This is a genomic window from Paenibacillus sp. FSL E2-0177, from assembly GCF_037992975.1.
Taxonomy (GTDB): Bacteria; Bacillota; Bacilli; order Paenibacillales; family Paenibacillaceae; genus Paenibacillus_AQ; species Paenibacillus_AQ odorifer.
The window spans coordinates 1,095,760-1,211,102 of the sequence record NZ_CP150307.1 but is presented as its reverse complement, the minus strand read 5'-3'; the positions used below and the strand labels follow the sequence as shown (position 1 = coordinate 1,211,102).

The 115,343-nt window shown below is 45.0% G+C and carries 95 protein-coding genes and 2 riboswitches (2 of these 97 only partly in view); of the genes, 23 read left to right on the top strand and 72 right to left on the bottom strand.

All coding sequences use genetic code 11. The features are described 5' to 3' along the window. The 3 genes from gltB to MHI25_RS05300 all read right to left on the bottom strand — a co-directional run. Window positions 1-1,829, bottom strand: the 5' portion of a protein-coding gene (gene gltB, locus MHI25_RS05310; RefSeq protein WP_076302844.1) for a glutamate synthase large subunit. Its footprint begins 2,767 nt before the window's first position; the window shows 1,829 of its 4,596 coding nt (coding positions 1-1,829); it begins with the start codon at window positions 1,827-1,829; its stop codon lies off the left edge, out of view. A 376-nt stretch (window positions 1,830-2,205) separates the two neighbouring features. Continuing rightward, on the bottom strand, window positions 2,206-4,560 hold the full coding sequence (locus MHI25_RS05305) for a YhgE/Pip domain-containing protein (protein WP_339171710.1): 2,355 nt from the start codon (window positions 4,558-4,560) through the stop codon (window positions 2,206-2,208). A gap of 212 nt (window positions 4,561-4,772) precedes the next feature. Continuing rightward, window positions 4,773-5,348, bottom strand: a complete 576-nt coding sequence (locus MHI25_RS05300) for a TetR/AcrR family transcriptional regulator (protein WP_076129243.1) — start codon at window positions 5,346-5,348, stop codon at window positions 4,773-4,775. Between the two features lie 265 nt (window positions 5,349-5,613). Here MHI25_RS05300 and MHI25_RS05295 point away from each other — a divergent pair, with 265 nt between their 5' ends. Continuing rightward, complete coding sequence (locus tag MHI25_RS05295; RefSeq protein WP_076304997.1) at window positions 5,614-6,801, top strand: glycosyltransferase; 1,188 nt, start codon at window positions 5,614-5,616, stop codon at window positions 6,799-6,801. A gap of 66 nt (window positions 6,802-6,867) precedes the next feature. Here the strand turns inward: MHI25_RS05295 and MHI25_RS05290 are convergent, their stop codons facing one another. From MHI25_RS05290 to thpR, 3 genes are all read right to left on the bottom strand, one after another. After that, window positions 6,868-7,551 (bottom strand): metal-dependent hydrolase, encoded by a 684-nt coding sequence (locus MHI25_RS05290; protein ID WP_076304996.1) that lies wholly within the window; start codon window positions 7,549-7,551, stop codon window positions 6,868-6,870. A 74-nt stretch (window positions 7,552-7,625) separates the two neighbouring features. Further along, window positions 7,626-8,552: a cell wall hydrolase gene (locus MHI25_RS05285; protein WP_076185046.1), complete on the bottom strand. Its 927-nt coding sequence runs from the start codon at window positions 8,550-8,552 to the stop codon at window positions 7,626-7,628. Window positions 8,553-8,629: 77 nt separating this feature from the next. Further along, the gene (thpR, locus tag MHI25_RS05280; RefSeq protein WP_340395086.1) at window positions 8,630-9,232 is read right to left on the bottom strand and encodes an RNA 2',3'-cyclic phosphodiesterase; all 603 of its coding nucleotides are present in this window, start codon (window positions 9,230-9,232) and stop codon (window positions 8,630-8,632) included. A gap of 89 nt (window positions 9,233-9,321) precedes the next feature. Here thpR and MHI25_RS05275 point away from each other — a divergent pair, with 89 nt between their 5' ends. Continuing rightward, complete coding sequence (locus MHI25_RS05275; protein ID WP_076304995.1) at window positions 9,322-10,278, top strand: D-2-hydroxyacid dehydrogenase; 957 nt, start codon at window positions 9,322-9,324, stop codon at window positions 10,276-10,278. A 78-nt stretch (window positions 10,279-10,356) separates the two neighbouring features. Further along, a complete protein-coding gene (locus MHI25_RS05270; protein WP_076279904.1) occupies window positions 10,357-10,872 on the top strand; it encodes a GrpB family protein in 516 nt (171 codons plus the stop codon). A 75-nt stretch (window positions 10,873-10,947) separates the two neighbouring features. Here the strand turns inward: MHI25_RS05270 and dgt are convergent, their stop codons facing one another. Further along, window positions 10,948-12,357, bottom strand: coding sequence for a dGTP triphosphohydrolase (gene dgt / locus MHI25_RS05265; RefSeq protein ID WP_038568916.1), 1,410 nt, complete (start codon window positions 12,355-12,357; stop codon window positions 10,948-10,950). Window positions 12,358-12,636: 279 nt separating this feature from the next. Here dgt and MHI25_RS05260 point away from each other — a divergent pair, with 279 nt between their 5' ends. Both MHI25_RS05260 and MHI25_RS05255 read left to right on the top strand, forming a co-directional pair. Then, a complete protein-coding gene (locus MHI25_RS05260) occupies window positions 12,637-13,386 on the top strand; it encodes a polysaccharide deacetylase family protein (protein ID WP_076129284.1) in 750 nt (249 codons plus the stop codon). A 66-nt stretch (window positions 13,387-13,452) separates the two neighbouring features. Then, entirely contained in the window at window positions 13,453-14,451 is a 999-nt protein-coding gene (locus MHI25_RS05255) for a helix-turn-helix transcriptional regulator (RefSeq protein WP_076304994.1), read from the top strand. Window positions 14,452-14,829: 378 nt separating this feature from the next. Here the strand turns inward: MHI25_RS05255 and modB are convergent, their stop codons facing one another. From modB to MHI25_RS05230, 5 genes are all read right to left on the bottom strand, one after another. Then, window positions 14,830-15,486, bottom strand: coding sequence for a molybdate ABC transporter permease subunit (gene modB / locus MHI25_RS05250; protein WP_172628881.1), 657 nt, complete (start codon window positions 15,484-15,486; stop codon window positions 14,830-14,832). Window positions 15,487-15,526: 40 nt separating this feature from the next. Next, window positions 15,527-16,315, bottom strand: coding sequence for a molybdate ABC transporter substrate-binding protein (gene modA / locus MHI25_RS05245; protein ID WP_076304992.1), 789 nt, complete (start codon window positions 16,313-16,315; stop codon window positions 15,527-15,529). Between the two features lie 514 nt (window positions 16,316-16,829). After that, window positions 16,830-17,795: a WYL domain-containing protein gene (locus tag MHI25_RS05240; RefSeq protein WP_076185040.1), complete on the bottom strand. Its 966-nt coding sequence runs from the start codon at window positions 17,793-17,795 to the stop codon at window positions 16,830-16,832. 199 nt (window positions 17,796-17,994) lie between these two features. After that, the gene (locus tag MHI25_RS05235; RefSeq protein ID WP_076185039.1) at window positions 17,995-18,681 is read right to left on the bottom strand and encodes a hypothetical protein; all 687 of its coding nucleotides are present in this window, start codon (window positions 18,679-18,681) and stop codon (window positions 17,995-17,997) included. 190 nt (window positions 18,682-18,871) lie between these two features. Then, window positions 18,872-19,558 (bottom strand): M50 family metallopeptidase, encoded by a 687-nt coding sequence (locus tag MHI25_RS05230; protein ID WP_340395085.1) that lies wholly within the window; start codon window positions 19,556-19,558, stop codon window positions 18,872-18,874. A 225-nt stretch (window positions 19,559-19,783) separates the two neighbouring features. Here MHI25_RS05230 and MHI25_RS05225 point away from each other — a divergent pair, with 225 nt between their 5' ends. Together MHI25_RS05225 and MHI25_RS05220 are read left to right on the top strand one after the other, a co-directional pair. After that, complete coding sequence (locus MHI25_RS05225) at window positions 19,784-20,251, top strand: hypothetical protein (RefSeq protein WP_076129257.1); 468 nt, start codon at window positions 19,784-19,786, stop codon at window positions 20,249-20,251. A 49-nt stretch (window positions 20,252-20,300) separates the two neighbouring features. Then, complete coding sequence (locus MHI25_RS05220; protein WP_076129258.1) at window positions 20,301-21,005, top strand: AIM24 family protein; 705 nt, start codon at window positions 20,301-20,303, stop codon at window positions 21,003-21,005. Between the two features lie 94 nt (window positions 21,006-21,099). Here MHI25_RS05220 and MHI25_RS05215 read toward each other — a convergent pair whose 3' ends face one another. Both MHI25_RS05215 and MHI25_RS05210 read right to left on the bottom strand, forming a co-directional pair. Further along, complete coding sequence (locus tag MHI25_RS05215; protein ID WP_076129259.1) at window positions 21,100-21,555, bottom strand: Dps family protein; 456 nt, start codon at window positions 21,553-21,555, stop codon at window positions 21,100-21,102. 187 nt (window positions 21,556-21,742) lie between these two features. Next, the gene (locus MHI25_RS05210) at window positions 21,743-23,221 is read right to left on the bottom strand and encodes a potassium/proton antiporter (protein WP_076137164.1); all 1,479 of its coding nucleotides are present in this window, start codon (window positions 23,219-23,221) and stop codon (window positions 21,743-21,745) included. 194 nt (window positions 23,222-23,415) lie between these two features. On the opposite strand from MHI25_RS05210, the gene MHI25_RS05205 reads away from it, so the two are divergent. Next, the gene (locus MHI25_RS05205) at window positions 23,416-24,480 is read left to right on the top strand and encodes a GNAT family N-acetyltransferase (RefSeq protein WP_340395084.1); all 1,065 of its coding nucleotides are present in this window, start codon (window positions 23,416-23,418) and stop codon (window positions 24,478-24,480) included. Window positions 24,481-24,567: 87 nt separating this feature from the next. Here the strand turns inward: MHI25_RS05205 and MHI25_RS05200 are convergent, their stop codons facing one another. The 21 genes from MHI25_RS05200 to MHI25_RS05100 all read right to left on the bottom strand — a co-directional run bounded on the left by MHI25_RS05200 (window position 24,568) and on the right by MHI25_RS05100 (window position 51,376). Then, complete coding sequence (locus tag MHI25_RS05200; protein WP_340011987.1) at window positions 24,568-27,273, bottom strand: discoidin domain-containing protein; 2,706 nt, start codon at window positions 27,271-27,273, stop codon at window positions 24,568-24,570. A gap of 51 nt (window positions 27,274-27,324) precedes the next feature. Then, window positions 27,325-28,845 carry a glycosyl hydrolase gene (locus MHI25_RS05195; protein ID WP_340395083.1) on the bottom strand — a complete coding sequence of 507 codons (1,521 nt, stop codon included), beginning with the start codon at window positions 28,843-28,845 and terminating at the stop codon, window positions 27,325-27,327. Window positions 28,846-28,996: 151 nt separating this feature from the next. Beyond that, window positions 28,997-30,547 carry a glycosyl hydrolase gene (locus MHI25_RS05190; protein ID WP_081383414.1) on the bottom strand — a complete coding sequence of 517 codons (1,551 nt, stop codon included), beginning with the start codon at window positions 30,545-30,547 and terminating at the stop codon, window positions 28,997-28,999. Window positions 30,548-30,559: 12 nt separating this feature from the next. Further along, a riboswitch (cyclic di-GMP riboswitch) is annotated at window positions 30,560-30,639 on the bottom strand. Between the two features lie 136 nt (window positions 30,640-30,775). After that, window positions 30,776-32,149, bottom strand: coding sequence for a sugar phosphate nucleotidyltransferase (locus tag MHI25_RS05185; protein WP_076129262.1), 1,374 nt, complete (start codon window positions 32,147-32,149; stop codon window positions 30,776-30,778). Between the two features lie 741 nt (window positions 32,150-32,890). Then, window positions 32,891-34,231 carry a UDP-glucose/GDP-mannose dehydrogenase family protein gene (locus tag MHI25_RS05180; protein WP_076129263.1) on the bottom strand — a complete coding sequence of 447 codons (1,341 nt, stop codon included), beginning with the start codon at window positions 34,229-34,231 and terminating at the stop codon, window positions 32,891-32,893. Between the two features lie 4 nt (window positions 34,232-34,235). After that, a complete protein-coding gene (locus MHI25_RS05175) occupies window positions 34,236-35,336 on the bottom strand; it encodes a glycosyltransferase (RefSeq protein WP_036676592.1) in 1,101 nt (366 codons plus the stop codon). A 61-nt stretch (window positions 35,337-35,397) separates the two neighbouring features. Next, window positions 35,398-36,537, bottom strand: coding sequence for a glycosyltransferase family 4 protein (locus tag MHI25_RS05170; protein ID WP_036676593.1), 1,140 nt, complete (start codon window positions 36,535-36,537; stop codon window positions 35,398-35,400). After that, window positions 36,537-37,724, bottom strand: coding sequence for a glycosyltransferase family 4 protein (locus MHI25_RS05165; protein ID WP_036676596.1), 1,188 nt, complete (start codon window positions 37,722-37,724; stop codon window positions 36,537-36,539). Before MHI25_RS05165 ends, MHI25_RS05170 begins: the two co-directional genes overlap by 1 nt. After that, entirely contained in the window at window positions 37,711-38,568 is an 858-nt protein-coding gene (locus MHI25_RS05160; RefSeq protein WP_340395082.1) for a glycosyltransferase family 2 protein, read from the bottom strand. The genes MHI25_RS05165 and MHI25_RS05160 overlap by 14 nt, the downstream gene beginning before the upstream one ends. 26 nt (window positions 38,569-38,594) lie before the next feature. Continuing rightward, window positions 38,595-39,980, bottom strand: a complete 1,386-nt coding sequence (locus tag MHI25_RS05155) for an oligosaccharide flippase family protein (protein WP_076129264.1) — start codon at window positions 39,978-39,980, stop codon at window positions 38,595-38,597. Beyond that, the gene (locus MHI25_RS05150) at window positions 39,946-41,424 is read right to left on the bottom strand and encodes an O-antigen ligase family protein (protein ID WP_076129265.1); all 1,479 of its coding nucleotides are present in this window, start codon (window positions 41,422-41,424) and stop codon (window positions 39,946-39,948) included. Before MHI25_RS05150 ends, MHI25_RS05155 begins: the two co-directional genes overlap by 35 nt. Next, the gene (locus MHI25_RS05145) at window positions 41,421-42,194 is read right to left on the bottom strand and encodes a WecB/TagA/CpsF family glycosyltransferase (RefSeq protein WP_036676606.1); all 774 of its coding nucleotides are present in this window, start codon (window positions 42,192-42,194) and stop codon (window positions 41,421-41,423) included. Before MHI25_RS05145 ends, MHI25_RS05150 begins: the two co-directional genes overlap by 4 nt. Beyond that, on the bottom strand, window positions 42,191-43,537 hold the full coding sequence (locus MHI25_RS05140; RefSeq protein ID WP_036676609.1) for an O-antigen ligase family protein: 1,347 nt from the start codon (window positions 43,535-43,537) through the stop codon (window positions 42,191-42,193). Before MHI25_RS05140 ends, MHI25_RS05145 begins: the two co-directional genes overlap by 4 nt. 9 nt (window positions 43,538-43,546) lie before the next feature. Next, window positions 43,547-44,482, bottom strand: coding sequence for a glycosyltransferase (locus MHI25_RS05135; protein WP_036676610.1), 936 nt, complete (start codon window positions 44,480-44,482; stop codon window positions 43,547-43,549). A 25-nt stretch (window positions 44,483-44,507) separates the two neighbouring features. Further along, window positions 44,508-45,200, bottom strand: a complete 693-nt coding sequence (locus MHI25_RS05130; RefSeq protein WP_076129267.1) for a sugar transferase — start codon at window positions 45,198-45,200, stop codon at window positions 44,508-44,510. A gap of 30 nt (window positions 45,201-45,230) precedes the next feature. Next, window positions 45,231-46,121, bottom strand: a complete 891-nt coding sequence (galU, locus tag MHI25_RS05125; protein WP_042185171.1) for a UTP--glucose-1-phosphate uridylyltransferase GalU — start codon at window positions 46,119-46,121, stop codon at window positions 45,231-45,233. A gap of 149 nt (window positions 46,122-46,270) precedes the next feature. Beyond that, window positions 46,271-46,912, bottom strand: coding sequence for a CpsD/CapB family tyrosine-protein kinase (locus tag MHI25_RS05120; protein ID WP_076129268.1), 642 nt, complete (start codon window positions 46,910-46,912; stop codon window positions 46,271-46,273). Continuing rightward, window positions 46,896-47,633 (bottom strand): Wzz/FepE/Etk N-terminal domain-containing protein, encoded by a 738-nt coding sequence (locus MHI25_RS05115; protein ID WP_076129269.1) that lies wholly within the window; start codon window positions 47,631-47,633, stop codon window positions 46,896-46,898. The genes MHI25_RS05120 and MHI25_RS05115 overlap by 17 nt, the downstream gene beginning before the upstream one ends. A 265-nt stretch (window positions 47,634-47,898) precedes the next feature. Continuing rightward, window positions 47,899-48,534, bottom strand: a complete 636-nt coding sequence (locus MHI25_RS05110; RefSeq protein ID WP_036676623.1) for a response regulator transcription factor — start codon at window positions 48,532-48,534, stop codon at window positions 47,899-47,901. Window positions 48,535-48,557: 23 nt separating this feature from the next. After that, window positions 48,558-50,204, bottom strand: coding sequence for an ATP-binding protein (locus MHI25_RS05105; RefSeq protein WP_076137153.1), 1,647 nt, complete (start codon window positions 50,202-50,204; stop codon window positions 48,558-48,560). A gap of 317 nt (window positions 50,205-50,521) precedes the next feature. Next, window positions 50,522-51,376 carry a helix-turn-helix domain-containing protein gene (locus MHI25_RS05100; protein ID WP_038568894.1) on the bottom strand — a complete coding sequence of 285 codons (855 nt, stop codon included), beginning with the start codon at window positions 51,374-51,376 and terminating at the stop codon, window positions 50,522-50,524. Between the two features lie 84 nt (window positions 51,377-51,460). On the opposite strand from MHI25_RS05100, the gene MHI25_RS05095 reads away from it, so the two are divergent. Next, on the top strand, window positions 51,461-53,392 hold the full coding sequence (locus MHI25_RS05095; RefSeq protein WP_340395081.1) for a glycoside hydrolase family 20 zincin-like fold domain-containing protein: 1,932 nt from the start codon (window positions 51,461-51,463) through the stop codon (window positions 53,390-53,392). 53 nt (window positions 53,393-53,445) lie between these two features. Here MHI25_RS05095 and MHI25_RS05090 read toward each other — a convergent pair whose 3' ends face one another. Further along, window positions 53,446-53,739 (bottom strand): hypothetical protein, encoded by a 294-nt coding sequence (locus MHI25_RS05090; protein WP_076137149.1) that lies wholly within the window; start codon window positions 53,737-53,739, stop codon window positions 53,446-53,448. A 101-nt stretch (window positions 53,740-53,840) separates the two neighbouring features. Here MHI25_RS05090 and MHI25_RS05085 point away from each other — a divergent pair, with 101 nt between their 5' ends. Both MHI25_RS05085 and MHI25_RS05080 read left to right on the top strand, forming a co-directional pair. Next, the gene (locus MHI25_RS05085; protein ID WP_340395080.1) at window positions 53,841-54,776 is read left to right on the top strand and encodes a hypothetical protein; all 936 of its coding nucleotides are present in this window, start codon (window positions 53,841-53,843) and stop codon (window positions 54,774-54,776) included. A gap of 94 nt (window positions 54,777-54,870) precedes the next feature. Further along, window positions 54,871-55,110 (top strand): NHLP leader peptide family RiPP precursor, encoded by a 240-nt coding sequence (locus tag MHI25_RS05080; protein ID WP_170914256.1) that lies wholly within the window; start codon window positions 54,871-54,873, stop codon window positions 55,108-55,110. A gap of 10 nt (window positions 55,111-55,120) precedes the next feature. Here MHI25_RS05080 and MHI25_RS05075 read toward each other — a convergent pair whose 3' ends face one another. Next, entirely contained in the window at window positions 55,121-57,037 is a 1,917-nt protein-coding gene (locus tag MHI25_RS05075) for an ATP-binding protein (RefSeq protein ID WP_340395079.1), read from the bottom strand. Between the two features lie 113 nt (window positions 57,038-57,150). Then, window positions 57,151-59,049: an ATP-binding protein gene (locus tag MHI25_RS05070; RefSeq protein WP_340395078.1), complete on the bottom strand. Its 1,899-nt coding sequence runs from the start codon at window positions 59,047-59,049 to the stop codon at window positions 57,151-57,153. Window positions 59,050-59,306: 257 nt separating this feature from the next. Here MHI25_RS05070 and MHI25_RS05065 point away from each other — a divergent pair, with 257 nt between their 5' ends. Then, on the top strand, window positions 59,307-59,711 hold the full coding sequence (locus MHI25_RS05065; protein WP_051490926.1) for a hypothetical protein: 405 nt from the start codon (window positions 59,307-59,309) through the stop codon (window positions 59,709-59,711). A gap of 86 nt (window positions 59,712-59,797) precedes the next feature. On the opposite strand, the gene MHI25_RS05060 is transcribed toward MHI25_RS05065, so the two are convergent. Further along, the gene (locus MHI25_RS05060) at window positions 59,798-61,024 is read right to left on the bottom strand and encodes an MFS transporter (RefSeq protein WP_076137142.1); all 1,227 of its coding nucleotides are present in this window, start codon (window positions 61,022-61,024) and stop codon (window positions 59,798-59,800) included. A gap of 210 nt (window positions 61,025-61,234) precedes the next feature. On the opposite strand from MHI25_RS05060, the gene MHI25_RS05055 reads away from it, so the two are divergent. Beyond that, on the top strand, window positions 61,235-61,894 hold the full coding sequence (locus MHI25_RS05055; RefSeq protein WP_051491160.1) for a peptidylprolyl isomerase: 660 nt from the start codon (window positions 61,235-61,237) through the stop codon (window positions 61,892-61,894). A gap of 133 nt (window positions 61,895-62,027) precedes the next feature. On the opposite strand, the gene MHI25_RS05050 is transcribed toward MHI25_RS05055, so the two are convergent. From MHI25_RS05050 to MHI25_RS05040, 3 genes are all read right to left on the bottom strand, one after another. After that, on the bottom strand, window positions 62,028-63,134 hold the full coding sequence (locus tag MHI25_RS05050) for a Glu/Leu/Phe/Val dehydrogenase (protein WP_076129277.1): 1,107 nt from the start codon (window positions 63,132-63,134) through the stop codon (window positions 62,028-62,030). Between the two features lie 231 nt (window positions 63,135-63,365). After that, window positions 63,366-64,298: a manganese-dependent inorganic pyrophosphatase gene (locus MHI25_RS05045; protein ID WP_340395077.1), complete on the bottom strand. Its 933-nt coding sequence runs from the start codon at window positions 64,296-64,298 to the stop codon at window positions 63,366-63,368. Between the two features lie 99 nt (window positions 64,299-64,397). Then, window positions 64,398-65,204, bottom strand: a complete 807-nt coding sequence (locus tag MHI25_RS05040; RefSeq protein ID WP_340395076.1) for an AAC(3) family N-acetyltransferase — start codon at window positions 65,202-65,204, stop codon at window positions 64,398-64,400. A gap of 179 nt (window positions 65,205-65,383) precedes the next feature. Here MHI25_RS05040 and MHI25_RS05035 point away from each other — a divergent pair, with 179 nt between their 5' ends. Then, entirely contained in the window at window positions 65,384-66,361 is a 978-nt protein-coding gene (locus MHI25_RS05035) for a ring-cleaving dioxygenase (protein WP_339189691.1), read from the top strand. A 60-nt stretch (window positions 66,362-66,421) separates the two neighbouring features. Here the strand turns inward: MHI25_RS05035 and MHI25_RS05030 are convergent, their stop codons facing one another. After that, window positions 66,422-67,123 (bottom strand): YjjG family noncanonical pyrimidine nucleotidase, encoded by a 702-nt coding sequence (locus tag MHI25_RS05030; protein ID WP_340395075.1) that lies wholly within the window; start codon window positions 67,121-67,123, stop codon window positions 66,422-66,424. Window positions 67,124-67,291: 168 nt separating this feature from the next. Here MHI25_RS05030 and MHI25_RS05025 point away from each other — a divergent pair, with 168 nt between their 5' ends. Further along, window positions 67,292-68,227 (top strand): MraY family glycosyltransferase, encoded by a 936-nt coding sequence (locus MHI25_RS05025; protein ID WP_076129282.1) that lies wholly within the window; start codon window positions 67,292-67,294, stop codon window positions 68,225-68,227. A 50-nt stretch (window positions 68,228-68,277) separates the two neighbouring features. Here MHI25_RS05025 and MHI25_RS05020 read toward each other — a convergent pair whose 3' ends face one another. The 10 genes from MHI25_RS05020 to qoxA all read right to left on the bottom strand — a co-directional run bounded on the left by MHI25_RS05020 (window position 68,278) and on the right by qoxA (window position 79,376). Further along, window positions 68,278-68,538 carry a hypothetical protein gene (locus MHI25_RS05020; RefSeq protein WP_340395074.1) on the bottom strand — a complete coding sequence of 87 codons (261 nt, stop codon included), beginning with the start codon at window positions 68,536-68,538 and terminating at the stop codon, window positions 68,278-68,280. Window positions 68,539-69,349: 811 nt separating this feature from the next. Then, window positions 69,350-69,871, bottom strand: coding sequence for a mismatch-specific DNA-glycosylase (locus MHI25_RS05015; RefSeq protein ID WP_076129577.1), 522 nt, complete (start codon window positions 69,869-69,871; stop codon window positions 69,350-69,352). A 143-nt stretch (window positions 69,872-70,014) separates the two neighbouring features. Further along, window positions 70,015-70,464 (bottom strand): RNA 2'-phosphotransferase, encoded by a 450-nt coding sequence (locus MHI25_RS05010; RefSeq protein WP_305953966.1) that lies wholly within the window; start codon window positions 70,462-70,464, stop codon window positions 70,015-70,017. 352 nt (window positions 70,465-70,816) lie between these two features. After that, window positions 70,817-72,838, bottom strand: coding sequence for a hypothetical protein (locus tag MHI25_RS05005; RefSeq protein WP_340395073.1), 2,022 nt, complete (start codon window positions 72,836-72,838; stop codon window positions 70,817-70,819). Next, window positions 72,813-73,715 (bottom strand): ABC transporter ATP-binding protein, encoded by a 903-nt coding sequence (locus MHI25_RS05000; protein ID WP_036680830.1) that lies wholly within the window; start codon window positions 73,713-73,715, stop codon window positions 72,813-72,815. The genes MHI25_RS05005 and MHI25_RS05000 overlap by 26 nt, the downstream gene beginning before the upstream one ends. Then, the gene (locus tag MHI25_RS04995; RefSeq protein ID WP_036680827.1) at window positions 73,708-74,097 is read right to left on the bottom strand and encodes a GntR family transcriptional regulator; all 390 of its coding nucleotides are present in this window, start codon (window positions 74,095-74,097) and stop codon (window positions 73,708-73,710) included. Before MHI25_RS04995 ends, MHI25_RS05000 begins: the two co-directional genes overlap by 8 nt. Window positions 74,098-75,486: 1,389 nt before the next feature. Continuing rightward, entirely contained in the window at window positions 75,487-75,777 is a 291-nt protein-coding gene (qoxD, locus tag MHI25_RS04990; protein WP_036680878.1) for a cytochrome aa3 quinol oxidase subunit IV, read from the bottom strand. Between the two features lie 4 nt (window positions 75,778-75,781). Then, a complete protein-coding gene (qoxC, locus tag MHI25_RS04985; RefSeq protein WP_042124373.1) occupies window positions 75,782-76,378 on the bottom strand; it encodes a cytochrome aa3 quinol oxidase subunit III in 597 nt (198 codons plus the stop codon). Then, window positions 76,375-78,318 (bottom strand): cytochrome aa3 quinol oxidase subunit I, encoded by a 1,944-nt coding sequence (qoxB, locus tag MHI25_RS04980; protein WP_076129582.1) that lies wholly within the window; start codon window positions 78,316-78,318, stop codon window positions 76,375-76,377. The genes qoxC and qoxB overlap by 4 nt, the downstream gene beginning before the upstream one ends. A gap of 38 nt (window positions 78,319-78,356) precedes the next feature. Continuing rightward, a complete protein-coding gene (gene qoxA / locus MHI25_RS04975) occupies window positions 78,357-79,376 on the bottom strand; it encodes a cytochrome aa3 quinol oxidase subunit II (protein ID WP_036680822.1) in 1,020 nt (339 codons plus the stop codon). Between the two features lie 487 nt (window positions 79,377-79,863). Here qoxA and MHI25_RS04970 point away from each other — a divergent pair, with 487 nt between their 5' ends. Beyond that, a complete protein-coding gene (locus tag MHI25_RS04970) occupies window positions 79,864-81,000 on the top strand; it encodes a polysaccharide deacetylase (RefSeq protein WP_076185022.1) in 1,137 nt (378 codons plus the stop codon). Window positions 81,001-81,862: 862 nt separating this feature from the next. Then, window positions 81,863-82,066, top strand: a complete 204-nt coding sequence (locus MHI25_RS04965; protein ID WP_340395072.1) for a hypothetical protein — start codon at window positions 81,863-81,865, stop codon at window positions 82,064-82,066. 591 nt (window positions 82,067-82,657) lie between these two features. Here MHI25_RS04965 and MHI25_RS04960 read toward each other — a convergent pair. From MHI25_RS04960 to MHI25_RS04915, 10 genes are all read right to left on the bottom strand, one after another. Further along, the gene (locus MHI25_RS04960) at window positions 82,658-82,975 is read right to left on the bottom strand and encodes a hypothetical protein (RefSeq protein ID WP_340395071.1); all 318 of its coding nucleotides are present in this window, start codon (window positions 82,973-82,975) and stop codon (window positions 82,658-82,660) included. 11 nt (window positions 82,976-82,986) lie between these two features. Then, window positions 82,987-84,693, bottom strand: a complete 1,707-nt coding sequence (locus MHI25_RS04955) for a methyl-accepting chemotaxis protein (protein ID WP_076276826.1) — start codon at window positions 84,691-84,693, stop codon at window positions 82,987-82,989. Between the two features lie 202 nt (window positions 84,694-84,895). Beyond that, a complete protein-coding gene (locus MHI25_RS04950) occupies window positions 84,896-87,460 on the bottom strand; it encodes a DUF4430 domain-containing protein (protein WP_340395070.1) in 2,565 nt (854 codons plus the stop codon). A 169-nt stretch (window positions 87,461-87,629) separates the two neighbouring features. Further along, window positions 87,630-87,833: riboswitch (cobalamin riboswitch) on the bottom strand. A 128-nt stretch (window positions 87,834-87,961) separates the two neighbouring features. Further along, the gene (locus tag MHI25_RS04945) at window positions 87,962-90,958 is read right to left on the bottom strand and encodes a glycosyltransferase (protein WP_340395069.1); all 2,997 of its coding nucleotides are present in this window, start codon (window positions 90,956-90,958) and stop codon (window positions 87,962-87,964) included. Further along, complete coding sequence (locus MHI25_RS04940) at window positions 90,955-92,217, bottom strand: hypothetical protein (RefSeq protein ID WP_340395068.1); 1,263 nt, start codon at window positions 92,215-92,217, stop codon at window positions 90,955-90,957. Before MHI25_RS04940 ends, MHI25_RS04945 begins: the two co-directional genes overlap by 4 nt. Before the next feature lie 82 nt (window positions 92,218-92,299). Next, the gene (locus MHI25_RS04935) at window positions 92,300-92,941 is read right to left on the bottom strand and encodes a beta-mannanase (protein ID WP_076099551.1); all 642 of its coding nucleotides are present in this window, start codon (window positions 92,939-92,941) and stop codon (window positions 92,300-92,302) included. Window positions 92,942-92,965: 24 nt separating this feature from the next. Next, complete coding sequence (locus tag MHI25_RS04930; RefSeq protein WP_339246573.1) at window positions 92,966-94,240, bottom strand: VWA domain-containing protein; 1,275 nt, start codon at window positions 94,238-94,240, stop codon at window positions 92,966-92,968. 293 nt (window positions 94,241-94,533) lie between these two features. Beyond that, entirely contained in the window at window positions 94,534-96,936 is a 2,403-nt protein-coding gene (locus tag MHI25_RS04925) for a transcription initiation factor TFIID (RefSeq protein ID WP_339246570.1), read from the bottom strand. A gap of 4 nt (window positions 96,937-96,940) precedes the next feature. Then, on the bottom strand, window positions 96,941-100,330 hold the full coding sequence (locus MHI25_RS04920) for a tubulin-like doman-containing protein (RefSeq protein WP_076129589.1): 3,390 nt from the start codon (window positions 100,328-100,330) through the stop codon (window positions 96,941-96,943). Between the two features lie 88 nt (window positions 100,331-100,418). Further along, window positions 100,419-102,236 carry a vWA domain-containing protein gene (locus MHI25_RS04915; RefSeq protein WP_076185016.1) on the bottom strand — a complete coding sequence of 606 codons (1,818 nt, stop codon included), beginning with the start codon at window positions 102,234-102,236 and terminating at the stop codon, window positions 100,419-100,421. A gap of 205 nt (window positions 102,237-102,441) precedes the next feature. Here MHI25_RS04915 and MHI25_RS04910 point away from each other — a divergent pair, with 205 nt between their 5' ends. The 3 genes from MHI25_RS04910 to MHI25_RS04900 all read left to right on the top strand — a co-directional run bounded on the left by MHI25_RS04910 (window position 102,442) and on the right by MHI25_RS04900 (window position 105,433). Then, the gene (locus MHI25_RS04910; RefSeq protein ID WP_155986556.1) at window positions 102,442-102,594 is read left to right on the top strand and encodes a hypothetical protein; all 153 of its coding nucleotides are present in this window, start codon (window positions 102,442-102,444) and stop codon (window positions 102,592-102,594) included. Beyond that, entirely contained in the window at window positions 102,587-103,513 is a 927-nt protein-coding gene (locus MHI25_RS04905) for a hypothetical protein (protein WP_076282103.1), read from the top strand. Before MHI25_RS04910 ends, MHI25_RS04905 begins: the two co-directional genes overlap by 8 nt. A gap of 147 nt (window positions 103,514-103,660) precedes the next feature. Further along, on the top strand, window positions 103,661-105,433 hold the full coding sequence (locus tag MHI25_RS04900; RefSeq protein WP_340395067.1) for a hypothetical protein: 1,773 nt from the start codon (window positions 103,661-103,663) through the stop codon (window positions 105,431-105,433). Between the two features lie 615 nt (window positions 105,434-106,048). Here the strand turns inward: MHI25_RS04900 and MHI25_RS04895 are convergent. The 4 genes from MHI25_RS04895 to MHI25_RS04880 all read right to left on the bottom strand — a co-directional run bounded on the left by MHI25_RS04895 (window position 106,049) and on the right by MHI25_RS04880 (window position 110,330). Beyond that, the gene (locus MHI25_RS04895; protein ID WP_340395066.1) at window positions 106,049-107,449 is read right to left on the bottom strand and encodes an ADP-ribosylglycohydrolase family protein; all 1,401 of its coding nucleotides are present in this window, start codon (window positions 107,447-107,449) and stop codon (window positions 106,049-106,051) included. Window positions 107,450-107,957: 508 nt separating this feature from the next. Then, window positions 107,958-108,512: a pyridoxamine 5'-phosphate oxidase family protein gene (locus MHI25_RS04890; RefSeq protein WP_076221249.1), complete on the bottom strand. Its 555-nt coding sequence runs from the start codon at window positions 108,510-108,512 to the stop codon at window positions 107,958-107,960. Between the two features lie 684 nt (window positions 108,513-109,196). Next, window positions 109,197-109,352, bottom strand: a complete 156-nt coding sequence (locus MHI25_RS04885) for a hypothetical protein (protein WP_340395065.1) — start codon at window positions 109,350-109,352, stop codon at window positions 109,197-109,199. Between the two features lie 390 nt (window positions 109,353-109,742). Then, a complete protein-coding gene (locus MHI25_RS04880) occupies window positions 109,743-110,330 on the bottom strand; it encodes an effector binding domain-containing protein (protein ID WP_340395064.1) in 588 nt (195 codons plus the stop codon). Between the two features lie 156 nt (window positions 110,331-110,486). On the opposite strand from MHI25_RS04880, the gene wrbA reads away from it, so the two are divergent. Beyond that, window positions 110,487-111,122: an NAD(P)H:quinone oxidoreductase type IV gene (gene wrbA, locus MHI25_RS04875; RefSeq protein ID WP_339281723.1), complete on the top strand. Its 636-nt coding sequence runs from the start codon at window positions 110,487-110,489 to the stop codon at window positions 111,120-111,122. Between the two features lie 80 nt (window positions 111,123-111,202). Here the strand turns inward: wrbA and MHI25_RS04870 are convergent, their stop codons facing one another. The 5 genes from MHI25_RS04870 to MHI25_RS04850 all read right to left on the bottom strand — a co-directional run bounded on the left by MHI25_RS04870 (window position 111,203) and on the right by MHI25_RS04850 (window position 114,277). Then, entirely contained in the window at window positions 111,203-112,195 is a 993-nt protein-coding gene (locus tag MHI25_RS04870; RefSeq protein ID WP_036680866.1) for a Gfo/Idh/MocA family oxidoreductase, read from the bottom strand. 50 nt (window positions 112,196-112,245) lie between these two features. Next, a complete protein-coding gene (locus MHI25_RS04865; protein ID WP_139331134.1) occupies window positions 112,246-112,596 on the bottom strand; it encodes a DUF1648 domain-containing protein in 351 nt (116 codons plus the stop codon). A gap of 37 nt (window positions 112,597-112,633) precedes the next feature. Beyond that, window positions 112,634-112,960: a nucleoside triphosphate pyrophosphohydrolase gene (locus tag MHI25_RS04860; RefSeq protein ID WP_076194412.1), complete on the bottom strand. Its 327-nt coding sequence runs from the start codon at window positions 112,958-112,960 to the stop codon at window positions 112,634-112,636. A gap of 40 nt (window positions 112,961-113,000) precedes the next feature. Continuing rightward, window positions 113,001-113,396 carry an 8-oxo-dGTP diphosphatase MutT gene (gene mutT / locus MHI25_RS04855; RefSeq protein ID WP_076185009.1) on the bottom strand — a complete coding sequence of 132 codons (396 nt, stop codon included), beginning with the start codon at window positions 113,394-113,396 and terminating at the stop codon, window positions 113,001-113,003. A 167-nt stretch (window positions 113,397-113,563) separates the two neighbouring features. Continuing rightward, the gene (locus tag MHI25_RS04850) at window positions 113,564-114,277 is read right to left on the bottom strand and encodes a YceI family protein (protein ID WP_076129600.1); all 714 of its coding nucleotides are present in this window, start codon (window positions 114,275-114,277) and stop codon (window positions 113,564-113,566) included. A 147-nt stretch (window positions 114,278-114,424) separates the two neighbouring features. On the opposite strand from MHI25_RS04850, the gene MHI25_RS04845 reads away from it, so the two are divergent. Continuing rightward, window positions 114,425-115,108 (top strand): response regulator transcription factor, encoded by a 684-nt coding sequence (locus MHI25_RS04845; RefSeq protein ID WP_232061150.1) that lies wholly within the window; start codon window positions 114,425-114,427, stop codon window positions 115,106-115,108. Then, window positions 115,096-115,343, top strand: the start of a protein-coding gene (locus MHI25_RS04840; protein ID WP_340395063.1) for a HAMP domain-containing sensor histidine kinase. Its footprint extends 1,168 nt past the window's final position; 248 of the gene's 1,416 nt are visible here — the first part of the coding sequence; it begins with the start codon at window positions 115,096-115,098; the stop codon falls past the right edge of the window. Before MHI25_RS04845 ends, MHI25_RS04840 begins: the two co-directional genes overlap by 13 nt.

The window sequence follows — 115,343 nt, the reverse complement described above, 5'->3', positions numbered from 1 at the left end:
AGCGCGATGCGTAATCCTTCTGCCCCAAGCTCAGCCGGGAAAAGAATTGGAATAGACATCGATTTGAAGCCTGCACGGCGAACATGGCGAATCTTAGCAAAATCTTCGTTCGAAAGAATTGGCGTTTGCAGCGAGATCTGGCGGCAGCTTTCCGGTTCCGGTTTAAGCAAATTACGCTCTGGTCCAATCGTAGTCGTTGTGGATGTAACCAGCTCTTCACGAATGGCATCGATGGGTGGATTCGTTACCTGAGCAAACATTTGTTTGAAATAGTTATAGAGACGTTGCGGGCGGTCCGAAAATACGGCGAGTGGAGCATCATAACCCATGGAACCGACAGCTTCAGCACCAGTAGATGCCATTGGCTCAAGCACCTTGCGCAAGTCTTCAAAAGTATAGCCGAAAGCCTGCTGTAGCTGTTGTACATTGTCATGCTTAGGATTTGGCAATTCAGGTGCATCCGGAAGCTCATCAAGACTGATCAAATGCTCATCCAGCCACTGGCGATAAGGCTTCTCAGAGGCGATAGCCGATTTAACTTCCTCATCAGAGATAATGCGGCCTTCCTTCGTATCCACGAGCAGCATGCGGCCAGGTTTCAGGCGGTCTTTATATAAGATGTCCTCTGCTGGAATGTCCAGTACACCGGCTTCTGAGGATAAAATAATCATATCGTCTTTCGTTACATAATAACGAGCAGGACGCAGGCCGTTACGGTCCAGAATAGCGCCGATTTGTATCCCATCGGTAAAGCCCATTGCAGCAGGCCCGTCCCATGGCTCCATTAGAGTACTGTGGTATTCATAAAATGCTTTTTTATCAGCATCCATACTATCATGATTGCTCCATGGTTCAGGAACCATCATCATGGCTACCTGTGGCAGGGAGCGTCCGCTCAAATAGAGAAACTCAAAGGTGTTATCGAACATTGCAGTGTCCGATCCATCCGGGTTAATAACAGGCTTGATCTTGTTCAGATCTTCACCAAACACTTCGCTCTTAAACAATGACTGGCGCGCATGCATCCAGTTCACATTACCACGCAAGGTGTTGATCTCACCGTTGTGGATCATAAAGCGGTAGGGATGCGCACGTTCCCAGCTTGGGAAGGTGTTCGTGCTGAAACGGGAGTGAACTAACGCGATCGCTGATTCCAGCTCTTCGTTCTGCAAATCCAGGTAGAATTGTCCGACTTGTTCTGTAGTCAGCATGCCTTTGTATACAATCTTACGGCACGACAAGCTTGGAATATAGAAGGATTCATCCTCTTCTGCACCACCGTAACGAATGGCAAGCTCTGCACGTTTGCGGATTACATAAAGCTTACGTTCAAAAGACAACTCATTCGTGACCGAAGCCGAGCGGCCGATAAATACTTGACGCACAAAAGGCTTAGCAGCTTTCGCTGTCTTGCCAAGCATTTCATCATAGGTAGGCACATCACGATAGCCGAGTACTATTTGACCTTCTTCAGCAATAATATTGCTTAAGAGAGCTTCATGCTGCGCCCGAACTTCTTCGTTATGAGATAAAAAGATCATGCCCACGCCATAATGGCCTTGTTCCGGCAAAGCAAAGCCTAGCTTCTGAGCTTCGCTTGCAAAGAAACGGTGCGGAATTTGAAGCATGATACCTGCTCCGTCACCAGAGTTGGGTTCGCTACCTTGGCCTCCCCGATGCTCCATATTAAAGAGCATTGTCAAAGCATTACTTACGATATTGTGAGACGGTGTGCCTTTAATATGAGCTACAAATCCCATGCCGCAAGCATCTTTTTCGAACTGGGGATCATACAGGCCCTGTTTTACGGGCAGTTCAGTGTGTTTCATCGAACGCAACCTTTCTATTATAAAGTATGCAATGTGTTAGGAAAATTTTTCACATGAAAATCTTAATAATTATTCAATCCAGATTAGTGCTATTATTTTATCACCGAGGTATCATCAGCGCAATTTAAACTTTTTTATGATGCTGATTAACAATTGTTTTTGCATCACAGCTTTAGCGAGTAAAAGTTTAAAAAAACTTCATGTTGCATAATTATACATAAATAACGCATAAGTGCATATGCAATGAAAGCGTTACAAGATTTTTCACTCCTTCTAATATGTTTGCAAGAAAAAGGGTTTTTATGATTTTAAATCAAAAAAAGCGTCTCCCAGAGGAGACGCTTTTTTATACTTTTTTTTCAAAAAATTTATCAGTTTATACAGTCAAAACTTGTTCACTATTCACTCCAACTTCATTCTCACGGCTACGTGTCATGAAGTAAGCGAAGGTAAGAGCAAGGAATCCAAGACCAAAGATTGCCAGGATACCTACATCTCCCCACATTGCACTGAAATCACCTGTAGAAATTACTGCTTTGAGACCACTAACTGTGTAAGTCATTGGAAGCAGTGGATTAAAGAATTTCATCCAGTCAGGGATCAATTCAAGTGGGAATGTTCCGGCACTAGTTGTTAATTGGAAAATCAGAATAACGATAACAACGAAACGTCCCGGTTGATCCATCCAAGTAACAATCGCTTGAACTACCCATGTGTAAACTAAGCTTGTTAAGAATGTAAATACGAAGAATAGCGGTTTACTTTGTACTTCCAGTCCAAGTCCGTACAATACAACCACAGCAGCCAGCATAGACTGGATGAAGCTCATGATTGTGAAGGTAAGCGTACGGCTGATGAAACGGTTCATACGGCTAGCACCAAGGACAGCCGAATCACGCATTGGAATAACAATTGTTGAAATCAAAGCACCTACAAACAATCCAAGGGATAGGAAGTAAGGAGCAAAACCTGTACCATAGTTCGGAACATGATTCACAACTTTATCCTCAACCACAACTGGTTGTGCGAACATTTCCATCATTGCATCTGTTTTGTTCACACTGCCTGTTTTTTCAGCAGCATCGCCAAGCTTAGTTGCCAGTTCTGTTGATCCAGATTTCAGATCATCCATACCATCTTTCAGCTCGCCTGCGCCATCAGCCAGTTTTTTCGAACCATCTGCTACCGCACTGATACCGGAACCTAGTTCGCCTACACCGCTAAGCAGTTTTGAGGTACCATCACCAAGTGCTTTACCGCCTTCAGCCAGCTTGCTGCCTCCAGCTGCAGCTTCTTTAAGCTTCGCACCAAATTGTTGCATTCCTGCATTCAGCTTATCGCCACCAGTTACAAGTGCAGATGCGCCTTGTGCCAGTTTTTGTTGTCCTGTCAACAGCTGTGTGCTACCAGCATTTAATTGCTTTGCTCCATCATGCAACTGAGTTACACCAGCAGCTACCTGCTGTGAACCCGAGTGCAGTTGAGTTGCACCTTGTGCCAGTTGCTCTTGCCCACTATGGAGTGCAGTAGCACCCTGTGCCAGCTGCTCTTGGCTTTGTTGCAGTTGCTCACTGCCTTGTGCCACGGCTGCACTAGCTGCCAGCAGCTTCTGTACCGCTGGATTTTGTGCCAGCTCAGGACTAGCCTGTGCCAATTGCTCCAATCCTTGAGCTACCGCTTTAGCACCCTCAGTTACCTTCGTGCTGCCTGCGGCGGAAGCTTGCAAACCCGCTTCCAGTTTCGCGCTGCCATCTACGGAAGAAGTTAAGCCCGCTTCCAGCTTCGCGCTGCCATCAACTAAAGATTGTGTTCCTGCTTGTAGTTTAGAAGTACCATCCACAGCAGACTGTGTTCCCGCCTGAAGCTGTGTAGCACCTGTTACAGCTTGTTTCAAGCCGTCACTAAGCTGTTTACTGCCGGCAGAACTTTGTGCAACACCGTCTTGAAGTTGCGTATGTGCAGTAGACAATTGTTGCAATCCGCTTGCCAACGTGGTTGATCCTGTTTTAAGCGCCGTAGCACCTGCATTCAAATCAGTCACACCTTGTGTAAGGGGTTCTACACCATTTTGAAGTTTACCTGTACCATCTGTCAGTACAAGTAGATTATCTTTCAGCTTCAAGGCTCCGTCATCTAGCTTACCAGCGCCATCAGCGATCTTGGAAGCACCATCTCCGGCTTCGCCCAATCCATCAGATACTTCTGTAATCTGATTGAATACAGACTCAACATAAGCTTCTGTTACTTTAGCAGATACTTTATTTTTAATTTCTGCTACAGCCGTACCACCGATCTGACCAGCCAAGAAGTTATAACCTTCATTTGGCTCATAAATAATTTTTGCCGGCTGTGGTTCATCATCCATAAGAGTAGTAGCTTTAGCAGAAAAGTCTTCCGGAACAATGATCGACATATAATAAGTATTGTCCTTCATTCCTGCTTCCGCTTCTTCAAGGGAAACGAAGTTCCACTGGAAGCCGTCGGTTACCTTCAACTCTTCTATAAGATCATTACCGGCTTGTAGTTGCTTGCCTTCATAATTAGCGCCGACATCCTGGTTGACCACAGCAACCGGAAGTTCATTCATCTTGCCATACGGATCCCAGAATGCCTTCAGGAAGAATCCGCTGTACATCACCGGAATAAATAGGATAGCAATCATCGGAATCAGCACCTTCGGATTTCTAAGGGCTGCTCCAAGATCCTTGGTAAATACGGATAATGATTTCATTCTGGTTCTCTCCTTATGAGCTTATGCTCTCTTTAAAATGCTTTGTTTGCGAAATATTACGTAACACTAAGTGACTGTTTTCCCCATTCGGTCAATTCAGGGTATAAAAAAATGCCTTGCGGCTCTTCTTCAATGCCTAATCATCTTGAGAATTGTTAAGGGAAAGCGAATCGAGTGATGCTGAGAACGCCATCCCTATCCTGAATCAACCCTTACTGTGCCAATCCTTCGGCGAGAAACAAATGAAAATACATCTTGATCTGTTCCTTGTCCAAGGGAGTATGTGTTTTATTCAGTTCAGCAGTCAATACAATATATAATCTGAACATGACTACCGAGACGATTTTGGGATCGCAAGGTTTGATTTCTCCCTGTTGGAGCGCTTGTTGCACCTCCCGTTCTAAATATTCTAAAACTACGTTCTCGATCTTCTCGAGTCCTTCTCCAGCCTGCGGCGTACCGAATTCGCGATTCTCCTGGGAAAGTTTTATGAATAGCTCCTGCTCACTTCGAAACTCAAGCAGAGCATCCAGCACACGATGCAAGTTATCAAAGAAAGGTCTGTCTCGCCTGATCTCCCGTTCAGCTATCGTCTTCATTTCCATCATCATATCGCGCAGGATCTCGTCAAACAATTGCTCTTTGTTTGTAAAAAAGGTGTAGATGGTTCCCTTACCGACATTTGCAATCTTAGCAACCTGATCCATTGTAGTTGCCTTATAGCCAAATAATGAAAAAGATTTCGCTGCGGCCTGAAGCACCTGCTGTCTTCGATCCACCACTGCCACCTGTGCACACTTCCTTTCTCCAGAAAATATCGTTCCCGCTGACTTCTGACCATTTTACTAATCCGGTCAATTGGTCATTCACTACTTTATCATGTTGTTTTCTAGTTTGCAATACTTTGGGCGAACCTTTTATTTTTTTATTTATTGCAGGGTTTTAACTTTCTATTTACGTCTTACTTGTATAATGTGAGTATAGTATAGATTTCCTAGTATAATTAGAAGAAGGAAAGCATCTCTATAGAAAAGGAAAGTAGCAGGTGAACTTATGCGAAAGAAAAGAGTACTGCTGTTTTCGGAAGGCTTCGGTACGGGCCACACAGGAGCAGCCTATGCTCTGGCCGAAGGAATAAAGCTGCTGAATCCGGATGTCCAGTGCCGAGTCATCGAGCTGGGGAAATTTCTTAACCCGACGGTCGCCCCTTGGATTCTTTCCGCTTACCGCAAAACAGTTAGCAGCCAGCCTAAGCTGGTCGGCATGATGTATAAGACACAATATCATAAATCATTGAACCCGTTGACTAAAATGGCGCTTCACCGGATTTTTTATACACATGCTTCACAGGTGATCGAACAGCTAAAGCCTGATTTGATTATCTGCACTCATCCCATTCCGGCTGCGGTCATTTCCAGACTAAAGCGTCGTGGATTAAATGTGCCTCTGTATACATTAATTACAGATTATGATGCACATGGGAGCTGGGTAAATTCCGAGGTCAATCGTTATCTCGTATCTACCCCACGTGTCAAATCCATTCTGACAGGCCGTGGGATCGCTCCAGAGCTAGTAACCGTGACTGGCATCCCAGTGCATCCAAAGTTCTGGGAACGCTCCAACAAGACGCCGCTGCGCAAGGAACTGGGATTGGCTGATATCCCAACCGTACTCATTATGGGTGGAGGTTGGGGGTTAATGTTCGGCAAAGAGATTATGCATTCCCTCACCGCCAGAATGGATGATATTCAGCTCGTCTTCTGTATGGGCAGTAATGAGAAGCTAATCGCCAAAATGAAGTCCAATCCACTGCTCAATCATCCCAATGTTAAAATTCTGGGATATAGCAGTGAAATCAATAAATTGATGGATGCCTCAGACCTGCTGATCACGAAGCCTGGAGGGATGACCTGCACAGAAGGTCAGGCCAAAGGAATTCCGATGCTTTTCTATAAAGCTATTCCAGGTCAGGAAGAGAAAAACTGCCAATATTTCGTAGAGCTTGGGCTGGCAGAGGTGCTCGACTCGGAAGTAGTGAACAAATGGTTCACTATGATGCTTCGTGAATATTCAGTTCTGGAAGAGCAACGCAGACGACGTCTCGCTCCAGATAAACATCAACCGCAAAGCTGTGCGACTACTGTTCTGAAGATGTTAGGTAACCCCGTAAGCGAAGCAACTGAACTCAGAGGCTCTAGAGCGCAAGCACGTAATGAAGAACCTGTATGTATTACACCTTAAAGAATAAGCAGGTAGTCAGGGAATTTCCCCCGGCTACCTGCTTTTTTTAATATAAATCGGATTGGTTTAAATTTCTACACTCTCACCAGCTTTAAGTGGGAAACCTTCCACTCCCTCTTGGTGCAGGCGATCGCAGAAATCAGCACCATCCTGAGCAATATCCGGAAATGTATTGTAATGTAGCGGGATCACCTTATCCGCCCGCAGCCAGCGTGCGGCCAGCAAGGCGTCATCCGGTCCCATGGTAAGCATATCGCCTATAGGCAGAGCTGCCAGGGCAATCGCATTCCTTTCTCCAATGAGGCGCAGATCACTGAATAGCGCGGTATCCCCCGCATGGAAAATCGTCTTGCCCTCAATCGTCAATAAAATCCCCGCGGGTTGTCCAGCATAAATCCAAGAGTCGCCCTCCTGAATGGATGAGGAATGAAATGCCTGCGTAAATTTCACAGTCATCCCGGCATAGGTATGACTACCACCTATATTCATGTGCTTTACCTGTGCACCCTTCATCCGGCAATATTCGGCAAGCTCAAACACCGCAAAGATCGGACAATCATTCTGTTTGGCAATTTCGACAGCATCTCCAAAATGGTCAGAGTGGCCGTGAGTAAGCAGAACGGCATCAACGGAAATATCGGCAGGTGAAATACCGGAGTTCGGATTGCCTGACAAAAAAGGGTCAATAATAACCTTCACGTTCCCCGTCTCTACCAGCAGAGCTGAATGTCCATAATAAGTGATTTTCATGGTTATCTTCCACCTCCAGATTCATATAGTTTAGTTTACCCTATATAGCGCTGAGGTTCACAGATCCACCAAATTTATTTATAAAAAGTATGATTGCCAATGGTTTTAACATAAGTCTGTGTATGATGTACGGTCAGATCCTGTGCAAGTTTTAGCGACAAGAAAAAGTAAGTATTATCGGGAACTTCCTTTACTCCGGAGAGTGCAGCATTCACCGCTTTAATACTATCATCGTTAGGCTTCACACGGTTAAGACGCCCGTTAGCTACAGGGCTGAACTGGCTCTTCTGATAAATAACCTTATATATCGTGTCGGGGAAATTGGCTGACCGCAGCCTATTCAGAACAACGTTGGCAACTGCCACCTTGCCCTTGTACGGTTCACCTTCCGCCTCTGCCATTACAATTTTTTGTAGCAGAAGCAGTTCTTCTTCGGATACAGCGTAGCGCCGGGTTGCTTTACTTTGCTGCTCCTGGCTTAATAGCTCTGTCCGAGAGAAGTACAATGTTGTGAGGGGATGTTTCTGAGAAGCCGAGACTGTCTTCGCTGTCGCCTGACTACTCTTTGTTGCTGTTTCCGCCAATTGCGACGCTTTTTGCGCAGCTGGCTTGGATTGTACTACATCAGCCTTCACCCGAATAATGGAAACGTTCGATGTGTTTTTTGTGTTTTTTTGTTTTAATTTTTTTACACTAAGCCATTCCACACCCTTCGCCGGTTTCCAAGCGGAACTTAAAAGACTGAATGTGTTATTAAGCTTATTGGCTTGTGTAACTTCAGTAATGCCCCTCGTAATGCTACTCGTTATACTAGACTTCGATTCATCTTGCAAAAGAGAAAGTACGGATGCACGGCTAGTGGATTGCAACTTATCCATCTGCACCCTGTCCACCTTCCCTTCTGCAACTTGTTCGGGTTGCAATAAGCTTATGGCAGAGAAACACACTAGTATAACGCCAACGAGCAACGCAATATAGCGGTTTTGTTTAAAAATTAACATGATATTCCTCCTATTTCACGGCACATTCCTATTGTATGTAACCGAAAACGGAAGCTTTGAAAACTTTATTATCGATTTTAAACTGTAAACTTTTCAATAATTTCATACATAGGAATGGCATACATTCTGGTAGCATACAACACAAAACTATCAATCGTCCAGTCTCTCTGATAGTTTTTTAGGTTCCAATCGTCATCCAATTTCAGTAAATTTTCCAGCAATTTATCATCATATGAATTTTTTCCCCGGTACTTTCGAGCCACAGTAAGATGCGGTTTATAGGCCCTGGATTCGCCTGAAAAACCTAGTGGAAACGTCGCTGAATGCACTCTGGCAGCTAATTGATTTAATGCCTCTATTTCGCCGGAAACCCCTATCCACAGGACTCTTGGGGAAGCTGGAAGACCAAATGTGTCCCATTTGTCCAAAAAGAGATTGAAGGGTCTGCCTTGCCCCGCAGTCTTCCTCAAGGATTTCACTAAATCTGGAATTTTGGCCTTTGGGGTATCTCCTAAAAATTGCAGGGTAATATGATAATCTTGCGGATTTGTCCATTTAGCAAAATCAAAATTTTCAGATAGCTTTGAACATGCCTGCGCCACTATTTCTTGCAGCTCAGAAGGTAATTTCACAGCTAAAAAAAGCCGTTCTGATTCGTTCTCTGATGCTTTAGCATCCATGGTCAATTTCACCTTCTCCAATAGATTTGGTATTCTTAACCTATAACATGATCCATATCCATTAAACCACAAAGTAGGAGGAACACATCATGACTAAGTCTATAGTATGTCTACAACCACTTACATCTCAGCAGCAGGAAAGGATCAAAGCGGCTGCCCCAGGCTATACATTTACACAAGGAGACGCAAAAAATCCGGATTTGCAGCTGCTTGCAGAAGCAGAAATTGTAATTGGCTGGGCAAAAGGTATTTCGGATACACTCCTTCGCCCCGAGTCCTCCCTTCGCTGGGTTCAGTCCTGGTCTGCTGGTATTGAGAAGCTTCCCCTCGATCGTCTTAAGCAACAAGGAATCCTGCTCACCAGTGGGAGCGGGGTTCATGCCGAACCTATTTCTGCGGTAATCTTCGGGTTCATACTTCTCTTCACCCGTAATTTGCATACAGCTGTACGCAATCAGCAGAAACGTATTTGGAAATCTGATGGCAGTGAAAGCGAGCTGTTCGGTAAAACAGCCGTAATAGCTGGAACTGGAGCGATCGGCAGTGAAACCGCCAGAATTGCTAAAGCCTTCCGGATGAAGACTATCGGTGTCAGCCGTTCCGGTAAGCCAGTCGCAGACTTTGATCAAATCTATACAACAGATCGTTTATCCGAAGCTGTAAGTCAAGGAGATTTCATCATCAATACCCTTCCTATTACCGATGAGACCAAGCATTTATTTAATGCCACCAGCTTCTCCGCGTTTAAAGAAGGCTCCTATTACATTAACATTGGCCGGGGCGCAACTACCGATACAGAGGCGCTGATCGATGCATTGAATCGCGGACAACTCCGTGGCGCTGGGTTGGATGTTTTTGAGACCGAACCCCTTCCGCAGGATCATCCGCTTTGGTCTATGGAGCAGGTTATTATCACTCCACACTCCGCTGGAATTACAGATCAATACGCTGACCGGATCGTTAATATTTTTACCGAAAATGTGAAGTCTTACTTATCATCAGGCACACCTTCTCTAAATCTTGTTGATTATGACCGGCAATATTAATAATAAGCTTTACAAAACAGGAACATCTGTTCTATAATAAGAAAATCCAAAGTTATCCATAAAGAGAGGGTTAGTGCAATGAAGGTCACGGTCACAGAATTTAACGAACAATGGAGTCTAATGTTCAACGAAGAAGCTCAGAAGATTAAAGATATCTTTGCTGATGCCCTCGTTGATATTCACCACATTGGCAGCACTTCTGTTTCCGGACTCAAAGCGAAACCAATCATAGATATAATGCCAGTAGTACGAAATATCGAAGCTGTAGATGAGTTCAACCAGCAAATGACAGCACTTGGTTATGAATGTATGGGTGAGTTCGGTATCAGTGGCAGAAGATATTTCAGAAAAGGCGGAAATAGCAGAACCCATCATGTTCATGTCTTCCAAATGGATAATAAGATAGATATCGGTCGTCATCTGGCTGTAAGAGACTACCTTCGATCATATCCGGAGGCGGTTAAACAGTACGGAGATTTAAAAGATACTCTTGCCAAACAATTCCCAGAGGATATTGGAGCTTATATAGACGGGAAAGAAGAATTTGTGGTTAATCTTGAAAAAACTGCATATGAGTGGTATTTAAATCAATAATCCTTATAAAAATAGCCCCTGCTGTTCATTTAGATCATCCTAAATGAACAGCAGGGACTACTTGTCTAAGAGCCTCTAATCCAAATCATAAATCGAGCCGACTTTCAGTCCGTACAGCTCATTATATATTTTCTCTGCAAAAGCATCAGTCATCCCTGCGATATAATCAATCACCATATGCTCCCAAGTCCAAATCGGCTTTGCCTGCTTCTGATCTTTCTCAAAGCGCTGCAGCCAATCCGATGGAATAATGGCTTTAGAGGTCTGTGGATCCAGAAATGCTCCCCATAGTCGGCGCAAAATCCACTCACTACGTTTCTGCAGCCGCTGCACACGCAAATCACGGATCATAGTGACCCATGCGAAGCTTTTCAACACACTGACGGTCCGCAGCATATCTTCATCTTCTTTTCCTTCCTTTATAAAGGTGACCTTCTTCCAGTCTCCATCTTGGATCACTCCCAAGCTTGCGACAAAGGTACTTACCCAATAAGCCTTAACTTCACGTCGAGTGCGGGAATAGTCGTTTTCACAGGTTGGCATTTTTTCCTTCCAAACCCGAAGAAATGAACTGAGCACTTCCTCGACCTTCGCGCGAATGCCTTCCTCTTCCCAGCCCTTCCAGAAGAAATCCTCGAGCGTGGTGATTTTCTCCACGATTAACCGTTGGATATAAGAATCATGCATAAAGTGTTCATGCACTTCAATCTTTCCGGCTTTAATCCCATCCTCCAGATCATGTGCAGAATAAGCGATATCGTCACAAAGGTCCATAAGCTGAGCCTCCAACGTTTTCTTACCTGCTGGTATTCCCCACTCTTTGCGGATCTCCGAAATATATCCCCATTCGTGCAGGTACATCCCCTTCTTCAGCGAGGTGCCGGGAAAAGGATACTTATTTATGCCTAGCAGCACAGCATCCGACAGATTTAGGCCATCAATATTTTCACGCTTCTCCAGAAACATAATCAGCCGATAATTGTGGGCATTGCCTTCGAAATGCTCATAACGTTGCTTCATCTGCTCATGGATCAGCAGCCGATCCACACCCGTTGCGCCTGATTGCAGCGCAGCCTCGTTAGTTTTCTTTTCAATAAGCTGTTCCAAAATATTATCCAGCACTTCTTCCCCTTTATGTCCAAAAGGAGGATGGCCAAAATCATGAGCGATAGCTGCGCATTCCACTACCTCTGGATCGATAACAAGACCCGGATTCTCCGCCTTAGTGGTTTCCACTTCTGGATACGATCGCAGTAGACTTTTCGCCGCCTCACGAGCAATCTGCGCAACTTCAAGTGAGTGAGTCAGACGCGTACGGTAATAATCACCCGTCCCTGCTCCGAATACTTGTGATTTACCTTGTAGCCTACGAAAAGTAGGCGAATGAATCAGGCGTGAATAATCACGCTCATAAGCAGCTCTCGACGTTTCAAGGCGGGTAATCTCCGGATATTGCCGGTGTTCTCTTTTTTCAATAAGTGTCATATTCCCACCCCTAACCAAATGTCTGTATATAGTACTTCATTATAAGGCATTTTCATAACTATTTTCACATCAAAATACAAAAGCTAATTTAATTATAAACGGGCATGTCGATAACTATGTAATCATCAGAAGCCAAAATGAATCTCATAACCTGTACATGAAGGTATAGTAGAAAGAAGAAAGAGCACGAAAAAAGACTGGTTGTCTTTACAAAACTTAAACTATGAATATACCGACCCCCAAAAGGAGCACTCTAAAATAAAAAAAACAGGTGAAATGATGAAAACTCGCAGCAAAATTATGATGATCACCCTTACACTCTTTTTATGCTTCACGAACTCTGCTCTAGGCAGTCCAAGCAAAAACCGCGACTACTACGAAAAAAGAGGAGACATGATTTGGGAAGTACATACTAACCAAAAAGTGATTGCATTGACGTTCGATGACGGTCCTGACCCTACTGAAACCGATCAAATCTTAAAGGTATTGAATCAATACCATGCGAAATGCACCTTTTTTGCGATAGGAAAAAGAATTGCAGCCTATCCAGAGGTAGCGAAACGAGTGATTGCTGAGGGGCATGAATTAGCTAACCATACCTACAATCACGTTTATTTTAAAAGACCTATTAATGAAGCCCAATTTGAGCAGGAGCTAAAATTGACCGAAGAAGAGATTATAAAAGTCTCCGGTAAACATAGTTCACTGTTCAGACCACCAGGCGGCATGTATGACGAGACTTTAGTAGATCTGTCTAACAATATGGGCTTGAAGCCAATATTATGGTCCTGGCATCAAGATACACGTGACTGGAATCGCCCAGGGGTATACAGTATTTCGAACAAGGTCATTCGAAATGCACGAAATGGAGACATCGTTCTGTTTCATGATCATGTGCACGGGCAGTCACAAACTAGAGAAGCGCTTAAAATTATTTTGCCCGAATTAGAAAAGAAAGGCTTTCGATTTGTCACTGTCTCTGAGTTGATCAAATTATCCAGTACACAGCAGGCTGGGAAACAACAATAGCCTAATTGCACAGGACTTCAAAATAGGGTAGTCTTGTCCTAATATGAAGTTCTGGAGGCTTTTGTGATGTCCGATAATACATCCTATACGACAGAGGAAATTGCCCGCTTATTAAAAATATCAAAATTAAAAGTATATGATCTAATTAAAAAAGGGGAGCTCCCCTCCTACCGTGTAGGAAAACAAATGCGCGTGGATCAATCCGATTTGGAGGCCTACAAACAAAATACACGGAGTGGGGTGTCTACCGCTAACCCTACTACTATAATGGGCCAGACTCCACCAGCAATCCCCTTGGCCTTTTCCGGTACAAATCCAGCTCAAATGCCAGCACAATCTCCTCACCTTAAAGCTGTAGGACACAGCTTGGTGATTACAGGTCAGGATATGTCACTGGATATTCTAGCTACCTATTTAGAACGGGCTCTGCCTACTGAACGTCCTCTTCGTTCTTATGCCGGGAGTCTAGACAGCCTGATTGCCATGTATAAAGGGGAATCGGACATTGTCAGCACACATTTACTCGACGGGGATACTGGAGAATACAACCTACCCTATATCCGTAAAATACTCGTCGGATGTTCTTATGTTGTAGTTCGCCTGCTAACCCGAAGTGCTGGTTTATACGTACAAAAAGGGAATCCCAGAGGTATTCAGGAATGGTCTCACTTAGAGCAGGATGGACTCACGCTGATCAATAGAGAACGAGGCTCAGGTGCACGCGTATTATTGGATGAACAGCTTCGATTGCATGGCATTCCAGCAGCCAGCCTATCAGGCTATAAGAACGAGGAGAACAGCCATTTGGCAGTTGCCGGTAAAGTGGCCCGGGGAGAAGCTGATGTAGCTATCGGCACTGAGAAAGCCGCCAAGATTGTCGACGGCGTTGATTTTATTCCTATGATTCAGGAGTGCTACGACCTGGTGATGATTAAAAAACCGGAGCATGAGCAATGGATCGCTGCCGTGATTGAGATTTTGCGTTCACCAGCCTTCCAGAATGAGCTTAGATCCATTCACGGATATGATCTCACGGAAACTGGGACGATTATTTATGAGACTTAATGGTCGCAGACAGAAGAAGGAAGCAATCTGCAGAAGCGTTTAACTGCATTTCGTACAACTATATTTCTTTGAACAACTCGCAAATTAGATATAACTGTATTTGGTACACCTATTTCTTTTGATTTACTACCCCATAGGCGTCTTTTCTAGTTTTAGTTGTATAGAATACAATTAAAACTAGAACGTTCCCTTATGCAGACCGAATAACTGTATAGAATGCAGTTAATTCACAGACTCCATCAAAATTTGGCGGCGCTAAAAGCTGCATCAAAGTCGCCGGGTTTCCACTTGCCCAGCATCTGCTCAAGCCGCCCGCTTCAAACCAAAAACACCAGACAGCAACTCTCCCATAACCGGAGAATCGCTGTCTGGTGTTTTTTAAGAACGCCGATTCACAAACATCAGCATAGCGGCTGAAATAACAATAATTGAGCATACCCACATCCACGCGAGCGTCATATTGCCTCCATCTACCGCAACATAGATCGCTGTGGGTAAGGTTTGCGTACGGCCCGGAATATTGCCAGCTACCATGATGGTAGCGCCAAACTCCCCAAGACCGCGGGCAAAGCCAAGAACATAACCGGCTGCCAGCGACCGGCCCGCAAGCGGCAGCGTGACATAGCGCAGTACCTGCAGTTCACTTGCCCCTTGTGCCCGCGCTGCATCTTCAAGATCTGCTTCTATCCCTTCGAAACCCGCCTTCACTGTGCGGTATACGAGTGGAAAAGCTACGACTACAGCGGCGATAACAGCCGCCCCCCATGTGAACAGGATCGTCTGCTCCGTCATCTGTTCATACCATCTGCCGATCCAGCTTCGTCGGCCTAAAATAACTAAAAGCACAAATCCTACGACCGTCGGCGGCAAAACGAGCGGAAGCAGCATTATAGTCTCTACCAAGCTGTGGCCGGGAAACTTCCGGCCTGCCATGGCCTTCGCAGCAGCTGTTGCCAAAATGAATACAATAATGCTGGTAATCACAGATATTTTTACGGAAAGCCATACCGGGGCGAAGAAATCAGTCCAGTTTATTTCCAACCTTATTCCACCCGCTTCTACTCTTAATTTCTATTTAAGGAAGCAGGAAGCCATAACTTACAAAGATATCATTAGCTTCCTTGCTCTGAAGGTAACTATACAACTCCTTAGCTGCCTTTTGATTCTTCGAGGTCTTCACGATGCCTGCCGGATAATTAATGGCTTTGTGTACATGTGGACCGACCGTCAAAGCGATTTTAGTTTTCTTTGAAGTAAGCGCATCTGTCTTATAGACAAAACCGGCATCGGCATTTCCTGTTTCTACATAAGAGAGAACCTGACGCACATCCTTGGCAAATACAAGTTTGCTTTGCAGCGGATCCCATACCTTTTTCGCTGCCAGCGATTGCTGAGCATATTGACCCGCCGGCACAGATTCAGGCTGTCCTACTGCCACCTTCTTAAAAGCTTTATCCGTAAGCTGAGTAATTGTAGTTAATTTAACCTTTGAATCTGAGGGTACAACTACAACCAATTGATTCTTAAGCAGAACCTTATGATCGGAGATAAGTCCACCTTCCACCAGTGCATTCATCTGTTTATCACCTGCCGAGAAGAACAGATCCGCCGGCGCCCCTTGCTCAATCTGCTTTTGCAGAGTGCCACTTGCTGCATAATTAAAAACCAAATCAATATCGGGATGTTTCTTTTCATAAAGGAGAGCAATCTTATCCAGGCTGTCTTGCAAACTAGCCGCTGCGGAAACAATAATTTCGGTCTTCTTGGTGGCTGCTTGCACCTCTACACCTGAACCTGCAGATAAATTTACAACCAGAAGGATTGCCAATATCCCCATCACGGAGAGTGCCCATTTCTTAAACATTTCCATTCCTCCCAATTTCGTATGTATATATTTAGATGCTATTCTAGCATACAGTTTTTCGTTTTTCTACAACTACAGTTGTGTTTGGATATGTTTAGTTATATATTGTTATAATTAGACAATATATAACGATGATTTTGGCTTTTTGCACACAAAAAAGATGCCTCTGACACCCCTAAATAGGGCTGCAAAGACACCTAACACGAATGATATTAATTCTTCACGTTAAAGCCCAGTACCGTCAACATAATGGATAATCCACTCCCCCAGAAACCTCACCCGGATTAATATATTCATTTTTAAGAATTAAATGAATCTAGAGAATAGCTTTCTTCTGTATAAAATTGAACAAAGGTCAAATTCGAGGATAAAAACAACTCTATAAATCGCAATTATGTTATTTAATGTATGATGATATTATAAAAAGACTCACCAAACAAGAGAAATATTCTATAATTTTTGATTTGTAACAATATATGTAAACGAATATTTCATTTGAAGGTGAGAATCCATCTTATTTATATTGTGATATCCATTTCTCCAACTGCTGCCTGAGCACTTCCCGATAATATAACGGCTCTATGATTTCTGCATCCTCTTCGAATCTCTTAATCCAGCGGACAAATGCAATATCTTGTTCCAACGCGACTTTAAAATAACAACACCGAGCTTGACGGTCTACTTTATTCGGCTTATAGGGCAGATCCTCTCTCTTAAGCCCTTCCATGATTCGCTCCGAAAATTTCACTTTAAACTCTACCTGCAAACTATCGCGGTCAAGTGACCATTTTTGCTTCATAAAAGCTTGCAAATCAAATGATTCCTTTGAGAAGCAGCGGTTTAGTGGCTTCACGTTTGAAAAATCGTTGATATGATATGTACGAATAACACCCTGATGATGGCAAAATCCAATGAGATGATAACGATTTTCCAGTGGGACTAAACAATAAGGATCGATGGTTATTTCTTTCTCCTCCACCGCATTCTCACAATAATTCGCTTGAATACTCCTCTGCTTTAATAAAGCCTCCAATATAGGTGTTAAAAAAGATTGATGCTCCATCTGTGCACCGCTTCTTTCCAACCAGCTTGTACCTGCTTCTCTTCTTGCACGTTCTATCGTTTCTTCCCGCTCCGCCTTTCGCTTGTATTCAGCTGCAACTACTTTTTCATAAGCGCCTTCAAAACCGATAGGCAGAACGGGTTTAATATCTTCCATAATATAGCGTAGTTGCGAAAACGCAGACGCCTCTTCTTCCGACCAATCCAAAGGATAAAGTGCAAAATTGCCAATAAAAGCATAGCCTTTTCCATGTCCAAGGTGGGTTATAGGAATATGCATGGCGCTAAGCGCGTCCATATCCCGGTATATCGTTCTCTCGCTGTTGCCGCAGCGTTCCGCCAATTCACGGGCTAATATCCCTGGCTTGGCTTGAACAAGTGTAATAATGCGCATCAGTCGGATTAATCGGTCTGTCATATTCAGTTCCCCTTGATTTATGGTTAAATAGACCCATTATTTTATGAAAAAAAGTAATAGTGTGATAGAACTTTTTTACTATGTTACCACATTTTATATTACAATTCTTCTGATTATTTTCCGCCGAACCCGCTGACAAAACAAATTTATGTATAGGTCTTTTTTCGTCAATATGCATCTTCTAGTTGTATGTCCTATATCAATTTCCAGTAGCAGTTTTCCCCCGCTTCTGATACTCGAATCCAATCTGTTTATACAACATTTCGGCCTCTTTAAGTAGTAAAGGATCTCCAGAACGCACGGCTAGTAATAGTAATTTATCTGCGTGACGGCAAAGCATTTCATGAGCTTGACTATGTTGTCCTTCATTTTGCAACGTGGTTGCCTCCTCAATCGTTTCAGCTGTTTTTAACAATTCCAGATGTTTCTCTACGTGAAAGCAGCAGGTTTCACTCAGAACCTGCGTATGATGCGTGTATTCTAGCTCAAGAACCTTTACTGGAAGCTCTTGAACACGCTCTACGGTTGGCTTTTTATATTTCCACTGTAAGGAAAGAGCTTCATATCTACCTGCAATAGTAGTAGAGATATTGAATTCCAAAGCAATAAACTTTCGTTGCCCCGTTTTTATTTTGCCAAGCTTAAGAAGTAGCGATCTGCCCTCACCGACTTCAAACTCACACCCATACGAACGCTTAAAAGTTACATGGGGTTCAAGCCAAACTCGCAGCTCAATTTCACGCGCAACCACTTTATAACTGCTGGGTCTGCTGTGCTCTGCAGGTATATTCCCTTTCCATTCGACAAGCAAAATAACCTTACGATTGCCGCCTGCAAAAATACGATTTTGACTCCATGTGAATACGGGATGAATACTTTCTATCATTATTTCCACCTCTTTCTTTTTTTGGGTCTTCTATTAATGTACCAATAATGGCGGACAACTCCATGTCATGGAATGTATGTTCGGTTCTATATTATCGACAAAAAAAGAGTCATTCTACATGCTTAGTAGACTGACTCTTGTAAAAACAACTCCTTTTGTCTATTTATGACGAAAATTTTATGTTTTTTTCTCATCGACTCCCTAATTTAGTCTGCATTCGCTCTCGCTTGAAAAATAGTCCCAGTGCCCATTTGGCACACAACAGAGAAAATATAAAAAACAGTGTGGCCCAAAATATAGCGGGTATGGGAGTCATTCTTGCCAGATTGCTGGCATCTCCTGCACGGGACGGTGATACAGCAGCCGCGTATACCAGAAATAAACTTCCCATTACAGACTCCTCCAAGGTTAAAAAGGCCAATAACAAATAATAATATTTGCTGGCCTTCTTCCAAACCACCAGCATTAGAATATTTAGCGCAATAAATCCGCCCAACCACATCATGCCAAAGCTTCCTCGCACGTATAGCAGGAGCATAATCAACGCCACACCCGTAGCTAAGATAAGGCCCCAATCATGGCGTCCCTTACTGTATAAATAGAAGAGCAGAAGTGCAAATAAGGAGGCTAGCAAATAACCCGAGAGGGAAACTAATATTGCCTTGCCCCCTTCTTGAATAGCTGAATAGGTTACACCGCTATGATCTGCGTATAATTCAATCCTCAGCACACTACCCGACAGTAGTAAGGTCATCAGAGCATGACCAAATTCATGAATCATCGTGTCTAAATTCCGAAACAAAGATGAAAATGGGATCAATCTAGTCATAAAAGCAGATCCGATCAGAAGCAATATTGTTTTAAGCCATTTGTTCAATCGACAGCAGCCCCTTTCGTCCAAAGTATACGATAAATAGTACCTCTTCTCAATCGAGATAATCACGGACTGATCGTGTTTAATAATGAGTAAACGAAAACCTTAAGGAGGTAAAAATTACTTTCATTATAAGTATTACCAGTCCCATGGCGTACGCTGTCAGAAGCTGTCAAGCTGTGTTAAAATAAAAGAACTACAAGCCTAAATTGGGTGGTGATTATATAGATGAAACAACATAAATCCCGAGCATATCTACAGCTGTTATATTCGCTCCTGTTCTTGCTGACGCTTACTGTATGCCTGCCAGCTCCTGTAGCAAAAGCTAATATATTCAGTGATATCTATAATGGAGTTAAAAATTTCTCTGAGCTGCCAAACGAAGTGAATGAATTAAAGGAAGGTTTTCAGCAAACCGCTGAAGAGCTTCAGCAGGCAAAGGATAAGCTCGCGAATACCACGCAGGAGATAGAAGCTTACCGGATACAGAACGAAAGCCTACAAGAGCAGAATCGCCAACTAACGCAGATGGTTGATGAATTAAAAAATGACCGGACGGCACGCGAAGAATATTATCATAAAATCAAAGTGACTATTTTTACAGGGATTGGACTAATCCTAGGTTATTTTATACTGATCCGTTTTATTCGTTTCAGCATGCTTTACCGTTCGCGAAAAGGCGACCGTCTGCGTTAGTCTTACGTATTCATTGAAGATCACAGTCACAGCATGAGGGAGATGAACTATGAACATCGATATCCAAGATGAAAGCGACAGTGGAAGCGGACAAGCCGTAGCCTTCTCCCTTGAGGAGAAGGAAGAGGTTCATGTACTCCATCCACAACAAATTATCGCTTATCAAGGTCCTTCCTCAGGACGAGCGGACAGATTTATGGATGTGAAGGGCATATACCGCAAGCGAAAGTTGATTCGTTCCGATATGGCAGGTCCTTGCCATTTCGTCGCCGCCCTTCCACCAGGCTATCGCATAAAAATCCTGCAGCTCGATGGCAAAAGCGATCTGCTGTACGACTTTAAGCATCTCTTCTTCTACAGTATAGGTATTTCACTGGAGACCCGGGTGCTAAGCATGAAGAATGTGCTCGTTACACGGGACATTGTAAAAGTGAAATTCTCGGGCAATGGCATGATTGGCATACTGACGGAGGGTACGGTCTGTGAAGCTGTACTGCACCCGACCAACCCCCTTTATGTCGATGCAGGCAGCATTATTGCCTACCCTGAGAATGCCAAGCTGGAGCTCACCGTTTACGGCAACCATTTGGCTAGCCAGCATATGAGCTATCACTGGAAGATGACAGGTCACGGGCCTGTGCTGTTTCAGGCAGGACGTCAGAACCGCCGATTCGAAAGAGATAACAACGATGATGGAATTGTTAAACGATTTCTACGCGAGGTAGTTCCCTTCGGGGGTGTGTTTATTAAATAGTTGTGTTCAGTAGTAAAACAACAAAACAAAGAGCGCCATGCGTATCCTATACGCAGGCGCTCTTTGTGGTTCTATCCTTTATAAGAATGTTGTCTTAGGCGATAAAAGCATTCAACATCCAAGCATGTTTCTCAATGCTGCTTCTAATACCAATCAGCAGATCCGCAGTGGGTTGATCAGCCAGTTCTTCTGCAGTAGCAATCGCAGCCTGCAGTTCTTTAGAAACAGTTGTAAAGTCTCTAACCAGCTCCATTACCATACCCTTGGCATCTTCGCCGCCACGAGCTTCCTGTAAATCGGAAAGCTCCAGATATTGTTTCATAGAGGAGGCAGGTTGTCCACCAATAGCAAGCAGGCGCTCAGCCAAATCATCTGCATAACCAGCAGCTTCATTGTAGAGTTCTTCAAACTTCTCATGCAGCGTGAAGAATTGGGATCCGCTAACATACCAGTGATAATGATGAAGCTTTACCCCAAGCAGGAACCAGTTCGCGGTCTGGCGGTTCAAAGCAGCGTGCAGTTCAGTTTGGCTCTTTAGTTGTGTAGTCATTAATAAAACCTCCTATGGTTAATTTATTATATTGTATTTAGACTTGTTCTAAATCTATATACAATTTAACACATCCTTTTGCTTTTTGCAACCACTCTGAAGATTTGCATGTTGCCGATTCTAGCATAACTTTTGTTATAACGCCTATTATCTCTGTCACACTCTGGATAACGTCCTCTTTCTAGACTTAAATCAAAGATATATTTTCCTCCGCCGTCTTCCCTTTCTGACTCCGGAAAAAAGCCCTCATCTCATCGCGTTTGCTCTTTGGACTTAAGACATATACAGTATCCCCTGGCTCAATGACGGTACTGCCATGGGGGGTGACAATGCTTTTATTCCGGATAATAGCAGTAAATAAGATATCATCTGGCAGTCCGATATCGGAGATTTTCTGCCCGGCAATGGGCATGTAAGGTTCAATTCCTATGTGGTTGAACTCGGAATCCGTCTTGCCAAGGGCGACCAGCTCCATCAGGGATGGCTGTGCTGAATCCTCTTGCCCAACCAGCTTCAACCGGGAAGCCAGCGGTGAAATGCTTGTTCCTTGAATCACTGCTGAGGTCAGCACGACGAAGAATACCACATTGAAGAACAGTCGGCCGTGGGGAAGATTAGCTAGCAGCGGATAGGTTGCCAGCACAATTGGAACGGCTCCGCGCAGGCCGGCCCAAGAAATTAGTGTTTTTTCACGAATAGAGAATCTGGAAAAGAGCAAGCTTATAAACACTCCTATTGGCCTTGCCACAACCATCAGAATGACGGACAGCAATATACCTTGCCAAGCCACCTCTGCCAGCTCCTGTGGAAATACCAGTAGACCCAGCAATATAAACATAAATATTTGCATCATCCAAGCAAAGCCATGACTAAAATTCATAATGGTTCGATGATACATCAGCTCGGAATTGCCAAGGGTAAGACCCATTACATAGACAGCCAGCAAGCCGCTGCTATGAACGAGTGCAGATAAGCCGTAGGTTAGGACAGCAAATCCAATTGCCAATACCGGGTAAAGTCCCGTAGAATCCAGGTTAATTCGATTGATAAGATATACTGCGACTTTACCAAGTACAATCCCTATCACCAAACCAACTGCCATCTCCCATATAAAGGACAGCACAAGTCCCCATATCGCCATATCCGGATGCTGAATCCATTCGATCAGCGATACTGTCAAAAATACCGCCATAGGATCGTTGCTGCCTGATTCCGCTTCGAGTGTCGAGGTCAGTCGTTTGTCAATATTCTTACCGCCTAATACCGAAAAGACCGCAGCCGCATCAGTCGAACCCACGATAGCTCCGAACAGAAAACTTTCTGCCCATGACACCTCAAGAATCAGCTTAGCGAACACCCCAACGATAGCTGTCGTTAACAATACGCCTACCGTGGATAAGGATAATGCCGGCCGAATAATAGGCTTGATATCCTTAATACTGGTCTGCATCCCACCTTCGAACAAGATAACAACCAGCGCAAAAATCCCGGCCATTTGTGTTAAGGAAGCATTGTTAAAAAAGATAAATTGACTCAGTACCATCCCCGCAGCAAGGAAAAGCACTAGAGCTGGCATTCCAAATTTAGTGGAGAATTTGGTGGAAAACACACCTACAAGTAAGAGAGCTGCCAGCAATAATATGATATTATCTGCAAGTTGGGTCACCGTTTATTCACTTCCCTTTCGCTTCTAGCTTAAAATATAAGCTTCCTTATTTATGTATGTTATTACCCTTATCCACCTCCTTTTGAGACATTGAATAATATAAGCAGGATTGAAGATTTCATCCGCTGGGGCTTATACTTAAAATAATTCCTTTCTACCCTACTCGTATTTACATATAAGGAGGCTGACTGTATATGCAATTGAGATTAATTAAACCTGCGGAGCTGGAGCAAGCCGCTCTTCTAGCCCATTCCATCTTTCGCCAAGTCGGCGACACTTCTATGAAAGAGCTGTTTCCGCTGATTTTTAGCCCTGGTTACACTCACTCTTATGCAGCCGTTGCCGAGGACGGTAACATCGCTGCTTTTATGGGATTGGTGCCCTCCACGATCTGCACTGGAGAAGCTCTCCTGAACGTGTTCTCCATCGGCGCGGTTTGCACAGATCCTGCTTATCGCGGCCAGGGACTAGCCGGTCAGCTTCTACAGCTATGCCAGACCCATGCTGCGAATGCCGGCGCATCGCTTATCTTTGTCTCGGGTGACCGCTCGCTGTATACCCGAGCGGGATGCGTACCGTTCGGCGGTACGCAATTGGCCGAGCTGAACGCAAGCTCGGCTCACGCACTTGCTGCCGCAGCAGGGGAAGAATGGACGCTGCGGCCCATGCAGCCGGGCGACTTCTTCGCCGTCAACCGGCTGCTGAATGAACGCGAAGCCGGACAGGTGTACAGTCCGGGTGAGCTGGCGCTGCTGCCGGGTGCCGAGGCTTACGCGGGTGTGCTGGGCTTGTCCCAGCGCACACTCGTAGCCGTGCGGGACGGCAGCATCGAGGGGTTCGCCGCGATGGCTGTGCCCGCGGCGGATGTGCCGGCGCCGAGCCCAGCGACGGCGGTGGAATGGGCCGGCCAGCCGCAAGCGGTAGCGGCGTTGCTGGCCAAGGCGGCTCTGTGCAGCGGCGTTGGCACGCTGCAAGTGCCTGTGCCGTGGCAGGAGCGCAGCCTGCTCGCGCTTCTGCGGGACGCCGGCGCCTCCTTAAGCGCCGGCGCGAACAGCGGGACGGTCTGCATCGCAGACCGGGAAGCGCTTTTGCGGCAGACGGAAGTATGCCGCAAGCGTAGCCTCGACTTGTCGTCTGTGGACGACAAGGAGCTGATCTCGCTGCTGTTTGATCCAGCGAGCCCGCTTCGCACCTCTGATTCCTTGGAGGAATCAGAGGCAATTCCTTTACCTTATATGTCAGGCCTCCATTTTATTTAAAGCACAAAAATAACCTCAGCGGGAGAAGGATCCCGCTGAGGTTATTTAGTATGCTCTATTAACAGTTATATAAATTCAAATAATTGCTTATTCTCTGGAGTACACCTGTAGCTCTTGAATAGACCAATAATTCCCGCCGGCTCCGTTCTGTACAATTTTGACATACCTCGTCTTCACTTTAGAAAAGGATATCTTAGTAAGCTCTTTCGTACCTTTTCCAGACGTGAGTTTTTTCCAGTTTTGAGCATCGTCAGAAATATAGACTACATAGTCTCTTGGATAATCAAACGGTGATAACGTGCTATCCAAATCTATTCTTTCAATTTCATGTGCTTCACCCAGATCAATCTGAAAATACTCTCCGGATACCTGATGTTTTCCCGTATCCCAGCGCGTGCGCCGATCCCCATCGATAGCCAGACTAGGAGCTGATGCTGCCGTATTCACATTTGAGGATACCTTCCATTTAGTACGATCCAGAGGAACCAGTCCGGTGGCTGTAATCTGAACTTTATCGGACAGTAAATTAGAGCCGGATACCCTTACCGCGTAGGTATATAACGTCCCTTCACGTAAATTATGATCCGTATATTCTGTAAGCTTCACATCGGTGGCCACCACCTTCATTTCCCCGCCGCTACCTTCAGCGCGAAGCAGCTCATAGCTTGCTCCTGGTGCCTCCAACCAATTTAATTTTACAGCTAAACCTTTTGTTGCTGCGGCTTTGAATCCTTTAGGTGCCGACGGCTTTACTTCAGAGGAAGGCTGCAAAATATACTGCACAGCCTCTCCTGGAGCAAGGGTCTCCGTAAAGGTTAACGTAGGAGTAGCCTTTTTACCTGTTACATAACTTCTTGCTTTTTCATACGTATCCCCGTTTCCAAAACGTTCCCCTTCATACACCCCGTTTTTCGGCATAGTCACATTTACACTCACAGTTTGTGGAGTAGATTCAAAGTTAACGAAATTAACCAGCACCTTATTTGAGGTCGCTCCGCTTCCCGCAAGAGGCTTCAATGTAGAAGTATCCACGGCCCGAACATATACCAGCTTGTCGGCTAACACATCTTTGTTGGCAATTTGATAAGTTAGCGGAGCTCCATGTGTAGCATAGGCAAGACTGAGCCTTCTCATGATGCTGACACGTGAATCCTCATTTTCTTTTGTATAATAAATCTCTGTGGTCGCCGGATCATGCTCTTCTAAATTAAACCCGTATTTGAATAAACTGAAATCCTTAAAAAAAGCAGCATGCTGCACAAACATATCCGCATAACCAATATGTGCACGCATGATCCGGTCGAATACAGCCGCTGTCCGCTCCGTTGCCCCGTATTGATAGGCATCCACATGACTGTCCGAGGTACCAAATTCAGTGGTCAGCATTTTTTTGCCCAGTCCATTGTCTGCACCAGTGAAGGTCTTCAAATTCTCAGTAAAGCTTCCTCCATTACTAAAAATATAAGAGTCGCCGTAGGAATGTCCATTGGTCAAATCCGTAACCTTCTCCAGCTCCATACGTTGCTCTGGATCACGTTCCCAGCCATCCGGATCTCCACATTCCTTCCCAGTTCCCTTCTGATTACCGCAAGAATCCTCACTGTAGCTCGGCCAATATGCCCAGCCCGGAGCAACAGTTTGTAAATGGGGCGCGATTTGCTTGCCCTTTTTATTCAGCCAGTCCGCAATCGCCAGGTTCACTGCCTTAGAACGATTGAATAATCCCGGCTCATTATCTACCTCATAATATTGAAAATAGGGGCTATATTGCTCAAAATAATCTGTCAGCTTTTTCTCCGCGTCAGCAGGCAACGATCCATCTGCCTTAAGCTTAATATCACCAGTATGCAAATACAAAGCAACCGCCTGCATGTTGTAATCCTGTAATACCTTGTAATATTCCATCATATCCGAGCAGGATCTCCCGACATCACTGGCACAGCTAGTACGCATCACATTCCCGCTATAAGCCATCCCTAGCCATTTGATAACATAAGGCAAGTGCGTAACTGCACCTTCATCGAAATAAAATTGTTTATTATTCACTACTGTTCCCGTCAGTGTATAGCTGCCATGGATAGGCTCAGAAATTGGAGCGTTAAGAGATTCTAAACGGAGATTATCCCAAGTCCACCAGGAATATTCGTCTTCTTTGTCACTGCAATATAAACAGCGAAACGTTTGCAGCTTCAATTCATTCGTTCCTATCTTCAATTGCTCCTTGGGAATATATAATTCATAGGTCTTTTGAAAGTTATATTCGCTTTCTGTGCCAGCAACGCCCGCAATTTGAATGATCCCCGACAATTGATGATTGGAGAACACACTCATTTGCGGCACGGATTTATAAGCATCCAGAATACCTACGCTAAATAAGACCCCATTCTCCGGGATCTTATTTAGCTGATAGGTGATCGTTAATTCCGGCTGGGTCTTTCCATTCAAGCCTGCAGGCAAGCTCTGAAGAGCCGATGATTTGAGCACCGAAGAAGTAACATTAAATTCCTTCTTGCTGCCAGAAGTGCCACTCGCAGCGAATTCAGCTGCTGAGCCATCATGTTGTCCCAGATTCCAGATCACAGTACCATCCGGTATTTCTGCTGCAGCATCAGTTCCTGCAGATAGTCTTGGTATATTGGCACCTACCTTATAATCGTTTGTCCTATTCGTTCCGAAGACAGAGACAGACAACAGAAACAAGACGGTTAATGCGGCGAATTTTAGTAATAACAGTAATGGTTTGTTTGCAGATATCTTATTTTTTCTATTAGATATTCTCCTCGTTATTCCCATCCATAGGTCCTCTCTTTCTTCCGGAATGTCTTACCCTATCATTTCATTAGATTAAGGAAGGAACAATGCCCCTTGTGGAATTACCTGCTGCTTCTGGCGGGAACTCTCCCATAGCAAACGAAGATTGGCATCTCCTTCATTCTCATAATATTCAATTTGGATATCATAAAGCGTTCCGGCTGTGAGTGGGATACTTCCTTTATGAAGGGTTGCACTTTGATTTTTCCAATTGTCGATGATCAGCTTTCCGTCAATCCAGACACGGACTCCATCATCAGAGGATGCCGAAATCGTATATTTTTCACTGAATTTGGGTTTGAGTTTCCCTTTCCAGCGTACAGAAAAGTGATCTTCATTTATCTCTGAGGCAGGAGACCCGCCATGCCAATTAAAATCAATCTTACGGTCATTGCGGATAAGTACCGCTTCTCCCTCTAAATCAGTATTGTTATAGTATTCTCCAGTTAAACCCGTTAGGGTTACCGGAGTTACGGGTGCTATCGAAGGACCTCCTGTTGTGAGAACATAGTCCTCTCTTGATACTATAAACGAGTCTTTCATAAAGCTTTTAATTGACTGTAGCGTATTATTTTCTGTCAGTAATTTTCCCCAGGTCATCATATAGACCCATTTATTTTGTTTCTCAGTTAATACATCCGGGTTCGGCAGTTGCCCACTCTCCCCGATTCCGATAGGTTTACCCTCGGCCAATGCGAGCAGATCCTCATAGTAGGACTGTTTATAATCGTTATTGTAGATATCCGCAGCCAGAACATCGAGTTTATCCCCACCGGGATAATATGCAGCATATGGATCTGACCATTCATTCGGCGCATTCGGATTCCACACCCACAGTAGATTATTTAGCTTGTGTGTGTTTACAAAACGATCATAGACAATACTCCACAGCTCTGAAAAATTGTCCTTTTTCCCCCACCAAAACCAACCACCATTCATTTCATGGTAAGGTCGCCATAAGACCGGAACTCCGGCATCACGCAGCTGACCCAAATATCCAGCAACCTCGTCTAGATCTGAGATTAGCCTCTTATACTGAGCTGTCCCAGGTGTAACATAAGCATTAAATTTCTCTTGACTGAGACTTCTGTTTACATTGGACCACTCTGGAGAGGTTCCCGGTAAGCTCTGATGGAAGGTCATCGCTACAATGCCACCCTCTTGATGCCATTCAATTGCACTGTCTATAACAGCTTGCCGCTGTTCTGCGATCGTCTCTTCGGATTGATTATTAATCGCCCCTAATTCATAACCATGTAGAACAGCATTTTGTCCCGAAGTATTCTTCAGCTTATGAACCAGTTCATCTGGACTTTCTAGATAATCATGCTGGCCGGACAAGAGCCCTTTGCCACGTAGATTTACCAAATTACTCAGCAGTTGCTTGGCTTCTTCAGAAGCCGAAGGATTACTTGGTATAGCCGGAGGTAGGGAGGAAGAAACACTCATAGCCTTCGGAAGACTTTTAACCTCTCCCCAAGGCAGCAAGGAAAAAATAATAAACACCGGTAACATAGTAAACAACAATCTGTTTTTCTTATAATATTTACGCAAATAAATCCTCCTTTCGGTAGCTGTACTGCCTCCACAGGTGTTAAAAACATACCTGTTATCGGACAATCGTCTTCTGACCTAATGAGGACTATAGCTTAGTAGCTCTGCAATAACGCAGAGCCACTAAGGATCGACCTTTAATTTTCATCAATCAGGAGACATCCGGAAGAAAAAGTGCACTTGCTGGAACTGTCTCTTTAGCTTGACTAGCACTTTCCCACATCAAGCGGACTCTCGCATCGCCTTCATTCTCGTAATACTCCACCTTGATATCATATAGCTGGCCAGCCTTCAGCGTTATAATGCCCTTACGCTCAGTACCACTTTGCTTAGTCCAACTATCAATCACGGATTCCCCATTCACCCAGACACGGATACCATCATCTGAGGTAGTGTAAAATGTATATTGCTCATTATATAATGACTTAATTTTACCGCTCCAACGTATGGAGAACCGATCAATCCCGAGGGCGGCATCCGGCGAGCCTTGCCGCCAATTGAAATCGATTATTGCATCAGTTCTGTTAAGAGCTGCTGCTCCCGACAATTGCATGTTGTTGTAATACTCTCCTGCAAGCCCCTTCGCGAGAGGAATTGCTGCCTCCCCCTCTTCTTCGGAAGGTGCCGGCGCTGGTGCGGCGCTAGGTGTCGGTGCCAGACCAGTATTTAATTTATCTCTGGTCAGGGTATAGTTGCTATTCATAAATGTTTTGATTGTGTCTGCACTGTTATTCTCGTAAAGCATTTTTCCCCAGCTCATCATATACGTCCATTTACTTTGCGATTGCTGAAGCTTCTCCAGATTAGGCATTTCACCATTTTCCCCGATCGCAATCGGTTTGCCTGCAGCTAGACTCAATAAGCTGTCATAGTATTTTTGCTGGTAATCATTTTCGTATATATCTGCTGCCAGAATATCTACTTTATCAGCACCTGGATAAGTTAGCGCATAAGGATCTGACCAAACATTGGGAGCATTCGGACTCCATACCCATAACAAATTATTTAATTTATGAACGTTAACAAAACGGTCATACATAATATTCCATAGTTTAGAAAAGTTATTTTTCTTCCCCCACCAGAACCAGTTCCCGTTCATTTCATGATAGGGTCTCCAAAGCACCGGAACGTTGGCATCGCGCAAGCTTTTTAAAGAGACGGCCACCTTATCAAGCTCAGCGATCAGATTGTTATATTGCTTGGTACCCGGTGTAACGTAACTATCGAACTCACTCTGGCTAAGTGTTTTTTTCACATTATCCCAGTCATAAGAGGTGCCCGGCAGGTTAGCATGAAAAGTCATAGCTACGATCCCGCCCGCTTTATTCCAGTTGATGGCGCTGTTCACCACATTTTGACGTTGCCAAGCCATCGTTGCTTCGGACTGGCCACTGATCGCACCCATTTCATAACCGTGAAGAGCCGCATATTGTCCGCTGGTTCCCTTCAGCATATTGTTAATTTCATCTGGACTTTCTAAATAGTCATGTTGACCGGCAATAATACCTTTTCCTGAGATCGAGTAAAAATAGTTAAGCAGCTTTACGGCTTCAGGTGAGGCACCTGGGGTAACTGGCGTTCCAGAATTTGAAGCAGCTATGACAACAGACGGCGAAATTCCAACAGCAAGCGGAAGTGCAGTCAGAAACAGGACGAGTGACAGAAATGCACCAAACAATCGATACGTACGGTAAGCTTTCAAAATAATCTCCCTTTCGGTAGCCAGGCTGCCACTCTTTCGAAGGCCCTATAGCTTTGCGTCCCTACCTTTCGATAGGTTTGCCTTTTCAATTTAAGAGAAATAATCTCTCTTACCGTAAGTATCGACGACAATTAATGATATATTTAGTGTTTTTATGACTTTTTTTGATAATTGAGTCAATTTACCTGTTTCAAGAAATTTTGAATTGGTTAAATAGATAGGTTAGACCTATGAAATGAATTGTTGTAGTTCTATATCATTCCAGTCTAAAGTAATACGTATGTTATCTTCTTCTACTAATTCAGACCCCGTCTGTACCTCTATAAACTCAACATCCGTCAAAGCAAGGATCGCGTGCTTCGTTCCTTCCGGTATACGTACCACGTCCCCAGCCTTCACATTATGTTTTTTCTCATTCAGCACAATACTTGCTTCGCCGCTGACGATTGTCCAAATTTCACTACGCTTGCGATGTAATTGATAGCTGATATTATTCCCCTCGGATATAAAAATCCGTTTGGTCAGCACTTCATTGCCTTCATCATATTTCACATAATCAATAACTTTGTAATGACCCCAACGGCGTTCCTCGTACATCGGTCTTTGTTCAAAGGTCTTCAGCACTTCTTTAATCCGTGGGCTCTCAGCTTTATGGGTAACTAGAATCCCATCCGGGCTAGCCGCAATGATCAGATCCTTCGCACCAATTACCGTAATCGGAATGTCCAGCTCATTAATCAAGCAAGTCCCCTCAGAATCCGCCGTCACAAAACCTTTTCCTACATGCTTGCTGCTCATTTCCTCTGTCAGCGTATTCCACGTTCCAAGATCCTTCCAGAATCCATCATACGGCTGCACCACAATATGTTCTTCTTTCTCCACCACTTCATAATCAAAGCTGATGGAAGACAATAGCTTATACTGCTTCTGCAATTCTTCATATCCTAAAGGCAACCCTTTACGCTGCAAAATATCTAACAAGTACCCTAAGCGGAAGGCAAACACTCCGCAATTCCACAAGGCATTTTGCTCGATGAGCTGTTCTGCTTGTATGCGGTCAGGTTTCTCTTGAAAGTGACTCACCTTCATAAAACCATTTTCCCCCGCCTCTTCGGTGGTAGGAATAATATATCCGTATTTCTCTGAGGCATGTTCAGGAACAACACCCATTAGAGCCAGATTTGCTCCACTTTCCAGCATGGTCCCCTCAAGCATAGCTATGGTATCGAAAAAAGATGCTTCTACATAAGGGTCAACAGGCAATATTGCTACCGTCTCCGCTGGAGAAACACCTGCCACTGAATAAAGATAGGTAGCTGTTAAGGCGATAGCCGGAAAAGTATCCCGACGCTCCGGTTCAACGATAATCGGCACATGACTTCCCAGTTGGCTTTGTATCATTTCTACTTGGCCACGGCCGGTGGCCAGATAAGATGATTCTGCCATCCCTGCTTCCTCCAGCTGTCTCCAGACACGTTGTACCATGGATTCTGGTTCACCTTGAGGGCTTTCAAGTACCTTTAGAAATTGCTTTGAACGTGAGTCGTTGGACAACGGCCATAACCGTTTACCTGAACCGCCTGATAGAAGTACCATTTTCATAGAATGAACCCTCCTTGAATTATGGAAATCGAGCATATTTGAATTGTAATCAAAACGTCAGCTTCCGCTTAGCCTTATTTCGAGCGGATGCACTAAAAAAATTTGTTAGGTAGAAACCACTCCAAGGGATTTTGGACTTCCGATCGCTGTTATCCTCAGATTTCCTGATTGAACCGCTTCTCGCGGTAGAAATCCGAGGATGCATATGCTTTCGAAGCTAGCTTTCCTACGGAAATCTTTCGGGCGAACACTCCGTTTCTACAGTTCCAAATTCCCTTTCCGTTCTTAACCTAACCAACTTCTTCTTAATACTTGATCCGTGCGTACCGGGCTGTACCAGCCGGAAGCAGGCACGTTTTTCTAAAGATTTGCTTCTGCTCTGGGGGAGGCAGCTGCAACTGCAACAACTGTAAGAACAACTGCAACTACAAGAGCAAGACTAGTTGCCACCACAGAGACAATGACAACTACAACTACAAATGCTACTGCTACTGCGGTATATAATCAGAGTACCTAACTTTATAAATTGCTTAGAACCTTAAAATAAGGGAACGAAGTGGCGGAGGGGAATTTGGGAACTGTAAGAGCGATAGCGTCCGCCTTTGTCTGCGGATTTCTACCGCTATCAGCGGTTAAAATCAGGAAATCTGCAGACAACAGCGGCTGGAAGTCCAAACATTCTCTGGAGTCACGGCTCATCCCTAAATAGAAAAATCACAAGTTCAATCAATATAACTTAGATTAAACCGCTCCAGCCACACTAGCAGAATAACCGCTCAATCCACCCATCTGCGGGCGGCCGACAGAATGATAAACGAGTCCGGTACCCTCAATTTGCTCCTTGGAATACACATTGCGTCCATCGATCAGCACCCCATTGCGCATGCTTTTCGCCAGCTGATGCAGATCAATATCCTTGAGTAGGCTCCAATCGGTCAAGAGGCATACGGCATCGCTGCCCTCAGCCGCTTCCTCAGGCAGATTGCACCAGCGAAGCTGCGGATGATCATATTGCTGCCTGAAATTTGTAGCTGCGATTGGATCATATAGTTTGACTGTTGCCCCTTCAGCCACCAGTGCCTCAACAATCTCTCTGGCGGGAGCTTCGCGGACATCATCAGTATTAGGCTTAAAGGCAAGCCCCCATATCCCAATCGTCGAACCGCGCAGGCTGCCAAGTGATTCATGCAGCTTGGAGATGATCATAAACCGTTGTCCCTTGTTCACTTCGACTACAGATTTCAATAATTTGAATTCGTAATCGACGTTGCCCGCAATTTGAATGAGCGCATTAGTGTCTTTCGGGAAACAGGAGCCTCCATAACCGATACCAGCCTGCAGGAAGGATGACCCGATTCTTTGGTCCATACCCATTCCTTGTGCTACCTCGGTTACATCAGCTCCCACTTTTTCACAAATATTGGCGATCTCATTAATAAAGGAAATCTTCGTGGCCAAAAATGCATTCGAAGCATATTTGATCATTTCAGCACTGCGTATATCTGTTACAAATACATTTTCTGTGAAACCCTTATGAAGCTCGCGCATTGTTGGTTCCAGCTCTGGATTATCAAGGCCAATGATAATTCTATCAGGATGGAGGGTATCGCGAATCGCTGACCCTTCACGTAAAAACTCAGGTGCAGACACGATATCAAAAGAATGTTGGGTATACTTAGAGATCATTTGAGAGATTTTTTCATTTGTTCCTACTGGAACTGTAGATTTAGTCATTATAATTTTGTGCCCTTCCATCGCTTTGGCGATTTCAGCGGCTGCACCCTCAATGTAGGTTAAGTCTGCTTCACCGTTAGGCAATGATGGCGTACCTACAGCAAGAATGATAATATCTGAACGGCGCACCGACGCTTGAAGATCTGCAGAAAAAGATAACCGTTCCTCACGAAGATTCAGTTCAATCAGTTCCTCGATTCCCGGCTCATAGATGGGCGATTCCATCTGTTTCAGCTTCTTAATCTTTTCCTCGTCCTTATCCACACAGATGACATGATGTCCGCCCAGTGCAAAGCACACGCCAGATACAAGACCCACATACCCAGTACCGATTACTGTCAGCTTCATATTATCATCCTCCTTTTAGAAAATTGACGTACGCCTGCTCAACATACTGCTTGAACTTAACCATAAACGCCTGCTCATCGAATTTACGTGCATGCTCCATAATTTGATCGATATCCCAAGCGTAGGACTCTACCTCATAAATAGCCTTAAGTAGATCCTCCACTTCTTGATGCTGAAAGAACACACCATTTACATAAGGAATAATAGTATCTAGTGCCCCACCTGCTTGATAAGCAATTACCGGTCTTCCTGCAGCGTTCGCTTCCAGCGGTGTAATTCCAAAGTCCTCTTCTCCTGGAAAAATAAATGCTCTACACTGTGCCATCATTCCAGTTACTTGTTCATCTTCTAGCCGGCCCAGAAACGATACATTATCCTTAGCCATGCCTTCGAGACGCTTGCGATCCGGTCCATCTCCTACGATATAAAGCTTAAGACCGTTACGATTGAAAGCCTCTACTGCCAGATCAATCCGCTTGTAGGAAACAAGCCGGGAGACAATTAAATAGTAGTCACCAATGGTAGAAGAGCTTGTAAACCGGGCTGTATTAATCGGTGGAAATATGACATCTGCATCCCGGTGATAATAATTCTGAATTCTCGTCTTCACTACTGAAGAATTGGCTACGAACTGATTCACATTTTTGGAAGTCCGTTGGTCCCACGTTTTGAGCTGCTGCATGTATACCTTAAGCATTTTTTTGAACAGCCCGGAATTCGACTGACGTTCCATGTAGGTGTCATAATCCCATGCGAAGCGCATAGGCGTATGGCAGTAACAAAGATGAAACGTATGTTTAGGAACTTGAATACTTTTCATAAAAGCACTGCTGGAACTCAGGACGATATCGAAACCGCGAAAGTCCAAATCACGGATGGCCATTGGATAAAGTGGCAGCACCCCTTTAAAATTGGTCTTTACCCCCGGAATCTTTTGCAGCCAGGAGGCACGGATATCCGCATCTTTGAGATTGTCAGTAAGGCGGCTTCCGTTAAAAACCGTTGTGTAGATTGGAGCCTCGGGATACATGTGATGAAAGACTTCCACCACTCTTTCCGCGCCGCCCATTTGGATTAAGTAATCGTGCGCTATCGCAATTTTCATGTGAATCATCCTCAAAGTTTTATGGAGCATCATCTTCAGAATTACCGCGTCATATCATCTGTCAGGTGCCCGCCAACAAACCTTTATAGTAGTCAACGATGTCCTTGACCGTATTCTCGATAACAAAATGCTCTTTCACTCGTTTCATCCCATTGTCCGCCATCCGCCGTCTTTCCTCTGGGTGATCCAGCATCCATTTAATGGAGTCTGCCAGTATCGCCGCGTCACCAGGCTCTATCAGTAGCCCTGTCTCACCTTGAACTACAATTTCTACCGGCCCGCCTTCATTGGAGGCGATCACCGGCAATCCCGCTGCCATTCCTTCAACGATAACTTGGCCAAAAGGCTCAGGAGTTACCGAAGTGTGAATCAGTAAATCAGCAGTATTCATAAGGCCTTGGATATCATCCACATGCCCTAGCATGCTTACATTAGTAAGCTCGTCGTTTTTTATCTTTTGCAGCAATTCCTGCTTATAAGCCTCTTCTCCAAACAGAGCGTCTCCGGCCAGCCAGAATTTCACACGAGGTTCGTTCTTAAAGCTTTTTGCGGCTTCCAGCACAATATGCTGACCTTTCCAATGCGCCAATCGACCAACTAGCAGTACGTTAAAATCCTTCTGGTCCCGCATACCGATTCCATTACCAATCGCTTTAGCAAAAGCGGAGTATACGACCAGCGTTTTTTTCGAACGCGGCAACTCCAAAGCATTCAGCGTAGAATGTGAATTTGCGATGACTCCATTGGGGAGCAGACGCGACAGCAAACGAATGCCTTTGGCAACGATTGGCTTTAAATAAGGAGCTCCAATATGATCCCGGATGTGCCAGATCAATGGAACGCCCGCTATTTTTGCAGCGATGGCTCCGTATAATGCAGATTTCAGGGAATTGGTGTGCACGCAATCTACCTTCTCCGCTTTTAAAAGCGGCGCAAGCTTGCGGCCATAAGCCAACAGCTTGAAGGCTGCAGCAGGTGCTCCCAAGTTAACTGCATTTCTACCACGACTTCTGATGCTCTCATCCAGCGGAATAATACGGACATCCATCCCTTTTTCTCGTAGCCGTTCAGCCAGGGCACCATCCTCAGCCAGGATTACCAGGGGATCGATCTGTTCTCCAATATGGGTAAGGATGTTAAACAGGGCAACTTCTCCACCACTCCATTTAGCAGTGTGATCTATATAGGCCACTCTAAGCATTACGTGGTCACCTCCTCTCCTAAGGCTTGTAGGAACACGGATTCTACTTGATCCGTAACATGCTCCCAGGTGTATCTCTCCAGTACATGCTCCCTACATTCATCCCGGCTCGGAAGCAGCTTTCGATTGCTAAGCATATGGATCATGCCTTCAGCCATGTGGTCGCTACTTGAACTCTTAAATAGCAGCTCCGGCCGGAAGCCTTGCAAAATTTCCTTATTGCCGCCAATCGGTGTAGCCATCACTGGCAATCCTGAAGATAAGGCTTCAACGGTAATCAAACCAAAGCCCTCCAATGCCTGTGAGGGAACCACGAACATGTCCGCTGCCTGATAATAAGAGGCCAGTTCATGATCAGGAATGTAGCCTAGCAGCCTTACCTTGTTGCTTAAGCCATAGTCGGCGATCTTTTCTTCCAGTTCCCCCCGCAACGGCCCTTTACCACCAATCAGCAGAATTGCATTCGGGAATCGCTCCGCAACTTGCTTCCAGGCTTCAAGCAGCTGGAGTAGTCCCATCCGATTGACCAACCGCCGGACAGTCAGCACGGTTGTTGCTCCCTCAGGTAAATTCAAGGTTCGGCGAATCGCCAATCGATTCGTAGCGGGGATAAAACGTTCCACATTAGCTGCGCCTGGAATCACAATAATTTTGTGTAGTGGCACTCCGTGCAGCTTATGGAGAATATCGCGGAACGTCTCACTAAGCACGATGAACTTATCCGCAAGCTTATAGGCTCTATGTTCAATGGATTTGGCGATGGTTGTTTTGACCCGGTGCTTAATGCCTTGGCCTTCGATTTTCATTTCTTCATTCCATGGGCCATGAAAAGTCATCACTACAGGAATCCCACGTTTCTTTGCTTCCAGGGCTGGACCAATACCATAAGGAGCAAAGTGAGTGTATAAAATATCTATACGGCCACTGCCCTCTCCCATCAGATCGGCCGCCTTACGCTGGAAAGCATCCTTACGTTTCCAGATCCCATCTTTTGGATCTCCGGCATTGTGAATAATCAATTCCTCAGGGGTAGCAGGCGTCTCTTGACTGCAAATCAGCGCATGCACCCGATTACGTGAGGAGAGTTGCTCGCAAACGGATTTGAAATACGTGTTAAGCCCACCCGGCTGTAGCGACGGCCAGCTAAGGCCTGTCGTCATAATGTTCAATCCGTCACTGTACGGCATAGCTTCTCTCTCCTTTATTCTCCTTCTCGGTCTGACTCGTCTTCGCATTGTGCTGAGTCAGCTTTCCCGATCTAATTAATTCGTAATGCTTGAAGCCGACCATGAATTCATACATGACCCAGAATACGGATACTCCGAAACCTGACATTCCCTTCTTGAACAACCCGTGTAAGAAATACTTTTGCAGGAAACGGGCTGGTGGTCTTAACAGCAGATGACTGACCCGAAATCGTTTGCCCTTGGCATACGCACTTTCAGCTTCCAAGTCAGTGTACTTATTGAAACGTGCCACATGATCGTTAATACTGCGGTAACCATAATGCCAGAGGGTTCCTGTCAAACGTATGGTTCGCTCTTCAGAGACCTCGGGCATCTCGTGCACCAAGCTATTTCGAATGCCATACGCTTTGCGGTTGTAAAGGCGCACTAGATATTCGCCACGATCCAGCCATCTGCCCATAAAATCACCGATCCGGTAGATAGAATAGGCAACCGATTGATCCATAAGCCCCGGTTTCAGTTCAAGAATACTCGTGGCCAACTCGTCGCTGACCACTTCGTCAGTATCAATAAGGAAGACCCAATCATGAACCGCGCGTTCTACTCCGAACTCCCTCTGTTTCGCATATCCGGGCCAAGGGTTGACGTATACACGACAATTCAAGCTTTCAGAAAGCTGTACTGTCCCGTCTTTGCTGCCTCCGTCAATCACAACCACCTCGTCGGCGAATAACCTGCAGGATTGTATGGCCTTAGATATTCGAACTTCGTCATCCTGAGCGATGATGACAGCCGATATTGGATAATTGCCTTGGCCGCCTACCACGCTTTTTACTGAATCCATGAAGGTTTCCTCCTTTATCTTTCGCATTATCCATTCATATCCATAGGTTTCTTGCGAATGTAAGAATTCATCGTCGTCTTCATCCACTGAATGTCCTCCCGGGTAATGAGCAGCCGCGGAAGTTTAACTTTTAAGGTGTACTTTATATTGAGAACAATGAAGAAAAATCGCAGGATTGCTGATGACAACATCGCTATCCCTGCTCCGAGTAAGCCAAATTTAGGGATGAGCAGGAACAACATTGGGATAACCAAAAGTAAGCCGAAACCTTGAAGCATCGAAACCACTTTTGGCTTGCCTAACGCCATAAATGCCTGCGCCAGAATGATCGTCCCTCCGCTAATGGTCACTTCAAGGAGCAATAAGCGAAACACGGTTAATGCCGCATTGAAGTCTTTGCCGTACATCAACGGAATTACTAAAGGGGCTAAGAGCATCAGGAATACTCCGCCAAGCATGGTGAAGGTCGTACTTATTCGGAAGGCTTTGAATGTTAACTCAACTGCCTGTTCTTTGGACAGCTCAGAAGCCTTAGGAAACAACACGATCGTAATTGAGCTTGAGAAAAAATTAACCATTCGTGATAGACTCACAGCCACTACATACAGCCCCAAATCAGCAGGTCTTAACAAACCGGCAATTACGATCTGATCGATATAGGTAGAGAAATTGCCAAGCAAGTCATTGCCGTAGGAACCAAGCCCGTAAGTAAACAATCTTTTTAAATTCTGATAGGCCCCTCTCATCTTCACCTTATAGGTACGAAGCAAGGAAATCGTCATTCCGATAAACAGCGGAGCTCCCGGAAGAAGATAGGCAACTGCAGTTGTAAATGGATTCATCTGATCCAGCGCGATCAATATCCCGATCATCGTCAGTGTAAGCAACGGCACTAGATAGCGAATCCAATTAAACCTCTTGTATTCGCCTCTGAATTGAAAAGCTGCATTGTTAATTTGAGAGATCACTATAATCGGACACAGAATCATAGACCACTGAGCAAAGGTCACGACCTCCGGACTGAAGGATTTCAGCCAATAAGGCAAGACCACGATACCTATAATCATCGCTATGACTCCAAAAATGGTACCGAGCAGCAATGCCATACGATAAAGCACTCCGGCATCCTCCGGATTTTTCTTAGCGTTATAGATGAGAGCTGAAGGAATGCCAAAGCTCATGCTAAACGCCAGAAACTGTGACCAGTTAATCATTGCCGTCTGTTCCCCACGACCTGTCGGTCCAAGATAACGTGCGGTCAGTACACCAGTTAACATGTTAATCAATAGGATCATGACACTGACAAACATAGTTTTTACGGCTGCCGAGCTGTTGTCCTTGCTCTTGGCGAACAGTCTAAAAGATGACCAGATTGTTCTAGCGGGGAGAGATTTTGCATTCAACTGCTGCATACGGTGTTCCCTTCCTTCTACTTTGAGTAATCTCCCTTGCGCTGAGGCCAAGACCGATCAGCATCCAGATTAAGTATCCCTTGAGTCCGGGAAACCCATTATCTGAAACTAGACTGACAATCGCACCGGTCCAAGTAGCTAACGCAAGTCGGGCGTAGGGCTGCAATTGGTCCCTGCTGATTACTCTAGCGAATATCTGTTTGACAACTGCGCCTAAAGCTCCGAAGAAGAAAACAGCACCCAGAACACCAAAGGTAAGCAGTAAAGCGATAACTCCGTTATCCATAATTCCGTACTCTCCAAGCTCGCCGTCATTACCAAGCTTAGTCCCTTGGCCTACACTACCAATTCCCTGACCTACTGGATTGGCGGCAACCATCGGCAGCATGTTTTGCCATAAGCTTAGCCGTTCATTATAAGAGTGATCTTCTTGAACAGAAGAAAGTGTCTCTACCCGAGCAACCAGTCCTTCGGCACCAGGCAACTTCGGCACAACCCAGAACAACGCAGCAGCCACAAAAACTAATTGGATCAAGGTTTTCCACTTTCCCTTAGAAGGAGAGGTTCCAATATACATGAGCAGCATCACCAGGAGTATCAGCCATGCCGCACGTACCAAAGTAGTCAGCAGGCAGATTACAACTAGCAGAACGCCGATCCAGCGCAATGTTCCCCGCCATTTTTTCTCCAGTATCATCGGAACTAAAGCAAACGCTAAGAAGGTTGCAGCCGGTCCGGGCGAATTCAGCGTAGAGAACACTCGGATTTCCAATGGATATGGATTTCCGATGGACATCATATCCGCATGTTTCATCCAGAACACATCCCAAGGTGGCACCGTCAAATACTGAACAATCCCGTAAATGGCAACTAGGACTGCAATATTGGCAAAAGCGGTAAGCAGTCGATCGATATCCTTCGGCTTGAACTTCGTGACGGCAAAGTACGGCAATAACAGCAGTGGCACAATATAATTCGCTAAGTCATAAACTGAGCCCATGCCATTCTTAGCCAAACCGATTAAAGCACCATAACCCAGCGCAACTGCGAACATTAACATGATCCGCGTGGAGGCTTTTTGAATATTATGAATCTCCTTCAGCAGCGGAATGATCAAGGTTACACCGGTTAACAAGGGAGCTAAGCTCAGCAAGGATACAGAGTGATACACTCCTTCTGACCAGTCAGCAATGCGGCGCAGCTCTGGAGCTACGGCCCAGATTAGCAAGGTATAAGCAACCAGCATTTTCGGTCTAAGTATGGCTAACAAGAAAGCTGGGAATAGGATGGCTGAGAGAATGGCTCCCTGCAGACTGTTCGATGAACTCAGCATCGCACTGGAGAAGCCGATGATCAGCGGAAGAGAGACACCTACAGCAGCAGTCCCCCCTATTAATCCAACTGTCTTGATGAACCTAAGTGATGGGGGCGTAAATACACTCATTCCAAGCCTCCTTCCTTCACCTTATCCCGCTTACGCAGTTCCTTAAGTAATAAAAGTAGAAATTGTGCATCGTCCACAAGATATCTTTTCCAGAGCCGGCCTGGCTCCTGGCTAAGCCGCCAGAACCATTCGAACCCTGTTTTTTGCATGAAGCTAGGCGCTCGTTTCACTGAGCCTGACAGAAAATCAAAGGTCGCTCCCACTCCGATCGATATCGGAGCTTGATAAGAGGTATAGTGGCGGTAAATCCACTTTTCCTGCTTAGGTGCTCCTACACCAACAAACACGATATCTGGCTGGCACTCTGTCAGCATTTCTATAATGCGTTCATTCTCCTCCTCATTGTGCTCGAATCCATAGGATGGAGAATAACAGCCAACCACATTTATTCCGGGATGTGCTGTTTTCAAATTCATCGCTGCCCGTTCCGCCACGCCTTCAGCTGAGCCTAAGAAGAACAGCCGGTACTTCCTTTGCTCAAAGGCGTTGCCCAATCGATTAAATAGATCCGCGCCGGATACCTTCTGCTTAAGCGGCTTGCCTAGCATTTTGGATGCCCAGATCAGTGGCATTCCGTCAGCAACAACTGCGCCTGCCTTCGAATATACCGTTTGAAATTCTTTATCCTTACGAAGCTTGATCACATGATCTACATTGCAAGTGAGGATATAAGACTGATTCCTCTCCTGAATGGTTTTATCAATGTAATCAAGCAAATCCATGAAATCATAGTTATCAAAATTGACATCGAACATATTCACTTGACTCATCGTATCACTTCTTTTTGTGGGGAATCGGTTGGCTGTGAAGATCGATACAGGCAGTTCAGGTACCAACAGAACGGAATAATAAATTGGACCGTCGACAGCGTGTTATCGGAGAATGAGTAGATTAAAAACGCTGCAATAAATAACAGATAATAAGGTTTGATCGGCGGAGCCAATGCTCTGTACACCAGAATAAATACAGCCAATAAAGAGAACATCAACAGAATAGCGCCAATATATCCCCCATCGAAGTAAAAGCGGATATACTCGTTGTGCGGAACTACAAAACCCTTATACAATGTTCCATCATTTGCTACCGTCACTGCTCCAAGCCCTCTACCAGACCAAGGAGAGTCCGCAGCCTTGTTTAAGAAATACTCCCATGCCTCTGACCTTCCTGATAAATCAACAGCCGTATCTGTCTGTCTCTCAAAGGAACGTTTCTCAAAATTATCGAGCTGCCAGAAAACGGCGACCATAATCAGGAAAAATGCACCCATCAACGGAATTAGCAGATAGGTTCTGCCCTTCAAATATTGGCGGAGAATATCATAGAAGTAATAGAGAACGGTAAGTCCAAGTGCCAATATAGGCCCTCTTGTTCCTGTTCCAATCAAGATAAAGAAATTTAGAACTAACATGATATAGAAAAAGCGTGCTTGCTGCGGATTCCGCTTCACCTCTATAAATGGAATCGCTACTCCCATAAAGGCCAGCATCGCTAAATGCGCAGGAATATTAGCCCCCTGAATCCGTACAGCGCCTGTATACTCGATGTTGAGAAAATTATGAACATGCGCAAGCTGCAGCAACAAACCAACCACTACACTAACAAGGGGAAGCATACAGATAATTTTGATTTGCAGCTCGGCTACATTCTTTTTCCAGTTGATTAATAAAAATACGAATGGAATGGATAGACCGATAAAAGCTTTAACTGCAATGGATGAGGTCATTTCCGGCAGCCAGATCGAAGACCCAAAGGTAATCACCAGCAGCGCTACCATTGCCCACAAGGGGTGACTCAGACGAAACCGCAAGCCATTGACCAGAATACAAGGAACAAGCAGCATCACGATAACCAATTTATAAAGGGACAGTATCTCCATTCCGAACATGCTGCCATCATATAAAAAGTTAATCGATATTGCCGTCGTGATTAGAACGAAATAACTGATCAGTTCAGGCCGTGAAATCGAGATTCCCAGCAAAATAATCAGAAGCACGGCAGCTATCGCAATCATCGGCTGGTAGATGACCGCCGTTCCAAAGAACAGGGCCGACATGAGATAGAGCATCCCGTATGGCAAAACATTTAATTTGGAGCCCCACTCAAAATTTGTCATGTTAATCCCTCACCCCGCTGCGGAATGCCTCTCCCGATTGAGAATCATATGAAGCGTTCCACGAATACTCTCCAGCCTGCATTTATTCAAAAGCCTTCTTCCTTTACTTCTTGAGAGGATAGAATCAGCCAGGATATACACGAGCTTAGCGGCTGTCTTTCCCACTAGAAGCAGCTTGCCTTTTAGTCCTTCGCTTTTCATAGCGTTAGAGATGCCTTGGCTATAATAGCGCCTCATAATCCAGTCTTCCGTCAAACGGGCCGCCGGCACGAAATGGTCAACCGCCATTTCCGGATGGTAGAGGATGGAATGCCCTTCTTTTTGAATCTGTCCGAATAACCAGGTCTCTTCACCAGAGAGCAGAGAATCACCCTTTCTTCCGAGATCTAGGGGAAAAAGACTGATGTCGAATACGAGCTTCCGCATCGCCATATTGGCCCCACAAGGATGAAGTTGCTTGGGATATTCCTTAATCCGGCTACCTAAATCAACAATCGTGTACGGAAGCTCAAAGGGTTTAATCAACCAGTCCGGACGTTTACTTTCAAATATCGGAGCGATTTTGCCTCCCATAGCCATGACCTCCGGTTTACTCTCGAAAGTACTGACAATCGTTGTTATCCAACGCTGGCAAGGTATGGCATCATCATCGAGAAAGGCAATCAGCGGCGATTTGGAAGCCAGAATTCCTGTATTTCTAGCCGCTGAAAGCCCCTGCATCGGCTCCATCATGTAGCGGATATCCACATCAGCTCCATGCTTTCCTATAAACTTTTTGACGCAAGCTTCAGTATCATCCTTGGAACAATTATCCACAACAATGATCTCCGCCTGCTCTAAGTGATCCAGCTTTAAAAGTGACTGAAGCGTCTTGATCAATAAAGGTGCTCTGTTGTAGGTACAGATGATAATGGAAAGCTTAGGAACGTCTCCGTATTCACGCATCGGCATTCACCTAATTTCCACATTATTAATAAGCATCTTTTGAACCGAGTAACATCAGTCCGGTTTTAGCAATGATTTTTAGATCCAGCATGGTGCTCCGAATATGGATGTAGGTTAAGTCCAGCTGTACCATTTCGTCGAAGCCGACACTGTTTCGGGCATTTACTTGCCAATATCCGGTACAACCTGGAGTAACCGTCAAACGCTGTTTGTCATAATCCGTATACTGAGCCACCTCTTCTGGCAGCGGAGGACGAGGACCGACCAGACTCATTTGACCTATCAGCACATTCCACAGCTGAGGTAGCTCATCGATGCTCGTCTTGCGCAGGAATCTCCCTATTTGTGTGATCCGCGGATCGTTCTTAATCTTGAACATGGCACCGCTCACTTCGTTATAGGCCATCAGGTTTTCTTTTAACTCCTCAGCGTTACTGACCATGGATCTGAACTTATACATCGGGAATTGCTTTTCATTCTTCCCAACCCGGTTTTGCCGAAAGAACACCTTTCCTTTCGGATCCTCCAGCTTGATCAGAATCGCCACGACAACAAATAATGGCATTAACACGAGAAGACCAAGAGCGGAAAAAAAGATATCGATCATCCGTTTCATTATCAAATAGGACTCTGCTTCTTTCCTTCTCTCATCGGTATGCAGCATGTAAAGTTTCGGCAGGACCGCCTCGTAGTCTTCCGGCAGTTTTTGCATGCTCATCCTCCTCATCTAAAATTTTGCGAACTCAACTTAACTACTCAAGCTGGTTTGTCCCATTTTATTCAGCCATTCCGCCATTGCATCCATCACCGGATAGCGCAAATCTTCGCTTTGCAGTGCAAATTCAAGTGTTGTCAAAATATATCCAAGCCGCTCGCCGACATCATATCTTGTTCCGTCAAAATTATAGGCATATACCCGTTCGCTCTGATTCAGCTTCTGAATGGCATCTGTCAACTGGATCTCTCCGCCAGCGCCTTCTTCCATCAAATCGAGATACTTAAAGATCTTCGGCGTAAACACATACCGGCCCATGATCGCAAGATTGGAAGGTGCCGTACCTAGTGGCGGCTTCTCTACAAAATTGTTAACCCGATACAATTTACCGTCCTGCAAATCCGGTTCAATAATACCGTAACGATTCGTGAATTCATCAGGAATCTCTTGAACTCCGATAACCGAGTTTTGTGTTTCTTCATATTGATCGATCAGCTGCTTAAGGCAAGGTACGGCTCCTGTGACGATATCATCGCCTAACATGACACCAAATGGCTCATCTCCGATAAACCGTCTTGCACACCATACGGCATGCCCCAGACCCTTCGGTTCTTTCTGGCGGATATAGTGAATTTCTACCTTAGCTGAACGTTGAACCTCTTTAAGCAGATCCAGCTTTCCATCTTCCAGAAGCCTAGACTCCAGCTCAAACGCATTGTCAAAATGATCCTCAATGGCTCTTTTACCTTTACCAGTAACAATGATGATATCTTCAATACCGGAAGCAATAGCCTCCTCAACAATGTATTGAATGGTTGGTTTATTGATAATCGGAAGCATTTCTTTAGGCATGGCTTTCGTTGCAGGAAGAAAGCGCGTACCTAGTCCTGCCGCGGGTATGATTACTTTTTTTACCTTTTTCATCGCACTTTACCTCCTAAAAGTTTTGTGAGCATTAGCTTCAATGATTTGACTTCGTACAAAACTCACTTCGAAAGCATAAACTTAAGTTTTGTGAGCATTAGCTTCAATAATTTGACTTCAAGCAAAACTTCCTTCGAAAGCATAAACATTTACTTCGCCTGGTTCATGGCAATTCCGATTAGATTAGAGCCGGTCTGTTCAAGCAGCGTCTTCGCTTTGCGAATCGATTCCCGTTTGGACTTTCCGTATCTGGCCACCAGAATCACGCCGTCCGCTTGAGGTGCCAATATACGAGCATCACTGAAATCGACTGCCGAAGGAGAATCCAGCAGGATCAGATCGTAGTTTTCTTTTAGTTCCTCAAGCAAAGCGGTCATTTTGGGGTTCCCCAGCAAATCCGGCGGACTAACATGAGTTTTTCCTGCCGGGATGACTGAAAGATTGGCTAAGTTTCCGAGGACTGCGATGTTATCTGCTTCCTCTTGCCCACTTAAATAAGCCGCAAGCCCGTCACTCCCCTCTACTTCAAACACGGTATGAAGACCGGGATGTCTCAGATTGCAGTCAACCACCGCTACCTTCTTGCCGTCCTGGACGAAAGAAACCGCGAGATTCGACAAGATTGTCGTCTTGCCTGCCCCAGCTTCTGCTGATGTAAAGAGCAGCACTTTTCCTCCGCCGCCCTGCGCTAGTTCAAGCTGACGTATATATGTGCGCAGTGATCGGAACGATTCGGAGATATGCGAGGATGGATTAACGTCTGTAACCAGACTCTTATTTAGCCGCAACATAAGCACCCTCCTTCACTCTGGTGTCGCCTGCCGCCTTGCCCAAATCACGTTTGCGAATGGTTGCGATCGAAGCAATTACCGGTAGACCAAGGTCATATTCCGCTTCCTTTTCAGACCTTAATGTGCCGTTAAGTGTTTCCATCAGCAAAATAATTCCTAAGGCAGCCATAAGGGATACAACAAAGCTAATGATGAGATTCATCGCAAACCCGCCGTTCGAGGGCCCTGGAACATCAGTCGGATCGGCCGGTGTCAGCAAGGTAACATTGTCTACCCTCATCAGCGACGGCAATTCACGAATGAATGTCTGCGATACCGCATTTACGATCCCGGCAGCTTTGGTGTAGCTTTCATCCTGAACATTGAGGTTGATCACCTGACTCTTCTCTGAAGTTTTAATCTCAAGCTTCTGACTTAGTTCATCGGCCGTGAGACCAAACTCCGGGTGATTTTCTATTACGCTTTTCATGATGGTTGGTGATTTCATAATTTCCTTGTAACTCTCAATTAAATTCAGGCTAAAGCTCAAATCGTTAAGATTGTTGCTCTCGGGAGCTTTGGCAATGTTGTTGACAAGCAGCTGTCCGGAAGCGGAATAGACGGGTTCAACGAAGTTTTTGCTAACATAGTAAGTCGTAGCACAGGAGATCAAAACGAACACCATGATGAGCCAAAACCTTTTTTTAATCAGGTTAATGTAATCCAGAATCGTCTTTTCCACAGTAACCCTCCTTCCGCTAAAATTACATTCTGAAAGCATTCATGAAAGTTTCAGTTGTTGCTTTAATTCTATCAATCCACACCATTCGCCACATGGCTCATACCATCACTTTCCTCTTCACTTTGGAGTAAGACGTTATACCTCTTAAGAGGGGGATTAGGTATACTTTAGTGCCATATATAGGGCTAATTTAAGTTTTAACGCACAAAAAAACACGGACAACCTGTCCGTGTTCATGTACAATGCTTACGAATTATTTCAATTTTCACTCGTATGACATTTCATATTTGGTTAATCCGACAGCATTTGCATAAAGCGCTGCCTGTGTACGATCAGCCACCTGTAATTTTGCTAAAATCTGACTGACATGCTTTTTCACCGTAAATTCGCTAATGAAAAGACGTGAAGCAATTTCTCTGTTGCATGCGCCCTGCCCCAGCTCGATCAGGACTTCCTTTTCTTTGGGTGTCAATTCATCCGTTGGGCTGCTTCCACTCATGCGCATTTTATCTTCCATCAGACCAGGATCGTAATACTTTCTTCCCTTATGCACCAATTGGATAGCAAACAGTAACTCCTCAGGCAACGCCTCTTTCAGTACATATCCATCTACCAGTACTTCTTCAGCCTTCAGGAAATCCTCTCTGCTCGCAGATGACGTCAACAGAATGAACTTACTAACGATACCACGAGCACGTGCTGTCTTAATGACATCCAATCCCGATTCATCTGCTAGCTTAAGATCAATCAATACAAGATCAGGCTGCGTCTCCTCAATCACAAGAAGCGCTTCTTGGCCATTCGTTGCCTCACCTGCAAACTGCACATTCGGCTGCATTGAAATGACAGATGCCAGTCCTCTTCTAACTAAAGGATGATCATCTACAATGACGATTTTCACAGAAACGACCTCCCGCCTAAAGTTTATGCATTCTTTAATTCAGCTACACCGACAGGAATCGAAATCATAATTCTTGTTCCTGTGCTCTCATTACTGGACAACTGAAAGTCGCCGCCGAGCGACTGGGTCAAATATTGCATATTCTTCATGCCAAGTCCGCTTACACTATCTTCAGATTCAATCCATAACAAATCAGTATCAAAACCAACACCATTATCACAAATCAATAATCGAATCCAAGTCGGCTTTAGAGACAGTTCTACATCCACTCGACTGGCAGCACCATGCCTGATGGCATTACCAGTGGCTTCGGAGATAATCCGAAAAAGCGCTTTGTGGTAAGGATAAGGGAGACTGAAATCATCGCCCGTTATTTTTAAATCAATATCAACATCATTTAACCTGGATAAGCTCTTCAAATGTGATCTTACCATGCCCAACCAAGTAGGACCGCCACTCTTCTTGGAGCTAAGACTGTAGATCGTGATCCGCAGTTCTTTAGCAACCTTTGTAGCAGAATCATGAATAAGCTCAATTTGTTCTTCTAGCTCATGATCTGACATTCTCTTCCACGATTCCTTCAGCGAATGCGTCGCATACACAATACCAAAAAGGCTCTGCGATACACTGTCGTGCATTTCATCCGCAATCCGGTTCTGTTCGTTCGTGATGATCAACCGGTTCTCGATCACACCAAGCTCATGTCTTTCAAGAATATTCGCACTTAGCTCAGATAAGAATATCAATTGTTGAATATACCATCTGCGGCCTTCCAGCCCCTCTGTAGACTCCAGCTTGAGTCCAATCATCCCTACAAAACGGGTGCTCATCCGTACAGGCATCAGCAGGAAATCTCCTAATCCCGGCAGATTTCTAAAAATAGGCTCTCGCTGCAATCTCCATTCATGCTCATGTTTTCCCAGTTCTGAGAATAGGAACTGTTCCTCCTCCTGCTGCCAGCCGGTCTGCCTGCTCTGCGGAGCTGGTTCTCCGCTTTTCTTGGCGAACCAAAACAAAGCCTTATCCAGCTTCGTTAGCTTAACAACATAATCGGTGATCACTTGACCGATATTCATGAAATCATGTTGGCTTGAGGTTTCCACGATATGGTACAGGGATTTGATATGCTCCATCGTCTCTTTCGTGCGAGCATTCGATTCTTCACGTTGCCGCTTCATCCGATTAACGATCTGCATTATTATAACCGTAAGTACCAGTGTTAGAAACAGATTCCCATTTATAAATACAATTTCCAGAAAATTTCTGTTCGCAGAATTGATAAAAAAATAACAGAGCACCGCAAAAATACTGATGTAGCTTAAGAGCAACGACCATCCAAAATAAATGGACAATGAGCCTGCAGCAATCAATACAGGATTTAGCACATAAAGCCTAAAAGAGCTTTCGTACCCACCCGTAAACAAGGTCAATGCGATAATTCCCACCATCTCTATACTAACAGCCAGGACGAGAGTCTTCGGCCTGCTGCGTAGCCTTCGATAACAAAATGAGAACGTTTGTGCAAACATAACAAGTATAGCAATAATAAGTGATTTATAAATTATGGAAGGTCCCGTCTGATCTAGAAGATACATGAGTGATGTGAGGGACAATGAAAAATACCTGTAATACGCAATCAGTTTGTCTTCTGCAGTTGGTTTGATTTTCATCCCACCACCCTATTCTCCAGTTTTTTGGAAAATGTAAGATTGTACTGTGCTCGATAAAAGCATCATACATGAGAAAAATCACAATAACAAGTTGACATTTCCCATGTTTGCGCTTCCATTTGAAAAATAGTTACAAAAAATTTATTATTTTTTTAGTAGGTTTTATCACTAAAATTTGGAATTTTATCCACTATAGTTAATAAGAACTAACGTATTTATGTAATATTAATCCATAATTTTCAACATATCTTATAAAACGACAACAATTATACAAATTATAACAATTGCTGTTGGGACTCTAGTAGGATGATGTCGATTTAAATGTTATTCCGGCAAAGCTGGGGTGCGATCCCCATATATTTTTTAAATAAACGAGAAAAATAGAACGGATCATTATAATGAAGCATACTAGAAATTTCCTTAATTTGTAATGAGGTGTTGAAAAGCAACTTTTTGGCTTCTGCCATTTTTAGACGGTGAATATATTCATGAAGCGGGTATCCACTGCTGCGCCGAACAAGACGACGAAGCGTAGACATCGAAACATGATGTTTTGCCGCTATTTGTTCTAGGTCCATCTCACCATAAATGCATAAGTTCAGGTCTTCCCGAATCTGACGCATATAATCAGCCTGAGAATTCCAACTTTTTTCTTCTATTATAAAAGAACACTCCAGCAGCATTCTTTCGAGCAATAATGCTGCCCGATCCGCATCTACAGGTTCTCCGCTCTCCATCCGTTCCAGCACTTCTTCAAATAAGGTAGTAAGACCTACTATAGATTGGGCTTGAAAAACATTTCCCCCGGCTATGAGGCCCGATTCCAGCCATTCGGATACACGCGTGCCATTAAAGTTAATATAATACTCATCCCAGCTGCCTCCCGGTGGTGGACCAAAGTTATAACTGTAACCTGGGCGGAAAAAGTATAAGCTGCCTTCACGCACCTGCTGCTCTTTTCCCCCAATCTCCATGTAGGAGCCACTACCTGACACTATGTAAACAATGGCCCAGTGCTCAAAAACTACACCTGAACGGAATAACGTTCTTCCTGGCAGATGTCCTGCCTGTCCCACCCTTATATTCTTGAGCTTCAGCTTGGAGGATTCAACCTTGGGATCAATAATTCTTATTGGATATGGACTGATCATATAATCCATGTGCTTGGACATTATAGGCATTCCTCCCCTTGTTTAGTAGTGATAAGGTTATTGTGAAGATGATCATATTCTACATGAATAAGAGGTGTCCACGCTATGCTTAATCATTCTACACTACTGCTTTTCCCTAATCCGCGTGAAATCACATTGTCACAAGGCTCCTTCCATTTCCCAACAAGCGGAAGCATCGTACTTCCTAATATGGAAGAAGAATCTGCCATGCCAGCTGCACGAAAACTACAGGAAGTAATTGCACAAGCATTGAATCTGCAGCTGACTTTATCCATTGGCTTACGTCCAACCGTTGTATCTGTCTGTAACTTTAACTATGTGCCATTATTGTCTGCACAGGCCTATGAGATTGTTGTCGAACAGAAGGGTATCGTTGTCTCCTATAGCTCTCCTGTAGGCGCTTTCTACGCAGCAGCAACCCTGAAACAAATCATAGAACAAAGTGGAAAATCTATACCTCAGCTGCATATTCGCGATGAACCTGATTTTGGAGCCAGAGGCCTGCTCATAGATATCAGCCGCAATAAAATCCCGAAGCAAGAAACCTTGTACCGGATCATTGACCTTATGGCTGATTTGAAGATGAATGAACTTCAGCTATATATAGAAGGTGCTCCGTTCGCTTATGAATCCTTCCCTCAAGTCTGGGAGCTTGAAACCCCAATTACCGGAGAGGAAATCCTGCTTCTGGATGCCTATTGCAAAGCACGTTATATAGAGCTTGTTCCCAATCAGAATAGCTTTGGGCATATGGAGGGCTGGCTTTCTCGTCCAGAATTCAACGCTTTAGCTGAAATTCCCGAAGGCTTTATGCTTCCGAAGAATTTGTATGCGCAGGACGTTTATCCAGAAGGCTTATTTATGCACCCTGGTACTTTTGATACCGAAGATCCTGCTGTACTACCTCTGCTAGACAAAATGTTTGACGATCTGCTGCCCTACTTTAGCTCCAATCAGTTTAATGTAGGCTGCGATGAGACCTATGAACTCGGCCTTGGTAAAAACAAAGCTCTGGCTGAAACACAAGGCAAAGGTCAACTCTATTTATCATTCCTGCAAAAAATTTATGAATTGGTTACAAAACGTGGCAAAACGATGCAATTCTGGGGCGATATCATTATCCAGCATCCCGAACTGATTCCTCAGCTTCCTAAGGATATTATTGCTATGGAATGGGGTTATAGCGCGGAGCATCCCTTCGAGTCCGATACGCTCAAATTCCGTGAAGCAGGTATTCCTTTTTATGTCTGCCCAGGCACCAGCTCATGGAACTCCATTACAGGACGCACGGACAATATGTTAGCCAATCTGCGCAGTGCAGCTATTCATGGCAAAAACAACGGTGCTATCGGTTATCTCATTACGGATTGGGGAGATTTTGGACACTGGCAGCATCTGCCGGTCAGCTATGCCGGCTTCGCCTACGGCGCAGCCCTATCCTGGAGTGTAGATCATAATCTGGAAGCAGATACTGCACAGTATTTAAATAGATTTATTTTTGCAGATCGTTCTGAGGGAATTGGCCAGCTGCTCCTGGATCTCGGCAATTACTATCAGCTTGAATCCAGTATCAACCGTTCGAATGATGCAGAAATGTCCCTGCTGCTGCGTACCCATCTGGACAATTTCCTAATCATAGAGAAGCTTACTGAGGAACACTTCAATCATCTCGAAAAATATCTGCTCTCCATTGAGGCGCGGCTATCGGGGCTAGATCTTCAATGCGAGGATGCTGCTCTTGTGCTGAAAGAATTGAGTAATGGCATCCATTTCGTGAAGCATGCTGTGCAGCTTGGCAGAATCAAGCTACAGTTGACATCAGCACCAGATTCGCTTGATCCTGCGCTGATTACGAAGCAAATCAATGATCTTGATGTACTCCTTCACCAATATCGTCTCTTGTGGACGGAACGCAACCGGCTCGGCGGCTTGGAGCAAAGTATCTCGAAACTTCAACGCCTGCGTAGTCAATATGAAGCATTAAAATCAGAGCTCTCCGCATCCGTAAGTTCCTAATCCCTCTTATTAAGATTCTCTATATAGCTGCTGTTGGGTAATCGAACGTTGAACTAACGTTTTCGGTTCGCCCAGCGCAGCTCTTCATATTGATTCTCAAGCATCTCCCGCTCACGTTGCTCGTGTTGTTCCCTGCCAATTCCCTCCTGCTGGCTTTCCTCATCCTCATAGATTCGCCATAGGTCAGAGAACAGATAGTCTTTGATTTCTACCACTTTTCCCTGCAGGATTCCGTTTATCCAAAAAAGTCCTGTGGAGGTACGCATAACCATGCGGCCATCCGGTGTTTCCGCCTTTTGACCCATTCGAATCGCCATAAGCATTTGGCCGAAAGTATACCATTCCATATTTGCTAATACCTCCTAAATTTTAGTTGTAATGGAATAAAGAGAAAGCTATAATCAGGGCAAAAGAACCATTTTCGTAAAAATTTTATAGGAGGGTTGTTATGGATTGGCTAAATGACTACGAAGATGAACTACGCTTGGTATTCCAAGAAAGCAGACGGATTATTTCCGAATTTCCAGAACCTCTAAATCAACAAGGTATGTCCTATCTTGAGCATTTTAACGTATTTAACGCTGAAAGCCACAAAAACTACATATGTTATCTTTTACCCTTTTGGCTGCAGAAGGGATGCGGAATCTCTGCAGAGGTTACTCGCCAGATGTCGATGGGCAACGTCTTTTTTATGTTGTATTTCTTCATACAGGATGACCTGATGGACAGCCAAGAATCCTCCGCATACGAAAAATTGCCCTTGGCAAATTTGCTTTATGTCGAATTTTTAAATATCTACCGGATACTATTTCCGGAGCCATCCGCTTTCTGGATCTTATTTAATCGTTATATCATGGAGTGGGCAGATAGTGTTAGCAACGAAAATACCAGTGACTATTTTCTTAATGATCGGGTCAAAATTGCCTATAAAGCCAGTCCGCTCAAGCTATCCAGCACTGCTGCCCTTCTGATGTCTGGAAAGAGTGATTTAGTGCCGCAAGCTGAAGAGCTTATCCATTCGGTTTTGCTTACACTGCAAATGCTGGATGACTATGAGGACTGGAAAGAAGATTTATCCGCAGGCAACTATAATTGTCTTCTCTCCCTAACTCGCAAACATCTGCCAAACAGCAGTGCAGCTAAACTCACTTCGCAAGAGGTCGAATTTTATCTATTCACTGCAAATGGTCTACATACCTATACGCAATTAGCACACGACACACATAACAAAGTTACAGCTTCCGACCTTGATGTCCCTCATCTTATTGCGTTCCATTCCATGCTAGTAAGTAACTTACAGCAGATCTCTGATTCCATCGAAGCGGACAAGCAGCTCTTGCTAAACGGAGGATTATATCATTGGTTGTCAAAAAATGTCCATTAATTCTATTATTTTGCAATAAAAAGAATAGTATTAGTAGTTTTGCTATGTTATATTATTAAAGGTAAATATATACAATTTGGAAAGGGTGATTATTATGTCAGAAGCAATTCTTAGAAATCAAGTCATTCAAAAGGCATGGGAAGATCCAAGTTTCAAGAAAAGACTACTCTCAGACCCAAAAGCGGCTCTCCAAGAAGCACTAGGCGTAATTATTCCCGACAGCGTTACCTTGAAAGCCGTTGAAGAAGGCTCCAACGAATTCTATCTTGTAATTCCACCAAGTCCTACTTCCGATGTATTGAAGGCAACCGCAGCACCACGCGGTTCGTGGTAAGACAACAAGATTAACCCCCTAAGGAGTGAGAATCATCCGGAGCTTCTGCCAATGGCAGTATGGTGATGGATTCGGTTCCCACTCCTTTTTTGCTTGTAAATTTCACTTTACCTTGCATAGCTTCGATGATACGGAAAGTGACCATTAATCCAAGACCTGTCCCTTTATTCTTTTTAGTGAAATAAGGCTCTCCCAATCGGTGCAGGACATCCGCGTCCATCCCTTCCCCGTTGTCTTTGATATGAATGATTACGTTCTCCTCTTCCGCATACACCGACATATAGATAAACCCTTCGTCACGGAAAGATTCAATGCTATTTTTGATAATGTTGATGAAGGCTTGCTTAAACTTTGAGGAATTCCCCTTCACCCATAATTCGCCCGATACATCGAGAATCATTTTTCCTCCATTTAAATGACAAAGCGGCTGCATAATACTCTCAATATGCTTAAATTCATTATACAAATTCAGACTGGAAATCGTCTCAAATTCCGGTTTTGCGAAGGTTAAGAAATCCGTAATGATCCCGGAAGCACGATCCAGCTCACTAAGGGCCATCGACATAAATATTTCCTCTTCACCAACGGATTTCTCGCTAAGCAGCTGAAGGAACCCCCTAGTTACCTGGAGTGGATTCCGCACTTCATGAGCAACAGATGCAGCAAGCTCGCTAATAATTTCCATTTTTTCTGAACGCTGCAATTCGTTGTTAAAACGCTCTAATTCTTTAGAATAGTTAACAACCTGTTGATGGCTATAGGCTAGTCTTCGCTCCAGAATTACGATCAAGGAGATTATGAAGACAACAATGCCCCACTTCCACAAGAATAAATCATAGTTCCCCTTATGAATGTAATACCACAGTAACTCTGACACTACAGTAAATGCAGCCGTTCCAAAGCCAATGGCAAAAATGATAGCGTCCCTATTCCCTTTAAGCGAAAATATAATCACACATACGATCAGCAAGATGAACTGAAGGATGAGGATGAACCCGATAATAGTGGTGGATACAAAATAATAAAACTCAATATAGCTATTATTCGATAGAAAATTGATCAAAAGACATAGCAAACAAAATGAGGAGTAAATGACTTGAAATTGACGAAAACGACGAACGATCGCATATTTTCCACTGCCAAATATTTTTTCAAATAAAAGAGTAAGCGCCGGTAAAAGTGAGAATAAAGCCAAATCAAGAAATACATTACTAATCGCGCCTAAATCGCTGTAAAAGGTATAAATAAAAGGAGAATAGGTTATCGAAAGAATTCCGGTTGAACCTATTACAACGGCTAGTGAAGCCACACTGGAAAAATAGTCCCTATTAATGTATAGAGAGCTTATAAATAGAACGATAGCCACAAGAAAAAAAGCACAGCCCAAAATCACATCGCTGAGTCCATTTTTAATATAATCATTGATTAACAGGTTGTGTTCACCGATCACTACTTCATTTTTAATTCCGATTCTATCCTGCAGCGTTTCAGTCCAAATGTATAATGTTTTCCCACTATCGCTTTGACTCAAAGGCAACAACAAAGAATAGTTATCCTTAATATAATTACGATCTTCCTCGAAGATCAAACGGTCGTTCACATACACCTTCACATGAAGAGCATATAAAGTATCAATGTAGATTGAAGGGGAGATATAACTAAAGTTAGGTATGGAAATACGAGTCCAAGAAGTGGATACGCCTGATGGCAGATGTGGGATTTCCTTCGTAGCATTCACATTTATCCAATACTGCTGGTCATTATTCTGTGGAACCTCTATGCCGCTGTTTTCGGTTCCATCACCCCATCTCATCTGCCAACTGGTAATTTCTTGGGATGGATATGGGGTCGCTGCTGATACAACAATTGAACTATATCCTATCAGAAGGAGAGTAAGGGCTATTGCTATATGTAGGACTTTAATCATCAAGCGCATATATGCACCTCAGAAATAAGTATCAGAAACAATATTCTGTCTGTACTACTTCGCTCAGCCCCTCGCTCTTTCCTTCTAAAAAACGGAATTATCATAAATTACTTCTAAATTATTCTAAGTTCTGGTATTTTTACTATAATTTCAGTCCCTTCCCCTTTCTCACTGCGAAACTCAGTGCATCCCTCCATCGCCTCAATAATCCGAAAGGTTACCATCAGTCCAAGCCCCGTTCCTTTGGTCTTATTGGAGTAATAAGGTTCCCCTAACCGAGCCAGCTCATTCCGGTTCATCCCTTCCCCATTATCATGAACACTGATTATTATATGTTTTCCAGACTTCCAGGCTGTGACTTTAATCAGCCCATTGTCCTTTAAAGCTTCGATGCTATTTTTGAGAATGTTGATAAACGCTTGCTTGAACTTGGCAGATGATCCAGTAACGTAAAGTCCTGGCTGCAGATTAAGTTCAATGACGCCCCCTTGCAGATTCGCTAACGGAGAAAGAATACCCGTCACATGCCTCAACTCTTCAGACACATCAAGCTGCTCTACGGTTTCAAGTCCTGGTTTAGCGAAGGTTAGGAAGTCTGTAATAATGAGCGTAGCCCGATCCAGTTCTGTCACTGCCATTTGCAGATATTCCCGCTCCTTTTGATCTGAACGCTCCCCAAGAATCTGCAGAAACCCCCGGGTAACCTGCAATGGATTCCGTACTTCATGGGCAACCGAAGCTGCCAGCTCACTAATAATCTCCATCTTCTCCGAGCGCTGCAAATCATTATTGAACTTCTCAAGCTGATGGGAATATTCAATAAGCTGTTCATGGTTTCGAGTAAACCTTCTTCCCAGAATGACGATTAAGGCAATTACGAAAATCACCATTCCCCATTTCCACCAATATAATTGATAGGATTGCCCCGATGCGTAGAACATGACCAGTTCACTAAGAGACATGAAAGCAAATATTGAGAACCCTGAAGTAAAAATAACAGCATCTACATTGCCACGGTTCGCGTGTATAAACGCTAAGCTGATCAAAAGTATAATTTGTACAATCATAAGGATACCTAGCACACTCGTAGTCATCAATCGATAAAAGTCATCCACCTGATAGGACAGAAGAATATTAATAACCATTAGGGAAAAACAAAATACAGAATAGACAATTTGAAACTTACGGAAACGTGTAACGATTCTCTTTTTCCCTGGACCAAATATTTTCTCAAAATAAAATGTAAAGGATGGCAAAAGCGTATATAAAGCTACATCAAAGAAAACAAGTACGATCTCTCCATAATCGCCGAGGATTGTCGGCAGGAACGATGAATACGTTACCACTAAGACGCCAATGGATAAAATAATCAGCACCAATAGATATCCGCCTGAAAAATAGCCTTTTCTCATGAATAGCGAGCAGATCAGCAGTACAATCGCAATAAAAATAAGCGTCGTTCCAATGATCAGATCCATTAAGCCCTGCTTTACATAAACAGATAACAGCTCATCGTATTGGCCTACTCTTATTTCGCCGTGGATCCCTAAGTCTTTGCTGCCACCATGGGTCCATAAATATAGCTGTTGTCCTCCAACACTTTTGGACAGAGGAATGAAAACCTTACTGCCATTGAAATTAAAATCTTTTCCGGAATCATATATTAATTCGTTATTTAAATAAGCCTTAACATTATTTCCATATACTTTATCTATGAATAACGCAGATTTATCACTAATTTGTGGTAAAGTAAACCGCAGCCAGGCTGAGGTTGCTCCACTTGGAGTCTCTGGGCTTTTCCCATGAGGCATAACACGAGTCCATTCTTCATCAAGAGCTGCCACAGCTTCTTCAATATGATCTATTTCTATACGTTCAAATTTAATCTCCCAATTGGGCAGCTTAGAGTCTGATGATTCAGCACTCACTATCGCCGTACCAAAAGGAACCATAGCGGTCAGCAGTAGAATTAATAAAAAAGCAGCCGCTATATTGGGCTTTGGCAACTTCATCGTAGCACCTCAGTAATTCATTAGTTGTTTAAACGTTCATATATGCTTCTTAATTTCGACAAGCTTCGCACTATCCCTGCCTATTCTTGTAAATTTTCTCGAAAAAGAACGTTTTTCATCGGCTTTTGCTTTCACCCATTTTTTACTAATCTAATATAGACATACCCATTTATTGGATCAGCGATTCGATCATGGTCAAACGGGTAAAGATAAACATAGGAAGTTCAAATTTTATCATAAAAAAGGAGTGAACGGCTATGGATAGTTCACCAAATAAAACTGAGGCTGACTTTGAATATGAACGTTATATACAAGCTGATATGGATGAAGAGGATATTGTTGATGATGACGCAGATCCTGTCTTGGTTGGCGATAAATACTTGGCAGCAGATATTGGTTTAAACTCACCTAAGGATGTAATCGAAAGAGATGAGTTAGTGGAATCCGATGCATATCTAGCCGCTGAAACCGCAGGATTAACCCTAGATGATACGGATTATACTAAGGATGAGGAACTCTTGGAGATGGAAGAAGAAGATCAGCCGCTAGAGGATGTTCCAGATGCAGACGATGTATATCCAAATTCCATTATTGACCCTGCCTCCCCGCCAGTGGATGTTATGCCGGGAACAGACGTTTTGAACGGTTCGCAGGGAGAATAGCAGCTTAATATGAATAAAGCCGCCGGGCTATGAGCCCGGCGGCTTTATGTTGTTTCTAAATAACGACATGCTCATTGAGTTAGCAGTTAACCCTGCATCGTTGTTGGCTGTTCTGCGGGACGAGCAGCGGCGATTTGTGCTTCCAGCTTGCGGGTCTTAACCAATATCGCTGCTACCAGCAGCATCACTCCATTGATTACAAACACCCAGCGAATTGGAATCACCGCGCCTAATAAGCCGCCGATAATCGGTCCAGCCATCGTCGCAAGCTGAGATGCCGCCTGATTCAGGCCAAAGGCCCGTCCACGGAATCCCGGCTCAATTACTTGTACAATCATGGCATTCACTGACGGCAGCACACCTGCATAGAACAGGCCGTAAGCAAAGCGAAGGATAGCGAACTCTACATAGCCCGAAACAAAAAACTGCAGAATATTACCGATGCCGCCCCCGATCAGTCCAATAAATAAGATCATCCCAAAGCCTTTTCGGCTGCCGAGTCTGCCCCACTGCGGAGCCATCAGCACCGTAGCAATCCCCACAGCAGAGAATACTATTCCCGAGCTTAGCGAGGCACTATTTTTGGAGATCCCCATGTCCAGTAGATAAATTGGGATTAACGGTTCCAGGATCATAACGGAGAAGGTACTGATTCCCGCCAGCGAGAGCAAAGTAATAAAAGCTCGGTTACTTCTCGCTTCCCTGATATCATCACTTACATGTGACCTTGGAGCCGAACGGTCGAAGTTCTCCTCTTTTGCAAAAAAAGTAGCAATGAGCGCTGAGATAAGTACAATACCCGCTGAGAATAAAAAAGCAATCCGGTTGCTGGTATAATAGCTCACTACACCGCCAATTAATGGTCCAATAATACTACCTGTCGCTCCGGCTGTAGACATAATACTTAAAGCGTACCCCGTCTTATGCTCAGGTGTATTGGTGGCTACCATTGCAATAGCTGCTGGAACAAAACCGGCAAGCAGTCCTTGCAGCACACGCACAATCAAAAAAACATAAGGATCATGTACAAAATAATTAATAAGGTATAAAGCTGCCAGACTAAAACCCGAGCGAATAAGCATCGGTTTCCGACCATACTTGTCGGCTAGCGAACCCCAATAGGGAGAGATTAAAGCGCTGGCAAGAAAGGTTATTCCAAAACTAACCCCTGACCAAATCTCCAAATGATTTGAAACCCCAAGTTCGTCGCTCAAAAAAATGGAAAGGAAGGGAATCGAGATCGAATAAGCTGTACTACAAAAGAAAACCCCTATCCAAAGCACGATCAAATTCCGCTTCCACGAAAAGAGCATCCTATGCACATCCTTTCTCGATGTTCTCTTTGGAAACATCCTACCATTGTAAACTTCTTTTTAAGATGTGCCAATCCCAGAAGTCATAACTGACCTTTGCATGTAATAGGACAAAGGAGGTATTATGGGAAGTACCTACGAGATTATTCAATAAAAAGGAGAGATTATTTAGTGAAGTCTACACGAACAAAATCCGCTATTCTTCTGATCATGTTATGCCTGGTCATGGTTATTGCGGCAGGTTGCGGTAACAAACCAAACAATAACAATGCAAGCAGTAATAATGGAAGCAGCGGATCAGCACCTGGGGAAGGTGCAGCCCCAACTGAAGGCGTTCCTTCAGCTACGGCAAGTCATCCCTTAGTAACCATTGAAATGGAAGACGGGGATATCATCCAAGCTGAGCTATACCCTGAGGTTGCCCCTAACACCGTAAACAATTTCATCTCACTTATTCAAAAAGGATTTTATGATAACACTATATTCCATAGAGTAATTCCTGACTTCATGATTCAAGGCGGCGACCCTGATGGCACAGGTATGGGAGGCCCGGGTTACAGTATCGCCGGAGAATTCTCTGGCAACGGGTTCACCAATAACCTTCTGCATACAGAAGGTGTTCTATCCATGGCAAGATCACAGGCTCCTGACTCTGCCGGTTCCCAGTTCTTTATTATGGATGCAGCTTACCCTAGTCTAGATGGAAGCTACGCCGCTTTTGGTAAAGTAACTGAAGGTATCGAAGCTGTAAAAAGAATTGTGAGCCTGCCTCGTGACGGTTCTGATCGTCCAGATGAGCCACCAGTCATGAAAAAGGTGACGGTCGACACCTTCGGCGTCACTTACCCAGAACCGCAAAAGGTTCAGTAATTAGGAATAAACAGAAACGACATTACCGTCTCGAAAGAGGATAAACGTTTCTTGTAAAAATAAAAGAACATAAAAAACTCGGCAGTCCCTCCGAAGTTGTAATCGGATGGAGCTTGCCGAGTTTTTTTACAGCTTATCCCCGCAGCGATCTTCTGCTAAGTGCATGTTGACCATTACGCAGGAAGGTGCTGCGGCTATTTCTTAATAGCGCTATCCGGTCCTCTGCAAGCTGGTTCGCAGCGGCATAAGTAGGTATTCCGTTCAAACGGGAAATTTCCATTACGCGGGTAATATTATCGTAAATCTTCGCCACCTGCTTAAAGGCACGTTCCTTATTATAGCCGTTCAGCTCGTCCGCAATATTAATGACGCCACCTGCATTAATCACGTAATCTGGAGCATATACAATCCCCATCTCATGAAGTGCATCACCATGCGAGGAATCCTTCAGCTGATTATTAGCAGCTCCTGCAATCACTTTCGCCTTGATTACCCGTAAGGATTCATCGTTAATTGTCGCTCCAAGAGCGCAAGGAGCATAAATATCACAATCTACACTGATGATATCGCCTGGATCTACAGCCTTGGCGCCATAGGCCTCTACTGCACGTTGAACGGCTGGTTTATGGATGTCCGTTACGATAAGCTGTGCTCCTTCTTCATGAAGATGTTTGCACAGTGTAAAGGCCACGTTCCCCACGCCTTGAACAGCTACTGTCTTCCCTTCAAGCGAATCACTGCCAAAGGCGGCTTTAGCGGCTGCCTTCATTCCTTGGTAAACACCGTAAGCCGTTGCTGGTGACGGATTGCCCGAAGAACCGTACGTAGGTGAGGTGCCAGTAACATAATCTGTCTCTTGATAAATAATGTTCATGTCCTCTTCCGTAGTCCCTACATCTTCAGCAGTTATGTATCGTCCATTTAAACCTTGTATGTATCTTCCGAAAGCACGGAACATGGCTTCATTTTTATCCTTCTTGGGATCTCCAATGATTACTGTTTTCCCACCACCCAAATTCAGGCCGGATACTGCATTTTTATAGGTCATCCCTTTTGCTAATCGAAGCGCATCAACAATAGCTTCCTCTTCCGTAGCGTAGGTCCACATCCGTGTTCCACCCAGTGCTGGTCCCAGTGTCGTGTCATGAATCGCGATGATCGCCTTTAATCCCGATGCCTTATCCTGACAAAATAATAATTCCTCGTAGTCGTCCCGTTCCAATGCTGCAAACAATTCCATTTCCAATATCCCCTATCCCTTTGTCATATTCCTCATGCTGGTTCAAAGTTCATGCAATTAGAAGAGGATCTGTTGGATCCCCTCCCAAAATATTGTAGCAGAATACGCCGTAAAACAAAAAGAACTCATGTCACCATCTTAACTACTGATGGGGCATGAGCTCTTTTTATCCAATCTACTCTCAAGACATAATTTCTATTGTACAGAATACAACGCAACTGTCAAAATGCTTTACAGTTTAGCAATCGTCTCTGTAAGTACCGGTACGATTTGTGATTTACGGGATACTACACCTTTAAGAAGCGCTTTATTGTCATCAAGCTTCACGTTGTACGCCTGTTCTACTGCACCTGCAACACGGCCCAGAGCCAGACCCACCGAATCGTTGTTGAGGATATCAGTAACTACGAACAGGAACAGATCCAATTCTTTTTCAGCAATAATGGAAGTCAGTGCAGTTTCCAGTTCAGCCTGCTTGGAGAGTACATCATTAACGTCAACCGCGTTCACTTGGGCGATTTCTACTTTGTATTCACCCATTTTGAATTCCTTAGCATCCAAGGAGATCAGTTGAGCGATACTCTTGTCGCTAAGATCAGCACCAGCCTTCAGCATATCAAGGCCGTAGCTTTCTGCATTTACACCAGCGATTTCAGCCAATTCGCGTGCTGCAGCTACATCTTCAGCGGTGCAGGTTGGAGATTTAAACAGTAAGGAATCAGAAATGATTGCAGACAACATCAATCCGGCGATGTCTTTAGGGATAGCTACACCGTTTTCTTTATACATTTTATTAAGAATAGTAGCAGTACAGCCTACTGGCTCAGCACGGTAGTATAACGGATGTGCAGTCTCAAAATTAGCGATCCGGTGATGGTCGATAACTTCAATTACACGCACTCGATCAATGTCATTCGCACTTTGCTGGTGTTCATTATGGTCAACAAGAATAACCTGATTAGCTTCTCCAGCTACGTTCTCTACCAGACGAGGAGCCTCTACTCCGAAATGATCAAGCGCAAATTGCGTTTCACCACTAACGTCTCCCAGGCGAACTGGCTCAGCATCCCAGCCTAATTCTTTTTTGAGTGCTGCATAAGCAATTGCCGAACAAATAGTATCCGTGTCCGGATTTTTGTGTCCAAAGACCAATGTTTTTTCCATTTCCAATCTCCTTACTATGTTTTAGTGAGATTAATATACCATACATTGATAGCGGCTTCCAGATTGTGCGTGCTGAAAAAATGCTTTAGCCTCTCCCACCTACGGTTGTTCACGTCTGTTCTTTGGAAGCGGATCTGGTTTGGACTCACCATGCAGCGGTTCATTATCGGAGAAAAGATCGGGATTCTCTTTTAGCATCAGGCTTAAAATATCCGTCGTTTCTACTGTTCCACACACTCTAACTAGTGCATCCCCGAAGTTCCCCTTACGCATGGCACCGCCTTCCTCAAGCTCGCGTTCCACTTTCCAAAAATGCTCCGACCAAGAGAGACCACAATGTCTGCGAGAAGGCACCATGATTTCATCGCCACCCGGCGTCACCGTATATAATTCCTCATGACTATCCGTCATTCTGCCCGGAATATCCACCCACTCTTCAATACCGTGAATGAACGTATTCCGCCGCAGATCGACGCCTAGCAGTACTATTTCCGCCTTCCGATCAAGCAGCTTGCCCCACACTGAACCACGGGCGCATGGCGTATCCCAACGTTCATCCCCTGCAGTAAACGCCTCAGCATCAACACCCAAAGCCGCTACAGAGTGAGTCGGATGCCAAGAGCGGACAACACCTGGACGTTTTCTGAACAGCTCCGGTAATATCCCTACACAAGATGGGGAATCTTGAACAAAGAAGCGCGGATTATCCGCATTAATATAAGCCCATGTATGCGTTGGCAAAACAAGCAGCCCATCCTTCATATATTCACTGAGTGCATCCAGCACCGTGTTCGCGCCTCCTTCTACTTCGCCAACACTTTTTAACGAGGAATGAACTAGAATGGTCCCCCGTGGATCAATCCCTAACTCCTGTAATTGTTTCATCAAGCTTGTTGTTGTGTGCACTATACTCTCTCCTTATGTATGAATTAAATTTCATGAAACATTAATATCCACTTGCAAAAGTTTCTTATTACTATTAAAATTATAGTAACTTAATAATATTCACCAAAGATTCTATCGATATATTAAAAATAAATTAAAATAATCCACAAACCCAAAGCATTTACACGGAGGTAACTACCATGAGTTTAACGTTAAAAGGACTTCACCATGTCTCAGCTATTACAGGCAAAGCACAGGAGAACTTTAAGTTCTATACAGAGGTACTCGGACTGCGTCTCATTAAAAAAACAGTAAATCAGGATGATATTTCAGTGTACCATTTATTCTATGGAGATGAGAAGGGGAATCCCGGAACCGAATTAACCTTTTTCGAGCTTCCGATGGCAGGCCGCAACCGTGAGGGCAATAACAGCATCTCCGCGCTCTCCCTTCGAGTGCCAAGCGATGCCGCACTTACCTACTGGGAGCAACGCTTCACCGAGCTTAACGTGGAGCATGAGACGATACAGGAACTTGGTGGACGCCAGACTTTATCCTTCCGCGATCACGAGAGCCAACGTTTCATTCTCGTATCCGACGAAAATAATAACGGTGTTGCCGGCGGTACTCCTTGGGCTAAAAGCCCAGTACCTGCCCAATATGGCATTGTAGGCTTAGGACCCGCACATCTCACAGTAGAAAGTGCAGAACATACAGCGGTAGTGCTGGAGCAGTTGCTCGGCTTCCGCCGTATAGGAACCTACCCTTCAACAGTTGCCGGTCAGCCAGAAGTGCTCGTATTCGAGACTGGTGAAGGCGGATCAGGTGCTGAGGTTCATCTGGAGGAACGCAATGATCTGGAGCAAGAGCATTTGGGCCGTGGCGGGGTACATCACGTCGCATTCCGCGTAGATAATGAAGACGAATTGAAGCAATGGATCGAACACATCCGCCAGGCACAGCTTCCTAATTCCGGTTTCGTCGACCGCTTCTACTTCCGTTCCCTCTATTTCCGCGAGCCTAACGGCATCCTTTTTGAGTTGGCTACAGACGGACCAGGCTTTGCTACAGATGAGCCTATGGAAAGTTTAGGTGAATCCCTTGCGCTGCCGCCATTTCTGGAATCGAAACGCCAGCAAATCGAGGCGTATCTGAAGCCGCTGGATACTCGGCAATAAACCTCTTTCAGGTTACTAAATAAAAGGTGTGAGCCGCTTATGCGCTCACACCTTATTTTATTATTGAAGGTTAGTAGCTTTCCCTACAATATCTAGTAGCTCCGACAGGTTTCGGATTTCGTATTTTGGCTGAACGCCGGACTCATTAATCTTCCTTAGCGGGTTAAACCAGCAAGTATCAATCCCATAATTAATTCCGCCTTGAATATCAGAGGTTAAGGAATCACCCACAATCAATACTTTTTCCTTATCTTCAATCCCCAATTTGGCAAAAGCATAATCAAAAATCCCCGTCTCTGGCTTCTGACATCCTGCCTCCTCTGAGATAATGATCTGCTCAAATGTATCACTCAGCAGCGAGCCTTGGATTCTGGAAGTTTGCACATCCTTGATTCCATTCGTGATAATCGCCAGGCGGCAATCTGCAAGCTCTCCGCATAGCTCGATTGCTCCCTGCATCAGAAAGGTTCCTTCGCCTAAGAAACGTAGATAGGCCTCACTGAATGTTTCAGGATCAAGCTCAAGCGCATGTGCAGCAAACAACCGATTAAACCGCTCTACCCGCAGCGCCGCAGATGAAATCCTTCCTTGTTCTAGATCCCTCCACAATGCGTGGTTAATCTCTTGATAACTGGCAGCATAATCTGCTGCACCTGTGGGCATCCCAAAGTGTAGAAAGGCATTAGACAACGCGTGACTTTCTGCCATTCCATAATCAAACAACGTATCGTCGGCATCAAATAAAATAACATCGTATTTCATAAATATCCCCCAAAGGCTTTTCTCAACAAGGTACTACAGCGTTGCTGGCAAGTCAACTTCACACCCCTCACGACAAAATTTTACTTTTTTAAGGTAGATTTAATCGATCTGTGGTATTTTAAAAAGAAAACGGTGGTGAGCGTCATTTTATACGTTTTATCATTTCTAATGTCATTTCTTATCGTCTACTTTCTAATTCCGCCGCTCGGCAAGCTTGCTTTTCGGCTTGATTTTGTGGACAAGCCTCGGCAGGACGTTGAGCGTAAAATTCATAGAGAGCCCATTCCGCTAACGGCCAGCTACGCCATATTCATCGGATTTTTTATCACTTATCTGGTGTTCGCGCGTGATTTCTCCATGGAGACTGTCGCATTATTTGTAGGTGGCGTACTGTTGCTGACCATAGGCACAGTGGATGATTGGTACAAAACGAAAGGCAAAGATTTCCCAGCTCTGCCCAAGTTAATTGTACAAGTTAGCGCAGCGATCCTGGTTTATGTTTCTGGCAATGCCTTTACCGGATTCTACAATCCGTTCTCAGGCGATTATATCGTTTTGCCTGTCATTCTATCGTTTCTGCTGACGATTATCTGGATCTTCGGTGTAACCACAGTTATTAATTTCTCGGATGGCATGGACGGTCTGGCTGGTGCCTTGACGGCCATTTCGGCGATTACGTTATTTGTTGTCGCACTGGCAAAGGGACAATCCTCATCTGCCATTATGGCAATTTCACTGATTGGCGTTACGCTTGCTTATCTGCGCTACAATAAGCCGCCCGCCAAAATCTTTATGGGCGACGCCGGGGCAACCTTTCTCGGCTTCATCCTAGCGGTAATTGCACTCGACGGAGCGTTCAAGCAAGCCACCGTCCTGTCGCTGTTCATTCCGATTCTGGCGCTGGGCGTACCGATCTTCGACAACATTTTTGTCGTAGTCAAACGTTTCATCCAAGGCAAGTCCATTTATCAAGCCGATGCCACCCAGGCTCATTACCGCCTACTTCGGGCAGGCCTGAACCAGAAGCAGGTCGTTGCCGTGCTTTGCCTGATTAGTGTTTGCCTATCCTTATCCTCTATCATTCTGCTGCTGATTGAGACCTAATGTATTAGGGACTAAGGGCATGTCTCATATACTGAGACTGCCCTTTGAAGTTACAAAAGGAGCCAGATTCCGATATGGAATCTGGCTCCTTTTGTGTTTGAGGGTAGCGAGAGATAGCTAAGATGCGAGAGTTTGCCAGAGCTTGCGGGATCTGCGGGATCTGCGGGATCTGCGGGATCTGCGGGATCTGCGGGATCTGCAGGATCTGCGGGATCTACAGAGATCCACAGCGATCCACAGTGATTCACAGCGAACTCTCCAGCCTTTATCCTTACGGACTCAGGCGCCGTTATTTGTGGATTTTCGGCCATTTAGTGGTGTTTTCGGACTCAAGAGACGCTATCTACTCAAAATGGACTCATATTCAGTCTATTTCCACCCAATAGCTGCATTGGAGTCCAATAGCACACAAATTAGAGTGACTTGTTACTTTTAGCGACTCCTGTGTCCTTTAGCTCCATTTGCAGCGTTACTGCTCAGTCTTTCTAACCTACACTCTGCTGCTAGGGGGAAGAGTTACGATCTACGGGGTCTGCGGGATCTACAGAGATCTACAGAGATCCACAGAGATCTACAGCGAACTCTCCAGCCTTTATCCTTACGGACTCAGGCGCCGTTATTCGTGGATTTTCGGCCATTTAGTCGTGTTTTCGGACTCCAGAGACGCTATCTACTCGAAATTGACTCATAATCAGTCAATTTCCACCCAATAGCTGCATTGGTGTCCGATAGCGCACAAATTAGAGTGATTTGTTACTTTTAGCGACTCCTGTGTCCTTTAGCTACATTTGCAGCGTTACTGCTCAGTCTTTCTAACCTACACCTGCTGCTGGTTTTGAACAGTTGCGATCTGCGGGATCTACGGGATCTACAGAGATCTACAGAGATTCACAGCGAACTCTCCAGCCTTTATCCTTACGGACTCAGGCGCCGTTATTCGTGGATTTTCGGCCATTCAGTGGTGTTTTCGGACTCCAGAGACGCTATCTACTCAAAATGGACTCATAATCAGTCAATTTCCACCCAATAGCTGCATCGGAGTCCGATAGCACGCAAATTAGAGTGATTTGTTACTTTTAACGACTCCTGTGTCCTTTAGCACCCTACCCCCGAATACATCAATCACCCATCGTTCTCTTGCGTAAACTCGGCTAATCTGCGATAAATCCCAACGATCTCTTCCATCGGCATTCTAACTAATCCGCTAGAAGAGGGTGCAACAAATTCACGGACACCATCTACCTTTGGAGGCACGTCCCCTTGAAATCCCCAGTTAGCTTTTGTTCTGCGGCTAAACTCTGTATACACACCCTTACCTACAAAACAGGCGACTTGAGGCCGATATTTCTCCAGCTTGGAGCGAAGCATTTCCCGACCCTCCTGGTATTCTTCACGAGTAATATCGTCGATTCCCCGTGTGGGACGGGCAACAATATTTGTAAACCCATAGCCCAGCTTAAGCAAGTCCCCATCCTCAGACGCATCATACAACCGGGGAGTAAGTCCAGACTGATGTAATATTCTCCAGAAATTATTCCGCGGATTCGCGTAATGATGTCCTACCTCGCCAGAACGGATACTAGGATTGAATCCAATAAATACAATCTGTAATCCGTGATCTAAGTGATCTGGAATTTCATCCATGTTATTATGCCTCCTGACCAAACGTCGATCTAGTTCAACTTACGGGGTACACCTTAAGACAGGAAGGCGGTATATGACCTGCCAACCATACCTTATTACCCGCCTTATAAAAGGTTACACCCATTTGACCCGCTCTAATCGTATCAACGGTTAACAATATCAATTTCCCTCTGCGGACTTCCGGCTAAACTGGCAAAATGAGTCCCTTCAGACAAATGAACATACTGCCGTCCCATCGATTGGAGCCCCTCCTCCAAAATCACAGAAAGCACACCAGAATGAGTTCCGTGAAAAAGTATAGCAGGCGGAGTCCCCGGCTCATAAGTGATTTTTGTGTGGCTATGCCCGTACCGGGCTTTGATCCGGTCATCAACGATTTCCAATCGTTGCTTGTCGCAACCTGCAACCACTTGCCGAATATCTCCCACAGTCACCTCTGACCATCTAGGAGTGCTTACAATAACAAACAGTAAATCATCCAACCTACAGGAACCATCCTCTGGATCCAAAATAAGACCATATTGCTCCGGGGTATGCCGAAGCAGCTTAGTCATAAATTTACTTAACGACACTTCCGCTGTATTGCTTAACATTATATTTTCACCTCAATTTTTCCTATTTATATTATTCTAATAAAGGATCTCTTCGAAGCAGATTCCAGAGGCATTACAGCAATCACACATCCATGTATTACCTCTTACTATGCAAAAAAGACCATGGACTCTATCGTCCATGGTCGGGCTTCACCTAAATACAAAACTCCTTACCAGTTAATACAGCGATGTTATTTTACCGGAAACGAATATACTGGTTCAGAGGCTGACCTGAAAGTTCCATATCATCCTTATCGTATCTCCAAAAGCATAATCCAACTATCCAGTTTATGTCAACCAGTAGTCTTTTATCTGTAATCTTTTATCTGTAATCTTTTACTAACTTCTTAACTTATTTCAGCAATGCTTTCAATTCAGGCGTCATATCCGATTCTTTTAACATTACGAAATCGCTGTAACCCTCTTTGTACATCAACTTCACAATGTAGTTGCCATTCTCAACACCATTATGGAAATGATGGTCCAAAATATCTGTTAATAATGTCTTATCCTTCGTAACAGCCGTACGATTCTTTTCGCGTGCAAGCGCTACTCTTTGTTCAGGACTAGTAGGGTTCTTAGGTGTTTGCTCGTCCATATAATCATCTTTTATAATCTCTGCCGATTGGATATCTTCAGCTGTTATTCGTATTTTATCGGCATAACCTTTTTCGTTCATCCACTTTTCAAGCTCATGGAAAGAAGATTTCCATGGATAATTATAACCATAACTTGAAGAAACTTGATTGCTGTCCTCTTTTGCCTTTACCTCTATTTGGATATTAGCCACATCAGGTATTCCATCCTTATCTATCTGTACTTCGTAGGACATATTCAAAATTTCGCGTTTGATAATCTCCTTTAGCTCTAAAATTTCCCCGGGATCAGAGATCGCTACTTTTTTATTCCTGTTAGTAACCCACATATAATCCAGGTCTTTGTCTAAGAGAGCTAAATTATACTTTTCATACTTGTAAGCTTCGGTATCCTTAACCGCCTTGAGCTCTGATTCAAACCCCTTATTAGGGATCCAGTATTCCCTCACTAGCTTGTGACCATTCTCCAATTGATAAGCCAGAGTAAAATATTCATAAACGTATTGTTGTGAGGTAAGTTCTGGACGTACCGCAACTACCGCTTGATGGAGTTTACGGACAGCTTCTATATAATCTTTATCATCGGAAAAAGGGTTCTGCCCCATGTAGGGTGTAGTGTACCAATCATCCGTTGGGGCATACAACCGGTAGTTAGCTCCCATATATACACCGCTAATCTTATCACCGGAAGGCACTCTAGCTTCATACCCCGTAACACTTGATACCGGGATATACAGAAGTAACCCTATCATTACCGCATAAATTGCAAACTCAGCTACCATTTTACGCGTCATAATCTGCCATGTTTTCCGAACAATCATTTCTGCGGCGACATAACCAATAATGGCTCCGATGGCATATCCACTAATCACCCAGCCCATTTGCTGTTGCTTCATTTGCGCAAAATAATTACCGGCAATAAGCATGGCGCATAACATAACCCCTGCTTTAAACAGTGGGTTGAAATATCCAAAGGCAATAGCCTGACCCGCTTTTTCCGTATTACGTTTACGGTATAACAGGTACGACAACCCGATAAATAGAAGTGCCAATACCCCATAAATCCATAATTCTGTATTGGTGAAGGGTTTGCCGGTAAAATAATACACGATATGAACAAAAGGAGACCATATCTGCGAAATAGAATCACGCAAGTTAGAGTTTGCATTTGCATATCCATAAAGATACATAGCTAAATGGCTGTGGATTAATGAGATCAGTACAGCAGGAAGAATAAGCAAAATATAAATGATAATTCCCTGAAGAATAGATTGGCCCGTACATATTCCCACAAAAACACTAAAGCAAAAGAGGAACAAAGTCAGAATACTAACTGTAATACACCATTGCCAAATATCTGCGCCTTGAAAAATATAAAAATTACCACTCCACGGCTTAACAACGGCAACCACCCCAGCAGTTAACCAAACAGGCAGCAATAGTAAGGTAAGTCCACTCGTCAGATGAGCTGTAAATAAATGCTCTCTGCGTAAAGGCAGGCTATGCCAAAGATCTGCAGGTGATTTTGCCTGAAGGTATCGGAATAAGAATAGTCCTGCGGCAACTGGGATCGTTATGATAAATAAGGCTTGCACACTACCAGCTATGCGAAATAAATGATCTATTTCTTGCGGTTTTGCATCCGGATTGCTGCTCATGAAGAGCTGTAATGGAAGTGCAAATAATAAGCCGAGTGCATATATAATCCCTATCCAGCCATGCTGGCGGAAGTTCTGGCGAAAAATACTGCTATTAAAGTAGTAATGGCTGCGCGTCATATCCGACATCCCCCATTTCATAAATAAAGATCTCTTCTAACGTTAATGGAAGCAAATCGAATACGTATGGCTCGTACACCTGAAAAGCCGCTTTGATCCGTTCACGATCCCCTTTTACAATATATAGGTTCACACTTCCCCGGCGCTCTTGATGCAGAACTTGTAACTTGGCAGCTAACGGAATCTCATGCCGTTCATCCCGAAACGCCACTTGAATCTTATGTGTATCCGCCTTAAGATCATCCAGATCCTTCTCAATCAACATCTTCCCACCATGCATAATCCCGACATGATCGCACAGATCTTCAATCTCACGAAGGTTATGGGAAGAAATGATTACCGTCAACTCGCGTTCAGCAACCTCCTGAAATAGCAGGTTTTTGATCTGACGCCGCATCACCGGATCTAATCCGTCAATCGGTTCATCCATAATCAGCACATCCGGCATACAGCTTAAACATAACCAGAATGACGCTTGCCGCTGCATCCCTTTGGAGAAACGACTGAGTTTGCGCTTTTTATCGAGCTGAAATACGGTTCCCAAATCTTCAAAACGCTTCTGATTCCAGCTCGGATAAATCGAGCGATAGAAGGCCGCCATTTGCAGCATGGTGGATTGTGGGAAAAAGTAAGGAGCATCCGGCATAAAAATAACCCGTTGCTTAGTCGTCGGGTGTTCGAAAACCGCTTCACCATCCACCCGCACGGTCCCCTTATCTGGAGAGTAGATGCCCGCCAATGTTTTGAGCAGCGTTGTTTTGCCCGCGCCATTAGAGCCGAGCAGCCCATAAATTGTTCCTTTATGTACCGTTAAAGAGATATCGTCGACTGCCTTCTCGCCTTGAAATAACTTGCTGACTCCCCGAATCTCAATCATCACTCTTCCCTCCTTCTCTTTGCTTCTCCACTTGTTGGTACAAAGAACTAATCTCAGCTGCGGTGAACCCAAGGTATACCGCCTCCGCCATCAGCCTCAGCAACTCGTTCCGGACTTCCGCTTTTTTGATCGCATTTTGTTCTTTTTTCATCGGGGCTACAAAACTTCCTTTCCCCTGTAATGAATAGATATATCCCTCACGTTCCAATTCACGGTAAGCCTTCTGAATCGTATTGGGATTCACGGTTAGCTGCTGGGATAACGTCCTTACAGAAGGTAGCTGTTCATCCGTCTGCAAAATACCATGCAGAATCATCTCCTTGACCTTATCGGTCAGCTGCTCATAAATCGGCTTCCGACTACGAACGTCCAGTTCGAACATAACCTTCCTCCTTCCACTATCTTGAATTAAATCCATTATGATGTGTACTAACTGTACTACTATTATTAATACAGTTTTATTTATATGTCAACAAAAAAATCCCCAAGATTTTCCTTCGGGATTTATCTATTCCTTGCTATTAATCATAATTACGTCCGATCGCGCCGAGCCAATCTCGTCCACAGTAGTTTTAGGACCCTGATGACGCTGATTTCTGCTTATAAGGTCATCTGAGTCCGATTGCGCCAAGCTAGCCTTGTCTCCCGGGGCTTTCGGACCCAGATGACGCTATTCGCACATTTTCCGCCTTTTGAGCGAAGTTTCGGACTCCACTGCAGCTATTGTCTAGAAAGACGCTCATTTCGGGCGTTTTTCACACCAATAGCGACTTTGGGGTCCGTTACCACTCCAAATGCCGCTGTTTCCAGCTTTTAAGGTCACCTGAGTCCGACAGCGCCGTGCCATCCTCATCCCCCGTAGCTTTCGGACTCAGATGCCGCTATTCGTACATTATCCGCCTTTTGAGCGAAGTTTCGGACTCCAGTGCAACTATTGCCTAGAAAGGTGCTCATTTTGGGCGTTTTTCACACCAATAGCGACTTTGGGGTCCGTTACAACTCCAAATGACGCTAATTCATGCTTTTAAGCTCATCTGAGTCCGATCGCGCCGAGCCAATCTCGTCCACAGTAGTTTTAGGACCCTGATGACGCTGTTTCCCGCTTTTAAGCTCCCCTGAGTCCGATCGCGCCGCCCCCCCTTATCTCCCCCGTAGCTTTCGGACCAGATGACGCTATCCGCATATTTTCCGCCTTTTGAGCGAAGTTTCGGACTCCACTGCAGCTATTGCCTAGAAAGGCGCTCATTTTGGGCGTTTTTCACACCAATAGCGGCTTTGGGGTCCGCTACAACTCCAAAAGCCGCTGATTTCCGCTTATAAGGTCATCTGAGTCCGATCGCGCCAAGTTCCCCTCATCCCCCATGGCTTTCGGACCCAGATACCACTATTCGTACATTATCCGCCTTTTGAGCGAAGTTTCGGACTCCAGTGCAACTATTGCCTAGAAAGGTGCTCATTTTGGGCGTTTTTCACACCAATAGCGGCTTTGGGTTCCGTTACCACTCCAAACGCCGCTGTTTCCCGCTTTTAAGGTCACCTGAGTCCGTCGCACCGAGCCAACCTCATCCCCCGTAGCTTTCGGACCCAGATACCACTATTCGCACATTTTTCGCCTATTGAGCGAAGTTCCGGACTCCAGTGCAGCTATTGCCTAAAAGACGCACATTTCCGGGCATCCGCTACAATAAACCTCCTAAATAAACGCAAAAAAAGAGACGTCCCTAAGCCATTTTGGCTTTAGAGACGTCCCTTTGAGTATTAGTGACTGTAATTAAGCATACCAGCCCCATACGAAGATGAAGAGCGTACCGAATATCGTAACTAAACCAACGAATAAGGCATAGGCGATATTGATGTAAAGTTCTTTCTTGGTATCTGCTGATTCACCAATATGCATGAACAGGAAGAGCTGCAAGGAAGCCTGAATGAGGGCTGTAACAAGCAGGATAGCCATGTTCGCAGTGTTGGATAGATCAAGGTAGATTACAGCAAGTGCAGCCACAGAAAGGACAAGAGAGGCTAAGAAACCCATCACATGGCGAATTGGAAACAATTGCTTCATCATGCTACATCAGTCCTTTCAGATAGACGAAGCTGAAAATAAAGATCCAGACAACGTCCAAGAAATGCCAGTACAGCGAGAAGATAAAGGATTTATTGGCCGTAGCCGGATTAATACCTTGACGCTTCAACTGGATTAGAATAGCCGCACCCCACAGGAACCCGAACGATACGTGAGCTCCGTGTGTTCCCAGCAGTACAAAGAGACTGGATAGGAAACCACTGGTTTGAAGTGTAGCCCCTTCGTGAACATAAGTGACAAACTCCGTGATTTCAATACCAAGGAAGCCGAGGCCCATTAGAAGGGTTAGTCCGAAAAAGACCATCATGGCTTTTTGGTAACCATGCCGCATGGCATGAACTGCAAGACCAATCGTGAACGAACTTGTCAGCAGCAGCAATGTTTCGATCATTACTGGACCAATTTCGAAAAGATCCGGCCCGCTAGGGCCGCTGGCAAAACGGTCTACCATTACAAAATAAACAGTGAACAACGTAGCGAACAGTGCAATCTCCGCTCCTAGAAAAACCCAGAAGCCAAAGATTTTATTACTATTCTCTTCTGTTGAGTATTCAAGCGGCTTAGACGCATCTATTTTCATACTGTCTCACCCCGCAATTTCTTTTCAGTAGCAATAACTTCTTCTGCTGGGATGTAGAATCCGTGATCCCGATCAAAGGACATAGCAGCTAGAACAATGAGGATACCTACTCCAGAGAGGATCGCTGGAATCCAAAGACTGAAGACCAGAGAGAACCCTGCAATGAAGAAGATAACACCCAGAACAAATGGTTTTCCTGTGTTGCTAGGCATATGAATCTTAGTAATCTTATCTTCAAAAAGTGGTACTTTATCTTGTTTAGCAGACCAGTAAGCATCGCGTGTTTTTACATTTGGAACCACTGCGAAGTTGTAAGCTGGAATCGGGCTTTTCGTTGCCCATTCCAAAGTACGTGCATCCCACGGATCTCCATCAGTATCTCTTGGTTCGTAACGAGTACTCCAGTAAATGTTATAAACCAGGATTACAAATCCAATAGCGAGACCGATCGCACCTACGAATGAGACCATACTCAGCGGGCCAAATCCGGTATCCGCAGAATAGGTGTATTGTCGGCGGGTCATACCCTTAAGTCCGAGAATAAACAGCGGGAAGAACGATACGTTAAAGGAAATGATAATCCACCAGAAGGCATGCTTGCCAAGACGTTCATTCAGACGGAAACCGAATACTTTAGGGAACCAGTAATGGAACCCTGCGATAACGGCGAAGACCGCACCTGGAATAAGAACGTAGTGGAAATGGGCAACCAGGAACATCGTATTATGGTACTGGTAATCGGCACTGGCCATAGCCAACATGACACCTGTTACCCCACCAATCGTAAAGATCGGAATAAAGGCCAGGGTGTATAGCATAGGTGTCGTAAAGGTTATTCGCCCTTTTCGTAAGGTAAATAGCCAGTTAAATATTTTCACACCTGTTGGTACGGCAATGGCCATGGTTGTAATCGAGAAGAAGCTGTTAACCATAGCACCTTGACCCATTGTATAGAAATGGTGAGCCCATACTAGGAAGGACAAGAGGGAAATGATCAACATACTGAATACCATGGATGTATATCCATACAGGTTCTTTTTAGAGAAGGTGGCGATAATTTCACTATAAATACCGAATGCCGGTAAGACAACGATATATACTTCAGGGTGACCCCATACCCAGAACAGGTTAGCCCATAACATATCCATACCGCCATTGGCCATCGTAAAGAATTGAGAGCCGAACAACCGGTCGAACATCATCAACGCGAGTGCAACCGTAAGCACAGGGAATGCGAATACGATAATTACGTTGGTGATCAATACGGACCAAGTAAACATCGGCATTTTCATCAACTTCATGCCTGGTGCACGCATTTTCAGAATCGTTACAATAAAGTTAACGCCTGTGAGGAGCGTACCAATACCTGAAATTTGTAGTGCGAGCGAGTAATAGTTATTACCCACCGTTGGACTGAACTCTAAACTTGCTAGCGGGAAATATGCGGACCAACCAGCATCTGGCGATCCCCCGATAACAAACGAAATGTTAAGCAGCATAGCTCCAAAGAAGAAGAGCCAGAAGCTGACAGCATTCAGACGCGGGAAGGCAACGTCTCTAGCACCGATTTGCAGCGGAACGATAACATTCATCAGACCGATAATAAACGGCATGGCCATAAAAAGGATCATAATCAAGCCGTGTGTTGTAAATACCTCGTTGTAATGCTGTGCGTCAAGAAATTTCATGTCCGGGGCTGCTGTTTGCAGCTTCATCATAATAGCGTCAACGCCGCCGCGGAAAAGCATAAGCAATGCAGCGAGGATATACATAATCCCAATACGTTTGTGGTCAACAGTAGTCAACCATTCGCGCCATAAATATCCCCATTTTTTAAAATAGGTCAGGCCGACGATAATCCCGATTGTAGCCAGAACAATACTTGCCATAGCTCCGTATATCAGGGGTTCGCCGTGGACCTTAAATTTATCCCAATCCATTAGGAATCGCTCCTTTCAAGTTGTTCAATTAACATTGACTAGTGTCCGTCATGTGTTGTGCTCTCTTCTAATGGAGAACTAGGTGTCGGCTCATCCAGTTCTGGATTAGGCTCGGTGTTGAATTCCGTCTCGCTGGATGGTGCTGGAGTCGGGTGAATTTCTTTATTATCCTGATGCTCCATACTTCCGTTATCCGTATCCATTTCAGTGCCACCATTACTCATATGGTCACCATGGCTTCCCGGAGGCGGGCTGAAGGATAAGTGAGTATTCGTATACGTTTTACGTCCGACATGTTCCATTTCCAAAAGACCTTTAAATTCATCTTCCGTCAGTGGACCCGCCGTTTCTTTAACGTCTTTCACCCATTCCTGATAGTCCTTATCTGTCATCGCAAGTGTTTCAAACTCCATGTGGGCAAAACCCTTACCATTAAAGTTCGCATTTCTTCCGACATAAGAACCTACAGTATCAGCTGAAAGGTGCAAGGTTGTGATCATGTCGCTCATCGCGTATTTTTGTCCTCCCAATTGTGGGATCCAAAGACTTGAGATCGTACCGAAAGAATACAATCTGAACTCTACAGCGCGGTGAACTGGAATGTTAACGTAGTTTACTGTTTCGATACCTTCTTCTGGGTAGCTGAAATGCCATTTCCAGTTAGAGGAGGAAGCATAAATTACAAGCGGTTTCTGATCTTTATAATCCGCTGCAACATTTTCTACATCTACTGTTGTTTTGACGGTGACTACGGAGAGGAATGCCACGATAATAATCGGAATGGTAATCCAGATAGCCTCCAGCCATTTGTTTCCTTCCTCGTGAGGAGGAATATAATCTTCGTTGCTTTTTTTAGCACGGTATTTCAAAAGCACAAAGACATATAAGATGTAGACAACTGCCAGAACGCCGAGCATCATAACAATGGAGAGAATGATCGTGTCAGATAAAGTTCTTGCAGCCGGCCCCTTCGGATTCAGAACAGCGATTGAACTGCATCCTGGCAAGAGTAAAATTAGGCTGAGAAATAAAGCGTATAACGGTCCCTTTTTGTTCATGCTTAAGCTCCTTCCTTCAATACTTCTTTTATTAACCCTCAACATTAACCTTAATATATAGTAAGAATTTATGGGGAAGAAAGCAAAAGACTTATTTTTCCATTTAGCCTAAAAAAGACCTTAATAATGGCGAACAAGTTAAATATGTGTGATCAATTTGTTACAAGTTTCTAATAGTATGATAAAGATCACTGTAACGGCGCTGTTTATGGGTTGAAAAATTCCGTTCAAACTTTGTTCAATAGTTTACTAAAGTTGCTAATTTAGACACATCTATTCTGCGCAAAACAGGGTGATTTTAACCATTTTTTGTTGATGCGCCAGTATTTAGCCGGAGTCGCGTGCTTTTTATGATTGTGGTTGAAATCACAGTTAACTTCTAAAAGGTAACAAATTATTCTGCTGGGGGTTACAATCTCTCAAATTTCATTCTATCAATGTATGATAAGGTAATAGACAAATATACATAGATAGGAGATTTTTGACGATGTCTTTAAAGAAAGTATGGCTATTATTAATCGTATTATTCATTGGTTCCGGATCAATACGAGCGATAGATTCAGTGAATGCAGCAGGTGCAGGCTCCCTTAGGTTAGGTGTGAACGATAAGTTAACAACTATTGAAGCAGTTTCGGTAAAAGATACCTATTACGTTCCTCTACGTGATCTATCACAGGAACTTAAGTTAACGCTAACTGGAGTGAGCGATGGGATAAAAGTTACAGGTCAGAACAGATCAATCAAACTGCTGAATGATCATGCAACAGCTACTCTAGGCGATGGAAAGACCATATCCATGAGTACATTTTTGAAAAACGGAAAAACAATGGTTCCACTGAAATTGACCTCTTATCTTGGTTTTGGAATTTCCTTTAAAGCAGATCAATATTTATTGCGTGTAAAAGATGGCTCGGCTACATTAGATGATGCAACATTTGTAAGTAAGTTTAAAAAGGAATTGAAGCCAACCGCAACTCCTGGAACTTCTACGCCAACTGTTGGGAAGCAAGGTAAGACCGTATACCTCACCTTTGATGATGGGCCAACGGCTACAACTTCTACATTGCTTGATATTTTGGCAAAATATGATGCGAAGGCAACTTTTTTCATGATCGGACCGAATATGAACCAGCATACTGCGCAAGTGAAACGGATTGCGAATGAAGGGCATGCTCTCGCGTTGCATGGAATGACGCACCGGAAAGAGAAGTTTTATGCTTCACCTGCGGCTGCGCTGGGAGAGATGGATAACGATAACGCCATTTTGAAAAAGATTACAGGTCAAAGCACTACACTGATTCGTCCTCCTTATGGAAGCAAACCTTATTTCACAAAGGCCTTTAGAGATAAAGTGCTGGCTCAAGGTTATCATCTATGGGATTGGAACGTGGACTCAGAGGATTGGAAATACAAGGATGCTAGTACGACGATCTATAATTCGGTAATGAATCAGGTTCATAAGCTGCAGAAATCGCAGACCAATCCAGTGATTCTGATGCATGATCAAAAAGCTACACTTAAAGTACTTCCGCGTATCTTAGAGTCATTGAAAAAAGAAGGATATACATTCCACGTCATTAGCTCAGATCTGAAACCTCTGAATTTCTGGAAGGATACACGCTGAGTTTTTCAAAAAAATCAAGAGGGAATCCCGACAGCTGTGAACTAGCTATTGGGATTCCCTCTTTTTTTGGTCTTGAACTAAACACTAATTTTTGTTTAATCCAACCACATTCATGCTCCCCAGTTTTTCTATCGGACCCAGATGACCTTAATTGCTGGATTTCCCTATTTTCAGGATGCTGTCGGACCTCATAGCCGCTATTGGTGCAAAAAACACCAGTTACAAGTGTTTTCCACACCAACAGTTGCACTGGTGTCCGAAACTTCGCTCCAATGGCGACAAATATGGAAATAGCGGCTACTGAGTCCTAAACTTCGCTCCAATGGCGACAAATATGCGAATAGCGGCTACTGTGTAGTCCGAAACTCCACTCCCAAGCCACTAAATGAGCGAATGGCGTCTGCTGTGTCCGGCCTGTGGGGATGAGTATGGGCCCACGCTATCGGACGCAGATGACCTTAATTGCTGGATTTAGCTATATTTCAGATGCTATTGGACCTCATAGCCGCTATTGGTGCAAAAAACACCCGTTATCAGTGTTTTCCACACCAATAGCTGCATTGGAGTCCGAAACTTTGCTCCAATGGCGATAAATGGGCAAATAGCGGCTATTGAGTCCGATAGCATATGGGGATGAGTATGAACTCACGCTATCGGACCCAGATGACCTTAATTGCTGGATCTAGCTATATTTCGGATGCTATCGGTCCACATAGCCGCTATTGGCGCGAAAAACACCCGTTATCAGCGTTTTCCACACCAATAGTTGCACTGGAGTCCGAAACTTTGCTCCAATGGCGATAAATGGGCAAATAGCGGCTACTGAGTCCTAAACTCCATTCCCAAGCCACAAAATGAGCGAATGGCGTCTGCTGTGTCCGCCAAACCAGATGGGATGAGTATGAACTCACGCTATCGGACCCAGATGACCTTAATTGCTGGATTTGCCTCTGTTTCGGGTGTTATCGGACCACATAGCCGCTATTGGTACAAAAAACACCAGTTATCAGTGTTTTCCACACCAATAGCTGCACTGGAGTCCGAAACTTTGCTACAAAGGCGATAAATGGGCAAATAGCGGCTACTGAGTCCGATAGCCTTTGGGGGTGAGCATAAGCTCACGCATCGGACCCAGATGACCTTAATTGCTGGATTTGCCTCTGTTTCGGGTGTTATCGGTCCACATAGCCGCTATTGGTGCAAAAAACACCAGTTATCAGCGTTTTCCACACCAATAGCTGCATTGGAGTCCGAAACTTTGCTCCAATGGCGATAAATGGGCAAATAGCGGCTACTGAGTCCGATAGCATATGGGGATGGGTATGAGCCCACGCATCGGACCCAGATGACCTTAAACTGGGGAATATCAAGTAGACAGTGTGTTTGAAAAACTAGAGATCAGCCGGGAACACTAGGGTTACGGGTTACGGGTTACGGGGTACGGGGTACGGGGTACGGGGTACGAGGTACGAGTTACGAGTTACGAGTTACGAGTTACGAGTTACGGGGTACAGGGTACGAGGTACAGGGTACGAGGTACAGGGTACGAGGTACAGGGTACGAGGTACAGGGTACGAGGTACAGGGTACGAGGTACAGGGTACGAGCATACCGATCATCTCCAAGGTTTTTATTGTTTCCACGCCTCCGTCTTTCCACTAGTGTCGCTGGAGATCACATAGCATATGTTTGCCCGCAACTTGCTGGGACCAGCTTACGTCTATACGCTCCTGCTGCTGAGACCAGCTTACGTCTATACGGTCCTGACCTGCTGAGATCAACTTACATCTCTCCCCCCTGACCTGCTGAAACCAGCCTACGTCTATACGCTCCTGACCTACTGAGACCAGCTTACATCCCTCCCCTTGACCAACTGAGATCAGTTGGCTCGCACTTGCTCCCAATCTACTATAACCACAAACAGCAGAGCAGCGATCTCCGTTACTGGAGAACCGCTGCTCTGCTGGTTTTAACAATATTATGAAGTCTATAGTTTGAAGCTGGACAATGTCTTTTGCAGATCTTCTGCGAGCACCGCTAAATACTGAGCTGAAGCCGACATTTCCTCCATTGCGGATAGTTGCTCCTGACTCGCTGCACTTGTGTCCTGAACACCTTCTGCACCTTTACTAGATATAACGTTGACCTGTTCCATAGCTGCTGCGACACCTTGTGATTCCATGGCCACATGAGCAACCGCTTCTCTAATCTCCGCTGTCTGTAAGGTAGCTTCTTTAATGGAAGTCTGAATCTCATGAAAAGCTTGAGATACCAGATGACTTTGAACTACGCCATTGGTGACTAGCTCAGTACCCAAAGCCATGGATTCTACTGCGCTTTCGGTTTGCTTTTGAATATGTGTAATAATATCTGTAACCCGTAAAGAACTATTTCTAGTTGCTTCCGCCAGATTACGAATTTCTCCAGCAACTACAGCAAATCCCCGTCCATGCTCACCGGCCCGTGCTGCTTCTATAGAAGCGTTGAGCGCAAGCAGATTCGTCTGTGTAGCAATACCGTTAATCGTTGTAATAATTGTATTAATCTCTTGTGACAATGTCCCCAGATTAGAAACAATCTCCTGACTCTGAGTTACACTGAGGTCAATTTCCTTCATCTGCACAATGATTTGGTCTACAGCCTCTACTCCACGATCCGATGAACCGGAAACTACTCCCATAAGATCCGACATTTCATAGCTGCTGCCCTCTACGGCTGCAATATCATTGGTCATTGCTTTTATAGAACGTGTTGTACTGTTAATGCTCTCTGTCTGCTCATCAAATCCCGCAGCAATCTCTCCAGAAGATACAGCGATCATTTGTGAAGCCAATGAGGTCTGCTCAGCACTAGCGCTCATCTCTTCCGATGAAGCTGACAGCAGTTCTGCACTCTCTGCAATCCCTTGCATCATCTTCCGCAAGCCCTGCAGCATATTGTTAAATGAACTGTTAATTTGGCCGATCTCATCCTTGGCGGTATACGTTGCTACCACGGTCAAATCTCCATCTTCTGCCCGCTTCATTAGTCCTTGCAGTTCTTTAAGCGGTTTTGTTATCAATCGAATGATTGCAATACTAATCAAGATACAAATCACCCAAGCGAAAGTAATCATTATGGTATTGTTTACCCGCATGCTTTTAGCGGTTGCCATGGAACCTGAATTGTGTTCATCAGCATCTTTAAGCAAAGAATCACTAATTCCTTTAAGCAGGTTGATCATTTTTTCACGGGATTCGTTAAATTCGCCTGAAAATACTTTATAGGCCTCTTGATTATGATTACTATCAGCAATCTTTATAATGTTATCCCGCTGTGCACGATAATCTGGCAAAAAGGACTCATACTCTTTGATTTTACTTACAATAGCAGGATCATTATACTGAATCGCTTTCACCTTGTTCATAAGTTCATTATTATCTTGAACCTTCACTTGGATACTCTCAGAAAGTTCTTTGTTTTTGCTGGCATCAACGCTAATCAAACGCTCCAAAAGATAGGATTCAATAGCCCTATTATTCGTACGCATCTGCCCTACGTAAGAAACAGGCAATAAATTTTCATTATATGTCTCATTTGTCTTTTCGGCCATTTTGTTCATTGTGATGATGCCTATGCCCCCTACAGCATTCACCATAATTACTGCGAATACCAAAAGCAGCCCTATTTTGTATTTCACTTTCAAATTTTTCATCTACACTCCGCCTTCACATTATCTTATGATCTATCTATTTTTATCGGTCGGAAGGGCTAAGAGTTTGATGATTTTTAAAATATTGTGTCGAATAAAAGTATATATTGTCATAAAACGACTTTCCTCAAATAAAAAAGGGCGGGCACCCGATCCGCTATTACTCCGAATCCATGTGTGACCGCCTAATCAAACTTCCTCTTCCTTATTCTCCCGAGGTATAGTACCAGTACAAAGTATCACCGTTCTGCAAAATATAACTGTCTGCACTGATGCTTGGATCCGCATCCCGGTTCGTTTTATACTTCCATCCGCTGCTTGGGCCTCCATCAAATTCAGCCAACCCGTCAATAGATTTCACGTAGATGCTTCCAGCGTTGCCGGATGATACTACCTTAGTCCCTAATTGACTGACTAGTAAGCTATAAGCCGTTTCGCCCTCTTTTAGAGCTACTGTTGTACTGGCTAGGATGGTTCCTTTCCGGCTATCTCCAATCACTGAGAGGGTAGCGGTAGCTTTTGCTGGAGCAATAACAGACGATCCGACAGTCAGAGACTGAGTATAACGCGCTACGCTCGGTACGCTATCTTTAGAATAACCGGTAACAGTTATTGTATAGCTATTTGCTGGGAGACCCCCATCAACAACAGCCACACCTTGTTCATTCGTGATTACCTTCTTATCACCAATCGAAACCTGCACACCTGCAGCTGGTGAGGTAACCGGATCAGAAGTTAAGCTTTCCTGATTCCACACCCACTTTTTCTGTGAAACCTTTACAGTAAAAGCTTCATTAGCTTTTGGCTGTGATGGGGTAAGCACCACAGCATCTACAACCTGTGTATTTTCTCCTGCATAATAGACAAGTACACGATCGGATTCCTGTAGTTCGAACGCATCCATACCCACACTTGGATATATCCACTCCCCGCCGCGTGATACCACGAAGCTCCACCATCCGTCGTAAGTACCTTGCGAAACTCCATGGATACCTGATACAAAGTTGCCATAAGACGATTTGGTGATATCTACTTTAAAATCATCGGTAGACCCTAGTTGTTGCAACGCTTCAAGGGCATTGGAGGCTTTTAAAGTCCCCTCACTAATCAACCCTTCCGGGCCTTCAACGGTAAGCGAAGCTGTTACATTCTTAGAAATCACCTTTAGAGCTTTTGTATATTTAGCAATCGTTGGGGCTTTACCTTCACGGTAGCCAGTTACAGTCAGTGTATAGTCACCTGCGGGCATATTTCCTGAGAATACGGCCTCACCTTTAGCATTCGTCGTTACCTTGTGAGCTCCAATTTGGACCTGAACACCCGCAGCTTTTGCAGTTACAGGAGAGGAAGTATTCGTAGCAGCGTCCCATTTCCACGTCTTACTAGTTACAGTGACGGTAAAAGAATCGCCCTCTTTAAGATTTGCTTTGGAAAGCGTAACGGAATCCACAAGCTTAGTGTCGTCTCCGGCATAATAAACCAGTACCTGATCTGAATCTTTAAGTACAAAATCACTCATGCCTACATCGGGATTAATCCATTTTCCGTCACGCGATACAACATACATCCATCCGTCATAACCACCAAAGCTTCCAGCAGCAATACTTCCGATGCCAGTCACATAACTGCCCGAAGGATTCGTGATCGGCAAGTTCGTTTGAAGCGCCAGCTTCTCTAACGCTCCAAGTGCGTTGCCAGCATAGGCGTACCCTTGTGCCAACGTGGCCTGTGGTCCCTCAATCGTTACTGGAGCGTAGATGAGTGAGCTCTGAATGGAGGATTTGGAAAAATCGTATAGCTTACTGTTGCTTCCTTTATACAGCAAATTATAGGCAACCAGCGCCTGAAGCCCTTGCTCTGTCGCCAGAACATTACTGCTTCCACCACGGCTATGGGTGAAGCTACCATCAGCTAGACGATAGCTAAGCAGGTTCTCCATTAGATCCACTTTGTTTTTGGTGTATTCTAATCCACTAGGATCAACTCCGAAGGATGTGAGTCCAAGGATTGCTTGTGCGCTACTTTCAGCACTGTCACCGTAACCCCCATGGCTATCTTGAGCTGCGGATAACCAGGCTACGGCTTGTAGCCCTGCTAAGTAGGCTTCGGGATTATTTTTATGTGCCGCCAGAGCCGTCAAGGTTATCGCTGTCATATCAGGCTCACTTGCGCCTGAGGTTAGTGCAAAGCCCCCATCCGGATTCTGTTTGGAGAGAATCTCCGTAAGGAGCTTATCCGCCGTCCATTTCGCGTCACTTGGGATATTATATTTACCAGAATCCAGCGCAAGTAAAGCATATACCGGATTATTAAGCGTCTGTTCACTGAGCTTGCTGTTATTATAAATTTTCTCAATCAGATTATAGCCAGGAGTCGTTCCGTTACCAGCAAAGCTAGTAGGATCTGCACCAATCGCTCTCACTGCGAGCACGATTCGAGCATAATCGGTTACATTGGCGAAATTTCCAGCTGCATCCTTTACTTTTTTCTCAAGCTCTGAATGGTAACTAGCTGGCAGCTTGTACCCTGCTTGCGCTAATCCAATGGCTTGCCAATCCGATTGCACGCCACCTTTCAAGAGATATTCTGCAGCCGCATAAGTCGCATCCGCAACATTAATCCGCTCCGCAGCAGTTGCCTCCAGACCGGAGCCAGCGCTCGCTTCTGCAAATATTTGTCCCTCCGGAGCAAGAGATGTTCCTAGAATTGAAATGACCATGAATAAGGCCAGCCCAAGTGCTACAAACTTGGAAGACATGATTTTCTTCATTGTTTAACCTCTTTCTGTATAAGAATGGGTACTGCCGGGAATAAGACGCATAACATAAAGACCGCCCCTTTGGAGGGCGGTCAGGGAAGATTACAAATTGAGGCTGCGGCGCTTGCTTCCTGCCAACAGTCCATCTGTATATGTTCCACATTCTTACCCCACGAAGAATAGAAACGCTCACGAAAAAGGCAGGTCTCCTGGCTAATGCTTCATCGCTGTTCTTCACCTTCCCACCCTACCTTCGGGGCAGTGGCTTATAGAAGAAACGCTCCGCACATACAGTGGCGGGACCGCGCCGGACTCTTGCACCGGACTTCCCTTTTAAGCAGACGACTAGATTGATAGAGTCTGCACCTTTTCCAGTATGTAGTATCTTATTTTGACATCCATAATCATATCTATTAATACATAGCATGTCTATAGAAAAGCTAAGTATGGGCAGCAAAAAAAATGAACAGCAATATACCACCTCCCGGTAGGTATTGCTGTTCAGAAAGCTTGTTATTCTGCTGTTCCTTCCGGACTTGCAGTCGGGGAGGGTTCAGCACTTGAATCAGAAGCTGGTGGAATATTAGGGTCGGGATCTACGATCAGTGTAAATCTTCCGGCTTTGATCATACTTTTCTCTAGAATTGTCACTCCAGGCTCCAATGTAACCTCAACCTGATAGGAAGGTTGTTCACCTTCAGTCACAGCTGTTGCGGAAGGCAACCCAGTGCTGTCCTCAGTATCAGAGGAAGGCGTAGGAGACGGAGATGCATCAGCTACAGCATTAGTAGCATCTGCACCTTCTGCTGTTCCTCCAGTAGTGCCAGCGGTATCTGACTCGTCAGCGGTGTTTCCCTCATCCGTCCCATCCGTTAACGGCACTGGACAAGTGCCATTCGTGGCAGCGACCTTAAAGCTTTTATCTATCTCTGTAGACGAAGACATTAAACTAATCTCAGTCGGTTGAAACTGCACACAGTCATCTGCACTTGCGAAGGTGAACACCAATATGCTGCTCCCCTTATCTCCTTCGACGCTCTGATCCTTCAAGTATACTGAAGCTGGAGGCAGCATATTGCCTGCACTCTGAACAGGGGTCGGCTCAGGGCTTGTCCCCGGCAGAGCCGTCTTCGTATCATCCGGACGCAGCATACTGAATACGATAATTGCAATAATCACCAGAATACCCGTAATGGAGCCGGAGATTAAGAGTCGAAATCGGCTGCGGCTGATCCAGCGCGCCAGCGGGGAAGCCAGTTGGGAACGGGCTTCATTGTACACATTTTGCAGAGCAGGCCGAGCTGCCGCGACATAGTTCTTTCGGAATTCCCGATTCTTGAACGCTTCACGATCACTGCTCAGGAAATACTTCAGAATCGCCTTACGGTAACCCGGTTGCAGCTTTTTATTCGAAACCGTAAATAAAGGATTGCCTTGCGACCAAGCAAAAAACCGATAGATGATTTCTTTGTCGGAACCGGCTTTACGCTTTAACAGCTCCAGAAGCGCATCGTAATCCAGCGGACCCCCTTCACGCTGAGTTGTGTAGTAAAAGGCTAGCGGAAGCCGTTCAAAGGGTTCCAGAACACGCGCCTCTTTTAGCAAACGACGACCCAGTAGCTGCACATCGTCTAGTTCCTGCGGAGACAATCCTGTAAAAATCTCCTCATTCGGCTTCTCTTCACCAAACCAGCGGTAAGCGGCACGCAGCGCATTCTCTTTCTGCTTGCTAATCCTATCCAGTGGCGGCTGCCAATCGACAACATTACCATACCGTAAAAAAACTACCTCCAGAAGCTCCTCCTGCGTCATATCAGAAAGCGATAAGCGGTTCAGTAAGAATCTATCTGCTGAAGCAGCAAGATCCTGCATTAGGGAGAGTGCCTTAGGAGCAACTCCTGTTCCTTTGCGGCGATCTTTTTCTGCCTTATCTACAATTTCATGAATTTCCGCCACAGAAGCCACCGGATCATGCTCCAGCTGGAGCTTTTCTAGCAAATAATCCTTCACAGCATTTTGAGCAAAAGACTGCTCTAACGCCACTGGCAGGAACCGCCCCCAATGGAGCACAAAGCTCAGAATATCCGCAGATCTGGACGCCGCAGCTAGTCTTGATTCCATATAAGGCTCAAGTAGCTGCTTACGGAAATAAGTTTCAGACATCACGCGCTGGAAGTAAGCTGCACTTAACTCATCATTACTCTCAATGATCCCGTAAGCAGCACTCAAAATATCCTTGCGGCCCGCTTCCACACTATGAAGCATCCCATTAATGAAATAATCCACGATTCTGACCCTGTAATTGTGATCCTTAAGTACAAAATACTCTTTAAAGCATTCCATAATCGCCGGATCTGGCACATTTCTTTGCCGAATCAGATCAAATTCCCGGTCAAACCGTTCTAAGAAAATATCATTCAAGCGGATTCTAGAATGAATTGCACCGTCTGGTTTAAGGTAAGAAAGCAAACCACTTAGCACCGCACTCTTGTTTTCCGTATATAAATGCTCGTTCCCTTGCTCAATCTCATAAAATATAGCCAGCTCATTATAGAAAGAAAGGGATAGCTTGTGCTCAGGACTCTCTCCACGTAGAATCTGATCGGCGAAGCTTACGAAGTCGTTAATGTCTCCTGGATTCAGCAGTAACAGCTTCCATACCAAATCAGCATAAGGCTGGCGGGAATCGCCAAAATCGACATTTCCCATCCGTCCGGAAGCCAAATCAAAGGTATAATCCTTCTCAATACTGCGGTCACCGGGACGAAGTGAACCTTTTTCCACAAAGCTAAGATGTATATATTTACGGCTTTGCGGTTCATTCGCATAGGTAATCACGCCTAATCTACGGCGGAATTCATACGGCAGCACGCTATACAGAATTTCTGTAAGCTCCACCGCCCGCGCAGACAACTCGGTGATAGGTACGTTTAGAGCCACGTAGATTTTTTTCTTACCTGCTACAGAGAGCATCACCGCTTGCAATAACGCCTTGAATATCCCTTCATCAATCCCTAACAAGCGTAAGCCTGCGATTGGATCAGGGCTGCGGTCTGTGCGAACAACTGGAATAGAGGGCAGCTCCGGCAAGGTTCCACCAAGCTCTCCCGTATAACGCTCTGCAAAATCAGCATGCAGCCAGTCTCCATAGCTCTGCACAATTTCTTCGGAACGTGAAGCAGGAACTACATAGTTATGTGCAAAAAAAGCGCTTCGTTGGCCTGTGAAATCGGCCGCTTGATAACGACTAAGCCCAATAACTGTATCCCCGTTCTCAGCATGAAATAGGTGCAGCGCACCAGGATATGCAGCCTCATCCTTCTCTCCACGTGCGGTTAACTCCGCAGGAGCATCGTAGAGGCAGAAGGGATGAAGGATTTTTTTCACAAAATTATTGTCTAGACTATCTGATTTCGCTACCGTATCGAAGCCTTCTGTGGAACGAAACACTCCGCGACGTTCGCGGGTGTACATCTGTTGGGCGATTGTTGACCCTGAGAAAACATTCACGGGCCGTCGCTCCCCTCAATATACTTCAGCTTATGCAGCAGCCAAATAAAAGGCTCGTCTACACGAATCGGGCTTACTACACCCTCAATCTTTTGATTCACAGGATTGCTGCCCAACGCAGATACTGCAAAATAACCCGTATTCGCGAAATAAACATCCATCGTATCTTTAAAGGGTCTGTCCACCTTACCAATAAATCTGCGAATTTCCCCGTCGATATTATGGAATTCGTCCATGTTTAATGTTTTGCGGTGAACATAGTTATTGAACACATTGCTGTTGGACTTGATGTAATCGCCATCCTCATCCTTCAGTGAATGCAGCATATCACTTTTGGCAAGCACAACCGCTGTTGGAATGTCTGTTTTGCTCTTTTCCTGATAGGCAATAAAATCACCGAACATCGTCAGCACCACATCGCGCGGCTCGTCATATTGTGAGACCCATTCTCCCGGGCGGTCACCGATGTTAATATGAATCTTTTCACGGATAGAACGGATTTGCAGCGGATCGACCATAAACAAAATACCCGCAGAGTTCTTGATATGCTGACCATGAAGTCCAAGATAATCCTGATCCACCATACCCTCACCTGCTACATCAAAGAATACAAGTGTCAGTGGCGGTTTATTTTCATCCTTAAAGACAAATTGAAAGATAAAAGGCTCCTGCATTTTTTCCTTCTGTGTAGAAGCCAGCAGATCCCCACGCTCAAAAAGCGGTTCTTCATACAATGTACGGAACTTACGGCTAATCTCTGCATTAAGCGGCATACAAGCGGCATCAAAATGACCTGCTGTAGTATGCTGCAATGTGTGGATCAGCGAGGTCATATACACCGATTTCCCGACTTGGGATGCCCCGATAATCGAGATGATGTTACTCGGCACCTTCCCGGCAGTCACCGGCAGCTCATTATGGCAGGACGGGCAAAGCCGTCTGCGCGTAAGCACACCGTAACGATCCGTAAGCCCAGTTAACACATGATCCGTGTAATGATGATATTCTTCCGGAATATCCGCCGGGTTGATAATCGCTTCTATGTCATCTACCGTATCAAGCCCAAAGCGCTCACGGTATTTGTTCAAGGCGTCATCCTCACCCAATGCGTAATTTTCATCGTCCTCCCGGCTGTGCATAGCCCGAAAGACGACATCCTCCGGAGAGAACTTGGTGAAGCAATACGGACACACTATATCGTAAAAAAGCGGCCGCGGCTCCGGCTGATTCTTTTTCATAATACGGCTAAAAAAAGACATCTACTCATCCTCCCAAAAGTTGTATCTACGTACTTGCTATGAACGCACTGCTCATTACCCGCTTGTACGCGTAGACCAAGTCTCACTCCGGTACCAATTCGTAATAAAGCCCATATTTCTTGCCATCGGTGAAAAAGATGCGTACAAAATCATCCTTACCGATTTCAATCGGCGGAAGTACATTGCGTCCAGGAGCGAAATCCTGGACGAAGGGAAAGAGAATACCATCCTCTTTCCCTGCCGGATGCCCTCCACGTTTCTTGACATAACAGAGGACATCCCGTGCCACGGGCACTTCTGCCGTAATCGCCATATGTACGGTCTTTTGTTTTCCGAATAAGGCCTTTTTTTGTTGAATGGAATAATAGATCCGGGCTTTGCCTGCACTGACCATCACCCGGTTCACACCATCATTTTGCCTCACCAGGGCAGTCTCACCGTTCTCAGCAAGACGAGCAAATATCGTATAGGATATCAATCCGATCTCATCCAATCGATCACGATAACCATTGTTAGATTTGTATTCCTCACGAGTGTAGAGCTTCATCCCGATCGGCGGATCATCTCCGGTTCCCATGTCAGCCGCTTCTGCGGAGGTTTTGTGGATGTACACCGCCTGCACGCCGTCCGGCCAGCGCCATCTCAGCGTACAGAATCGGTCATCCACTTGGGATGTCACATCCGTTATTCCCGGAGCGGAAGCATTAACCTCGGCGTACCTCATTACTGTAAACCCCTTTCCGCTACACTAGAATCCTTTGCTGTTCCGGCTTCTGCGCCGACCCGGAAAGTTATCCGATGCTGGTGCAGGCGCTGCGTTATTGTTTCTTCTATTTCGATAAATACGTCCTTCTCCTACCGGAATGACGCCTGTAAATAATGCAATAATAGCAGCTAATATAAGAACAGCCAGAAGACGAATAAGACTATCTGTAAAGGAGTCACCGCTAAGTCCAAATTCCAGAATCAGTCCTGCGAACAAGCCTGATATTACGCCGCCAATCCCAAAGCTTTTAGCCAAATGACGGTTATCAAACATAATTCCCAGACCTAATCCAAGCGCAGCTCCCATCAACATCAGTGACAAAATACGAACCGCAGCATAATAAGGACTGTCTGCCGTTGAATCACTGCGCTCAGTTAGCAGCGTCCGATCTCCCAGACGGTCATAGATCTGCTGGAACACATCGCCCAGTAGGGCTGAATCCTTGACATCATAATAGTGTCCGCCTGTCACTCTCGCAATATCCTGCAACAGCTGAGTGCCTGCTGGATCATTCAAGCCCAGACCAATGGTATTCACGGCAATGCCGCGCTCTACATAAGCCTGCAACTCTCTTGTGGTATCGAAATTACTCACTCCGTCAGACAACAAGATGACCATGGCTCCTTGGTCTTTTTTGCCGTCACTGTCAATCTCCTTGAGTGCCTCCGAGACCGCACCGCTAATATTCGTACCGCCTTCGGTTGGCTGCAGATTATCGATTGCAGTCAGCACCTTCTCACGATTCTCCGAATTTGAAAGTGGCGTTAAAGGTTGGACAACTACAGCTTCGTTGTTAAAGGTCACCACGGCTACCTTATTGTCAGTGTCCATTTTTGTAATTAACGCTTTTGCTGCGGAATACCGGCTATTATCGGGATCACTCTGTGTCATACTGCCTGAGTCATCGATAGCCATTACTACATTCTTAACTGGTCTGGCTCCGCCAAAATTCAGCTCATAAACAAACTCCGTTAAAGCTCCAACACCAAGTGCAAGAACAATCATCAGAGGCAGCAGCTTCCACGATAACCCCAGATAGCGCTGCTTCCATGAAGCTCCGTTCAGTCGTGGCGAGATCATCTCTGCAAGCAGGCAGCCTACACCGACTCCCATCGCCACAATGGCAAAATAAATACCCACAAGCAGGATGGAAGGCAGATCGTTATACCAGCTTAGCAGCCATTCGCCAAAAAGAAAGGCGACCCCGCCGCCGATCAGACTGAAGAAGAGCAGCAGCAGATTGATTTTTCTCTGCATCGTTATACTTCCTTTCCGGGTAAAATCTGAATTGTACTCTTATCCTTTAAACATTCCGGGGGTTATGCTGCCTGATAAACGGGCTACCCGGATGTGTTATCATCCCCCAGATTGCACTTTGTGCAATAGAATGGAATAGGAGAAACATCTATTTCTATTCTATTGCATAGTGTGCAGTGGAAATAAGGAGAAATGTCCCTATCCCGGAACTCTAATTAAGAGTTATATCCGATGACTCTATTGCACAAAGGCAATAAAGGGACTCAAAGTGAGGGGACCTATCTATTACGCCATCAGCGCATCTCAGGAAGCTGATCTTCACTCAGCCCATGGAGCTGATAGCCATTCTGAGCATAAGTCTCATAATAGACCTTACCGTTGCGATAATAGAGCAGGTCCTCTAAATGAAAGCCGCCCATCAGGTTTAGCTTCTCCACTCCGCTCCTCCGCTGCTCATGCACGAATCCTAACCGGTAAATCCGGGTTGTCTCATCTACTCCAAAGGCGTAGCGTAGAAACTCTGATGAACTGTCTCCGAAGAAATATTTCTCCTCATGACGATGCTCTTGCGTATATTCGAATAACCGAACATTAATGGCCGCGCACTCTTCTAAATTATGATACAAGCGCTTGAACAGCTCTTCCCTCGATAGAACCTGACGATTCTCATAGGCTGCCGCAACATTTGCACGCCGCAGAAGCTCTTCCTCAAAAGATAAATTGAAAGGTTCTGCTGTCAGCAGCTCCCGACGGCAAATATCAATCAAACGCTCAATCACAGCTTCTTTCCCTTGTTCTAAGAGCTTGGAGATACTGCCCATGTACTTCTCACTGAAGAATATTCCAGGTCCACGCCGGGTTTCGATATCCTTCATCACTTCTTCTGTGACTACGCGGTAGTATTCCATTACGTTCTGGCCCGTTGTTTCGTTTGTTCGCCCAATGCTGTCCATAACAGTAATACGCAATTCTTCCTCCAAAGTCTCCATAGCTTTCACACGGGCCATACTTTCCATATGAAGCTGCTCAAGTGCAGATTCCAAACGACTGCATAGGGCAAGCTCACTTTCTAGGCCCAATAGTTCATATTTTTTGCCATATACGGCTGAGAATAAATAATGAATGAAGTTACGTACTGTTCTTTTATCAAAAAGCGGCACACGCTGGAACGGCTGGCGCTCCACGCTTTCTGCGTAAAGGTCCTCAAGCTCCTCCTGCATGGAGAGAATCGCGGAACGCAGGCCTGCCATATGCTGACGTAAAAGATGGAGCACACTTCCGGCTTCATCACGATCTGCCGTCCACTCCGCAAGCTGATAAAAGCTTACCGCTGGCGTAGATGTTTCCTGTGCCGCCAGCATAGTGCGCCATTGGCGTAATGGATTCATTCCCTCTACTCTCCGGTTTGACTCTGCCACAAAGTTATTGCGGAAATAAGCTTCGCCCCCGTCACCGAACAACTGCCGTTCAGCTTCACGAAGTGACAGCTGCTTCAGTTCATTATAGGTAGGGCGTCCGTGACTCATTAACCCCGTCATTTCATTCAGGCCGTCTTTCTCCGGAAGTAGGTGTACCGCGTGTTCCCGCAAGCTGTCAGGGTCCAGCCCTAACAACGCCTGCCGTTCACGTATAGTCCACGAACTGCCCTCACGCATATCGGAGACAAGCCGCCGAAACGCATGATACAGCACCGCCAAAGCAATTTGAACATTAGGTCTTCTTACCCCGGAAAAGCCAGCAGAGGCGTAGCCTTGTCTTCCAGTGCTGCCCCTGATGCCGCTTTTGAAGGTCATATTGTTATATCCGCCATGACCAGTAGCCTGATCAGAAGCCGGGCGGACCCGATTTTTGAGCAGACTAATATGAGAAATAATCTCGTAGTTGTCATCCATACCGTGTGCAGACATCATACCGCGCTCATTCTTATCGGAGAGCAGATACACAAGGTCAAATAATGCGGAAGGACCATGGGCAACTGGAATCGACAGACCGTCTTCCGTCACAAGTAACGGCGCATTAAACTTATAGTCCGTAGCTTGCATTCTGTCCAATTCACGCAGAAAAGCCAGCCCTACTGAGCTGGAATATCCAAAATTATCCCCTTGCTCCCGCTCATTGATCAGAGCGTAGAGATCTGTCTGTACGGACTTAAAGGACTGGCCGAGTACAGCACGAGCCAACAGTGTAATTTCCGGCAGCAATACATTAAGCGGATCATCAACCCGCGTAATGATAGAGAGATGGATGACGTCAAAAGATGAATATAGACGTCCATAATCCGCTATACTGTTGCTCAGCCGCCGGATAACTTTATTCATTTCAGCAAGATAACGTGTATCCTCATGAAACTTGCGGTAAAGTTCATGACGCACAGTGCGTGGATCTGACCCTGCCGTTTCCGGCAAGGCCATGGCCAGCACCCGGTCTTTTCCTCCCGCAACAGATCCACTTATACTTCCGTCTATTCCTTCTTTTGCCGCACCTGACACAGCATGTAATGCCATAACACCGCCGGCGTTATCCCATTTTCGTTCGCAGCTATCCAGCACCGGACCGATGGCCGGAGCAACCTTGTCGCCTACGAACAGAAACAGGGCAGGGTAATGGATGCTGCTGCGTCCATCCCCTTTGCTGCGCTGTGCCTCTTCCTGTACCGCATATTGTTCACCATAAGATAATGCCTGTGTTTTGATCATAGGCCTATTTCAACTTTCTGCGGATACTGCCGAGCTTGCTAGTCATGCTCTTGTAGAATCCGTACATCTCATCGCCGCTCTCATACTCTACCCGTTCGTACTCCAAGCTATCGCGTGCTTCCAGGAATGATACATACAGTCCTTCCAGCTTATAGAGCAGCGGGGTAACGTCTTCAGCGGCAGTCATTTCACCTGCACGACGTGCTGCCTTACGCAGCAGTACGCTGCGGCTCTTCTCATCCAGCTCCCGGAAGTGCCGATACACGGCATACTCTACGTAGCTGCGCTCTTTCATCAAATTAGCAAACGGCTCCCAAGCGTCCTCTTCTTCATCACGGTCATAAACGTAGAGTGCGCCTTTTTTGATAATGCTGTCCGTATACAAAGCTTCAATGAACTGATCCATCCACTTATCTTCGTCCAGATATTGATGAAGCACACCTTCAAGCTCAGCGGCTTTGGCAGTCAGTTCAGCATATTTAGCCAGCTCCACACGAACACGTGAAATCAGCTGCGGTGAACGAATGAGATTCTCCTGCGCCATGTCCTTGTTGATGCTGCCAAAGATATCTTTAAGGCCTTCCCGCTCCAAGCCCTTCTCACGCAGGCTCTTCAGCTCATCAACCGCCTTCTTCACTTCACCGAGATTTGGGCGTGTAGATTGCAGCTGCATATCGAAACCGTTCAAAATGGCGTCCAGATCAAAAGGTTTGGTGAACACAACAGAATATCTGTTACTTGTGTTCTCATCTACACCTTTTTCAATAATGACTCCACTTGCCAGCGCTTTTGCAAAGTCTGCACGCACTCTAGCGTTATAATCACGTACACGAGAATTGACGTAAGTGTCGCCCCATGATTTTTCTGGAATCGGAGAAGGCAGGTACGTCCAGTTGTTCTTATCCGTCATCACGAGATGGCGACCGATCCCTTCCTTGTCGAGAATGGTCCGCTCATAGTTCTCTTCAAACACCCGCAGCGGCGTGTATACGAAAAGTGGCACACCATTACGTGTATTAAGCCAGAAAATACGATTTTTCACTTGGCTTTCCTTGATCGTAAATTGCGATTTGCCAAGCGCATTATTCTGATAATTACGAATCCCTTTTAGGATACCCGGCGCTTTAACAGGCACGGAAACGAAACCCCATGATGGGAAATGTAAGCTGCCTGAGCTATTGCTAAGGTGGAAGGTAGGCACAGCCTCTTCGTCCAATTTACCGGCAATAATCCGCTCAACGAATTTATCCAGCGGCTCTTCATGGCCGAATTTCATCACAAGGAAATCCTCCATCGAACGGGTAATCAGATCCCCAAACTTATCGCTAAGGAATTCCGAAATTGAGCGAACGATATCAATCTCCTGCTCTTTGACCCAACGTCCGGAATGCTTCAGCATTTCACGGGTGAAGTCACGAATCAGGTCGTCGCCGTCCTTCTGATCCATAATCTTGGAGATGGTCGCCGAAATATCCGGCACGTTCACAATGTTCCAATAATAAGTTTTGTTTCCTTTATAGTCTGCCTGCTCTTCGCCATTGATAAGGATGTCCCCGTTCTTGGCAAAAATCGAGCTAAGCGCACTAAGAATCTCTGTAAACACACCGTAAATCCGGCTGTTCTCATCATTTAAGAGCTCATATAAGTCCTCGTAAAATTGAATCATTTGCTCAGTGCGTTCTACATCGGCGTGCAGCCAATACTCATTGATTTTAGCCTCAATATAGGCATTTTTCTTCTTCTCTTTGGAGACAAAAGCACTGCGGGCATCGCTCAGCTTCTCATCCGCACTGTCCTGCGCCGTCTCAATATCACGTGGCAAACGCAACAAGCTTTCACGTAAAGCCTCAATATAAGACTGAATCAGCTTCAAAATACAGAAGCCCTTCTCGGTATACAGCAAGCGGGAAACGTAGAACGGCCCTTGCTCTGGATGCAGGAAGATGCGCTCCAGCTCTTCACTGAAACGTCCCACAATTTCGCCAGGCAGCTGCTTTTTCGATTTGATATATTCTTCACGGGCACGAGCCAGGAAGTTCTGCTCCAGCTCTGTATCCATGCTTACCACTTGATTCTTAACAACATTGGCATGGCTCAAGCGTTCGCTGTTCTCGTAGCCTGGCAACGGCTCAGGCACACGGGATTCAAACGTCTTGATCATACTGTCGAGATCAATTCCAAGCTTACGTGCGAATTTCTCTACATCCTCTTGACCTGGCGCCTGCTGGAACATTTTTTCCATTTTATCAAACAAGCGGAAAGCCAGGTAAGTCGTCATTTCCTCAATCGGAAGCACAGCGGACGAGGCACCGATAATGTTGTATTCATAGTTAGCTGGGTAGGTCTTGTTCATCTGCGCAATGTTGGTGCGAATATTACTGATATAGTCATGGATGGCGAATTCTTCACCAGACTGTTTTTCTTCACTCGCCATAAAGTTCGTGATGTTCTCCGCCGTTACGTTCATACAGTAATCGTACGCATTCTCCAGCAGCTTACCCTCGGTATTCGTTGCAGAGATCAAATGACATAGATTAAATGGAGGCAGCGGTGAATTTACCGTCAAAATATTACCGTATTGCTGCTGGAACCGCTCACCACGACTGTCCACATTCATCCAGTAATCCAGCTCTTTTAGCGCTGCATAACCGTTCTTGCGAATATATTCACGCGTGTGCTCGCTTAGACTTTTATTAGATAAATTCACGTCAGGTGTAAAGAGGTACCCCAGCGTGTTCACACGGTCAATACCGGCTGATCCGTAGTCACGTTCAATAATACCCCGCACGATATAGGCAATATCCAAGAAAGCCCCACTGCCTGTACCGCCCGACAGACCTGTCAGCAGAAAGACCATCAGCTTTTTGTTAGTGCCTACGGATAACGTCTTGATCTTCTTATCAATCGCGCCTACAACCTGATTAATCTTGGTGAACAAAAGCAGACGTCCAGCCTGCCGCACACCAGCAGCACCATTCATACCATCTGTAATACTCAGCTCAGGTGACAGCCAATCCGTAATATAGGAATCGAGGATACTGCGGTTCTGCAACAATCCACCGATTTCGGCATTCGCCAACAGTACAAATTCATTTTGCGGGTCCAGCCCAATGCCTTTGTATTTTTTTCCACGATCCTGTTCATTCGTCTCAAAAGCTAGAAATTCCACATTATCCGGCTTGTCCCGTTTCTTCTTGGATATCGGATCCTCCGGCAGCTTAAAGCGGCGGTTAATCTGATATTTAAGACGCAGCAGAGCATCAATGCCCGTGCCGCCTAGTCCAATGATCAGGATCGGATTATCAATCGTATCCACCCTGATCTTATCGCTGACAATCCCGCCGCCTAGTGATACATCCAATTGCTGTATATGCTCTCTTACTACTGGTTTCATATGCTTATCCTCCTAAAAGTTTTGCGGAAGCTGTACTTCAGATATCTTGCAGCAAAACTGTTTCTGCGGCATACATTGCCATTGCCTACTATACTAAATATTCCAGATAAATCGTCTTATCTACCGTCTGTAGAGATACTGAAACGCGGTCCCCACTCTTCAGTTCAAGACCACGCGAAGCATCCGCAGCACGTCCGGATCTCTCCACAGTAACACCTTCTCCGCTGCGTAATAGCAATCGGTCATTCTTAGCCGGTGTGAAAATAACAGTTTCGCTCTCCTTCAGTTCAGGCGCCAATTGCAGCAGCTGATGAAGGGTGAACTTGCCCTTGAAGCCTGCAAGCTTCTTATATTGTGGGTAGGTCTTCTCACCCGTATTGCTGTCTTTAACCTCTACTACCAGCTGTCCAACAAAACCACGTGCCGATTTCTTATTCAGCACATACCATGCTGCACCCGCTGCCAGCACTAAAAGAATGCCCCCTATAATGTAATACAGGGTTTTGGATGAGGCTTCCTTCAGGGGTTCTTCGTTACCAGTCCCTGTAGAAGGTGCTGTTGTTGCTGCTCCGCCTGTCTTCGCGCTGATCTGGACAGGTGCACTTTCCCGATAAAAGCTGCTTTCCTCTGCCCGTACCTTCAACTCGTAGTTATGGCTTTCTTTTACCTCAAATGTACCCTTGAAGACAGCTCCGGAGTTATCCAGTTCGATTTCTTGCACATCACCTGTATCAATATCTGTAGCAAGCAGTACCGCCTTCATATCTTGATACAAATTACTGAGTGTTACCTGAGTACCGTTGCTGAACAGATGCGAGGTGATGTCGATTTTATCACCCTTTTTATAGGTTGCTGATGGCAGCGCATCGATCTTAAGCTCCAGGTCATAGTTAAAGACTAGATTAATATCAATCTTATCCTTTGGCACACCTTTAACCTGAAGTTTCCAATCTCCTTCCTGCGGTGACAGTAGCTTAATCAAGCTATAAGTAGAAGACTTGGACAGCAGGACATTGTTTGAGGGGATCGCAACTTCTTTACCTGACGGGTCCGTTAATTTCGCTGTCACAGGCTGTGAAGACATAATTGAGATATTGGCTTCCAAAACACTGCCGTTAGGCACGTTGACGGTCACGTCCTGATAATCGCCATTTGCAGTAATCGACTGCACAGGCACTACCTTCAGCTTCAAATGGCTGGCAAAAATCTCACTCAGGATTTGCGGCAGATCGTCTGCTGAGTCCGTCGAAAATGCTTTACCACCCGTCTCGTTGGACAGGTCGGCGAGGCTTTGTTTATTCAGCTTGCCATCTGCATTAAGTCCAATGGTATAGATGGGATAGCCATTTTTTTTGGCAACCTCTACGGCCGCCTTCAGCTCTTTATCTGATTCACTTTGCGTCCGGCCTGTCGCTTTGTTGAAATCGTTATTGCCGTCAGCGAGCATTACAATGATAGGCTCATGGGAAGGGTCACTTCCATTCTGCAGAACCTTTACAGCTTCCTCTACGCCAATAGCGATATCGGTGTAAGCTCCTCGGTCCAAACCATCAATAAAATCCTTCAAATCCTGCTTATCGCTCTCCGAGCTAATTTGCAGCAGGGCCTTTTCCCGTTGCACCTTGTCGGTATAGGCAACAATACCTACTTTATCACCTTGGGTGGATAACATATCTATGAACATTTTCATCGCTTCGTTGGCGATTTTGTTCTTGTCACTAGTCTTCATGGAGTTGCTGACATCAATAAGAAGCACAGCGTCAATGTGAGATTGCGCCGACGTTGCCGCATAGGCCTTAACAGCTGCAAAAGGCGAGGCAGCTAGACAAAGAGCCAGGAGCAATGCCGGAAAGATACGTAGAAAGAGAGTCTTGGTTGTTCTAATACTTTGATATTTACGAAGCATAAATAGGGCTCCTCTTGTGTTATATTAGGCACATATGACAGGTTCAGCACTATCGCTAAAATCTGTAAATAGCATGCCATTATGATATAATTAAACCTTGTAAACTTCAACTTTAGGACCGCCGGACCCAGTGCATTGATGCATAGAAGATTATCATTCTAAAAGCCATCTGGACTGCAGAGCGTCCATGAGAAAGGATTGTTCCATGATTTCATACGTCATTCTTGGGATTACGTTCCTAATTGCCGTAATTCAGATTTCCATTTATGCCGCACATCAGCGCAAACCACTGACACGTGATGATATTAACGATCGACTGCTAGCCGCTTTGAACGGAGGCGATAAAGGCCGTGAATAAGAAAAGACCCGTTACCTTCCGGCCCTTCAAGGCACCTCGTTACGCTTATGACAAGCTGCGCATCTGTCGCCACTGCGGGCGGTATACCGCTCTTGGCGAAGACCGCTGTAGAAAATGTGGCAGAGCCTCACTTATTGCTGTAGAGCAGCACGCAGCATCACTAGCCAGACGGAAGATGCATACCCGCCTACTATTCATCTTACTGCTCACACTAGCCTCTGTCTATTTTGGAAATAGCATCCAACAAATGATATTGTGTGGTGCCGGGGGTCTTGTGCTTGCTGGACTATTGTACTATACGCAGCGAAAAGTAAGGCAGAACGAGAATCTTCGTTCTCTCAATGAGCTGCTTGGTCGTGGGATCGGCATCATCAAGGAAGGGCTGGAGGTCAACCGTCAGGAAGCTGTCTCCGTACTCCGTGAGGATGATGTTCTTGCCTATGAGAAGCTGCGCGAGCTCTCCATCCTGCTTCGCGGCGACCGGATCGCGCGGCAGCGAGTGGCTTTGCTGCATGGATTTTTACTCCGCAAGGATATGGATCTAGAACTGGAGCAGCTTCTTCTAAAAGACTTCGAACCACTGCTAGCCGAATATATCGGCGAGATCGCTAAAGTCCGTCCCGATCTCATTAAGGATCGTACACTACGCTACGTGAAGAACTATGAAGTGGAGATTCGCCAGATGGCTAACGGCTTAACCATCCTTACGAGCGTTGCAGGAGCGGCGGTAAGAATGAAGCGTTATGCCCTGCTCTACTCCAATATGATTGGCCGATACGTGCAAGATCTGCCCAAGGACCGTTTCTTGCGGTTGTCCAAACTCATTGCTGCGAATCCCGATGAACCTTGGAACGGCTTAGACCTCAGGGTAGCTGACATTCGTGAAGCCAAATACCGCTGGGACCCGGAGGTCCAATAGACCTGAAAGCTAAGATGAACCAATATAAAGCAAACATCCTTATTGATGACAACCAACCGTTTCTCAAAGAAATATAAGGATGATGTATACCGTGAAACTTATACTTTCTTAGGCTTTCTTATATTTTGAAAAAAGAGGCTACTCTATATGACGTTCAAACAATTAATAACCCTGCGAAACTTTATGATCATTTTGTGTATATGCATGCTTGTGCTGCTTGGACAGAAGGTTTTTCTCATCGCAGATAAAATACAAATCACCAAAGAAGCCGACCGTCTCTACGCTGCCGGGGATCTGATTAATGCAGAGGATCAGTACCGTCAAGCAGCGACCAACTATTCCATTGATTACCAGGAAGAAAGAGTCGCAAAACGTCTGGATGAATTAGCTCCAATCACAGACATCCGCAAAGTTCTGAATGATTTGGTAGCCTCTACTAAGGAGGAAGCAGCGACCAAGGATTTTGCCGGATTTATGAAAAGCTATCAAGCTCTGCTCAGTTTAAAAGCTACATATATGAAGCCAGGCGGTCCCTATGAATCCTATTATCGCCAGTTATCGTCGGCCTCAGGCATTTCAGACCAGTTCACCTCTTATTTCCGTCAGTTTAAGGAGCAGTTCCTTGCCGATCTTGCCCAGAACCAGAGCGGAGGGGTGAGTAATGAAGAGAACTTCAAATGGAATCTTTTGCAGATTCCTGATGCTTATTATGGAAGTGCAGCTTCCAAAGAGGATTTACTAGCCTCAAAGTTTAAAAGCCATGACACAGCTATATTAAAATCCTTAGCAGGAGCAGGAAACTTTACCGGCATGCTGGAAAGCACCCTGTCCCTGATGAGTGCTTATAGCCAGCATAATTACGAAGCTCCTTGGGTACTTCAACAAGCAGAAAGCAGCGGGAAGATCATCCTGAACAAAGATCTTGAAGGTGACAATATCACAGCTTTTGCTGGGCATGCTGTAGCTTATCGTAATTTTGCAGGATCGGCAGGCATCACGTCATCCAAGGTGCTGACTTTGATCGATACTAGTAAGGCTAAGCTACTAAAAAACGCCAAACGTCTGACAACTAAAGGTCAATATGCTGAAGCGATACAATTATACGGAGATCTTGCCCCGCTAGAAGATACTTCGACAAACATTGCCGCTTCTAGGCTGGCTTGGAATATCGCAGAGCCTGTTCGCCTCCTTCCTGGCGGTGAAGAGCAAGACAAATACAACAACGTCATCTCCCGCAAAGGACTATTGGGCACAAAAGTGATCGTTGCCGGGACGGATAATAGTGGCGTGCTCTATTATGCCGGGATGAATAACGACGACAATGTGGTCACATTAACTGGAAAGAGCTTGCCACGCTTCGAGAGTCTGCGCAGTCTTACTTTTAATGAACAGTTGGCAACTTCTTCAGGTGTACCTGTAGTTTTAGCCCAATCTGAGGTTGAAGGTGGACGCACCCTTTTCACAGCATATGAGATGAAATCGAATGGTATTTCGCAGTTATTTTTTTTAGCTGGTGATAGTTATGAACTGCAGCCGGATGACTCTATTCTCGTGCCTAATGCGGATCTTGGAGACGGTGTTGACGGGCAAACGGCACTTTACCGTAAAGTAGACGGCAGCTATCAATTCGCGGAGATTGTTCAGGAGTATGCTGTAATCTCAGCTGCGGATCTTACCACTCATCCTTTTGAAAAGGTCTCTTTTCATTGTGAGATCATCGTAGATAACTTCGGCAATAGTCTTGCTTACTCGGATGGGATTTATATTTTGCTCCAAGGAGAAGTGGGTTCCGTTACAGGTAACGCGTTAGTTAGTGGCCAATATCAGAATGGATATGAGCTCGTTGGAACAGACATGGGCGAGCAATATGTGCCTGTGTTTATAGTGGAATCCGTGGGTAGCATGAGCTTTGGGCGGTAGGGATACGGGATACGGGATACGGCATACGGCATACGGCATACGGGATAACCTTGTCTTTGTGTCGGCTCGACGATCCTGTAAGCTCCACCACTTATAGCAACTAGCGTTGGACAGCGCTTCGATGGTTAATAGGTACGTAATGCCATGAAGATCACATAGCTCGTTAATCATTCGTAATTATCCTGTAGTCTAAGTCTCGTTAATTTACCTATTGTGGATATTTTTAACAATCCATTGAACTTTCAAGTAATCTGCTCTAGACGCTTTCACACCATTGGTTACGCATCATCCCTTATGTGATCTACGTTTGATGTAACATCTTCAAGCAAATTTGCCATTGTTAGCAGTACCTGTTGCTAGACAAAAAGACACTAACCGGGGGTTGGTGTCTTTTTTCCATGTACTAGCAGTCTATGGATAGATGAAAAAAATCAAAAAGTAACCTGTTACGGGATAATGTCGTATTGCATTAAGCACGGTGACTTTTACTCAGCTACTCAATTGGCACTTTTAATTTCTAAAGCACTTCTATATAGGTCCCACAAACACTCCAAGGAAATAAAATTGTGAACCGTAGTAACAGATATCTTAACCATTTTTTTGATGAAATCAAATTCAAAGGTTTAAATCGGTGTTCTCGTTTACATAGAGCTCGCTGGGTTCAATTCGATGTTGGTGAGTATGCAACAACTCTGGCAAACGCCCCATCCGCTCAGCCAAACGGGATAGCTTTTGCTCATGAAAATTAGATAATCCCGTATGAATCCGGTCTTGGAAAGGCTCAAGCCATCTTGTTTCCAGGCTGTCAGAACCGAAATAAACCCCGAGCAGAGAGCCTGCTGTTGCTCCAAAACTATCCGTATCGTTGCCTTGCATCACCTGCTTGCATATCCCGTCACCGACATTGTCTGCAAATCGAAATGTATTAATTAAGGTACCTATTTCCTGATAAACCTGACAGTGACTATAATTTGCATACTTATGGTTAATGCTCTGATAAGCTTCCAGCCAGTTATCTGCATTCGCTACCCTCTGCAGGCAATCCTGAGTAATCTCATAGAATCGGCTCCTTCTAGGTACGAATTGCAGTGCAGTACTTATTATTTTAATAGGATCGCGCAGTACTTGCGCAACTGCAATCGCAGCGGCGATGAACATCGTGGCGTAGATCCCCGTCCGGCGATGTGTAAAACTTGCATCACGCCAAGCTAGCTCAGCGGCAAGAGCGGGTTGACCGGGGCAGGCATAACCGTAAGCATCTGCGCGAATCGCTGCTCCGCATAGTTCTGTATCTTGCACCATGAAGTCGGGCCAAGCCTCTATTTCAGAATGATTGAATAGTTCTCTATCATGCTCCAGATAGCTAATCCCCGATCGAAGCAAGATGGTCCTCTCCGGCCCCCAAGTAGTACTTATCGGAAGATGATTTATCCATAAATCTCTTAAATTTCTTTTCGTAAAACCATCGCCAAATTGTTCTAACGCCATCATTCCCATTAATGTGTAATTGATATCATCATCAGGTGCCACATAACGAATTCGCCCCCGCGTCGTCTCAAACCAAGACCAATGTCGACGATCCAAAGCATGGAGAACTTCATCAGAAATGTAATCATTCAGTGGCCATTCCCCTACAGAAGTTAAAGCTTTACGCAATTCCGACAAGCTGGGGTTTACCTCAATCGGTTTGCCTAGCATTGAACCACAGACTGAAGCGAGGAATCCCGCCTCCACACGCTTGGAGCTATCCTTAAGATTCAAGATGCCGACCTGGCCTAAAGGTCGTGCCGGATCGCATTCCTGCCATATCTCTTGTAAATCGTTTGGTTCATAGTAAGGCCAATTGTCCCTCATTGGAATGGCCACCAAGCTATGAGCGAATTCCAGATAGGCATCATAGCTTGCGGGAAGCTGTTCCAGCTTGGCTAAATAACCCGAGGTTTGATGCCCCTGTGCAAATTTATTGCGTAAAACCCCCTCTAATTGACGTTTAAGAAATGCGAGTGATGGCAGCATGCTGTATCTCCTTTGTCCGTTTATTAATCTACGTAAAATAACTTCTACATGAGAATGTAAACGATGATTGATGGAAAAGCAGCCCATCCCATCGCCTTCATTATAAGTTTAAATAAACGAGCATGCGATGATAGAAATAACAGTAAAAGCAATAAGTTTAATAGACTATTAAATAGGGAAAGACACTCTAAAAAACCCTCCAATGGGATGCCAAATGAATCGTCACCCTTATGTCCTTCATTTTTTTTGATTACGGGATTACAGATTTACGAATTAAGGAATTACTTGTCGCGTTCAATTAGCTTATTACTTTGCCTAATGAGATCGAATGTAATGGTTTATAGCATACACTGTATCCAACTAGTGAACATTTATAATGAGTAGTCAAGCAACTATAGCTACTTGGGTGTACATATACGAAGCAGACAACTTTTAATGACTTGGGTAAACAATCCCTACAGATAGTACGCTCCTTCTGCTGACCATGAGAATGGGAACTCCTGTCTGGTCAGTTTTTTTGTCCAAGAGGTGTGGGTAGCCCGTCTATACTCTTAGTGTTTTTCTCTTGTCTATATTCTTTCAGGCCTGCCTCGCCCTTTTGGATAGACCAACGCTGCAACGTATCCCGCTCACCCGCATAACTCATGAATGGGATCGAAAATCCGCAGGAAGTCTGTACTTTATGAACATCTATCAAAATGATCTGTCTAGCTCCAGGCAGAGATGTAAACATAGGGTATAGTGTTTCCCATTCTGCTGATTCAGGCAAAATCACAGCCCCTGTTCCATACAGTCTTAAAATATTAGGCGGCCCCTCAAACGCACAAAACATAACCGTCACTCTTCCATTTTCCAGCAGATGCGCGCTCGTCTCATTACCGCTGCCGGTCATGTCTAGATAGGCCACCTGATTAGGAGACAATATCCGAAAACAATCATGTCCTTTCGGCGAAAGGTTAACATGCCCATCTTCTGAAAGCGGCGCCGACCCTACGAAAAAAAGGTGCTGCCGAAGAATAAACTCTTCATGTACAGGTAGTATAGCGGTGAATTGTTTTCCCATTTGGCATTCTCCATTTCTGTATATTTGTGTGTTGGCTAATTGGTCATCTCTACTCAACTCTATCGGATCAGCCGACTCAATGAGTTCCATGAACTACATGAACTACATGAACTACATGAACTACTACATGAACTACATGAACTACATGAACTACATGAACTACAGCAGCTTCACTAATCACCTCAGTTCCATCAACCACATTTGCTTAACTAACTAGCTTTGCCGACTACATTAACTTCTACAGTTACATTAGCTCTATCAACTCCGTTAGTTTCACCAACTGAATCAGTTCCTTAAGCGCATTAACTCCACTAACAATAACAGTTCCACTAGCTCCTCCATCAAACTAACTTTGACTAGGTCCAAGCGGCGTTTGCCGCTAATGTAGGGCATTTTTGACTCTCTTTCCTGCTACTTTGGCTCGGGGCGCCTAATGTAGAGCATTTTTGACTCTCTTTCCTGCTATTTTAGCTCGGGGCGGCTAATGTAGGGCACTTTTGCCTCTCTTTCTTGCTACTTTGGCTCGGGGCGGCTAATGTAGGGCATTTTTGACTCTCTTTCTTACTACTTTGGCTTGGTGCGGCTAATGTAGGGCACTTTTGCTCTTATTTCTGACTAATTCGACGCTATGCAGCTGATGTAGAGTATTTTTACCGTACATTTCCCCACTTTGGCTCAATCCAACTATTCTACGGGATTTTCACCGTACATCCCCGCCACTTCTGCCCAATCCAGCAATTCTACGGGATTTTTACCGTTCATTCTCGCCACTTGAGCCCAATCCAGCAAATCTACGGGATTTTTACCGTACATCCCCGCCATTTCTGCCCAATCCAGCAAATCTACGGGATTTTTACCGTATATTTTTCCGCAGACATATTAGTTAAGTATATATACTCTAGGGCTTTTCTTATGTCTCCCCCCGTCTGCCTAAATGCAAGCCTCAGCAAAGATTAACAACACATCCCGAGAATTTTAAGTTGTCATATTCTCTTCCACCGTCAAGTAACCCTTCTCCCCAGTACCTGGCCGTCAGCAAAAATAGGGACTACCTCTCGGCAGCCCCCCTTTCTCTCGCAAGCTGCTTGATACTACTATCAGAAGCAACTCCCTTAAATCCCTTTTTCCCTATAAAATACTTCCCTTTAAACACTTCCTATAACACTTTTCCCTAAAATCTCCCGCTTAAGCACTTAACCCACTAAGCACACAAAACCATCCTTTCCCTATCTATTCAATCGCAATATAAATCTCAACCTGTGTGTCAGCAGGGTCAAAATTCCGTGAATCATAAATTTCAAAATCCCCCGTGTAAGTTCTTACCTCCCCAGACTCCTTAAAGTACGCCCAAATCTCCCCCCACGCTTGCGCGACTACTTCAAATACCGGACCTTTTTTCGTCTTAAAAACCATGTATTTGCTCTCCGGTACAGCCGCATAGGTGAACTGGTTTTCCACTAGTTCGCTTTCCTCTAGCTCGTTTTCCTCTAGCTTGCTTTCCTCTAGTTCGCTTTCCTCTGGTTCGTTTTCCTCTAGCTCACCTTCCTCTAGCTGCCTTCCCTCTATATGTCTCTTCTCAGCTACTTCATGCCCGATCACAACGGTATACGCTCCGCTCGCATCACTCTCATAATCCGTATACAAAGCATAGATATACTCAGGATTTACCGTAGCTATCTGCCCCGCAATATTACTCTGAAAATAAGTTTCCCACAGCTGCGACAAACCTCCATCAGGTCCCATTTCTGCTTCATTAGTTGTGCGTATGCTAACCCCCGCCAAGGTCATTTTTGCTTTCTCTACAAAATAAGTATTCATCCATTCTCCCTCATTTCCTGTGATTGAACTTAGTATACACAGGCAAAGTGGACATCTGTCTGTCCAGTTCGAATAGATTGATTTCATTCTGGGTTATAAAGACCCCTTTAGGGTAATTAATAGTATGGAACTACACTCGAAGGGAATGACTACAGCATGTCAAAAATCAAATTAGCTGTCATCTACTACAGTGCCACAGGAACTAACTACCAGCTAGCACAATGGGCCGCGGAAAGCGCAGAAAAAGCAGGAGCTGAGGTAAAACTGCTGAAGGTGCAGGAACTGGTCCCCGAGGACAAAATTCAAGCAAATCCAGCCATGAAAGCCCTAGCTGAAAAAACAAAAGATATCCCAGTCGCCACACCCGACGATATAGTCGAAGCGGATGCGATTATTTTCAGTTCCCCAACCCGTTACGGTAACATTGCTTCCCAGATGAAGCAGTTCATTGATACAACCGGTGGCATTTGGGGCAAAGGACTAACAGTAAACAAAGTCGTCAGCGCCATGAGCTCAGCACAGAACCCGCATGGTGGACAAGAAGCTACGATTTTGGCACTCTATACGTCGATGTATCACTGGGGAGCCATTGTTGCAGCACCCGGTTATACCGATCCAGTCACATTTGGTGCGGGAGGCAACCCTTACGGAACAAGTGTCAGTGTAGATGGAGACGGTAAAATGATCGAAGATCAGGATCGGATCCGTGACGCTGTTTTTCATCAAGCGAAGCGTACCGTTGAAGTGGCCGGCTGGGTCCAGACAGGCAAAAACGCCAATAATCAGAACTAGCGCAGCTTAGTTAATATAACAACACCCCTCGGAGCTACTTGTGTAGCACTGCACCGAGGGGTGTTTAATTTATATTTTAATTACTCTCCAGGGTATTTAAGCCCCCACTGTGCACGCACTTGATCCAGCAGTTTCAGAATCGCTAACGATTCATCCAATGTCATCACCGGACTCTCTGTAAGCCCTGCCTGAAGACAACGTCCTACTTCCTCCGCTTCAAAACAATATCCAATAGAAGCACGGTCGTCCACAAAGCTCTCTACCTTCTCATCTCCTATATAAAGCGCAGCCGATTTCGGGTTCACTAATGTACCCTCTACAATAATACGGCCTTCTGTGCCAAACACATGCGCTTCCTCCAACATGTTAAGACGAATACCACCGTTCAACGAAGCGGTTTTCCCGTTACCATATGACAACAGCATCGAGAAATGCTCGTCCACTCCAGTCTCACCTATGTGCACTGTGCTGGAAATAGACTCAGGATGAGGTCCAAACACCATGGAGGCAAAAGAAACCGGATAAATCCCCACATCCAGCAGCGCTCCCCCGCCCAGCTTCGGATTCAGCAATCTGCCTTCCGGATTCCAGTCGGTACGAAACCCTAGATCTGCCTTCACCAATCGAACATCACCGATCTTGCCCTCAGCAATCCATTCTCTAACCTTCACAATCGCCGGGATGTAGCGACTCCACATTGCCTCCATCAGGAATAGCTTATGCGCTCTAGCATAGGCCACAACTTCTTCCAATTCCCCGCTGTTTACGGTAAAAGGTTTCTCACACAGGACAGCTTTGCCTGCACGCAGCGCCATTAAAGCATTTTCTTTGTGAAAAGGATGCGGCGTTCCAATATATACCGCGTCTACATTCGGGTCATTCAGCAATTCCTCATAGGTTGCATAGGCATGCGGAATCCCATGATTTTTAGCAAATTCATCGGCACTTTCCTGAGATCTTGACCCAACGGCATAAGCCACACCATTACTGGCATGCGCCAAATCAGTAACAAATTGATGAGCAATCCAGCCTGTGCTAATAATTCCCCATCTCACCTTGTAAGCGTTGTCCATTTTCATTTGCATGTTCCTCCTACTCCTTCTGCTAAGTCTCTTTAATTCTATCAGACCATTCTAATGAATGTATAGGAACTGATGCCAGCAAACACCACCGTCACCACCAAAATAGCAATATTCCAGATCTTGCTCAAGGCCGCTGAGTGCTCGTTAAAGTTTTGAATAAACGCTTTTTGCAAAAGGAACTGTAAAAGCTTCATGATTATGAATCCCAAACAACCCAGCCCGCTTTGCAAAATAACCTCCAGACTAGCTTTACTTACAAATCGATCAGCCATGTTCCCATCATAATGAATCGGCACGGTATCCGGCATTTTGGAATAAAGAAATAAATAAATAGCTACAGGAATCAAGGCCACCACACTGCTTAAGATCATCGTCAGTTTGGTTTTGAACAACGTTTTACCCTCCTTGTGCGGAAAAATAATCTCCCCGTTATTCTCCTTCCACTTCAATCAGATATATCCCCTTCTTAAATCCACCGCGACGTTTAGCTTTCTCTGCACGTTGCTTCTCCAGCTCCACGCTATTGCTCCCGTGTGTCTCCGCCAGAGCCTGAATCACTTCCATCATATCGGCAAGCTCCTCCAGAGCTTCTTCATCACTTGCTGCCTGAAAATATTCCTTCGACTCTTCTTGCAATTTTTTACGTAGTTCAGTTATGTATTCTTTGGACTCTAATATCCTTGTGTTAAAATCTTTACCTTGAGAAGCTATCAAATCGGGGATGCCGTCACGCACTAGCTTTTCATATACAGGCATTTAAGCTCTTCCTTTCTTCTATATTATATTATATCTCCCTTCAATCCGGCTTTGATTCCATCACTAGACGTTCTACAAAAGGAAGATCTGCCGGAGCAAACATGAACTGATCCAGTTCAGCCGGAAGCACCCACCTATGTTCGTCGTGATCCACCAGATCAATTACACCTCCCTGATACCGCGCTTTCCAAGCAATCAATTGGATCTTTATCTCTCCATAGTTATGCTCGTTCATGCCAAAGCTCTCATAGGGAAGGATTGTGATCCCCATCTCTTCCTGAAGCTCTCTTTGCAGACACTCTGCGATGCTCTCATCCTGCTCTATTTTGCCACCAGGAAATTCCCACAGACCTGCCTGCGATTTACCTTGCCGCCGCCGGGCAATAAGAATCTGCCCTTCTTCATTATGTATAATTGCTGCCGCCACCTTGATCACAAAGAACACCTCCACTATTGCTAGTTATTCGACAGATACTACTATTAAAACATACAATTCATTCCAAACCAAAGAGACTCTCCCAAAAGCCAACACGGCCTGGGAAAATCTCTTCAGTACAGTCTCTCTATAAATTTCACAGCAGCGTTATCCTTACGAAAGAGCTACTATTTTGTCAGCACAAGCTCCAAGCGAACCTCAAGATTATTTTCTGTATCCAGCACAACGGTGTGGGGATTGCTTAGACCAAAGTCAGAAAAGGCCACTGTTGTCGTTCCCGACAGCATCAACTGTCCCCCGCTATACGCCGCTTGCGACTGAAAGGTGACGTCCTTTTCTACTCCTTTTACGGTAAGCGTCCCCTGCATTTCAACAGGCACAGTTGCTCCTTCAGTCCATTCTGCCGGCAGCTCCGAAAATGACTTCACTACAAACGTGGATTGTGGAAATTCCGTAACGGATAGAAAATCCTCTCCTTTTACATGCTCGTCCCGTTGGCTATTGCCAGAATCCAGAGCGCTCATATCCACTGTCCCTTCCCCGGCCATCGAAGTAGAATCCTCTATATTTACCTTCCAGGTACCCTGAACTTTGTTGTCTACGAAGTTTACTGTTTCTTTAGAGGTCGTCACTGACCAATAGACTTTAGAGGTTTCCGCAAGGGTCCAATCCCCGTTTAATTGTTCGGCTGTGACCGCCACCCCTGCTGATGCTCCAGTGTTATTTGTTGTCTCTCCAGCATCTGCTGTGGTTGCTTGATTTGGAATCACGGACTCGATCTCTACATTATTGCCCAGCGATTTATCCAGTAATGTATAACCTGTGACTACTCCTACGATAATAACTCCTGCAGCGATCAAGGCTATTCTTTTTCTCTTCATCCTGTTCCCTCCAATATTCATAATTTCTGTATGCTTTCAAGCTCGTCCCTCATTCTAACAAAGCAATATGTCGGGAAGAAGTCAGAGCAGAACGGGCTATGATGTGTTAAACTTGTCGTAAATTTTATGGACTGGAGGTACTCCAATTTGACGAAATCCATTCTTGTTGTAGAAGATGAAGAAGCCATCTCTAGGGTCCTCAGTGCTTATCTGAAAAAAGCAGGCTTTCAAGTCACCCGTGTAGCCGATGGACGCGCTGCGCTGGAGTCTTTTGCTATATCTCCTCCTTCATTAGTATTACTAGACATCATGCTGCCAAACATGGACGGCTTTGAACTGCTTAAGCTCATCCGTGAAAAAAGCAGCTGCCCTGTGATCATGCTGACGGCAAGAGATGGGATCAATGACCGGCTAGCCGGTCTCGACGGTGGTGCGGATGATTATATGTCTAAACCTTTTATTCCCGAGGAGGTGGTAGCACGCGTGAACGCTGTCTTACGCCGTCCCTCGCAGTGGTCTGATGGCAGCCGTAAACGGCATTATGGCAGTTTGTTTATCGACTTCACAGCACGTGCTGTCTTTTTAAATGGGGCTGAGCTGAGTCTTAGTCCTCGGGATATGTCAGTGCTGTTATTTCTCGCTGAAAGACCTAATCAGATTTGTACGCGTGAGCAATTAATAGAATTTGTATGGGAAATGGATTATGAAGGAAGCGACCGGGCGGTAGATTTGTCGATCAAAAGACTACGCCAAGCGTTGTCGCACTGGCCTACTAGTGAGGGGGAAATCCGTACCCTAAGGGGGACGGGATATCAATTATGGACAACTTAAAGAGAAACAACGCCAAACGTACCTCTATCCTTTCTTACTGGACGATACGTTATCTGCTCATTATTAGTGTAGGCCTGCTCCTCACAGCTTTAGCTACATTATGGTGGATCCGTCAGGAGGCTATGAGCAATCGTCTGCAGACTGCGGGGCTTTTGGCACAGGAGATTGCAGATCGCAGCTTAAATATGGAAGGCTCCATTGAAATCAGCCAAAATCTCGAAAAACTGATCGAAGA

Bases quoted from the DNA above. Each gene is read 5' to 3' on its own strand.
- MHI25_RS05305 (WP_339171710.1), bottom strand. From the start codon at position 4,560: ATGAAATCATTATCCGTATTTACCAAGGATCTTGGAGCAGCCCTTAGA.
- MHI25_RS05295 (WP_076304997.1), top strand. From the start codon at position 5,614: ATGCGAAAGAAAAGAGTACTGCTGTTTTCGGAAGGCTTCGGTACGGGC.
- MHI25_RS05290 (WP_076304996.1), bottom strand. From the start codon at position 7,551: ATGAAAATCACTTATTATGGACATTCAGCTCTGCTGGTAGAGACGGGG.
- MHI25_RS05285 (WP_076185046.1), bottom strand. From the start codon at position 8,552: ATGTTAATTTTTAAACAAAACCGCTATATTGCGTTGCTCGTTGGCGTT.
- thpR (WP_340395086.1), bottom strand. From the start codon at position 9,232: ATGGATGCTAAAGCATCAGAGAACGAATCAGAACGGCTTTTTTTAGCT.
- MHI25_RS05275 (WP_076304995.1), top strand. From the start codon at position 9,322: ATGACTAAGTCTATAGTATGTCTACAACCACTTACATCTCAGCAGCAG.
- MHI25_RS05270 (WP_076279904.1), top strand. From the start codon at position 10,357: ATGAAGGTCACGGTCACAGAATTTAACGAACAATGGAGTCTAATGTTC.
- dgt (WP_038568916.1), bottom strand. From the start codon at position 12,357: ATGACACTTATTGAAAAAAGAGAACACCGGCAATATCCGGAGATTACC.
- MHI25_RS05260 (WP_076129284.1), top strand. From the start codon at position 12,637: ATGAAAACTCGCAGCAAAATTATGATGATCACCCTTACACTCTTTTTA.
- MHI25_RS05255 (WP_076304994.1), top strand. From the start codon at position 13,453: ATGTCCGATAATACATCCTATACGACAGAGGAAATTGCCCGCTTATTA.
- modA (WP_076304992.1), bottom strand. From the start codon at position 16,315: ATGTTTAAGAAATGGGCACTCTCCGTGATGGGGATATTGGCAATCCTT.
- MHI25_RS05240 (WP_076185040.1), bottom strand. From the start codon at position 17,795: ATGACAGACCGATTAATCCGACTGATGCGCATTATTACACTTGTTCAA.
- MHI25_RS05235 (WP_076185039.1), bottom strand. From the start codon at position 18,681: ATGATAGAAAGTATTCATCCCGTATTCACATGGAGTCAAAATCGTATT.
- MHI25_RS05225 (WP_076129257.1), top strand. From the start codon at position 19,784: ATGAAACAACATAAATCCCGAGCATATCTACAGCTGTTATATTCGCTC.
- MHI25_RS05220 (WP_076129258.1), top strand. From the start codon at position 20,301: ATGAACATCGATATCCAAGATGAAAGCGACAGTGGAAGCGGACAAGCC.
- MHI25_RS05215 (WP_076129259.1), bottom strand. From the start codon at position 21,555: ATGACTACACAACTAAAGAGCCAAACTGAACTGCACGCTGCTTTGAAC.
- MHI25_RS05205 (WP_340395084.1), top strand. From the start codon at position 23,416: ATGCAATTGAGATTAATTAAACCTGCGGAGCTGGAGCAAGCCGCTCTT.
- MHI25_RS05200 (WP_340011987.1), bottom strand. From the start codon at position 27,273: ATGGGAATAACGAGGAGAATATCTAATAGAAAAAATAAGATATCTGCA.
- MHI25_RS05185 (WP_076129262.1), bottom strand. From the start codon at position 32,149: ATGAAAATGGTACTTCTATCAGGCGGTTCAGGTAAACGGTTATGGCCG.
- MHI25_RS05180 (WP_076129263.1), bottom strand. From the start codon at position 34,231: ATGAAGCTGACAGTAATCGGTACTGGGTATGTGGGTCTTGTATCTGGC.
- MHI25_RS05175 (WP_036676592.1), bottom strand. From the start codon at position 35,336: ATGAAAATTGCGATAGCGCACGATTACTTAATCCAAATGGGCGGCGCG.
- MHI25_RS05170 (WP_036676593.1), bottom strand. From the start codon at position 36,537: ATGCTTAGAGTGGCCTATATAGATCACACTGCTAAATGGAGTGGTGGA.
- MHI25_RS05165 (WP_036676596.1), bottom strand. From the start codon at position 37,724: ATGCCGTACAGTGACGGATTGAACATTATGACGACAGGCCTTAGCTGG.
- MHI25_RS05160 (WP_340395082.1), bottom strand. From the start codon at position 38,568: ATGGATTCAGTAAAAAGCGTGGTAGGCGGCCAAGGCAATTATCCAATA.
- MHI25_RS05155 (WP_076129264.1), bottom strand. From the start codon at position 39,980: ATGCAGCAGTTGAATGCAAAATCTCTCCCCGCTAGAACAATCTGGTCA.
- MHI25_RS05150 (WP_076129265.1), bottom strand. From the start codon at position 41,424: ATGAGTGTATTTACGCCCCCATCACTTAGGTTCATCAAGACAGTTGGA.
- MHI25_RS05145 (WP_036676606.1), bottom strand. From the start codon at position 42,194: ATGAGTCAAGTGAATATGTTCGATGTCAATTTTGATAACTATGATTTC.
- MHI25_RS05140 (WP_036676609.1), bottom strand. From the start codon at position 43,537: ATGACAAATTTTGAGTGGGGCTCCAAATTAAATGTTTTGCCATACGGG.
- MHI25_RS05135 (WP_036676610.1), bottom strand. From the start codon at position 44,482: ATGCGTGAATACGGAGACGTTCCTAAGCTTTCCATTATCATCTGTACC.
- MHI25_RS05130 (WP_076129267.1), bottom strand. From the start codon at position 45,200: ATGAGCATGCAAAAACTGCCGGAAGACTACGAGGCGGTCCTGCCGAAA.
- galU (WP_042185171.1), bottom strand. From the start codon at position 46,121: ATGAAAAAGGTAAAAAAAGTAATCATACCCGCGGCAGGACTAGGTACG.
- MHI25_RS05120 (WP_076129268.1), bottom strand. From the start codon at position 46,912: ATGTTGCGGCTAAATAAGAGTCTGGTTACAGACGTTAATCCATCCTCG.
- MHI25_RS05105 (WP_076137153.1), bottom strand. From the start codon at position 50,204: ATGAAAATCAAACCAACTGCAGAAGACAAACTGATTGCGTATTACAGG.
- MHI25_RS05100 (WP_038568894.1), bottom strand. From the start codon at position 51,376: ATGTCCAAGCACATGGATTATATGATCAGTCCATATCCAATAAGAATT.
- MHI25_RS05095 (WP_340395081.1), top strand. From the start codon at position 51,461: ATGCTTAATCATTCTACACTACTGCTTTTCCCTAATCCGCGTGAAATC.
- MHI25_RS05090 (WP_076137149.1), bottom strand. From the start codon at position 53,739: ATGGAATGGTATACTTTCGGCCAAATGCTTATGGCGATTCGAATGGGT.
- MHI25_RS05085 (WP_340395080.1), top strand. From the start codon at position 53,841: ATGGATTGGCTAAATGACTACGAAGATGAACTACGCTTGGTATTCCAA.
- MHI25_RS05080 (WP_170914256.1), top strand. From the start codon at position 54,871: ATGTCAGAAGCAATTCTTAGAAATCAAGTCATTCAAAAGGCATGGGAA.
- MHI25_RS05075 (WP_340395079.1), bottom strand. From the start codon at position 57,037: ATGATTAAAGTCCTACATATAGCAATAGCCCTTACTCTCCTTCTGATA.
- MHI25_RS05070 (WP_340395078.1), bottom strand. From the start codon at position 59,049: ATGAAGTTGCCAAAGCCCAATATAGCGGCTGCTTTTTTATTAATTCTA.
- MHI25_RS05065 (WP_051490926.1), top strand. From the start codon at position 59,307: ATGGATAGTTCACCAAATAAAACTGAGGCTGACTTTGAATATGAACGT.
- MHI25_RS05060 (WP_076137142.1), bottom strand. From the start codon at position 61,024: ATGCTCTTTTCGTGGAAGCGGAATTTGATCGTGCTTTGGATAGGGGTT.
- MHI25_RS05055 (WP_051491160.1), top strand. From the start codon at position 61,235: ATGTTATGCCTGGTCATGGTTATTGCGGCAGGTTGCGGTAACAAACCA.
- MHI25_RS05050 (WP_076129277.1), bottom strand. From the start codon at position 63,134: ATGGAATTGTTTGCAGCATTGGAACGGGACGACTACGAGGAATTATTA.
- MHI25_RS05045 (WP_340395077.1), bottom strand. From the start codon at position 64,298: ATGGAAAAAACATTGGTCTTTGGACACAAAAATCCGGACACGGATACT.
- MHI25_RS05035 (WP_339189691.1), top strand. From the start codon at position 65,384: ATGAGTTTAACGTTAAAAGGACTTCACCATGTCTCAGCTATTACAGGC.
- MHI25_RS05030 (WP_340395075.1), bottom strand. From the start codon at position 67,123: ATGAAATACGATGTTATTTTATTTGATGCCGACGATACGTTGTTTGAT.
- MHI25_RS05025 (WP_076129282.1), top strand. From the start codon at position 67,292: ATGTCATTTCTTATCGTCTACTTTCTAATTCCGCCGCTCGGCAAGCTT.
- MHI25_RS05020 (WP_340395074.1), bottom strand. From the start codon at position 68,538: ATGGCCGAAAATCCACAAATAACGGCGCCTGAGTCCGTAAGGATAAAG.
- MHI25_RS05015 (WP_076129577.1), bottom strand. From the start codon at position 69,871: ATGGATGAAATTCCAGATCACTTAGATCACGGATTACAGATTGTATTT.
- MHI25_RS05010 (WP_305953966.1), bottom strand. From the start codon at position 70,464: ATGTTAAGCAATACAGCGGAAGTGTCGTTAAGTAAATTTATGACTAAG.
- MHI25_RS05005 (WP_340395073.1), bottom strand. From the start codon at position 72,838: ATGACGCGCAGCCATTACTACTTTAATAGCAGTATTTTTCGCCAGAAC.
- MHI25_RS05000 (WP_036680830.1), bottom strand. From the start codon at position 73,715: ATGATTGAGATTCGGGGAGTCAGCAAGTTATTTCAAGGCGAGAAGGCA.
- MHI25_RS04995 (WP_036680827.1), bottom strand. From the start codon at position 74,097: ATGTTCGAACTGGACGTTCGTAGTCGGAAGCCGATTTATGAGCAGCTG.
- qoxD (WP_036680878.1), bottom strand. From the start codon at position 75,777: ATGAAGCAATTGTTTCCAATTCGCCATGTGATGGGTTTCTTAGCCTCT.
- qoxC (WP_042124373.1), bottom strand. From the start codon at position 76,378: ATGAAAATAGATGCGTCTAAGCCGCTTGAATACTCAACAGAAGAGAAT.
- qoxB (WP_076129582.1), bottom strand. From the start codon at position 78,318: ATGGATTGGGATAAATTTAAGGTCCACGGCGAACCCCTGATATACGGA.
- qoxA (WP_036680822.1), bottom strand. From the start codon at position 79,376: ATGAACAAAAAGGGACCGTTATACGCTTTATTTCTCAGCCTAATTTTA.
- MHI25_RS04970 (WP_076185022.1), top strand. From the start codon at position 79,864: ATGTCTTTAAAGAAAGTATGGCTATTATTAATCGTATTATTCATTGGT.
- MHI25_RS04965 (WP_340395072.1), top strand. From the start codon at position 81,863: ATGGCGTCTGCTGTGTCCGCCAAACCAGATGGGATGAGTATGAACTCA.
- MHI25_RS04955 (WP_076276826.1), bottom strand. From the start codon at position 84,693: ATGAAAAATTTGAAAGTGAAATACAAAATAGGGCTGCTTTTGGTATTC.
- MHI25_RS04950 (WP_340395070.1), bottom strand. From the start codon at position 87,460: ATGAAGAAAATCATGTCTTCCAAGTTTGTAGCACTTGGGCTGGCCTTA.
- MHI25_RS04940 (WP_340395068.1), bottom strand. From the start codon at position 92,217: ATGTCTTTTTTTAGCCGTATTATGAAAAAGAATCAGCCGGAGCCGCGG.
- MHI25_RS04935 (WP_076099551.1), bottom strand. From the start codon at position 92,941: ATGAGGTACGCCGAGGTTAATGCTTCCGCTCCGGGAATAACGGATGTG.
- MHI25_RS04930 (WP_339246573.1), bottom strand. From the start codon at position 94,240: ATGCAGAGAAAAATCAATCTGCTGCTGCTCTTCTTCAGTCTGATCGGC.
- MHI25_RS04925 (WP_339246570.1), bottom strand. From the start codon at position 96,936: ATGATCAAAACACAGGCATTATCTTATGGTGAACAATATGCGGTACAG.
- MHI25_RS04920 (WP_076129589.1), bottom strand. From the start codon at position 100,330: ATGAAACCAGTAGTAAGAGAGCATATACAGCAATTGGATGTATCACTA.
- MHI25_RS04915 (WP_076185016.1), bottom strand. From the start codon at position 102,236: ATGCTTCGTAAATATCAAAGTATTAGAACAACCAAGACTCTCTTTCTA.
- MHI25_RS04910 (WP_155986556.1), top strand. From the start codon at position 102,442: ATGATTTCATACGTCATTCTTGGGATTACGTTCCTAATTGCCGTAATT.
- MHI25_RS04900 (WP_340395067.1), top strand. From the start codon at position 103,661: ATGACGTTCAAACAATTAATAACCCTGCGAAACTTTATGATCATTTTG.
- MHI25_RS04895 (WP_340395066.1), bottom strand. From the start codon at position 107,449: ATGCTGCCATCACTCGCATTTCTTAAACGTCAATTAGAGGGGGTTTTA.
- MHI25_RS04890 (WP_076221249.1), bottom strand. From the start codon at position 108,512: ATGGGAAAACAATTCACCGCTATACTACCTGTACATGAAGAGTTTATT.
- MHI25_RS04880 (WP_340395064.1), bottom strand. From the start codon at position 110,330: ATGAATACTTATTTTGTAGAGAAAGCAAAAATGACCTTGGCGGGGGTT.
- wrbA (WP_339281723.1), top strand. From the start codon at position 110,487: ATGTCAAAAATCAAATTAGCTGTCATCTACTACAGTGCCACAGGAACT.
- MHI25_RS04870 (WP_036680866.1), bottom strand. From the start codon at position 112,195: ATGGACAACGCTTACAAGGTGAGATGGGGAATTATTAGCACAGGCTGG.
- MHI25_RS04860 (WP_076194412.1), bottom strand. From the start codon at position 112,960: ATGCCTGTATATGAAAAGCTAGTGCGTGACGGCATCCCCGATTTGATA.
- MHI25_RS04850 (WP_076129600.1), bottom strand. From the start codon at position 114,277: ATGAAGAGAAAAAGAATAGCCTTGATCGCTGCAGGAGTTATTATCGTA.